The following is a 115,343-nucleotide window of genomic DNA, read 5'->3' as shown; positions in this document are numbered from 1 at the left end:
CAACCCCAAGGTTTAGACTTTAATCATCCGCGCGTATTTGATTCAGACAAGATTCTTGATCTCGATTATTCAATCCAAAAAATCATCATTTATGGTGCAGGCGTAATTGGTTGTGAATACGCTTCTATTTTTATCGGACTCGATCATAAAGTTGATTTGATCAACACCCAGCAAAAGCTTTTAAGCTACCTAGATGATGAAATTGCCGATGCATTGTCATATCACTTACGTGAACAAGGCGTATTGATTCGTCACAATGAGCAAATTGATCGTTTAGAAACCTTTGATGATCACGTGGTTCTACATTTACTTAGCGGTAAGAAGATCAAAGCAGATGCGATCTTATGGTGTAATGGCCGTTCAGGTAATACCGATGGTTTAGGCTTGGAAAATGTGGGTCTAGTACCGAATGGTCGTGGTCAGTTGATGGTGAATGATCAATATCAAACTGAAGCTGAAAATATTTATGCGGCAGGTGATGTAATTGGTTGGCCATCATTGGCGTCAGCGGCGTATGACCAAGGTCGCTGCGCAGGTGCAAACATGGTGGGCGAAAAGAATGTGAAGCCAATCCGTGATGTACCAACAGGTATTTATACCATTCCAGAGATTTCTTCAATTGGTAAGACTGAGCAGGAATTGACAGAAGAGAAAGTACCTTATGAAGTAGGGCAAGCTTCTTTCCGTCATTTGGCGCGCGCGCAGATTACTGGTGATACTGTTGGTGAATTAAAGATCCTATTCCATCGTGATACTTTGGAAGTTTTGGGTATTCACTGCTTTGGTAACAATGCAGCAGAGATTATTCACATTGGGCAGGTGGTGATGCACAGTCCAAACAATACCTTGAAGTATTTCGTAGAAACGACATTCAACTACCCAACCATGGCTGAAGCCTATCGCGTTGCAGCTTTGAATGGTATGAATCGTTTGTTCTAAGTGCTAGAGACGTTGTATGATCAAAATGCCAATCGAATCGATTGGCATTTTGCTATCTTGTATTTGATAACAGGTCACTATGAAAACTCAAAAAAATAATCTGATTCTGGTTGCTATTGTTGTTTTGGTAGCAGCTTATTTTGGTCTTGATTTTAAGCAAAAACAAAATACCAGTCATTCCTCTATACCAGATACGAGTAATGCTGTAGCGGTCGATGATCAAAACAAGATCATGCAAGCCTATCAGCAGCAACGAAGTAATGTGCAAGTTCAAGCACAGGGTGTTGTGAAAGCGATTTTGCCAGATGATAATGAAGGTTCAAGACATCAGAAAATGATTCTTAAACTGGAGAATGGTTTAACGGTCTTGATCGCACACAACATTGATTTAGCGCCAAGAATCGAAGGGCTGAAAAAAGGCGATACAGTTGAGTTTTTTGGTGAGTATGAATACAGCCAAAAAGGTGGGGTGATTCATTGGACCCATCATGATCCGCGTGGAAAACATGTTGATGGTTGGTTGAAATATCAAGGAAAAATGTATCAATAATATAATGAGATTTAAGGAGAAAGAATTATTTATTCATCCCAGAAATTTCGATCAAATGGTTTAAATTGAAGGGCATCTTTCTCTGAGATGCCAAATTCATTCATTAAATCGATATAAACTCTCTTAACATTATCCAGTGCTGACTCTTCAATTGGACCATATATTTCACCATTTTTCATAATAAGTGCATAAATATAGTCAATTGAGCCGCCAAAACACACATATTCAATAAAAAGCCATTGTCTAACATGACTGATATTCATCGCGCTAAAAAGAGCTTTTATGTCATCTGGTGATGATGGCGTTTTAATTGTTGGGGATAGCTTTATCCCAATGCCATGGAATGGTTCTTTGATATCTTTCCAAGTAGTCCCGTCAATAGGATAAAAGGGGCTTTTGATTTGCTCGGTTAATGCAAAAAAACCTACAAATTGATATGACATTTAAATCCTATTCCTGAATATTCAGAGATTTGTTGCAAGATATGCGCTAAATTAGCTTGTAATCGCTGATTTTTGACGAAGTTTCCATTTAGGTAGAACTTTAGCTAAATAAGCGTCCATACACCATACAGGGCCAATCAGGAGGAATTGCAAGTCTTTAAAGAATGAAGGCTTCTTACCTTCAACTTTGTGCCCGTAAAATTGCCCGATCCATGCAATCACAAATACGCCAATATAGAATCCTACACCGACAGGTAAAATCACAATTAGCCATGCCATTACTGCTAACAAAGCCGCCATAGCAATCGCAAGTACGATGTCCAAACGGGCATAAAAGACTAAAGTTAAAACCAGCAATAATGCGGTGAGCAGGGTGCTAAAGTGCGCCAGAATACCAATGATCGAAAATAGAATGGCAGGGACGCAGACCCAATGGATTTTTTTGTTGGTTTGGTTTTGGTGACTGTCACTATATTCATCAAACCATTCGTCGATTGATTTCACAGCGCGCTCCTTGCAGTATTCATTTTTATTTATTCAATATACCGAAGAATTGGATGGGCCGTAAAGCATTAACACGGGTTGTAGATAAAAATAAAAAAGCCGCATAAGCGGCTTTTGAGTTGTGGTCTTAAATGATTAAGAATTAGGACCATCAACACGTTCAATGCTCACATTACCTGTACCTGCGCTCGACATACCCAGTTGCTTTGCTGCACCATAAGATAAGTCTAATACACGGTTACCATGGAATGGACCACGATCGTTAACTTTTACAACAACACTTTTACCATTGTCTTTGTTTGTTACACGGATATAACAGTTCAAAGGCAGGCTACGGTGTGCAGCAGTCATTGCATTCATATCGAATGTTTCACCGCTTGCTGTTTTACGGCCATGGAATTGGCGACCATACCATGACGCAACGCCACTTTGGCTGAATTTACGAACGGTGTTCGAAGCAACAGTATTCAGTTTTTCAATCACTGAAGGCTCTTCTTCAGGGATATCGATCTTAGCAGCAATCGTTTGGCGACGAACTTTGTCACCTGAACTCTCAGTGATTGAAAGACTATTAACGTTTGAGAAACGAGAATTAAAATTTTGAGAATCTTTGCTTAGAACGCGGGCAGCCAAATTAGAACCTTCCACGTCATTTGATAATGATGAAGACTGTACCATTTCAGCATGTAACGGGCTTAAACTTAAGCCTGCCGTCAGCGCTAGAATATATTTTAGCGAAAACTGCATTGTATAAACTCCTAGAGAACATGCTTTTCTATTTCAATAAAAACACCTTGAAATATAGTGCACATGTCTAATTATTCACTTTTGCAATTACTTTATCTTGCGGCGATAATATTCATCGCTTACGAAGTGTGTCTAGTCTTTAACGATAAATAGTTACAAAAAGGGCAAAAACTTACAGTTTCTGGTTATAAAATAATCAAAATTGTAACAATTTATGAATTTTGCTGAATATATGTACTTTTTAAATAAAAAATTTATTGACTTTTCATAATGTTGTAAAAAAGCTAGCCTATCGGCTAGCTGCTTCTGTGCCCAATAACCACACTGCAGTGGCATACATTCTGCTTCTATTGTAGGTGGTAATCACTTGGAAATTTGGATAAGTAATATAGTAAATTGGACCAAATTGGTCTTGTAATTGAATAACATTGACTAAATCAAGGTCGTCAATTTTTACCAAAGGGTCAAGTGGTGCAATTCCTAATCTTTTCAATTCACCATAAGGGGTTGGCTGGGTTAAATCTTTGGCAATCACGCTATCTGGATTGTTACCTGAGTAACGAGCAGGGAAGCCAATTGGACGATCACGTTCCCATCCGTGCTGAGCTAAATAGTTTGCAATTGAACCAATCGCATCCGCAGCAGAGTTTCTTAAATCAATATGACCATTGCCGTCGTAATCCACACCTAATTTTTGAATATTACTTGGCATAAACTGTGGGTAACCAATCGCACCAGCATAAGAACCCACAATACTGTTGGTTGGATAACCTTCTTTATATGTCCAAGAAATCAAAGCAGCGAGTTCGTCACTAAAATAATCAGCACGACGTGGGTAACCAAAGGCAAGCGTGGCTAAGGCATCTCTGGTGATGAAAGAGCCTTTATTGGCACCATAACCCGTCTCTACCCCTAAAATGCCGAGGATTACCGATTTAGGCACACCGTACTGCTGTTCTGCGCGATTAAGCACATCTTCATACTGGTTTTTAAAACGAACACCTCGTTGAATCGTACCTTCAACTAAAAACATGGAGCGGTATTCATACCAGGGTTTACTTTCACCCGGGCGAGTCATGATGTTTAAAATGTTGGGTAAATTACGTGCACCGCTCATGGCTGCATCAATCTGTTCGCCACTTAACCCATAGGTTGTCATTGCTTTTTGTTTGAATGCAGGGTAATTGGGATGAGTGTAAAATTCATTGGCTTGTGCCCAATTACTGCTCAAGAATAAACCAGCGCTTAAAGTTAAAAATTTAAAAGTTTTATTCAAAGTAGGAAGAAACATAAGTTTATAAAATTCCTCATTATCGATGTGTATGAATAGACATAACCAGTCCAAAAGTTGACATAAGAGTAATAATTGCAGTTCCGCCATAACTCATGAACGGCAAAGGCACACCTACTACAGGTAAAATACCACTGACCATGCCTGCATTTACAAATACATAAACAAAAAATGACAAACCAAAGGCACCAGCAACCAAACGACCATAGTTATGGAAGCTTTGTAAGCCAATCTGGAATGTTCTAAAAATGATTGCACAATAGAGAAGAATCAGCAGGGTGACGCCAATCAAGCCAAATTCTTCTGAATAGGCAGCAATAATAAAGTCAGTATGACCTTCCGGTAAAAAGTGCAGGTGGGATTGCGTTCCTTCCAAGAAACCTTTACCTGAAAAGCCACCAGAACCAATCGCTGTTTTAGATTGAATAATATTCCAACCCGTTCCGAGTGCATCGGCTTCTGGGTTAAATAAAGTCAGAACGCGTTGACGTTGATAATCATGCAGTAAAAATTCCCAAGCAATCGGAATAATAATCCCTGCAATGCCCGCTGCACCTGCAATCAATTTCCATGATAAGCCACTGAGGAACAGGACGAAAATCCCGCTGGCAAGCACCAATAAAGAAGTACCTAAGTCGGGTTGTTCTGCAATCAGTAGAAAAGGAACAACAATCAACAATAAAGACAGAATGACTTGTGAGAAGCTTGGAGGTAGGGCTTTACGTGACAAGAACCAAGCCACCATCATTGGCATGCCGATTTTCATAAATTCGCTGGGTTGTACGCTACCAAAGCCTGGAATGTCAATCCAGCGTTGCGCTCCCATACGAACTTCACCAAAAACAACCACGGCAAGCAATGACAACACCCCGAACACATAAAAGTAAGGGGAAAATGCCTGATACACTTTGGGAGGAATCTGAGCCAAGCTAAACATGACCACAAAGCCAATACCAAAGCTCATGGCTTGTTTACTGACCAGTCCGACATCTTGGGCTGATGCGCTATATAAAACAGTCAGTCCAAGTAAGGCATTGAGAATCAGAAACAGGCATAGCCATGGGTCGATATGTAGTTGTTGCCAACGAGAAGGCTGATTGGCAGTACTCAAGCCATCACGAGGTGCTTGACGTAAAAATTTGTATTGCGGGCTTGGAGACATGCGATTCTAAATCAAGTAAATCAACGCTTCGCGAATGCTAACATAAACGCTGATTTAGACAATGCAAATTTAGAAATTGTGACATTTATAAGCGATTAATTTGGCATAAAAAAAACGACGATTTGGCAATCGTCGCTTTCTTATCATTCTAAACTTATTTTTGTACCAAAAGTTGGTCGAAGTGCTTGGTAAAGACTTCAAGTTCTACTTGGCTTAAGCTCGGAATGAGTTTCTTAATCACGATATGTACAGCAGTTTCTACACCACTGGTCGCAACGCTGGCAACGCCACGTTTCACCATACCTAGACCAAGGGTTTTGTTGAATTCAGTCATAAAGTGATGGATCAAAGCGTCTGCAAACTTTTTAAACTGCTGCGTTAAAGCATCACGTTGTTCTTTACCGTTTCCAGCAGCCACTTCTGCAAAGCTTTTTTTCATGTCGTTGACAAGGCTATCTGGTAATACCGTACCGATACGTTGTTTACCTTCATTATCAATGAATAAGCTCTTTTCCATGAATGCTAATGATTCAAGCACTTGTTCATTAGACGCTTTACCTAATAGCTGCTTCATCAAAGTTTCAACAATGCCGCGAATTTTAATTGCAAGACCTTCAGTCGTATCACGTTTGTCACTTGGTGGAAATTGTTGAACCAAGTGAACCAACATAGTGTCAATTAACTCATCAGTTAGCTGTAGAGAAATTTTGTCACGTAAAGGGTATTGAGGCTCTTTACTGTCACGGTTGGCTTGTGCAAGTTGAATGTCCTGACTCAAACTTGCTGACGGAAGAATCCCGAAATAACTGGTCATTGAAGAACGTCCTCTATATCAAATTTATTCGTTTTATTGTCGTGCCAAGCGAATTGGCTCGGGCATCCATGACAAATCTGATACTCGACATGGGTTAATATCCAAGCCCCCGCGGCGAGTATAGGTTGCATAGACCATCAGCTTTTCTGGCTTTAACAGTTGCCAAATATCCGCAAATATTTGCTCAACACATTGTTCATGAAAACCATTATGCTGACGGTACGAGATAATATAAGCTAAAATGCTGCGATAACAAGGCTTTTTACCTTGCAAACGAATAAAAACAGTGCCCCAGTCTGGCTGGCCTGTCACAGGACAATTACTTCTCAATAAGTGTGAATACAGTTCGATTTCAACCTCATCTTCTGTGGTTGTATCCAATTGCAACAAGGTTGAGTCAGGATGCTCTGATAAACGCTCAGGAATGAGATCATCGATACAAATCCCTTGAGGTTTAGAAATTGCTAAATCATCAACTTGAAACAGTTCCAGCTCGACTTTAGCACCCGCAGCATTGGATAAATCACCTTCAACGGTTTCAATAAAAGCTTGCTGAGAATCAAATTGGGTGAAGTTCATGCTGTTGAAATAAAGTTTAAGCGACTTTGATTCAATTAAATTGGGTGAATGGGCTGGTAGAGTCAAACGACCAATCGCCACTTGTGGTAAACCGAAGCTGTTTAGCCATGAAATTTCAAATACATGCCACCAGTCTTTACCCTGTGTAATTCCGTCAACATGTAAATACTGCTGACGTGACTCGGCACGAGCAATTGGAAATAAAACATCGGGTTGATATTGAGTAGGGTATTGGGTGTCTTTACCCAATAAAGAATGTTCAACACTCATTCACGCATTCCTGAACCACGAGCTAATAAATGATAAGCAATTGCATAGAGGACAACACAGCATAGCGTCACGATACCTAAAGAGAAGGATACATTGACATCGCTATGACCTAAGATACCGTAACGGAAGGCATTGACCATATATACAATTGGATTAACTAAAGAGACGTTTTGCCAAAATGGGCTGAGTGCACTAATGGCATAGAACACACCACCTAAATAGGTGAGCGGTGTTAATACGAAAGTCGGGATAATTGAAATATCATCGAAAGACTTGGCATAAACCGCATTGATAAAACCGCCCAATGAAAATAATAATGAAGTAATGATGACGGTATATATAGTCACAAATACATTATAAATTTCTAAGTGAGTAAAGAATAAGCTCATTATCGTGACGATCAAACCGACTAACACACCACGGCTAACACCACCAATTACATAACCCCACAGGATTAAGTGCAAGGGTACTGGGCTCATAATCAGTTCTTCAATACTTTTCTGGAATTTGGCACTAAAGAAGCTTGAGGAAACGTTGGCATAGCTGTTGGTGATCACGGCCATCATAATCAAGCCAGGCACAATAAACTGCATATAGCTAAAGCCACCCATTTCACCAATACGTGAGCCAACTAAGTTGCCAAAAATCACAAAGTACAAACTCATGGTGATTGCTGGTGGAAGTAGGGTTTGTGGCCAAATTCGCATAAAGCGACGAATTTCTTTAACCACTAAAGTCCAGAGAGCGGTTTGTAATTGACTGAAATTCATTGATCCGCTCCTGCAAGATTTTTCTCGACCATTTTCACGAACAATTCTTCTAAGCGATTCGATTTATTACGCATACTGCTGACTTGGATATTCTGTGACTGTAATAATAAGAACAGATCATTCATGCTATGCGCTTTGTCCATAGTCACTTCTAAGGTGACTGGATCAATCAAATTGAATTTAAAACCAATAATGTTGAGATCAAATCCATTGATTGGCTCAGCTAAATCAAAAATGAACGATTCTTCATTGAGTTGATTAAGGAAGCCTTTCATCGAGGTATCTTCTTTAATCACACCACGGTCAATGATTGCAATACGACGACACAGCATTTCTGCTTCTTCTAAATAGTGTGTAGTAAGAATAATCGAAGTGCCATTTTCATTCATTTCGGTGAGGAAGTCCCACATCGAACGACGTAACTCAATATCAACGCCAGCTGTCGGTTCATCAAGGATCAGCAGTTTAGGTTCATGCATCATCGCACGTGCAATCATCAAACGGCGTTTCATACCACCAGAGAGCATACGCGATTGAATATTGCGTTTTTCCCACAAGCCGAGCTTTTCTAAATAATGTTCAGCACGTTGTTCAGCCAGTTTTTTCGGAATGCCGTAATAACCTGCTTGAGTCACTAAAATATCGAAAGTTTTTTCAAATTGCCCAAAGTTAAATTCTTGAGGAACAACACCAAGACATTGTTTTGCATGAGAGGGATGGGTATCTAAGTTGTGCCCAAAAATCTCAACAGAACCAGATGTTTTTTTGGTTAAAGAGCTGATAATACCAATCGTTGTCGATTTTCCTGCACCATTAGGTCCTAATAATGCATAGAATTCACCTTCAGGTACGGTAAGGTCAATCCCTTTTAACGCCTGAAAACCATTACGATAAGTTTTGGACAAACCGCTCAACACCAAAGCATCAGTCATAAACGTCTCACGTTGTTAAATAGAACGGGTATTTTGAGCGATATGAAAAAATAAACCAAGTAGAAAAATAGGTTTATGGCGTGTTAAAAACAGAACGTTGTCTGTTGGGCTTGATTCAAGGGTGAGGAGATCGGTTTTTGTTAAATTAAACTGTTTAAAAGTAATTAGATAATTCTACAAGACCAAAATCGTTGATTTAATAGACAATAAACATTTTTGTTTAAGGCTATGTATTTACCAATATGCTTTTTTTGCCTATGATGTGGCTCGCATGCGCTCATAGCTCAACTGGATAGAGTACAGGTCTCCGAAGCCTGTGGCGTGGGTTCGAGTCCCGCTGAGCGCACCAAATTTACTTTTTGAAACTTAAAAATTACTCATATATTTAAATTGCTGAGCTATTTTACTTCTCATCAATTGTGTTTACCCAGTTTTTTCCTTCTTGTAACTTTAGAGCCAACAGGCAAATTATTATGCTATTGATCACTACAATAACGTAAAACGTCAATCTGTCGGATTAAACATGTATAAAAAAATATTAATATTAAGTCTGCTTCTTAGTACGGGCTGTACTGATTCTTATAAAAAGGTAACAGATGTTGAAAGATCAGATTATCTGGCGATGAATACTTTTGTCGATAGACTTTCTAAAAAATTAGTTGATCTAGACATTCAAGTTCGTGCTGATAAGAATCTAGTGAGATTTAATAATATAGATGCAAACTCAAGTTATTTTTTCTTGCCAGACCAACATTGGTTGGATATTAAAGTATCGAAATATCCAGATACTGACAGTTGGAATGAGTTTGTGGTGTCTTCAAAATACCCAAATGATTACAAGGCATCAAAAGAAGAAGCATTAAAATATTGCAGGAATTTATTGAAACTTGTGAATCCTAATTTTGATGAAGTTTTTGAACGGTTATCCAAAGAGTTTGAGGCATCGTCTAAGGGGCAAGAATACAATAGTTTATTAAAAACCGAAGGGCTATACCTGATTGTACTAGATGGAGTACCTTTTGAAACTGGTGCTCCATTTGTCTGTTCGGTAACTCAAAGCCGATAAAAGATTGGCAAAACAGTTTTCTATTTAAATATCATAAATGCTGCACTGAATAATTGATCAACTTTAAAGTTTGATTCAGTTGAGTAGGTGGAATTCGTGATTCTTGCAGTGAGGTAATCCATTGCATTTGGCAGGCTTTGAGTTGTTGTAAAGAGCTAATTGACTGAATTTTCTGGATCAACGGGCGTGCCATTAGACCGCAATAGGTTGTGAGTGTTTGAATCATCACTTGCTGGATTTCAACAAAAGGTAATTTTTCTAATTCAATAATTTCAGGTTCGGTTTCTGGTTTTAGTTCGACCTCAATCGGTTTTGGTACGATTGCGGTTATTTCTTCTGCTGTAATGGGCTCTGATAGTGTTTTGAGATCATTAACTTTTAATTCTGACACTACATTTTCTTTTTGGACTATAGGCGTTGTTTGTTCAGCCAGTAGCCCCATATCAATCAGTTGTTGAACCAGTTCAGTCGGTGCAATCCTTTGCTTATAGTCTTGATCCAGTTCTTTAAAATCTTCATGATCAATTAAAAGAAGTAGACGACGTTGACGTGCAGTCAATGCAATATTGCGTTCTTGTAGGGCAGTTTGCCCAAGCTCTGTTTTAAAAAAATGTGACATCTCTTAATCTCCCCCAAATCAAGATCTAGACGGAGATTAAGATAAGGTTAAAAAATGACAATAATGTTAACAATTTATTAAATATCATTGCCTTGTTTAAAGTAAGCGGCAAATAAGCTAAAAATTGAGAACTTTATCCTTTATTTCTCTCATTTAGTTTCTAATGCTTTGCGTAAATACGGGTCAAGATCATCCTGACGCATTAACCATTGAATGTAATCAGCAGGGAGGTCTTGAATGGCTGTACCTTTGTGTTTACCAAAAGTAATGCTTTTAGGAATACGGGCGTCTTCAGAAGCAAGATAAAGTTGTTCGATATTTTGAATGTTCAGTTGGTGAATAATATGCATCAAAATATTGGCGGTTAAGATAATATCTGCATCGGCTCGATGCGCACCTTTCAACATTTCCCGTGCTTTGTCACTGCCTTTCGAGATCAAATAAATCAGGGCGGAAATATTATGTGCCTCAGCATCTTCCCACACGCGACGAGCTAAGGCCAAGGTACAAATTGGTTTTAATTTTGAGGTATCAACGCCACAACGTGCAATAGCTGCAATATCATAATCAACGTTGTGCCCAATGATATAAGTTGTTTGAGCAGGAAGTTGAAATTCATTATAAAAAGGCTGGTCTACGAGATCGGATTCTAAAATATGATGTACCGCCATCGCAGCAAATGAAATAGGCTGGCCAACTTGATAAAGCTGATCAAAAATTTGTTTTTTATCGAGACTGAGCTTTCCATTTTCAATTTCAATTGGGGCATAGGCAATTTCAATCGGCAAACCATTCAACGTATGTGTTTCAGTATCTAAGATGATTGCTTGCATAAAGTTGGCCTGGCTTGAGTTGAGAATGTGGAATATCTTACAAGAAATTCCTCTCAAGCTGTGCTGAATGAGGCGGATGCAGTTTAGTTTTTTTTAAAATTTAGACAGAAGCTTGGCTGAATCTGCATAAATAAACAGCAAAATAAAAAAATACTTGAACAATTTGGGATTTAGCGCATTCTTATGGAAGTATTTGCCTTAGTAAAAGAAATACTAAGTACTAAAATGAAAACGATAAAAATCAGGGAAACATGACATGAATATGAAATTATTAACGGTTGCGCTGCTGAGCTCAAGTGTCTTGCTTACAGCTTGTAATGATGATGACGACAATATTTCGTTTGTACCTAAGCCGGAAATTCCAGAAAATAATATTAAAAATCCTGTGGTGGGTATTCCTGTCGCTTATACCAAAACAGATTTTAGCGCTGTGGCTGCTGAAAGTTCGGTCATGACGTATAAAATGTTAGGACAAAATGGTAAAGAGACCATGGCGACCACACTATTATTTGTACCCGGTGGGCCAACACCAGCAGGGGGGTGGAAAATTGTTGCGTGGGCGCATGGTACAACTGGGGTTGCAGATCAATGTGCACCAAGTCGTAATGTAACCAATCCTGTTATTCAAAATATGATTAGTCAATTTCTGGAAGCTGGATATGTAGTGGTTGCACCTGATTATGAAGGTTTGGGAGAGCCAAGCGGTCTTGAGTTGCATCCTTTCCTAAATGTAAAAAGTGAAGCTTATTCGATTACAGATGCGGTGGTTGCTGCGCGCTTTTATTTAGCAGGGCAAGGTAAATTGGTTTCACGCCAATGGATGACAGTTGGACATTCTCAAGGTGGGCAAGCCGCATTGGGTGTAGCGCAATATGAAAGTCGTGCCAAGCTTGACTATAAGGGGACGGTTGCTGTGGCGCCTGCTTCTAATTTAGCTGCAATTTTGGTAAATGGTAATACATCTGTTGAAAATGCACCAATTGAGCAAAAAGTGGGTATGTATGCTCAGCTAGATACCTTTACTGCTTTGATTACAGCTGGATTAAGAAATCTTACACCAAGTTTTAGTTATTCAGATGTTTTTAAAACGCCAACTGATTTGATAGCAAAACAAGCTGAATCAGATTGCTATGATGTATTAGGTCAGAAATTTGGAGCAGCGATGCTGGATTATGCGAGTAAAAACAATAATAGTTTAACCAATTATCCACGAACACAAACCAATTTTATGACTGTGCCTTTGGTAAAAACGTTCTTGGAAACTGATTCTCAGCCAGCGCAGGTGAAATTGAGTCAGCCTGTAGTCATTTATCAGGGAGCGAAAGACACAACCGTTCCAAAGGGCGCGACAGATGCACTTGTGAGTGTTGCTCAGAATAAAGGTTCAAAAATCCAGTACATTACCAATACTGAATGGGATCATGCTACAGCTTATGGCTTGAATATTGTTAATATTGTCAAGGATGTAAAAGCGGCGATGCCTGCCAATAATTAAGAGAAAAGAGTAGCCCGATTTATTTTTACGAGGTAGGTTGGGCTGTTTATTTAATTTCTAATGATCTGTGTTTCCCAACCATCATACTTAGCATTAAATTGTTGAGCTAATCTACATAGCTGTGTAGTACATGCATCAATAGATTCTTGGTTCACGGAATCTTTTCTGGAAACTTGTAATTGATAATGAAAGTTTTGACTTCCTTCAACTTGACCTTGTTGAATAATTTCAAAGCCCAAAGATTGAATTGTTTTTGAAAAAACAGCTCGGTCTGTGTCATTTTGGAAATAAATCCAGTGATCTACAGGGCGTTCAACTTCAAGATTATCTCCATGGTTTAAAAGTTCTTCAATGACAGATCTATTCGAAATGGATTGCATGATTTCTTCAGTTGGATACATATAATCGAAATAGGTTGACCAATCTGAATCAACTTTTTGGCTAAAATGATAACTATAGTCTGGATAAGATTGCATGATTTTATGAATAAAAGAGTCTACATCTATTCCATCTTTGCAATAAAAGTAGAAATATCTCAAGTGATTATGAGTCAAACGGCCGACATAGAGAGTTGGGAGTCTGATGGTGAGCGCAGGGATGATTTGATCCTCTAATTCGATTAGAAGATCAAATTCCTCATTGGAAGATAGGCCATCTTCTCTTGAATGATTCATCTGTATTTCAACCCAGAGTAAGGTTGATCTATCTGATATCGGTGCAATTCTCGTTAAAGCTAGATTGAGAAAATAACTTGCAGGTTGCCCATCTATATCGCACATATAAAAATCCCAATTTTCTGGAACTTCTTGTAATTGATTGGTGGATTCTTTCATGGTTGTATGATTCTTATTCGGCCAAAATTTATCTATTAATCCCATTCAGATATCCTTTTTTATTTGAGTTGTTAGCATAACAAGTAAGATGAGTAAATTTCACGAATAATTAAATAAATATCAATCTGTGAAACCATAAACTTCGTGCTACAATATGCACCAATCTTTAGCACGGCTTAAAAGCCCTAATTCATAGGACCCTCCGCTAATGTTTGCCAATATCTCTATTGCTGAATTTGATCCAGAATTAGCTCAAGCGATTGCTTCTGAAGGCGTACGCCAAGAAGCACATATCGAGTTAATCGCATCTGAAAACTATTGCTCACCAGCTGTAATGGAAGCACAAGGATCAAAACTTACGAATAAATATGCAGAAGGCTATCCTGGCAAACGCTACTATGGCGGTTGTGAATATGTGGATGTAATTGAACAACTTGCAATTGATCGCGCTAAAGAGTTGTTCGGTGCAGACTATGCAAACGTTCAACCACATGCGGGTTCACAAGCAAACTCTGCGGTTTACCTTGCACTTCTTAACCCAGGTGATACCGTTCTTGGTATGAGTTTGGCTCACGGTGGTCACTTGACTCACGGTGCAAAAGTTAGCTTCTCTGGTAAAACATATAACGCTATTCAGTATGGTTTGAATACTGAAACTGGCGAAATTGATTATGAAGAAGTTGAACGTTTAGCGTTGGAACACAAACCACGTATGATCGTTGCTGGTTTCTCTGCTTATAGCCAAATCGTTGACTGGCAGCGTTTCCGTGACATCGCAGACAAAGTAGGTGCATACCTTTTTGTTGATATGGCGCATGTTGCTGGTTTAGTTGCTGCGGGTGTATATCCTAACCCAGTGCAAATTGCAGACGTAACGACAACAACGACGCATAAAACGCTTCGTGGTCCACGTTCTGGTTTAATCCTTGCTAAAGCAAATGAAGAAATCGAGAAGAAACTTCAATCAGCTGTATTCCCAGGTAACCAAGGTGGTCCTTTGATGCATGCGATTGCTGCTAAAGCAATCTGCTTCAAAGAGGCGATGTCTGATGAATTTAAAACTTACCAACAACAAGTTGTGAAAAATGCGCAAGCAATGGCTGAAGTATTAATTGCACGTGGTTATGATGTTGTTTCTGGTGGTACAGAAAACCATTTATTTCTATTGTCTTTGATCAAACAAGACGTAACGGGTAAAGAAGTTGATGCTTGGTTAGGTGATGCTCACATTACCGTAAACAAAAACGCAGTTCCAAATGACCCACGTTCTCCGTTCGTAACTTCTGGTATCCGTATTGGTACGCCAGCAGTGACGACTCGCGGTTTCGGTGAAGCTGAAGTACGTGAGCTTGCGGGTTGGATTGCTGACGTGATTGACAGCAAAGGTGATGAGAAAGTGATTGCTGATGTAAAAGCTAAAGTTGAAGCTGTTTGTGCAAAATTCCCAGTATATGCAAACTAATGTGTATATCAAAAAAAGCGCCGTAAGGCGCTTTTTTTATGAATAACGAAAACCTAAAAGCATTAATCATTCTAATTTTTCAGCATCATATTGGTGCTTTGTTTTTAAAAATGCACGCTGAACAAGCTAAAAACGATCATTTTGGTATTACGAATATTGAAAATAGTATTACTTAATTGGCATGTCTTTTGCTTCATAACAAGATAGATAAAGTTGTCTAGGGTTCCGATGTGTCCGTATGGAGACATGACTGGTCCGAGAGATAACGGTTCGATAGAACTACACGGAGGGATAAAAGCCCGGGAGGACAGGCATATTGCCATAACGAGGTTAAGCATCCGCAAGAGGTTTGTTATGAATCAATCGTTCTATCACGACAATAAAATACTATGGGAAGAAACATTACCCGGTGGTCATCATTGGTCTGGTCGCATTCAACGCGGTGCAGTTTTACAACTGGAAGCACTTGAGCATCATGCCAATGTGTCTTTGTATTGTGTCAATGCCGATGACAAGCTGGAGCGTTTTAATATGCCCGATAGTCTAAAAGCACAACATACCGCTTTTCTTTCGACAGGGCATGTTTTGTATTCTGACCTTGGCCGTGTGATGGCCTCCATTGTTCAAGATGAACATGGCTGGAATGATGTGTTTTGTGGTCCGAGTACCGCACAGCACATTGCACAACATTTTGGCAAAAAAAACTTTCAGGATGCGCGTAATGACATGCATCAAAATGGTTTGGATAGCTTATTGGTGGAATTGACCAAGTTTGGTCTAGGCCAAGCCGATTTGAGTGCGACGGTAAATTTATTTTCAAAAGTCCAGCCTGATGATCATGGACGATTAAGCTACATCAGAGACGATAATCAGAATCAAAAGATTGAACTGCGCTTTGAAATGGATTGTTTGGTGTTTCTTTCTGCGGCACCGCATCCACTGGACTCATCCACACAGTATCAACCCGCCGATATCCAACTTCGCCTTTTCAAAGCCAATGCCTTAACTGAACAAGATGTTTGTCGGGATTCATGTGCTCAAAATCAACGTGGTTTTGCCAATAACACACGCTATTACGCATTGTCGAATTAAGGTGGGGAGCAAGAAAATGACAGCATCAGCAAAAATTGAACAGATTGTTTTAGACGAAATTTGTCTTGCAGGCGAAGCATGGATGGGCGAAGTGAAGCAAGGTCAGTATTTCCGGATTATTGATCTGGAAGGGAACCAAGCAGTTGATACCTTGTTTCTCAGCGCTAACAATGCCGAAGAACGTTATAGCGCAACCGATACCTTGGCACAAAATCAGCAGCTTTATCTGGAAAAAGGCACGACATTATTCAGTAATTTTGCCCGTCCCATTGCCACGATTGTCGATGACAATTGCGGCAGACATGACACTTTGGGCGGTGCATGTTCATGCGAAAGTAATACGGTACGTTATGCACATGATAAATATTCAATGCACAGTTGCCGCAACAATTTTATGTACGCCTTGGCACAACATCCGATTGCCAAAAAGCATCAGCTTAATGTTCGTCATATTGGCCCCAATATTAACTTTTTTATGAATGTGCCTGTGACTGCAGACGGCCATTTAAAGTTTGAAGATGGGGTCTCTGCACCAGGTAAATATGTTGAGATCAAGGCCGAAATGGATTTGATCGTGCTGATTTCAAATTGTCCGCAATTGAATAATCCGTGCAATGCCTACAATCCGACTAAAATCCAGCTTGTTATACGTGACGCGTGAGGTGACATAATGTTTAAAAAAGTACTCATTGCCAATCGTGGTGCGATTGCCTGTCGTGTCATTCGTAGTTTAAAGAAACTTGGGATTCAATCTGTTGCGGTTTATTCCGAAGCGGATCGGGATTCCTTACACGTCAGTTTAGCTGATGAAGCGATTTTTATTGGTGATTCAGCTGCACAGCAAAGCTATCTTAATATTGAAAAAATTCTGGCTGCAGCACAGCACACTGGGGCCGAAGCGATTCATCCTGGTTATGGTTTTTTATCGGAAAATGCCGCATTTTGTGATTTGTGCGAGCAACAGGGGATTGCCTTTATTGGTCCGACCTCACAGCAAATGCGTGATTTTGGTCTAAAACATACCGCACGAGCATTGGCGATTCAAAACAATGTGCCTTTACTACCAGGCAGTCAGTTGCTCATCGACTTGGATGATGCACTGATTCAGGCTGATCAAATTGGCTATCCCGTGATGCTGAAAAGCACCGCAGGCGGTGGTGGTATTGGTATGCGTCTGGTGTGGAGCGAACAGGAATTAAAAGAAGCCTATCAAACTGTTTCCTATCTGGCGCAAGCCAATTTTAAAGATGCCGGATTGTATCTGGAAAAGTTTGTCGAAAATGCCCGTCATATTGAGGTACAGATTTTTGGAGACGGTCAGGGCCATGTCATTGCACTCGGTGAGCGTGATTGTTCCGTACAACGCCGTAACCAAAAGGTGATCGAGGAAACACCTGCACCACATTTGAATGAAGAGCAACGTAGGTATATTCAACAGGTCGCCATTCAACTGATGCAGTCAGTGCAGTATCGTTCCGCGGGTACAGTTGAATTTGTGATGGATACCGACACACAACAGTTTTACTTTCTGGAAGTGAATACTCGCTTGCAAGTGGAACATGGAGTGACGGAACAGGTTTATGGTGTTGATCTAGTTGGGTGGATGGTGACCTTGGCCAGCGGGGATTGGCAAGCACCGCAACAGATTGCGCCACCCAAAGGTCATTCGATTCAAGTACGTTTATATGCCGAAGATCCGATCAAAAACTTTCAACCTAGTGCGGGCTTATTGACCAGTGTCAAATTTGACCCTCAATCACGGGTGGAAACGTGGGTAGAAACAGGCTCGAATGTTTCTTCATTCTATGACCCGATGATTGCAAAAATTATTGTCACGGCGACAGATCGTGAGCAGGCGATTGCTGCCATGCAAAATAGCCTAAGTAATACGGAAATTGCAGGGATTGAAACCAATCTCGAGTACTTACAGGAAATTATCAGTGGAGAGGTGTTTCAACAGGGCACACAGACCACGCGTTTCTTGAATCATTTTGAATGGAAAACCCAGAAAATAGAGGTGTTGCAAGCAGGGATTCAAACTGCAGTGCAAGATGTAACAGGGCGTTTGGGTTATTGGGATGTCGGTGTTCCGCCCTCAGGCGCGATGGATGCATTGAGCTTGAATGTAGCCAACCAATTATTGGGCAATGCGTTTAACAGTTCTGGACTAGAATGTACTTTACTTGGGCCGACTTTAAAATTTCATTGTGATAGTCAGATTGCCATCACAGGTGGTGAGATGGAGGTCAGTCTGGATGGTCAACCGGTTGCGATGTGGTCAAGCATTAATGTTCGTAAAGGTCAGGTGTTAAAATGCGGTCGTATCAGTACGGGTTGCCGTAGTTATATTGGGATTAAACATGGATTAAATCTGCCTGCTTATTTGGGCAGCTTAGCCACGTTTACCTTGGGACAATTTGGTGGTCATGCAGGGCGTAACTTACTGATTGGTGATATGTTGCCCATCACTGAGGCGAAAATAGAGCAAACAGTTGCGTTAAAATCTGAACAAATCCCAAGCTTTAAAACTGAATGGGAAATCGCGGTCATGTATGGCCCGCATGGTGCACCTGATTTCTTTACGCCGAATGATGTTGCCATGTTTTTTGATCAAGACTGGGAGATTCATTTTAACTCGAGTCGTACCGGTATCCGCTTGATTGGACCGAAGCCTGAATGGGCACGGATTGATGGTGGCGAAGCAGGCTTACATCCATCGAATATCCATGATAATGCCTATGCGATTGGTGCAATTGATTTCACTGGGGATATGCCGATTATTTTAGGGCCTGATGGTCCGAGTTTAGGCGGCTTCGTTTGTCCTGCGGTGGTGATTAACTCAGAGTTATGGAAATTAGGACAGCTCAAAGCAGGCGATAAAGTCAGATTTATTCCTGTTAGTTATGCACAGGCGCAACAGTTAGAACAACGCTATCAATCGGCCTTGCAGGATGAAACCACATCACAGGTTAATTTTGAACCGATATTCAAAGCTGAGCCTATTACTTTAAAAAATGCGGTGTTGGCGACTTTGGATCAAGGCGCGGATAAACCGAAGGTGAGCTATCGTCCCGCAGGCAACCAATATCTGTTAGTCGAATATGGTGAACTGATCTTAGATCTCAATTTACGTTTTCGTATTCATGCCTTGATGCAATGGGTTCAGCAACAAAATATTCAGGGCATCATTGATCTGACCCCAGGCATTCGTTCATTACAGATTCATTATGATTCAACGGTTCTAGAGCAACTGGATTTACTGCGCTTGTTACAGGTGGCTGAAAGTGAATTACCTGATATTGAAAATATGCAGGTACCGTCTAGAACTGTGTATTTGCCGTTAGCTTGGGAAGATTCACAAACGCAGCTTGCAACCGAAAAATATACCCAATTGGTTCGTCCAGATGCACCGTGGTGCCCAGATAATATCGAGTTCATTCGCCGTATTAACGGTCTTGCATCTAAGCAAGCAGTAAAAGATGTGGTCTATGACACGGCTTATTTAGTGATGGGTTTGGGAGATGTCTATCTGGGTGCACCTGTTGCCACACCGCTAGACCCGAGACATCGTTTAGTCACCACCAAATATAATCCTGCTCGAACATGGACGCCTGAAAATGCGGTCGGAATTGGCGGCGCCTATATGTGTGTTTATGGCATGGAAGGGCCAGGTGGCTATCAGTTTGTTGGACGTACCACACAGGTGTGGAGCCGTTATCGTCAAAATCCGAATTTTGAACCGCACAAGCCGTGGTTGCTTAGATTCTTTGACCAGATCCGTTTCTATGAAGTGTCCGAATCTGAGCTGTTGGAAATGCGTGAAGACTTTAAAGCAGGACGTTTGCAATTACGGATTGAAGAGGGGGTGCTGAATCTCAAAGACTACAATGCTTTTCTAAAAGACAATGAAAGCAGTATTCAGGCTTTTAAACAGGTTCAACAAAGTAATTTTGAAGAAGAACGCCGTCGCTGGCACGAAGCAGGCTTGGCTGAATATGTTTCCGAAAACATGGATGTAGTACTGGATGATTCAGAAATAATTGTTCCGAGTGGTGGCATGATCGTGGAGTCACATATGCCAGGTTCGGTTTGGAAAATTGAATGTACCGTGGGGGATATTATCGAAGAAGGTGAAACCTTGGCGGTAATTGAAGCAATGAAAATTGAAATCCCAATCCTGGCGCCTGCAAAAATGAAAGTAGACAGTATCTTGATTGATAAAGCACAAACGGTAAAAACAGGACAGGCATTATTCACGCTTGCACCTGCCGTATAGCGATTAAATTTATGATGCAGAAAAGGCCCTATGATGAAACATAGGGCTTTTTTTATGTGCATTTATTCAGCTATTCACACGGTTTTTTCTACTTTATTTGGCTAAAAAACTGGCATAGATACTGCATTAAATATTACGAATTATAAATTTGGTATTACTCAGACTGAGGTGGTTATGAAAACGCAATCAATCCTAATTCAGTATTTCAAAGTTGCAGCACGCTGTTTTGCCAATTTACTGAGCGTCAGAGCAGGTCTGTATGTAAAGCAAACCGACCTTCCTAAACAGTAGTCTGAACATTATGAATGCGCGTCCTAAACTGACCCGAATCAGTATTACTGTACCTGAAAAGACGGTTGAAGCCTTAGATCAAACTATTGTTGAAGAGCATTATGAAAGTCGCTCTCAGGCGATTGTTGACATGATCAACAAGCATCTAATTGCTGAACAGGCACAGCAAAATGCAGTTATGGTCGGCACACTGACTTTGCTCTATGATGCCAGTTGTATGCCATTGCGTATGCAGCTATTGGATTTACAACAGAAATTTTTAGAACAGGTGATCAGTTCATTACATATTCAACTGGATCAACAAAAAATATTGGAAGTCATGCTGTTACAAGGTGGTAGTAATGATCTTAAACAGATTAGTCAGCAATTTACCGCCTTAAAAGGGGTGATTAAAGGGCATCTGGAACTCATGGATGCCGTGATGCCACCCTTACAGCAAAATGAATAGGTAGCGTCGGCATTGGTATTGTCGCAAAACGTGGGATTCAGATGTTCTTTGGGCAAAATTTTCAAAAAGATATGGGGTGATTATGAAGCAAGCAATAGCAACTTTATCTGTTTCAGTGCTGTTGGGACTGGGCCTTACAGCGTGTGATAATTCGGCCAAGGTACCAACAGCGGAGAAAGCAACCGAGGCCAAAGATGTGGCGTCCATGACACCAATGACGATTGGTTATAGTGATTGGCCGGGCTGGGTGGCATGGCAAGTGGCGATTGAAAAGGGGTGGTTAAAAGATGCAGGCTTAAATGTTGATTTTAAATGGTTCGATTATTCAGCTTCAATTTCTGCCTTTGCGGCCAATCAACTGGATGCGGTGTTTATTACCAATGGGGATAATTTAGTCAATGCCTCCGGGGGAAGCAAGGGCATGATCATTATGGTGACAGATTATTCTGCGGGTAATGATGTCATTATTGCCAAGAATGGTATTAACAGTATTCAGGATTTAAAAGGCAAATCGATTGCTACAGAAAAAGGATTGGTCGATCACCTGTTGTTATCGACGGCTTTGACCGATGCCAAGATTCCATTCTCAGATATTAAACTGGTCAATTCTGTGACCAATGAACTTCCTCAGGTGTTTGGCAGTCAGGATATAGCTGCGATTGCAGTATGGCAACCCGTTGCCAATCAAGCTCTAAAAGCCGTCGCAGGTTCCAAGATTATTTATAGTTCCAAAGATAAACCAGGCTTGATTTACGATACCCTAGCGGTAAATCCAAGTCATTTATCTGCGCATAAAGAGGATTGGAAAAAGCTGATCCAAGTGTGGGATAAAACGGTGAAATATATCCAAGACCCTGCCACACACGCGGATGCGGTAAAAATCATGGCCAATCGTGTTGGTGTTGATCCTCAACAATATGAGCAATTTATTGAGGGGACGCATTTACTGGATATTGCAGCGAATAAGAAAGTGTTCCAGAAGGGAACAGGCTTTGACTCGATTTATGGTTCGACCTATCACGTCAATCAATTCAATGTCAGCAATGGCATTTATAAAACTGAAGTGGATGTAGATGGCTTGATCTATCCAGCTTTGGTAGATGAGTTGAAGTAAAAGCTGTTTATAAATAAGGGGCTACTGTAGTTTTAAAGAAATGATGGAGTTATTGAATGTTCAATAAGATTTATCTGCCTATATTATTTTGTTCTGCAATTTTATTTGTAGGTTGTGATAATACCGCTAAGATTCCACAACCCAATAAAGACAGCATAGCCCCTCAAAAAGATCAGCCTATTACGATTGCATACAGTGAGTGGCCTGGTTCTTTGGCTTGGCAAATTGCTCAAGATAAGGGATGGTTTAAAGAGGCGGGTCTGAATGTTGAATTGAAATGGTTTGATTATTCGGCATCATTACAAGCATTTATGGCAAATAAACTTGATGCAGTTGTTGTGGCGAACGGGGATAACTTTATTTTGTCGACAGGTGGTGCTCGTCCTGCCATTATCATGGCGCATGATTATTCAGCAGGGAATGATGTCATCATTGCGAAATCAGGCATAACTTCATTACAGGGTTTAAAAGGTAAAACGATTGCATTGGAAAAAGGTTTGGTCAGCGATTTACTATTTACTACAGCGATGCAGGACGCGGGTCTTAATCCTAAGGATGTCAAAGTCACCAATGCAGCAACCAACGAGCTTCCACAAATTTTTCAATCTCCTGATATTGCTGCGATCGCTTTGTGGCAGCCGATCGCACATCAAGCTTTGGCGAGTGTTCCTGATGCGAAAATTATCTATGATTCCAGTAAAAAGCCTGGACTGATTTACGATACTTTGTCGGTGAATCAAGTACACTTGCAACAACATAGAGAGGAGTGGAAAAAAATCATTCAGATATGGGATAGAACGGTGAATTATATTAATGATCCTGCTACCCGTCAGGATGCGATTCATCTCATGGCGAAACGCGCTTCAATTGATCCAGTTGCATACGAACGGATTATGAAAGGAACGAAGCTACTTAATCTTGCTGAGAATAAACGTATTTTTAAAAAAGGATCGGGGTTTGACTCGATTTATGGTGCTTCTTACTACGTCAACCAATTTAATCTTCGTCAGGGTTTATATGCTCAAAGTCCAGCAGTTGAGCAGTTAATTAATCCGAATCTGATTGAGGAGTTGCCATAATTTTTTTCAATTTTGATGACGAAAATAAAGGCTGATTATTCAGCCTTTGGTTGTTACTTAAATAGGTTTAATTTATTGGAATGATCCAAATCTTATCAATGTCATGTGCCGTGATCCATAATTGGTGATCACAAGTACAAATTGCACCACTTCCTGCGGCTTGTCCATATTGAAAAACCCTTAAAATTTCTCCTGAGTGTTCATCTATTTCAATCAGTGGAATACGGGTGCTACGAATCCATATTTTGCCATGACTTGCATGTATATCGCCACCATCACCGTGTGCCAATGGAGGCAGTTGAATGGTTTTGATGCACAAGTTTGAATGAGGGTCAATTTGGCTGACTGTGCCATATGTTTGATTCAGTGTCCAAATTGCTTGTTTACTGGCGCAGAGAAACCATGGTTGTTGGTCAACTCGAATACAGTGGCTGACTTGTTTAGTGAATGGATTGATTCTTTGAACGCTATTCTGTTTGGGATTGGTGAGCCAGAGCGAATTAAAAGCATAGCAAAGATTATATGACTCGGCTAAGACTTGGATGTGATGCGTGATGCGATTATTGGCTGGGTCAATTTGGCAAATCAAGCCATTCGCGCAAGCAACCCAAACACCATTGGGGTCAGCAGCCAAGCTGAATTCACCACTTAAATCTGCTAAACCAGTGGGAATAACACTAAGTACTTGACCTGAATCTGCATCGACACGGTAAACTGACTGAGTGGATAAGCTTGCGACCCAAATTGAATCAAAAGCATAGACTGGAATACCGGCAGCGGTTGGGACTGCTGCTTGATAGATAGGGGTGAGTCGATCAAAACAGAATTTCTGTAAGCTATTTTGATTGGTTGCCCAGACAAACTGATGGTCTGTGGTTAAAAAGTCAATAAAACCAGAGATATCTCGATTTTGTTGAGCGACTTCCTCTATATCAATATATTGCATATAAACCTCAAAATCGAAAATAAACTTGTTCAATAACGCGACTTAGTTATTATGGGAATGTTTACCAAAGTTTAAGTTTGGTCCTGTTAAGGTGATCTCACCTCGTTGAATCATCCTTTGCATATAACCAAAGACTTTGGCACTAACTTCAAAAAGATGTTGACCTGCGATCACTGGAGGATATTTTTTTACAGCTTCAGGTGTCGCGAATTGAGGAAGGGGCTGAATGACAACATCATAGTCACAAGCAAAAAATAAAGGAAAAGCATACCGTTCTTCACTGACTTTTCTTACACGATGTGAGGTTGCAGTAAAACGTCCTCCGCTGAGTGCTTCGGTCATATCCCCAATATTAACGACGAATGCATTTTCAACTGGTGGTGCATCAATCCATTTTCCTTCCGAGTTGACGACTTCTAGTCCGGGCGCTGTTGGCAATAAAATGGTGAATAGTTCCATATCTGTATGTGCTCCAAAGCCAAGCACATCTTCTATATCAGGATTGTGTGCATAGTGCATTAAGCGTAATTGAGAGGTTGGCTTATTGACCAAACGATTTAGATCATTTGCATTAAGTCCTAATGCCAGTTCAAAACCACGGAGTAAAGTGCGTCCCAATTGAATGACGGCTTGATAATAGGCATGAACATCTGTTTTAAAATCTGGAAGATCTGCCCAGACATTGCTGCCATGCATTGGTTTTCCTGCAACGACATCAGGATCGTCTTCTGGGAGGTCCCAACTTAAATCAAAGGCTTCTTTATTATCGGTTTTATTGATACTTCTATCGACCTCTACACTACCTTGCATTTCAGTACGTTCTTCACCAGGTGGGACATAGCCCCGATGTTTAATACCGAAATTTCCTGCATAGTATTTCATTTTCTCTGCTGTAGGCAGTGCAAAGAAAGCTTTTGCTTGGGACAGTAGCTTATCGATTTGTTCCTTTTGAATATGGTGCCCAGTAATATAGAAAAAACCAACATGTTCTGCTGCATAACCGAGTTGGTTCGCAACTTGTTGCTGAACAATTGGATTGTCACTGTATAAACCCGTGATATCGATGACAGGAATATGCTCAAATGCTCGATGGGAAAGCGTGTGTTTTTCTTCTGTAATCATATCATTCATAAAATATTGCTCACTTTTTTAGATTGGTCGTCCAACCATTGGGTTTTAAGCTATTGATACAGGTCGTCCTGAAGCTTTATATCTCATCGTTGTTAGTTACTATGACTGACAGGTGCCATACATGCTGACAATATTGAATGATGTCTGGGTAAACACCTGTGGTAATACCAATTCAATAAAATGTAATACTAAATTAGCAATTTTGATGCCAGTATGAATGCTCAACAGTAAAATCATAATGTGATGTGTTGAATAAAGAGAGTAAGAGACTGCTCGGTCTAGGAAATTGAATGTACCGAGGGAGATAATATCGATGAAGGTGAAACCTTATTTATCCTGCTTTGATGGATGAGTTGAAATAGATATTTTGTGGTATAAAAAATCGCTCCTAATAAGCGATTTTTATATTCTCAAACTCTAAACCAACAGGACGATTGTGATAGAACCCTTTTCCACAATCGTCCTTGTCTAGATCAATCACATACAAACAAGATCAGTAAGTCCGTATGGCATTTTTTAATAAATGCTTTTGTTCAGCAGCCAGCCATTGCTGTGTATCCGTGGTGGTTGCGGTTGTGGTATTAAATACAAAATCAGGTTGATACATATCCAGATGAAAATAAAGTCGATACAGTTCACCTTCAATCTGTTTTAGTTGGGTCAGGGTATTGGCATTTTCTATTTCAAAATCATCGAGTGAAATTGATTGCTGCAAACGACTGGTGATGGTACTAAAACCAATATGAGAACCATTTAAAGCAACCGAGACTTCATAGCTTTCAATTGCTTTTAGATCATTTTCAGGATGATCAATTGAACCATTTTTCAGTTGATTTTGTTGTTGGGGAAGGCGTGATTGTGCATAAGCCATGTGCTGATCGCTGATCATCAAGCCACCGTCCATAGGTACTATCTTTTGCGTTGCCACATTTTGCATCTGGAATAATCGTAAACCGAGCAATAAGCCCTGCTGAGCCTGTTGCCGCCAATCCTCTACATACGCATGCGAAGGTGAAAACTCTAAAATACTGTTACCGATTGGATAAAGCTTGGCGGGTTCAGGCCATTGAATATGATTCTGATAGTTTTGATGAAGCTGCCAAGAGAGTAATTCTCGATCTGAATCCCATAAAGTATCGCCAATCCAGCCTTGTCGCTCATGCACCGCAGTTTGATTGGCATCGATCAATCGGAGGTCAATGCTGAAAGATTTGGACTGAAACCAATACACAATAGTTTTTTCATCCGTCATGCCATTGAAGAAGCTGATACTTTTACGTCTAAAACATCCCAACAAATAGCGTGGTAAGGGCAAGTGGTCATCAATCACTGTCGGCTCAAGTTGTGCTAATAGGTTCATTAGATTCATTCGCTTGCACCCTGTTCATTTAACCCAAAGGAGTACAGCGGACGGGCATTCTCAAGTACCAACTCACCCGATTCAATCCGTTGCTTGAGATACATAAAGGTTTGAGCGGTTTGATTAAATAGATGTTCACCGCCTTTCATTGGCGGATATAAAGGTGCTTCATTTGGGATCAGTGGTTGAATGAGATAGTCATAATCACAGGAGAAGAACAGCGGAAAAGAGTAACGTTCTTGTTGTACACGTCTTACACGATGCTTGGTTGCCAGATAACGACCGTTGGATAAGATCTCCATCATGTCACCAATATTCATTACCATGGTGTTTTCAATTAAGGGAATATCGATCCATTCACCTTGTTTATTCAATACCTGTAAACCTTCAGCCGTTGGAAATAAAAGGGTAAAACATTCATAGTCGGTATGTGCCCCAATACCTGATTGATCTTGTGCTTCGGGATTGTAAGGGTAGTGAATCAGCCTCAATTGGCTTGGCGCATGCTTTGAATGCGGTTCAAAGAAGTCTTCATTCAAATCAAGCGCTAAGGCAAAAGCTTTAAATAGCTGATTTCCGATGGCTTTGATATGTTGATAATAATTTAAGACGGTGTGTTTAAAGTGAGCATCTTCAGGCCATAGTGTTGGGCCGAGTAAAGGACGACGATGTCGTTCACCAAGATAGTCATAATTAATGTCATAAGATTCTTTTAGATCATAGACATTGGCTTTGAATTGTTCTTCGCCGATTGGCACATAACCACTATGATTTTCGGATAGACCAATATAATGTTGCATTTTAGTGGCTTGGTCTTGGCTAAAATAATGCTGCGCGGTTTGTTTTAACTGATCGAACAGTTCGGGTTGAAATTGCTCCCCCTGAATGTATAAGAAGCCAACGTCTTTACAGGCTTGATCAAGTTGCTTCACCACCTGTTTGCGATCTTCTAAACTCGTGCTGTTGAGGAGTGAAATATCAATTAAGGGCAACACATAATCATGGTTCATGAGATTCACCATTGGCTGGTCGTCCAGCAATAAATGAAGCGTATTGGGTCGTCCCAAACGCTATTTTATTTCTGTGTACTCATTTGGGTCATACGTGGAATTTTAGGTAAATCTTGTAGCGCAGGGTCGAGTTGGTCCTCTTGGTGATGCACCAACAGATCAACTCGCTGCCGTAGTTGTTTAAATTCAGGCGACTGCATCAATTCCATGGTTCGTGGACGTGGTAAATTGACCTCAATAATCTCTTTGACCTCACCCGGATTGGCTTTTAAAGCCACAATGCGATCTGCCAGTAAAATGGCTTCATCCATGTCATGCGTGACAAATAAAATAGTGATATCAATATTTTGCCACAAGTCCATGAGATGCTTTTGCATTTTTTGTCGGGTGTAGGGATCAAGTGCCCCGAAAGGCTCGTCCATCAATAAAATCTTGGGCTCATTCACTAAGGCACGGGCAATGGCGACACGCTGTTTCATCCCACCTGAAAGTTCATGTGGAAACTGATTTTCATATTTTTCTAAGCCAATAATATTGATCCATTCACGCGCCATTTCTTCGGCACGAGTTTGACTGATGCCTTTCATCAAAGGTCCAAACATCACATTTTCTTTGACGGTTTTCCATGGGAATAAGGTATAGCCTTGAAACACCATGCCACGTTCTGAACTCGGGCCTTTAATCTTGTGTCCTTCAACCAGCACCTCACCACTGTGGTAGTCATCTAGACCTGCAACCACACGACTTAAGGTTGATTTTCCACAGCCAGAAGGACCAATCACACAGACAAACTCACGTTTATGAATACGCAAATCAATCTGGTTGAGTACGATTCGTTCAGATGTGCCATGCTGAAAAATTTGCGTCAGTTGCTTGGTTTCCAACATCACGGGACGCGTATAAATATGCTCAAAATATGCTTTGGCATCAAAATTATCCGCCATATTTATACTCCCTTTTTCCATTTAAATAGGTATGTGCCGAGTTTCATTAAAATCAAATCACACAACAGTCCAATCACCCCGATAATCAGGATGGCGGCATAAACATTGTCAAAGTTCTGATAACGCGCTTGTTGAGTAATGAACCAGGTAATTCCTGAGGTTGCACCAATCAGTTCTGACACAATTAAATAGGTCCACGCCCAACCGAGTAAAACTCTTTGATCACGATAAATGTCAGGCAGTGCCGCTGGGATTACCACATGAAACAGGCTTTTAAGCTTATTGGTGCCTAGTGTATAGCCTGCTTCAACCAAGCCGCGATCAACCATTCGGGTGGTATTGGCAATGATCAAAATTTGTTGAAATAAGGTACCAATCACGATAATGGCAATTTTCGGGGCATCATTAATACCTAAAATCGCCACTGCTAATGCCCCAAAGGCAGGTGCTGGCAGGTAGCGAAAGAACTCGACAAAGGGTTCAGTGAGCTTGGAAATGGTATTGGAAAAGCCACAGAGGATACCAAGCGGCACACCGATCAATGAAGAGATAAAAAACGCCGTAAATACAATTTTGATACTGTGCCACAGGCTTTGATGTAACCAAGGTGCATCAGCCTGTTGCGGGGGCGTGGTAAATGAAGTGAAAAGTGCTTTCGCCACTTGATGCGGAGCAGGCAAATAAATTGGATTGACCAGAATACCTGTAGGCGGTGTTTTACCTTGATTGACTGCATCTTGAGCCTCTGCATAATAAGCCTGCTTATCTATTCGGATGCCTGCCTGTAGATAAGTGGCTGAGCCTGCATTGGTAATTTGAACTTGTGGATGCCAGATAAAAGGTAAGTAACTGACACAGCTCCAGATCAGGATGGGAATCAGAAAAGATCCCAAACTTAAGTAAAGCTTCTTCCTTTTTGACAATACTGAATGATGCATAGGCGCACACCCGTAGTAATACTAATTGAATAAAACGTAATACTAATTAGCAATTTTGATGCCAGTGCGGATGCTGAATCGCAGAATCAGGATGAAATACTGTCAATGAAAAGGGAGATAGGCACTTTGTAATTTGATAGCGATGCTTGAGCCTATCATTTAGTGAGTTCTTAATGATTGAATAGATTAAGATTGTTGAATTTTATCAGCAGTTGATCAGGAGATTCCACCCGCGCTGGGTCAGGCTGAATACAATCGATGGGACAGACAGCGAGGCAGGTGGGTGCTGTGTAGAAACCGACGCATTCAGTGCAACGTTCTGGGTCGATTTCATAGACTTTTGCACCTTCATTAATCGCTTGATTAGGGCATTCAGGCAAGCACATATCACAATTGATACATGCGTTGGTAATTAACAGTGCCATATTAATCTGCCGAATAGGCAAGCGCTGCAGATTGCAACTCGGTTGCGGCGTGTGGCAGATTGCGAATCAAGAGTACATATTCAATATTAATCTCAGAAGAGAATGGTATTTCGACGATATGTCCTGAACCCTTGGCACTTTCAATGGCATTGCCTTTAAGATCGCGCATTTGTTCTAATTTGAAGTTGATATTGCCTTTGGGTGTCATTAACTCAAGTGAATCACCAATCACAAAGCGGTTTTTAACCTCAATGCGGATATAGTTGCCATGACGTGCAATGACTTCACCGCAAAATTGTTGATAGTCAAAATGTGATGAACCATCGGCATAATTTTGATAATCGCTATGGATATGGCGTCGCAAGAAACCTTCGGTATAACCACGGTTTGCCAATCCTTCAAGTTGTGTCATCAAGCTAGGATCAAATTCTTTACCTACTAGCGCATCATCAATGGCTTTGCGGTAAATCTGTGCAGTACGGGCACAATAAAAATAAGATTTGGTACGACCCTCAATTTTTAAAGAAGCAACACCTATTTGAGTCAGACGATCGACATGCTGTATTGCGCGTAGGTCTTTAGAGTTCATGAAGTAAGTGCCATGCTCATCTTCTTCAGCGGCAAACATGTCTTCATTATTACGCTGCACCAAAACAGTTTGCGCCGTATTAGTGTTGTTCGATGTCTGTGTGCTACATTGCTGTTGAGTAGCGACCTGCTGAACAGGAATGACATCCCCATTGGTATCTTCTTGTGCGGCGTGGATTTTATAGTCCCAACGACAGGCATTGGTACAGGCGCCTTGATTGGCATCACGTTTATTCATATAGCCAGATAATAGGCAACGTCCTGAATATGCCATACATAGTGCACCATGTACGAACACTTCCAGTTCAATGTCTGGGACTTGTGTTTGAATTTCTTCTATTTCTTCGAGTGAAAGTTCTCGTGACAAGATCACGCGACTTAGACCATAGTCTTTCCAGAATTTTACTGTGGCCCAATTGATCGCATTGGCCTGTACCGACAGATGAATCTGCATCTCAGGGAAATGTTCACGTACTAACATAATCAAACCGGGATCTGACATAATCAGTGCATCGGGTTGCATGGCAATAATCGGTTCAATGTCTCGAATAAAGTTTTTGAGTTTGCTGTTATGCGGCTGGATATTGACCACCACATAAAATTTTTTGCCAAGGGCATGTGCCTCATCAATCCCGATTTTTAAATTGTCATGGTCAAATTCATTGTTACGCACGCGTAAGCTATAACGTGGTTGGCCTGCATAGACCGCATCGGCTCCATAAGCAAAGGCATAACGCATATTTTTAAGTGAACCAGCAGGAGAGAGTAATTCAGTATTCATGATGCAGCATAAAAGGCATATAAAAAATAAGGAATTATTTTAGAAAGTTCAGCACAAGGATTCAACCTAGCATTTTGCTCAGGATTTTATCGATGTTTAGGGGAAATATAGACCATAAAAAAGCACCCGAAGGTGCTTTTTAGAATTAGTGATGACGATGCTTTCTTTTCTTCTTGTGTTTTTTAGATTGGTAATTGTCGTAGTCACGGTCTTGACCGACTTTACGACCTAGAGCAGCACCACCTGCCGCACCCGCAGCAGCACCAATATAACCACCTGTAGTGCCACCTAGGTTTTTGCCGACAGTATAACCACCAACACCACCTAAACCACCACCAATAGCAGCTTCTGTACGGGTACGTTTGCTACTTGCAGCCGCTGCACCACCAGCACCACCAAGTGCAGAGCCAATCATTGCACCGTTATTACCACCGATTTCTTTACCTACCGCAGTACCGACCACACTACCCAGCGCAGACGTTGCAGCAACACGGGTTGCATTATCAGCATGAGCAGCAGTAACCAATGATGAGCTTGCAAAAATAGCAGCACATAACCAAGCATTTAATTTCATTTTTGACTCCGTGTCCGAAACCAAGCGGACCTCTTTTTCATGGCTGCAAATGTAACAAAGTTTGAGTATGAAAGTATGGAGAACCTTTTCTGAATTATTACTCTTTGGTGTCTGGATTGTAGTGTTTTGTTTCTAAAAAAAGAGAAGAATGTGAGTAAAGTTCAATTAAACAATTAGATAGCCAATAGTTGCACAAAAGAATGAAACCGTATTTTAAGGTTCCATTCATTTTTTAATTAATCTAATTGATCGTCTTTGTTGTTTTGTTCTTCAATTCTGAGCTGTCGCGGATTTAGTTCGGTTTGTAAACGTAGATAGTTTAAGTCACGGATATTCTTTTGCGTTGCGACTACGCCAAACAGACTTAATAAGAAGGACATGATGTAAAAGCCTTTTTCACTCATGGTCAGATCTGCATTCCATAAGCTCACCAATAATAGACCAATACAGACCGCCATCGAAGCCCAACATAGTCCATAGTAAATCGCCGTAACGGGAATTTCTTCAAGTTGGTCACGAACAGTTTTCTGTAAAGAAGCCGCGGAAAAAAGTCCGTAAAGCAAGATCACAAGATAATAGCCTTTTTCATGCAAGGGCATATTGGCATTCCATAGACCAATCATAAAGCCAACGCCACCTGCGAGTAAGGCCACCCAGCTTGCAGCAATAAAGGCCGAGGTGGGGCGGTTTATAAAATTATTCATAGATTATCCTGTTGTTTTATCTTTCTATTTGTCCTTCATTATTTATATATAAGCCTTGATCAGAGAACAAGCACTGAAAACTAAAACTGAACAATTTGTGATGAAATGGGTGAGGAATAGTAAGTTCCCCTGATTCTCTATGTCTTTTAAGCAGTAGAGTCTGTAAACTATGCGCAATTTTTTGATTTTGCTCGTGCTTCATTGGCACTGAGTCTTTAGATTTTGAGATATTCCGCCCATGAAAGCATCACTCCGTTTAAGACTCGATCAACTTTGTGATCGTCACGAAGAGCTGACTGCATTACTCGCTGATGTAGAAGTAATTTCGGACAATAAACGTTTTCGTAAACTGTCCCGTGAACATAATGATTTAACTGAAATCACCGAGGTTTGGAGCAAATATCGTCAAGCGGAAGAGGATATCGAAACGGCTGAAATGATGAAGTCAGATCCTGATTTCAAAGACATGGCCGAGGAAGAAATCAAAGAAAATAAAGCACTTTTGGTTGCGCTTGAAGAGCAGTTAAACGTGTTGATGATTCCGAAAGATCCAAATGACGCCAACGCTGCCTATCTTGAAGTGCGTGCGGGTACAGGTGGTGATGAAGCTGCGATCTTCTCAGGTGATTTATTCCGTATGTATAGTAAATACGCTGAAACACAAGGTTGGCGTATTGAAGTGCTTTCTGAAAATGAAGGTGAGCATGGAGGTTATAAAGAGATCATTTGCCGTATTGATGGTGAAGGTGTTTATGGTCGCTTGAAGTTTGAAAGTGGTGCGCACCGTGTACAACGTGTTCCTGCGACTGAATCACAGGGCCGTGTGCATACTTCGGCTTGTACCGTTGCGATTCTGCCAGAAGTCGATGTAGATACCACCGTCGAAATCAACCCTGCCGATTTGCGTATTGATACTTACCGTGCATCAGGTGCGGGTGGTCAGCACATTAACAAAACCGATTCAGCGGTGCGTATTACCCATATCCCATCGGGTGTGGTGGTGGAATGTCAGGAAGAGCGTTCACAACATAAGAACAAAGCCAAAGCGATGGCTTTGTTAGTCTCACGTTTAGAAAATGCGAAACGTGCAGCAGCGGATGCAGCAACCTCAGAAATGCGCCGTGATTTGGTCGGTTCAGGTGACCGTTCTGAGCGTATCCGCACTTATAACTACCCGCAAGGTCGTATGACCGATCATCGTATCAACCTGACCTTATATAAGTTGGATGCGATTATGGAAGGTGATTTAACTGAATTGCTGGATAGTTTGCATCGTGAATATCAGGCGGATCAGTTGGCGATGCTTGCACAGGAAAATGGCGGCTAATGAATATTGCTCAAGCCTTAGAGATCAAAGGTGAAATTGATAGCTATGAACGTCAAGAGGCGGCATGGCTACTCGAACATATTTTGGGGATTAATGCCTTAGAACTTAAATTAAGACTTGAGCAAGAATTGACTGAAATGCAAGAGCAAGCTTATTTAGATGGGCTGGCTCGTATTGAACAAGGTGAACCTTTGGCCTATGTTACAGGTTCACAACCGTTTTGGACGCTCGATTTAAAAGTCACCCATGACACTTTAGTGCCGCGTCCCGATACTGAAATCCTTGTGGAAACGGTATTAAAACTGCCATTAAGCTCACAAGCCAATATTGTTGACCTAGGTACGGGAACAGGTGCAATTGCTTTGGCACTGGCGAGTGAGCGTCCACAATGGCAAGTGACAGCTACTGATATCTATGCGCCGACTTTAGCGGTGGCTCAGGATAATGCTGTTCGCCATGGTCTCATGCAGGTCAATTTTGCTTGTGGTGCTTGGTTTGAGGCTTTAGAACAGCAACTGTTTGATCTGATTGTATCGAATCCGCCATATATTGATCCTGACGATGTGCATATGCAAAAGCTCAAGTCGGAACCTGAGCGTGCTTTGATTGCAGATAAGCAGGGTATGGCAGATATTGAAATCATCATCACCCAAGGTAAAGACTGGCTTAAACCGAATGGCTGGATTGTGCTTGAACATGGTTATGACCAAGGACCAGCAGTATGTGAAATCTTTGAACAATTAGGTTTTGAACAGATCCAAACCATCAAGGATTATGGTGGCAATGATCGAGTAACATTGGCACAGTGGGTTTAAGTCTGTTTGTGGATGGTATCGCGCCAACGTAATAATCTATTTTCCAGTAGTTTCATCAAACTGTCGGATATTTTTCCAAGCAAAGCCAATAAAATAATGGCAATGATCACAATATCTGGGCGTGAAGTTTCTCGTCCATCACTCAATAAATAACCAATTCCTTGGGTTGCGGCAATTAGTTCGGCTGCAATCATAAACATCCACGATAAGCTCAAGCTATTGCGTAAACCTGTCAGAATTCCAGAAGACGCGGCAGGCAACACAATGGAGATAACCCGTTGCAATGCATTGAGGCGATAGACCTTTCCAACCTCAATCAGTTTTCGATCTACATTATGGATGGCAGCGACCGTATTGGTATAGGTCGGAAAAAATGCACCTATCGCAATCAGCGTAATTTTAGAGGATTCATCAATCCCTAACCAAAGTAATAATAATGGAATCCATGCAAGGCTTGGAATGGATTTAAGTGCGGAAAAAGTGGGTTCTAAATAGGCTTCCACTTCTTTACTTAAGCCGACCCAAATCGCAAAAATTAAAGCTAAACCACTACCGAGTGCAAAACCGACGAGCACCCGCCAAGTACTGATGTAAATGTGCTGCAGTAAGTCAGATTGAGCCAAATCCCAAAAAGATTGCCACAAGCTACTGGGCGCAGGGAGCAAATACGCTTCGATATCGCCATTTCTAACTAAAAATTCACAGAGTATTAACAGCAGACTAGGAAGTAGCAATGCTTTTAGCCAGCGAATGAAGTTTGGGCTAAAAAGCTTTTTAGTTGTTTGTGCGCTTTGCTGAGCTAAAAAATCTGTTAGCCCAGCCTTGTGACTTGAATTGCGCATGGGTTATTTCACAACTTTTTGAGCAAAACGTGGATCAAGTAGTTGATCAACCACTTGATTGACATCGGTGCCTTTTCTGACTAGATCTTCTTCCGTCAGGATTTTTCCTGATCTTTTCAGGGCTTGGGTTTGTGTAGCTGAAGGAATGTTTTGCTCAAAGTTAGTACGGCTCAACTGTAATCGAGCAACAGCTAAAGGCAGTTTAGCTTCGCGGGCCAATAATGCCGCAACTTTATCTGGATTGGCTTTGGCCCATTTTCGTGCTTGTTCGTAGGCTTTAATCACCGCCTCAATGGCTTCAGGGCTTTGTTTACTAAATTCATCTTTGACACTCAAGACGCTATAACTATTGAATCCTACATTGCGATACAGCAATTTAGCACCAGATTGAATTTGTGCAGACGCCATTAAGGGGTCTAGTCCCGCCCATGCATCTACTTGACCACGCTCTAATGCTGTTTTGCCGTCAGGGTGTTGTAAATGAACCAATTGAACATCACGTTTATTCAGCCCGACTGTATCCAATGCCTGTAGCGTAAACAGAAAAGGATCTGTGCCTTTGGTCGCAGCAATTTTTTTGCCTTTAAGGTCTTTTAAGTTTTTGATTGGAGAGTTTGCTGGAATGACTAGTGCTGTCCACTCAGGTTGGCTTTGAATATAGACCGTCTTGATTGGGCTGCCGTTGGCACGGCTAAGTACTGCTGCTAAACCCGCCGTTGAAGCGAAATCAATACTATTGCTATTTAAATACTCTAGAGAACGATTACTGCCTTGGCTAAACACCCATTTAATTTCGGTATTGGGAAGGGCTTTTTCTAGCAGTTTTTGATCTTTCACTACTAAGCTGGTTGGCGCATAGTAGGCATAATCAAGTTTAAGCGTGTTTGGAATGGCAGCAAAACTGGAGGATATAAGTACCGTAGAGAAGCCTAAAGCGAATAAAGTTTTAGAGATAGGTAATTTAGAAAGGAAAGACATGAGCTAAATCAGCGCCGTATAATGAACTATGAGCGATCTTTACATGTATTACAAAGCATCCCAACTGAGTTATTTTGATTTAGAAATCATGATAATAGATAAAAATCAAATCAGTCTCAAAACATTATTTTTATTCACCAATAATGTTGATTATTGTGCTGGGCTGCTATTGAAAATATAGTGATATCCTCAGCTTAATCCTCGATATATTGCTGTACTGCATTGGCTAAACGGCTTTCACCTTGTTGTTGTAGCCCGTCTACCACGCCTAAAGCATCTGGCTTTTCCCGATTTTGGCTGAGTTTAAATTTACCTGTGATTTGTGAAATCGGAATTTCGATCCCGACAATGCCTTGCAGTTCCTGAGCAATATATTCGCTGGGTGCATCTGACATTTTCCAAGGCGTTGTTTGTTTGGCTTCATGAGTACGTGTCAGTCTGGCCAAGATACCGCGTAAAGATTTTTCGTCATGCAGGAAATTGATGCTTCCTTTGACATGGACGACTTGATAGTTCCATGTGGGTACATGTCGATGGTGTTGTTGCTTGCTTGGGTACCAGTTCGGTGAGATATAAGCTTGCTCACCCTGAAAAATAATCAAGACCGCTGCACCATTTTCAATTTGAGTGTGTAGTGGATTATTCTTGGCAATATGTGCAATCAGTGCTGCTGTTTGGCTGTGCTCATCACGCAATAAATGAAAGGGCAAATGATTGGCTTCCAAGCCTTCCGCACTATGACTTATCAGCGTGGCAAAAGGGTAGTCCTGAATCAGTTGGTATAATTTTTCAAGATCTGTTTCTTCAAATATTTCAGGCAAATACATTGTCTACTCCTTCGATTATTCTAAATGACCCAAACGTTTCTTTTTATTGGGTGAAGACTTCCTATAGCTGCCTGGACTGACTCCTGTCCATTTTTTGAAGGCGCGATGGAAAGCACTGGGGTCATGGAAATGTAAATCATCACTGATGTTCTGAATTGAATCATTGCTTTTACTCAGCCGTTCAATCGCGATATCACATCGAATATCATTTTTAAGCTGCTGGTAACTGACACCTTCTTGTTTTAGGCGACGTTGAATAGTGGCAGTCGACATATTCAATTGCTGGGCAATCTCTTTCAGTTCATCCCATTGTGATGGTGGCTGTAACAGCAATTGACGGCGGATCTGCAAGCTTAACGAGTTCTCATTCTTAAAACGTACAATCAGGTTATAAGGCGTGTGCCTTAGAAAATCTTTGAGTGCTTGTTTATCTTTTTTGATTTTATGCTTGAGATAATGCGCGTCAAACTCGATTTGGTTTTGCTCGGCATTAAATTGAATGTTCTCGCAAAAACGCACCCGATAATCTTGTATTTCCACAGGAGGGTGGCATCTAAAACTCATTTTATGAAAGCCAATGCGCTGATCACTCAACCAACACATCAAACTATGCACCAACATTAAATAGGTAGAATAAGTAAACATCCGTTTCGGGTGCTCACGATCATGCAAGATCAGATAGGCTTTGGCGCCACGTTGTACCAATTCACCCCGAATATCATCCAGCACCAGACTTAAAAATTTTAAAATCTCGTGGATGGCTTGCTCAAGAGTTTCGGCATTGAAAGCTAGTTTTGCTAGTAGGCTATAACTGCCACGGCGCATGGGGTGAGTATCCATACCCAGAAACTCATCATTCATACTTTCCGCAAGCTCGACCCATAACTGCGCACATTGTGCCACGGGAACTCGTGCCTTAGAGGAGGTTAATAGCTCTGCTGAAATACCTGCTCGATTGGCGATATTGACAATATTCAACCCACGACTTGCCGCAACACTCAACGCTTCACGAATTAAAGCATTTGAAATGGTGTCCTTAGCCGAATTAAGATCGAGGTTGAGATTTTTGTTCATATATCAATAAAATACAGGAGAAAAATGAAATCGAATGCTCAAAAGCCGCAGCAAATTTGCTACTTTTTGAAATTGTATCGGAAAAAACTTGCCTTTAGGCTTAGTTATAAAAATTTATATCTTTAATTTGATAGGAAACGTAAATGAAAATTCAGGGAAAACATTTTGTTATTACAGGTGGCGGTTCGGGTCTAGGTGCAGCAACAGCAGAATATTTAGTTGAAAAAGGGGCTTCTGTCACTTTGGTTGATATGAATATCGACGCTGGGGAACAACAAGCACAGACCTTAGGTGCCCAAGCAGAATTTGTAAAACTGGATGTGACTGATGAAGCTGCGGCAGAGCAGTTTTTTAAAGATGTATTGGCGAAACATGGCAGTGTATATGGACTAATTAACTGTGCAGGCATTGGCCCATCTGCAAAAGTGGTTGGCAAAGAAGGCGTACATGATTTGGCCATGTTCTCAAAAACCTTGCACATCAACGTGACGGGTACATTCAATATGCTGCGTTTTGCTGCAGATGCGATGAGTAAAAATACCGTTGCTGAAGGTGATGAAGATCGTGGTGTGATTGTGAATACCGCGTCAGTGGCTGCCTTTGATGGTCAGATTGGACAAGCGGCTTATTCGGCATCAAAAGGTGCTGTGGTGGCGATGACTTTACCGATTGCACGTGAGTTAGCGCGGCATGGTATTCGTGTCATGACTATTGCTCCAGGGATTATGGAAACCCCAATGTTGAAAGGCTTGCCTCAAAATGTGCAAGATGCCTTAGGACAAATGGTGCCTTATCCATCACGTTTAGGTCGTCCAGAAGAGTTTGCACGTTTAGTGGCACATATTGCTGAAAACTCGTATTTGAATGGTGAAGTGATCCGTTTGGATGGTGCAATTCGTATGGCGGCGAAATAAATTTTGTTCTAATAAAGATCTCAAGATCTGATTTTATGTAAAGCCGTTGTGAATCTCATAGCGGTTTTTTCTTTGGTATTTGATATTGTTTCCGAATCGATTTCGTTTTAAGGTCGAATCAGAATATTGATCTGGATGATAATAACAACGATGAAAGCGATGATATTTTTATCTGCTGCAATGGCGATATCTTTAGCAGGCTGTGTGGGGAGTATGAACCCGACGGGTGGTAACTCAAGACCGAATTATCCGTACTATGTGACACAGCAACCGATGCTGGTTAAAAAAATCTATGTTCCAGCTGGAACGACCTTGGTCTACAAGGAACAGTATTTCAAACAAGGCAAGCAGCCCGAGATCATGTCAGAAAATAAACTGACTGATATTCGATTGCCCATTGGTCAAAGCATCGATTGGGGTGGTGTACCAGTCACCATGATTTCACAGTTTTTTAATTCAGCTATGCGCGGCTATTCTTTGTATCCCGATTTTAAAAAATTAGATGCAGCTAAGAGAACCAGATTTTCTCAGCTATGGCAGCGTTGTGATGATGATCTAGGCATCAGCATCAAAGATCGAAAGGATTGGTCATTTAATAAAGCCAATATTGCTGATGTGCAAAGCTGTAGCGGTCTTTATCAACGTTACTTTAAAAAAGATGAAGAACAGCAGCAGTTTTTAGATCTTATGTATCATGAGTTGATGAAAATCAATGATCAATAAAAGAGGCAAAGCTGGTTTTGCTTTGCCCTATATTAAAGACTATTTGGCCTTAACTTCATCCCCAATCAGATAAAATGTACCGCCTGCAATGTAATGCAGGCTGCGCAACGCTTTACTGGCCTCTTGAAAGTGCCAATGACCATCACGAAATACCCGTGAATCAGCCCAAGCACCCACCACCGAGCCGATAAATAGATCATGCGCTTGTTGATTGTGTGGTTCTGGAATCACTTTACAGATCAGCCAAGCCAGACTACCTGCTACCAGTGGGACAGGAAAATCATCTTGGTAAAACAATTCAGTTTTGCATTCTTCTAACTTACTTGGATGATCAAACTGACTAATGCTTCCAAGTTGATGCACCATATCAATTTGCGCAAAGCAGGGCACTTGCAAAGCAAAATAACCACTTTGTTCCACCAGTTGGCGAGTCTTGGTACTTTTATCCAAGACCACAGTGACTTTGGCTGGGGTAAGTTCCAATGCACAAGCCCAAGCCGCTGCCATGACATTGCGCTCTTGCTCATACTGAGCAGAAACCAAAACTGTCGGGCCATGATTGAGCAGTCGATAAGCTTTAGAAAGTTCAACAGCGGTAATTTCTGGCTGACTCATAAAACATCCACAAGATTGAGACATCGCTCCATTGTTGCATAAACTTCCCTAAAATTTTATTCAATTTCCCAACGTTTATAGGCACGATTAAAACTTGAAAGAGAGGAATACCCCAGCTTTTTAGCAAGCTCATCCTTGGTCAGAAAAGGATTCAGCATCAGTTTTTTGGCTTTCTCCTTTCGGACTTCATCATACAAGGTTTGGAAGCTGATCATTTTTTCTTGCAACATGCGCTGTAAAGTTCTTTTGGTCAGGTTTAGCTTTTGAGCAACTTGATCAATACTCAATAAGCCTTCTGTTTTATCATCAATTAGATATTTGACCCGTTGTAAAATATCTTGTGTCGCAAGCAGTTCATCCAGCTCTTTCTGGCACAGTAATTTAAACTTTTCTGCTGTGAGTGGATCGGCCATACTGAGAGGCGCATCAAGAAAAGTTGCAGCAGCAATTAAGCGGGTATAAGGCTGCTGATAACGTATTTCTGCGAAAGTCGATGTTAAAATGTCACTAAAACGAGAAAAATACGCTGGATATTTACATTGTAGATCAACACTTGGCTTGAAATCTGGAATAAAGAAACGGACTAAATGTACAAAACCGGTCAGAAAGAAAATACAGCTAAATTCATAGGCTTGAGTATCTGATTCATCATTAAAATTCAGTAAGGAACGATCATAGGCAATGCTGTAATAGGCGAGCCCATCTTCAACTTTAAAATTTAAGTCGACAAATGAACATTGCAAGCTGACAAATTGATTAATGGTTTCAATCGCTTCTAAGGCATTCTTTGAAATGGCAACAGTAAAACCGAGTAAGCCATGTGAACTGATTTTTAACTGGGTTCCTGCATAAAAACCGATGCCTTGTTCTTGTGTTAACTCAATGGTTCGAGCAATCACTTTTTTAAAGGCATTCAGGCTGATCTTATCATTGAGATCAGATAGTTTATCGATTTCAACACCTGTGCCCCAAAATAAGGTTTCAGCTGAAATATTCCATCCTGATACCACCTCACTCAGTAGATGTGCATAAGAGCTACTAATAAAATGCTGATTATGAAGACGGGGAATACTCATAGGACGAAGTAAATTCCATTTTAAAGCTGATCCAATTCATTCTGAAATTAAAGCAGAGTGATGGATTTGAAAATGTGCATTCATCGGAATTTTTTCAATCCAGCGTAATTTTGGCACGAATTGTTATGATTTTGGCACAGTTTGTTTTAGTCTAAAAATCACACAATATTGCGAAGGAGTATAATTTTTTCCAGTCGTTTGTATGCTCGGAATGATTCCAGATACGAAGAAAAAGACTAAATCGTTGTAATAAAAATGAAAAATGCTAGGAGCAAAACGTGAAGAAAAAATATTTAAATGTCATGGCGCTAATGGCGGGCATATTGGTGAGTAGTGGATCTGTGGTACATGCAGGTTTGTTCGATTTTTTTGCACCAAAGGCATCATGGCAAAACTGTAATGTGAACTCTTGTTCAGTCGGCGGTAGCACCAGTGTGACATCAAGTTATGCGAAAACCAAATATCCAATTCTATTGGCGCACGGGATGGCAGGTTTCTCTGCTGTGGGCCCTTTGCAATACTGGAATGGTATTACAGAAGACTTGGTGGGTAATGGTGCAAATGTCTTTGTTGCACAGCAAGCTTCTTTTAATTCATCGGAAATGCGTGGTGAGCAATTATTGCTGCAAGCGAAGCAAGTATTGGCAATTACTGGTGCGGAGAAAATTAACTTAATTGGACATAGTCATGGCTCTCAATCGGTTCGTTATGTCGCAAGTTTGTTGCCGAATAAAATTGCGTCAGTCACAGCAGTAGGTGGCCCAACCAAAGGTTCAGATGTTGCAGATGTGGTTGACTCAGTGGTTAAGTCACCTGTGGGTCCAGCATTGGCACCCGTGATCGCAGCAGGGGTGAATGCCTTCTTCTCGTTGGTGGGGATTGGTTCAGGGCATTATTATGATCAAGATGCACTGGCTGGCTTAAACTCATTAACCACTAGCGGTTCAGCAAACTTTAACCAACGTTTTCCAGCAGGTGTACCAACCACAGCTTGTGGTTCAGGAACAGAACTGGTCAATGGTGTACGTTATTATTCATGGAGTGGAACCAGTCCATTTACCAATGCTTTAGATCCAATGGATTATGCATTAACAGCAACTTCTTTACTGATTTCTGGTGAAAATGATGGCTTGGTACCACGTTGTTCGAGTCATTTGGGCACCGTGATTCGTGATAATTATGCATTTAACCATTTGGACGAAGTGAATCAGATCCTCGGTTTAGTTGGTTTCTTACAGAACCCAGTAACCCCTTATCGTACTCAAGCAAATCGTTTAAAAAATCAAGGTTTATAATTCATTTGCCAAAGGAGCAATCCGTTGCTCCTTTGGTTTTAACGGTTCAATGAAAGAATGAGAAATAGAGCAAGGGATGATGAACGGTAAATTTTTGAATAATAAAACCATCAGTATAGTTTTAATCGTATGTTTATTGCTCTTGTTGGCTTTAATCTATTGGATATTTAAACCAGATGCTCAAAATACCCAGCATGCGCCGAATCAGCAGGCTCAATCACAAATTACAGAAAATAGCTTAGAGGCGAGTGCGCGAAATAATCAAAAAGTCAAAATGCCTGAATTGGCCTCTTCATTGCGAGGCACCGAAATTGACTGTCCGATTCAGGTCGATGCCAATGGTAAATTGATTTTAACCGTTGGAATTCGCAGTTGTTTTGATTATTTCTTTTCTAGTTTAGGTGAAAAAACTGAAACAGAACTGATTGCCGATATTCGACAGTATCTCAGTGCGACTTTACCTGACACGGCTTCAAGTTATGCCAGTTATCTGCTAGATCAATATGTCGCCTATACCCACGCTTTGAAAAATATAAAACCGACGGGTAATTTTAAAACTGGTGATATTGATGGTTATCAAAAAGTGATTGAGCAGATGTACAAAGTACAACAGCAATTTTTTAATGCCGCTGAGATCAATGCTTTATTTGGCAATGAACGTAATTTGAACCAGTTTAATATTGATCAAATGCGTATTCATGCCAATAAAACCCTGACCGCTCAACAAAAGGCGGCTGAGTTGGCGAAATTGATTGACCAACTTCCAACAACATTGGCTGATGGTGTTCGGGTTTCGATGCAATTTGCTGAGTTGCAGCAGTTGACTCAAGAAGTTCGGGAAAAGGGTGGTTCAGCACAAGAGCTTCGTAATATGCGTGAAAGTTTATTAGGGCCAGAAGCGGCAGATCGTTTAGAGAAAGTCGATCAAGAAGAAGCTGGATGGCAAACACAGGTCAATGGTTACTTGGCAGCACGTGACCAGATTTTAAAGAGTGATGCCACGGATGCCAGTAAGCAGCAGTCAATTGATCAGTTGCGTAATCAATCTTTTGGAACTAAAGAAGATTTATTAAGAGCGCAGTCGTATGAAATGATGCATGATCGAAAGTAGAGTCAAAGTAATAGATGGAAATATAATCGGTAATCATTTTATTAGGCAAAGTTGAATATGTATGTGGCTGATTATATTGGTTTAGCATTGATCCAAGATATGACAGATAAAAGTTTGCCCCAGTCTGAAGTCTTGGTGAAGGGAAAAAAGACAGGGGTTGTGGTTGAGGGTAAAGTGTTAGAAGGTGTGGTTTGTGTATATTCTCACTGCTATCTACTTTTCCTTACCCATGATTGTGTCTTTGAGGAAACTTTAACTTTGGCCTTAGTCGATCTGAATAAAAATATATTGTTGGAGTCATTGTGGATAGGGCTGGTTTATCAGACAGATATTTTTACTGGCCCAAGGATATGTGATGATAAGATCTTATTTGAATTTTTAGCCGAAAAAACGTGGGTTCTTCAAGTACTACAAACTGCCAGAATTCGATTTCCCATTTCTTTAAACGCTTTGATACATCGTGGTTTTCAGTTTAAATCTTATTTTCAATTTGAACATTAATTTATGTGACGTATGCCGTCATGAACAAAGAGAGTTAAATTAATAATGAATAAAAAAATTTCTAAATGACGTATGCCGTCATGAACAGTAATAAAGAAGCTCGGCTGTATTATTCAACTTTCTAAATGACGTATGCCGTCATGAACTAGAATGGTCTGAGCTGAATCTTTTTGTGCCTTTTCTAAATGACGTATGCCGTCATGAACATCGACCACCAAAAATCAATCAAAGCCTTAATTTTCTAAATGACGTATGCCGTCATGAACGACTCATATCTAGCAATTCAACAACATCTGTATTTCTAAATGACGTATGCCGTCATGAACTAAATTTATATCTTGATTCTGTGCACTTTTCATTTCTAAATGACGTATGCCGTCATGAACATTTCTTGTATTCATAGCGATGTGTACGAACATTTCTAAATGACGTATGCCGTCATGAACAATCAGGATTTTCAGCTTTTAGCCAGAGTTTATTTCTAAATGACGTATGCCGTCATGAACGTGGTAGGTGACTGGCATGCCATTGTCATTGATTTCTAAATGACGTATGCCGTCATGAACCAGCACATGCAGCATTAGCAGAAGAAGTCTCTTTTCTAAATGACGTATGCCGTCATGAACTTAAAGCATCTTGAAGCCTGTGAAATCTCGATTTTCTAAATGACGTATGCCGTCATGAACGAGTTGATGTGCTATCAAATTGATTAAAATTATTTCTAAATGACGTATGCCGTCATGAACCCGTGTTTTGCATTTTAAAGATGCAGATGCATTTTCTAAATGACGTATGCCGTCATGAACGTTTGTTAATTTTTTTCGAAGTGTTTGAGGCTTTTCTAAATGACGTATGCCGTCATGAACTCCTAGAGAAATTTTATTTGAATGGGCGCACATTTCTAAATGACGTATGCCGTCATGAACGAACAATAAGCGTCGGCAAGCTTCGTTTTATTTTTCTAAATGACGTATGCCGTCATGAACGTTAATTGATGATGGTTTATCACCAGGTGCAATTTCTAAATGACGTATGCCGTCATGAACAAAGAAGCACTTCGATTTGAAGCGCAAAATCTTTTCTAAATGACGTATGCCGTCATGAACGTGCACCATACTTAGCCAGCATGTCTTCCCAATTTCTAAATGACGTATGCCGTCATGAACTTTTAAATGAAGAAAGCCGGTCATTTGATTGATTTCTAAATGACGTATGCCGTCATGAACAGCGCCTAGGTGAAGCGGCTCGACAAAAGCTTTTTCTAAATGACGTATGCCGTCATGAACTGGTTGACCCATTCTGCTTGCATTTGTTTGTATTTCTAAATGACGTATGCCGTCATGAACCATAACAGGGCGCTTCATACCCTGTTTGATCGTTTCTAAATGACGTATGCCGTCATGAACACGGCATAGTACAGCGTTTAGAGGAAATATTATTTCTAAATGACGTATGCCGTCATGAACATGTGATTGGCTACGGCGGTGCAGCGGGTGGATTTCTAAATGACGTATGCCGTCATGAACGTTCTTTGGTAATAACTGGCAGTGAGTTCGCATTTCTAAATGACGTATGCCGTCATGAACAATTGCAGATTGCGTTGCGTTACGATCAATCATTTCTAAATGACGTATGCCGTCATGAACACCACCAACAATGAGTTCAACACCCCTGTCATTTTCTAAATGACGTATGCCGTCATGAACATTCAGTGCCTTCATTTTGTATTCTTCCTATATTTCTAAATGACGTATGCCGTCATGAACAACCAGCCACATAACCCTTTCCGCAGCCCGTTTTTCTAAATGACGTATGCCGTCATGAACAGACAAGCTGTTACCATTTGAAAAATATGTTTTTTCTAAATGACGTATGCCGTCATGAACTTCTGTTTTCAGCAATTTTGCTGATTGGCTTGTTTCTAAATGACGTATGCCGTCATGAACAATCAGTAAGTAGTTGCACACCTTTACTTGATTTTCTAAATGACGTATGCCGTCATGAACAAAAAATAATGAATGTTCTCTATTTGATCGTATTTCTAAATGACGTATGCCGTCATGAACGAATCCCAGTAATGTCCGTATAGACCTTCCTATTTCTAAATGACGTATGCCGTCATGAACTTTAAAACCTGAATCAATTCCGAGTGTCTCAATTTCTAAATGACGTATGCCGTCATGAACATCTATTGCACGTGTAGAGAATTTATCTCGCTTTTCTAAATGACGTATGCCGTCATGAACAAATGGTTGGGATGGAAAAATCTCCTTTTGCATTTCTAAATGACGTATGCCGTCATGAACTATAAAATAATGAAGATAATATAAGCTAAAACATCAAGTTATATCCAAAAAGGCAGAAATACCCAAAGTTTTTAACTGATATAGTAACTTATTGATTTTATTAAGCTGTTAAAGAGTAAGAAAAATATTGGGGTAAAAACAGCTTTTTGTCAAAAGAAAACAGTGTTCGTTCCAATTTATTACTTTCCTCAAATCCGACATCGACTTAAAATCAGCATTACCCTTGATGATAAAGAAGCAATTCACGTGTCAGACCATTTAGAAAACGAATTTGAGCTAAGTAATGAGGAAATGCATCTCTATAGTCGTCAGATTTTATTAGATGGTTGGGATATCGAAGCACAAGAAAAACTCAAACTCGCCAATGTACTGATCATCGGAGCAGGCGGGATTGGTTGTACCAGTGCCGAGCTATTGGCACGCGCAGGTGTGGGCAAGATTACCATTGTCGATGCCGATACCATTGAAATAAGTAATCTACAAAGACAAATCGCATTTACAACAAATGATTTAGGTCGATACAAAGCTGAAATATTGGCCAAACATCTACAAGATATTAATCCACATATACAGGTCAGCTATCAAAATATACGATTCGATGAAACGAATGCTGATGAACTCGTACAGCATCAAGATGTAGTCTTAGATGGTTGTGATAATTTTAGCACCCGTTATCTGGTCAATGCGGTGTGTAAAAAAAATCAAGTGCCACTTATCAGCGCATCCGCGATTGGTTTTGAAGGGCAGATGTTTATGGTGGAGTCGGATTCAGCCTGTTATGAATGCCTGTTTCCAAAAGAAGATCATGCCAATGAAGGGCTACGCTGTGCAGAGTCTGGCGTATTGGCAACTACACCTGTAATGATAGCGTCATTACAAGCACATCACACTTTGCTATTTTTAGGGCTTGGTCTGACGCCACTCAAGCAAAAATTATTACTTTGGAATGGCTTAAATCTATCGCAACGTATTCTTAAATTTGAAAAAGATGTAAATTGTCCAGTTTGTCAGGCAACTTGATCGGTAAATTGAGCAAAATTTGCTAAACTAATGCCATCTGTGAGGCAAGAAAGATTATGAAAAGAAATATTTTATTCGATGGATTACGATCTGTTGCACGTATTGGTGAGACAGTGGTGGTTGCAGCACAAGCCGGTGTGAAATATGCAACTGAAAAACCAAGCAACGCCAAACTTATGCGTGAGACCTTTGAGTCGCTTGGTTCGACTTATATCAAACTGGGACAATTTATTGCCAGTACGCCTTCTTTATTCCCCCGCGAATATGTTCAGGAATTCCAAGGCTGTTTAGATCAAACCCCGACCTTACCATTTAGCTATATTCAAAAAGTATTGGCAGAAGAGTTTGAAGGTCGCAATCTCAATGAAATTTTTAGTTTTATTGATGAAAAACCTTTGGCTTCAGCATCAATTGCACAAGTCCATGCTGCTCGATTAGTCACGGGTGAAGATGTGGTATTAAAGGTTCAAAAACCAGGTGTAGAAACTATTTTATATACCGACTTAAATGTAGTGCATTGGGCAACAAAACTTTTAGAAAAAGCCGTTCCAAAAATCAAGTTTGCATCCCTTTCTGAAATCGTAGATGAGATCAAAACACGTATGGTGCGTGAAGTTGATTTTATTGAAGAAGCGCAGAATCTGGATGACTTTATTCAGTACTTGAATGTGTCAGGTAACCAAGCGGCAACTGCACCAAAAGTTTATCACCAGTTTTCCACTCGCCGTGTACTCACTATGCAGCGTTTGTATGGTGTGTCATTGACTGACTTTGATGTGGTGAAACAATACGCCAAAGACCCGACGCAAGTCTTGATTACTGCGATGAATACTTGGTTTGGTAGCTTAATGTTATGTAAGAGTTTCCATGCCGATTTACATGCAGGCAATCTGATGCTGCTTGAAGATGGTCGTATTGGTTTTATCGACTTTGGTATTGTCGGTCAGTTAAAGCCAGAAGTCTGGACTGCGTGCATGGCATTTATGGATGCTTTACAGCATACCAATTATATTGCGATGGCTGAGAATATGCTGAAAATGGGCATGACGCATCAGAAAATTGACACTCAAGTCTTGGCTGACGATTTAGAGCGTTTATTTAGCGGTGTATTACTGGCAGATCCGCAAGAAATTCTGAGTTCCAATCCTGCAGATTTGAATGACATCATGATGGATATGGTGGCTGTCGGTGAGCGTCACGGTATCAAATTCCCGCGTGACTTCGCTTTGTTATTCAAGCAAATGCTATATTTTGATCGTTTCATGCGTGTTCTCGCACCATATACCGATATTTATGCTGACCAACGTTTAAAAATGGTTCACAATATTGAACCTGCTTCGTTTTTAAAGCATTAATTCATTTATCGGTTCATTAGGTCATTATGGATGCCATTATAATTGAAGGGTTGAAGGTTGATACTGTGGTTGGCTGTTTCAACTGGGAGCGCCAAATTATTCAACCTTTAATGCTAGATCTCACCATTCATAATGATCTATCACAAGCTGCATACTCGGATGAGCTGGAAGATACACTCAACTATGCGCAAATCTGCGAGCTTGCAGCCCAAGTTATACAAGAGGCGAAACCGAAACTGATTGAGCACGCCGCACAATTGGTGCTTGAATGTCTATTTTCGACTTTCCCCTCGATCGAATCAATCACGATCACCATTCGCAAACCCGCCATCATTGCACAAGCCAATGCAGTAGGAATTCGCCTTGAACGCAACAGAAACAATTTTTGCGCTCGCACTGGCGAGTAATGTCCAACAACAAAAAAATTTCACTTTTGCCTATGAGCAGATTTCCAGTTTGGGCACAGTGGAATTTTCTCCGATTTATGAAATTCCATGTCGGGATGGAATCGGGGCAGATTATTGGAATTCAGCTTGTCTATTAAAAAGTCAACTTCATGTTGATGAAGTAACTGAGATCCTTAAAAAACTAGAAGCACAATCTGGTCGGGTTCGTCCATCACATCACATCAGTTTGGACATTGATGTGATTGCGTGGGGTGAAACTTTAGAACATATGCAATTTAATCCAAAAAAGTTACCATTGGCTTTGGATGTAAAAATTCCTCTATATGATTTATGGCAGCACGCAGATTTAGCCTATCTTCAAAGTATGCATTATCCTGTCATTACAATGTAATACTTTAATGAAGTAACACTATAATAATAGGAAGTTTTTTATGAAACTTATTTTAATTTTAGCAACTTTAACGGTTTTACTTTCGGGCTGCGCGACCATGAGTGTCGAGCAATGTAAAACAGCAAACTGGTTCAATGTAGGCGAAAAAGATGGTTCGGATGGACGTGATTCACGTTTAGATAAATACTATTCTTCCTGTCAAAAAGCCAATATTGTGCCCAATCAGAAGCTATATGAACAAGGCTATCAAAAAGGTTTGGGCTATTATTGCCGCCCAGAAAATATCTTTAGCGAAGCGCTTGAAGGTCGTGGTGATATTCGGGTTTGTCCAGTCGAAAAACGCGAATCCTTGCGCAGCTACTATCAAGTGGCTAATGAATACTATCAAGCAGATTCGGAGTTTAATCGTTCCCAAAATGATATGAACCGTTATTTAAAAGAGTTAGAACGAAAAGACCTTTCAACTAAAGTTCGGGATGATTATCAGAAACGTTTATATGATCTACGCATCAATAGCAGCTGGGTACAGTCACGTTATCATCAAGCGGTTCGAAATCTAGAACGCTTTAAGGCAGAACATGGTTTATATTAAACCCTTCAGTTTTAGTATCCGATTAAAAAAATCCATGGTTGCCTCCATGGATTTTTTGTTTGTGACGAAACACATTTGAGTTACATACGCCTGTATAAAGGGATGTTTAAATAGATAACAAGCGAATAATGAAGGAATTATTTATGCAAGCCAAGTTACTTATTGCCTTGGGGATTGTCCTCTATGGCAGCATGAACTCAGCCTATGCAATTGATGCCAAATATAGACAACAATTAGAACAATCAGGTTGTACCCAAGTCAGTGAAGCACAAGGCTGTGATATTAGCAAAAGTAAAGAAGAAAATAGCAAGGCGGGTTTTATCGAGCAAACGGTAGAGGTACCAAGTCCGAGTACATCAACAACAACGCAGCAACCACAGTGGATTGCGGAAAGATCAGATGGCACAGCTTTGGCTGTGATTAAAATTGATCAGCAACAGCGAGTTTGGGTCAATGACACGCGTGTTATTGCGGTGAAGAAGAGTGACCAATTAAGTTTTAGGCAGGGTAAAATCGATTACACTATTTTCACCGATTTAGACAAGCAATCACAAAGTTATTGGAATGATCGTTATTCGACCGATAAAGGCAAAATTGTGTTTCGTTAATTTTGATGCTATGAGCTAAATCAAAAGGGAATTAGCTTTCGATAATTCCCTTGGATAACTTAAAGATAATAACTGGTTTTAGTCATGAGCTTTGAAATGGCGGTCATGGTAATCCGCACAGGCGCGGGTAAGTTCACACCACCTGCTTCTAAGGCCGTATCACGGTGATGCAATTCATCTTCATTCATCTGGACCAGAATTTTACGTGAACGTTCATCATGTGCAGGAAGTTGTTGAATATGTTCCTGCAAGTGTTGGCTAACTTGACGTTCAGTTTCTGCGACAAAGCCTAAGCTGTATTTGTCGCCAGCAATCCCTGCAATTGCTCCCATACCATAGGACAGGCCATACCAAATTGGATTTAAGACACTGGTGTGACTATCTAACTCTTTTAGACGATCTTCACACCAAGCCAAATGGTCTTGTTCTTCAATTGCAGCTTGTTGCATTTCTTCACGAACATGCGGTAATTTTGCAGTGAGTGCCTGACCGTGATAGAGCGCTTGAGCACAAACTTCACCACTATGATTGACACGCATCAAACCTGCAACATGACGGGCATCACTGACACAAAGTTGTGAAGGTTCATCGTTGGCAGGATTATTCCGTTGTGCACTGGTTGCGCCTGGTACCAAACTACGCAATGCTTGATCAAAAGAATTAATAAGTTTATCGAGACCTGTATAATGACGCATATATTAATCCTCTAAAGTATTGGGCGCATTTTCCAATAAAGGTTTTAGACGTTTTAATAACCAAAATGAGAAAATTGCACTTAAAACAGCGGTAATGGTAAATAAGATTTTAATATCAATTTTTAAAATGCTTAAGATTAAAATTGAAAAAACTGCGGAAGAGACCATAAATACAGCATTTAAAATATTATTTGCTGCGACGACACGCGCTCGATGTGAACGTGGAGAATAGGCTTGCATCATGGCATAGAGTGGCACAATATAAAATCCACCGCTAATGCCCAGCAAAGTCACGGCTAGCATCACATGGTAATAGACCGCACCAAGCGTAAACATATCTTTTAAGCTGAGTAACTCACCTGTACGCTCAGGTACAAAGGCAAGGCTTGCTGCCAGATATAGCGCAAAAACAGTTAAGCCCATTGCACCATAAGGCACCATCTTAATATTAATATCCGAGCCGCCAATTCTTCGACAGAGTAAGGAACCGACGCCAATACCAACCGAGAAAAAGGTGAGTAATAGGCTCACTACATTTTCAGAAGCATGCAGGTTTTGTTGAGTCAGTTGCGGAATCTGGGTTAGGTAGGTTGCGCCATAGAACCAATACCAAGAGTTACCCAACAAAATTACAAATATAACAGGGATGCTTTTGGCATATTTGATGGTTTGAAAACTGGTGCGAATAAAGTTCCAGTCAATTTTTAAATCGGGTGCAGCGACTTTCTGTGGCAAGATAAAACGACTACACAAATAGCCTAAGCAAGCAATTGCCACAACGGTGACACTGATCCAGAGCAGATTGCCCTCAGAAGAAGCAATCACGGCGCCGCCGAGAATCATTCCCAGCAAAATCGCAATTGATGTGCCTGACTGAAACAAGGCATTGCCTGACATGAGCTCTTGCGGCTTTAAAATTTCAGGCAAAATTGCATATTTGATTGGACCAAAACAGGTGGAGTGAGTGCCCATTAAAAATAAAGCGAATAGCAGTAACCATAAATTTCCGAGCAAGAAGCCAGCCGTACCAATCAACATGATTACGATTTCTAATATTTTAATGAAGCGAATCAGTTGCGAGCGCTCGTATTTATCCGCGATTTGGCCAGCAGTTGCTGAAAAAAAGAAGTAGGGTAAAATAAACAATAAAGCAGCTAGATTATTTAAGGTACTAACGGGAGCACTTTGTTGTTGAATCCAGCCATAGGTAATAACTAACAGCAGCGCTTGCTTATAAACATTATCATTAAGTGCGCCAAAGAACTGAGTGAAAAACATCGGGGCGAACCGACGCGAAGTCATTAAGTGCTCGTCTTGTTTCATCGTGTGTTCACTTCATTGTGATTTATAAAAAAATGTGACGAACTGTAAAAATGTGATGAAATGCATGTATGATACCTAGGTCTGATTGGATGAAAAATCAAAGATTTGAAGTTATTTCACCCGTCAAAAACGATAAATTAAAAAACAAATTTAGAGTTTTACATGCCATCTAAAACGAAGTTTAAACAGTCGACACTGGTTCATTCTATGCATTTAATTTTTAAAATGCAGGGTTTTCCTAAACTTATTTGTAGTGGTTTTTTAATTATTTCTTGTATATCAGTTGCTTATGCACAAGAACAAAATTTAACTGTGCCTGAAAATCAGGCGCTTGAGCAGACCGAACCAGCCATGGAACCGGCAGTTCCTGCATCAGCACCGACTGCGCCAGCAATCAATCTTGCAGATCAAGGGGTATTGCCTGGGCAAGACAGTTTGGCCGCATTAAAAGAACAAGAACAATCCACTAATCAAATTAACGAATTGAAACCGATTCAGTTAGATGAAAATTTAGAAAATCTGCCTGTAATCCCTGTCGATCAAAACATGGCAAATGAAATCTTCCGTGTTGCAGAAGATGCGAAGAATGAAGCACAAGCGTATCGCGAAAACACGGCAAGAAATCCTGAGCCTATCATCACAGATGCCTCACAGACTGAACTGACGGAAATCAAACAAGCGCCGTTGAATATTGACCAGTTGATGGGAGAGATTCAAGCCGACAGTAAGATTGTGGTTGAAGCCAATGAAACAGGTAAAACATTAGCTGATTTGCAACCAAAGTCTGATCAACCGCAGGAAAAGGTTGGGTTCTTCAAGCGAATTGTGAATCGTTTCCGCCCAGATAATTTACTCAGTACGGATAAAATTCCGCGTATTTCAGCCGATGTGACGGGTGCACCTGCGATTTTGGCACTGAATATCAAAGCCAAATTATCCAGCTTCACCCAAGAATCTTTTGAAGATTTTAATGTTGCCTTACCGCAATTGCGAGCTTTGACCAATCAGGCGGCGCAAGCGGTAGGTTATTACAATGCCACTTATACCTTTGTGAAAGAAAGTGATAGCAAGGTGAAGGTGATTGTGGTTCCAAATGAACCCGTTAAGATTAAAGAACAAAATATTGAATTTACCGGTGCAGGTGCCAATACGCCGCAATTCCAAGTCATTCGCTTAATTCCAGAACAGGATGAAGGTGATATTTTCAATCACGGCCTATATGAAGCAACCAAAACCAAAATTACTACGGTGGCTTCGGATAACGGTTATTTTGATGCATTTTGGCGATTGCATGATGTCAAAATTACTCAGCCTGAAAAAACCGCTGAAATTAATTTAAAGTATGAAACGGGCGAGCGTTATAAGTTAAAGAAAGTTGAGTATCGGATGAGTGATCCGAGTAAGCCATTGCCACTCACCCAAAAGGTTCTCGACAGTTTGGCACCGTGGAAAGAAGACGATGATTATGCTTTCTGGCGTGTCAATGTCTTGGCAAACAACTTAACCAATAGTCGTTATTTTAACTATACCTTGGTTGATACGATCAAACCGGATGCCATTCAGCCGCCTTTGGATTTACCACCGGACTTACAGGCCTTGGTTGATCAGCAACGTGTGCAAGAATCACAATTGATGAGCAGCCAACAAAAGGCAGATCTTGCCCGTGCAAAAATCACTTCGGCACAAGAAGTGACGCAGGACGTGGTAGATGAATCACAGTTCTCGGGTGCTGAACCTGCACAACCTGCTTTGGCGCGTTCAATGCCAATGCCGCCGGCGCATGATGAAGATGATGAAGAACGTCAAAAACTCGAAGAGCAAGCACGGGCAGAACGCAAAATTCCTGTCGTGGTGACATTGAATGCCGATCGTTTAAATAGCCTTGAAACAGGTATTGGTTATGGGACAGATACGGGTGCACGTATTCGTACTCAGTACCGTCGTGCCATCGTCAATAAATATGGACATTCTTTCGATGCCAACGTCGAGGTTTCAGAAATCCGTCAATCGATTGATGGTCGCTATAGTATTCCCTATAAACATCCATTGAATGACTATTTCAACCTTGTCGGTGGTTATGAACGTGAAACCCGTGATGATATTGGTCCAGATGTCAACTTATTGGTTGAATCTGCGGTACTGGGTGGTGAACGTGTCATTAAAAATCCATTGGGCGATTGGCAACATACGTTTGGTTTGCGTTATCGTTTAGACCGCCTCACCAAAAAAGGTGATGTCAATGTCGATGAGTTACCTGATGCTTTTAAAGTTTCAGGAATTGATTCTGAGCAAGAATCTTTGCTCTTAGGTTATGAAGCATCAAAAACCAACAGTAATACCCGATTAAATCCAACCCGTGGTTTTAAGCAAACCTATAAAGTGGAATTGGGAACAGAGTCTTTACTCTCTGATGCCAATATGGCAATTGTAAGTGCTGGTTGGCGCTTCATCTATTCATTGGGTGAAAACGACAATCACCAATTTGTCGGTCGTGGCGATGCAAGTTATATTTTTACCGATGACTTTAATAAAGTCCCTTATAACTTGCGCTTCTTTACCGGTGGTGATCAGTCTTTACGTGGTTTCGACTATAAGAGCTTATCACCTGAAGAAAACGGCTATAAGATAGGTGGTCAAGCCTTAGGGGTTGGCTCTTTAGAATATAATTATCAATTTAAAGATGGCTGGCGTGCTGCGGTGTTCTCGGACTTTGGTAATGCGTATGACAAACAATTTAGCAACCCAACAGAATATAGTGTGGGTGTTGGTATCCGCTGGAGATCGCCAATTGGACCAATTCGATTAGATATCGCATCGGGTATTTCTAATGATAACAATCCAATTCGATTACATTTCTTTATTGGTCCACAGCTTTAAAAACTTTTTTAGCCCTGTGTTTGATCAGGGTAAAACATTCTCGGGTTGATTATGACGGAAGTAGAACAGCAACTTACCCCACCAACAAAACCAAGACCACCGCGGCGCATTGTTCGAAATATTGTGCTGATTGTGCTGATCATTCTTTTATTATTGGTCAGTTCTTTGGTTGTGATGATGTCAACGGATAAGGGTAGCCGTTTTCTATTAGACCGTGTACTTCAAAGTCAGAAAACCATTAAATACGAATATGAAAGTGGTAATCTGCTTTCAGGTATTATTTTAAAAAATGTGTTGGTACGATTGGAAGGAATTGATGTTTCTTTGGACCGTGCCGATGTGTCTTTGGGGTGGCGCGCGATTCTTAAAAAAGAAGTGCATCTTAGTCATGCCGATGTGCGTAATCTAAAAATCCTCGATAAGAAACCACCCTCAGGGAAGCCGTTTGGATTTGATCCGATCAAACTTCCTTTTGTACTGCGAGTCGATGAGGCCCAACTCGATCATTTGGAACTGCAAACTGCAACATCTAAAGTCGATTTTAGCGATATTTATCTAAAAGATGCTTTATGGTCAGAAACCAAATTAAAGTTCGAAGACTCTCGCATGAAGATGGAGTATTTAGCCGTCCAAAATGCAACGGGAGAGATGGATTTTAGTGGGAAATATCCAATCAATGCTAAAGCAGACCTGATTATTCCATCACTTAAAAGTCTGGATATCGACGTCATTAAAGTTGCAGCCAGAGGTTCTCTAGATACCTTGAAAGTGGGTGTGGCAACTCGAACTCCAGATTTACTCACAGGTTGGGCAGTTGTGCATCCTGTACGTGAACATGTGCCGATGAATGGTGAGTTGTTCTTTAAAAACTATCATTTGCCATTACTCAAAGATCAAAAGCTGTTTGCAAAAGATGGTATTGCTAAATTCAATGGAGATATCCAAAAACTGATTTTAACGCTGGATACCGACCTCAAAGGCGAGCAAGTGCCAGAGGGGCAATATACAGCATTGATGGATACTGATTTAACCCATCAATTGAATATTCGGGAGTTTAATGGTCAGTTGATGGGGGGCGTGGTCAGCTTACTGGGTTTTGTAAACTGGCATGATCATGTGTCTTGGGATGTGAAAGGCCGTTTAGAAGGTTTAGACCCGAAAGACAAAACCGTACCGCAAATTGCACAGGATTTCTTACCGCCAAACCTGGATGCTAACCTGAACGCTACAGGTTCAATGGAAAAAGGTTTGGTGCTGAACGCGCAACTTGCATTTGATAAGTTTGAGACTTGGGCGGTTAAGCTGAACCAAGCGGAAGAAAAAGACAATAAAGCACAGCCTATGTTGCTGGATGTGTCATGGAAAGGGATTGACCGTGCCATGCCATATATTGGCTGGCTCAGTAGTGAAGAAGGTCATACCAACCTGACTTTAAAAGAAGGCCAGCAAGATATCTACCTGACAACCACAGTTCGTCCACATGAACAGGGGTTATTGCCAACAGGAAAATACGATGCGCGTTTAGATGTAAAAGGCGATCTATTGGATGTTGAAAACTTCCGCTATGAAGCGGAAAAAGGTAGTTTGTCGGGTCAGGCCAAAGTCAAGTTACCAACCGAAAAGCAGCAGCTTTCATGGCAAGCTCAGCTCAAGGCACAGAATTTTAATCCACAAAGCATTGCTGCTGCTGCACCAATTAACTTATTAAATGGTGAAATCAAAGCCACTGGTTTTGCCAAGCCAAATCAACAAATCATTCGTTTTGAACAGATTGATTTAACGGGTCAGTTACCACAAGAAAATAAAGCTGAAACCATTGCCCTAAAAGGTAAAAGTTCGGCTGCGCTGATTTTCCATGATGAAAAAGCAGGTGGCGGCTTTAAAAGTTTTGCCGTGGACTATGATGGTTCTCTGAATGCATTGAATCAAGGTAATGGCGTTTTAAAGATCAAGGTTGCAGGTACGCCTGATTACATCAAGATTAATGAACTCAATCATGATGGGGTTGCGGGCAAAATCTTCGCAACTGGTGCAGTCAATCTCAAAGATAAATTAGGTTGGGATATTGATGCCTCGCTGGTACGTTTTAAACCACAATATTTTGTATCAAGCGTCAAAGGTGAAGTTTCTGGGCGAGTTAAAACACTTGGTGTTTGGTCGGATAAACTGAAACGTATTGATATCCGTCAGCTCAATCTTGCAGGCTTCCTAAATAATAAACCGATTCGAGGTCGTGGTAATCTGAGTTTATTGCTTGATTCGAATCAACAAGGTTTCTTGCCACAACAATTCGAAGCCAATGACTTATTTTTTGCCTATGCACAGAACCAGTTGCAAGCCACAGGCAATGCGCAAAACTTACGCATTAAGTTGAATGCGCCTGCTTTATATGAGCTTTATCCAGGCTTACGTGGTCGTGCCTATGGCAGTTTAAATGTACAGTCGCAGCCACGCCTGAAAGCAACCGCGAATATGATGGTTGATAATTTTGCCTTTAATGATCTGGTGACAATTCGTTCATTAAAAGTGCAAGGTGAATTACCGACTTCTGAAACGACACCAACACAATTGACTGCAACTGTAGATCGTTTGCGTAATGGCAATCGTGAAATTGAACAAGCGACAGTAAACTTGGCGGGAACGCGCAAGGCACATGTGTTGAAAGTTGAGAGTAAAAACCGTCAATCGAATTTCTACCTACAACTGGCAGGCGGTTTCAATCCGAAGAACGACTGGTTAGGCCAACTGCAAAAAGGTAATTTTACTTCACGTAATATCAGTTTGGTACAAAACCAAAGTGCGCCGATTATCTATACCACGGCGCAACAGGAACTCTATGTGGGTCAGCATTGCTGGCAGAGTTCGAGCAGTCAGTTATGTCTGGATCAGCCTGCACGTTTGAGTAAAGCAAAAGGCAGTTTTTCCTTCATTACCAAAAATCTGGATTTAAAAGATTTTACCGCATTTATGCCTGAAGGTTTGGCGGTCACTGGACAGCTTAATGGTTATGCCAAAGCATCTTGGGCTCAGGGCACTCATCCGAAACTGGATGCTCGTTTAGTTACCCAAAAAGGTGAAATTGGATTGGCAGCGGATGATCCACAAGATCCTGCTACAACAGTCACTTATGATGAATTGAGTCTGATTGCGAAAAGTATCAGCGAAGGTTTGTTATTACGTGTCGATATGAAAACACCAGATATTGGTACGGGTTATGCCAATGTGATTGTGAATCCGTACCAAGCCAATATGCCAATGCGCGGTGAAGTTGCGTTTAATGATGTGCAGTTGAAAGTCTTTAAGCCGTTTATTAAAGATGTACGTTCAATGTCAGGGACTCTGGCCTTGGCAGGTAAAATGAATGGAACCTTGACTCAACCTGAGTTTGTCGGTGAGATGCGTTTGAAAAATGGCGCAATTTCGATGATCTCTCTGCCTGTCAATTTAAGCAATATCCAGCTTTATTCTTCGATCCGTCAGCAATCTGCCAGTATTGATGGTGCATTTAACAGTGGTCAGGGTGTTGGACGCTTAAAAGGTAATTTTGATTGGAAAAATGACCCACATTTAAATCTAACCCTGAAAGGCGACAACTTATTGGTACGCCAAGCACCAATGATCACGGCGATTGTAGAACCTGATTTAAGCTTGGATGTTTATCCTTTTGCGCAGCGTTTAAGCCTGAAAGGGAAAATTGATGTGCCACGTGCGCGTATTTCGATGCCAGAAAGTTCTGCAACCGTAGTGAACTTGTCGCCTGATGTGCGTGTGGTTCAACAAGGCCAAGACTTGCTGGCGACGTTAAAAGCGGCTAAACCGTGGGATATCCGTGCCGATATGACTGTGACTTTAGGCAACCAAGTTATTTTCCAAGGTTTTGAAAGTACCATTCCATTGGTCGGTCGTTTGCACTTATCGCAACGTGGTTTAGAAACTGCAATGCGTGCCAATGGTGCGATTGGTGTCAGTCAAAAAGTGAAGATCGAAGCCTATGGTCAAAGTCTTGATCTGAACCGTGCTATTGCACGTTTCAATGGACCATTGGCCAACCCAACACTGGATATTGATGCCAATAAACCCGTTCAAGGTAGCATGGTCGGGGTGCGTGTCACGGGTACAGCCACCGTGCCGAATATTCAGATTTATAACGATGCCGGTTTGTCTGAACAAGAAGCCTTGAATGCCTTACTGACAGGTCGTATTAATGAAGGTAACAGTGGTTTAAGTAATACGGAAGGCTTTAAGTCTGACGTGAATAACACCATTGCTGCTGCGGGTATTAGTATGGGCTTGGGTGGTACGCGTGCCTTGACCAACCAGATTGGTCGAACCTTTGGTTTGAGTGGTTTGGCATTGGATGCACAGGGTACGGGCGATGATACGCAGGTGAGTCTGACAGGCTATATTACGCCAGATCTGTTTATTCGTTATGGTATTGGTGTGTTTACACCAGTGAATAAATTGACCTTGCGTTATCAGATGAACCGTCGTTTATATCTGGAAGCGAGTCAGTCCTTAGAGCGTGCAATTGACGTATTCTATAATTGGAGATTCTAAGCCGACTTTAAGCTAGGCTGAGCATCACAAAGAGGAATTATTTCGCTGAAATAGTTCCTCTTTTTTATGATTCTAATATTACTCGAACCTCACCAAAAACCATCTACACAAAAAATCAAAAAGGACAAATGTATTAACCATCTGGGACAATTTTTTAATATCTATGTTGATGGTGAGTTTAAAGATTTAAAGGCCCAATCCATTGTTTTATTTTCATAATTTAGATTTTTAATCCTGTCATTTAGGTCGTTTTAGCCTTTGGCTTAAAGTTAAAACCATTGTTATGAATCGCGTTGATTTTTATAGTGGAATAGATAAATCCGCTTTTTGAGTGCGTCTGTTGTGATGTTTGGACAAATGCACAATAGAGGGATGTGCATGATAAGGAGGATTTGGAATGGGTAAATTTCTTAGGCGATTAGTAGTGTTGAGCGTGATGTTACTAAAGGCATCGAGTTCTATAGATGTGATTGCTAAAAATAGTGTACGTATTTTATTGATCATGATGGGTATGACTTGGAGTACGTTAGCGTTAGCAGAGGGTGGCTGTCCAGAGGGTCAATTTCCTCAGCAATATGGCACGACCATGGGTTGTACGACAATGAATGCTGGAGGCAATCAACCTGTAGCACCAGTTTGGGCAGATCGCTGGGGAGCGATTGCTTCTGATGGTAATGGCATTTATGGCATCGTCACTGATCTGCCAAGCAAAAGAAAAGCAAGTAAGTCCGCTATTCAAGAGTGCAAAAATAGAGGGGGACGCACGTGTGCTTTAGAGCGTGCCTATTATAACCAATGTGCTGCTGTCGTCATGACTGATACATGGACAGCATTTGCAAATGCCCCGACATTACAGCAAGCAACAGAAATTGGGCAGCGAGATTGCACGGCCAGTAATACTGGAAGTTGCCGTGTGTATTGGTCTGGCTGCAGCATGCCAGTCCGTGTGAACTGAATACAAAACTGCTTTAATCTGTTAAGGCAGTTTTTCTAAAAGACATTATTTTAGCAAATAAAAATATGATAGAATTTTTATAAGACATTGATAATAAATGAATTTAAGACATTTTTTGGAGAAAATAAATGAAATCTGTCACTTTTGGTCAGCTTTGGGCAGTGCTTGGCTTAGTGCTCCTCAGTTCGACACTCCAAGTCAATGCCAAGGAATACTATAAGTGGGTCGATGCCAAAGGCGTTACTACCTATTCTGCAACGCCACAACCTGTACAAAGACAAGAACCTCAGCTCGATCCTGTTAAAAAGAATAGCACTACCACAGCACAACAGCCGACTGCACCGAAAGAGCCAAAAATCACCACAGTGACTGCAACTACAGCAACAACACCAACCAAAACTGTAACGACGACCACAACAGCCACAGGCAATCTTACTGCGACAAGTGACATACTTATCCCTGTCAAAAACTGCAATGGGGTAAGATGCTGGGATATGAAAGGCAAGTCCTATAATCTCGTCGCAGGCACGACATATCTCTCTGCCAATGGAGGAAAGTGTCAAAAGTTAGGCAATAACATGCGCTGTAGCAAATGATTTGTATGTTTTTATTACGGAAAGCATGGTTTTAAAGGCTTCCTTTTGCAAAATAAACAAGTTTCAGTATGATGTGTGCATCAAATTAGCCGCAGTATGATGATGAAGAAAGTTTTGTTTATTGCAATAGGTTTAGTTTTGGTTGGTTGTGCTGAGAAAAAGCCGTTAACCCCTGAAGAACAATGGCATGGCTATTGTGTCAGTGTGGGTAACGCTGCACGTTCAATCACGTTGGATCGTCAAAATGGAATTGAGCAAAAACAAGCAACGGAATATGCGGCAAAGATTGAAGATGAGACCACGCGTAAGTTTATCTTTAAAATTTTGGATACGGTTTATGCACTTCCTGCCGATCAACTGAAAAAAGATCCAGAAGCATTACGTGAAAATTTAAAGAAACAGTTTATGGAAGAATGCTTGGTTACCCCACACGACAAGCTGCCAAACTATAAACTTTTTTAATGTGTATATAAAAAAGACAACACCGTTTGTCTTTTTTTATGGATGTAATTTATTGTTTTATTAGACTTTAACCTAAGACCAAAGCGGTATTTCAAAAGGATGAACATTTCGCTATAAAATAATGGGCATCACGTAGAAATACGGTAGTTGCATTAACATTTAACGCGAAGTCTAGTAAAATTTTGCTGTCCACATTACTTGTAAAGCTTGTACAAAGCTGGAACTTACAAGTAATTTTTTAAAAAAGAGGAATAACACTGTGCTAGAAGCTTACCGCCAACACGTTGAAGAACGTGCCGCACTCGGAGTCCCACCGAAGCCGCTTGATGATGCTCAAACTGCTGAACTCGTAGCCTTATTAAAAAATCCACCAGCAGGTGAAGAAGCTTATTTAGTAGATTTACTAGAAAATCGTGTTCCAGCAGGTGTTGACCAAGCTGCATATGTAAAAGCTGCTTTCTTAGCTGCTGTTGCAAAAGGCGAAGCAACCTCTCCACTCGTATCTAAAGAACGCGCAGTTTACTTACTAGGTACAATGCTTGGTGGTTATAACGTAGCACCACTTGTTGAACTTCTAGACAATGCTGAGCTGGCTGAATTAGCTGCTGAAGCTTTAAAGAAAACATTGCTTGTATTTGATGCATTCCATGACGTAGCTGACAAAGCAAAAGCAGGCAATGCTGCTGCTAAAGCGGTATTACAATCTTGGGCTGATGCAGAATGGTTCACAAGCCGTGCTGATGTTCCAGAAGAAATCAAAATCACTGTGTTCAAAGTAACAGGTGAGACCAATACGGATGACTTGTCTCCAGCTCAAGACGCTTGGAGCCGTCCAGACATCCCATTGCATGCAAACGCAATGTTGAAAAACGAGCGTGATGGCATCAACCCTGAAAAACCAGGTGAAGTTGGTCCATTAAACCAAATCAAAGAATTGATCGCGAAAGGCAACCAAGTTGCTTACGTAGGTGATGTTGTTGGTACGGGTTCTTCTCGTAAATCTGCAACGAACTCTGTTCTTTGGTTCTTCGGTGACGAACTTCCACACATTCCAAACAAAAAAGATGGTGGTGTGTGCTTGGGTTCTAAGATTGCGCCAATTTTCTTCAACACAATGGAAGATGCAGGTGCATTACCTGTAGAAATCGACGTTGCCAACATGAACATGGGTGACGAAGTTGTATTGAAAATTGATCACGCTGCTGCAAAAGTAACTGCATTTAAAGACGGTGCACAAATTGCAGAAGCTGAGCTTAAAACCCCTGTACTTTTAGACGAAGTACGTGCTGGTGGTCGTATTAACTTGATCATTGGTCGTGGTTTGACTGCGAAAGCGCGTGAAGAATTAGGTCTTGCACCTTCTACATTGTTCCGTACTCCAGTACAACCTGCTGACACTGGCAAAGGTTTCACCCAAGCTCAGAAGATGGTTGGCCGTGCATGTGGTTTAGCAGAAGGTCAAGGTATCCGTCCGGGTACTTACTGTGAACCTAAAATGACGACTGTTGGTTCTCAAGATACAACAGGTCCGATGACGCGTGATGAGTTAAAAGACTTGGCATGCTTGGGCTTCTCAGCTGACTTAGTGATGCAGTCTTTCTGTCACACTGCTGCGTATCCAAAACCAGTTGACGTAACAACTCACCATACATTACCTGACTTCATCATGAACCGTGGTGGTGTATCTTTACGTCCAGGTGACGGTATTATCCACTCTTGGTTAAACCGTATGTTACTTCCAGATACTGTTGGTACTGGTGGTGACTCACATACACGTTTCCCAATCGGTATTTCTTTCCCTGCGGGTTCTGGTCTTGTTGCGTTCGCAGCTGCAACGGGTGTTATGCCACTGGATATGCCTGAATCTGTACTGGTTAAGTTCAAAGGTAAAATGCAACCTGGTATCACTTTACGTGACCTTGTACATGCAATTCCTTACTACGCGATTCAAGCGGGTGACTTAACTGTAGAGAAGAAAGGTAAGAAAAACATCTTCTCTGGTCGTATCCTTGAGATCGATTTATCAGAAATGGAAAATGACTTGACCGTTGAGCAAGCATTCGAACTTTCTGATGCATCTGCTGAGCGTTCTGCTGCGGGCTGTTCAATCACACTTTCTGAAGAGAAAGTTGCTGAATACTTACGTTCTAACATCACCATGTTGAAATGGATGATCGCAGAAGGTTATGGTGATGCGCGTACTATGGCGCGTCGTGCTGAAAACATGCAGAAGTGGTTAGATAACCCAAGCTTGTTAAAAGCTGATGCTGATGCAGAATACTTAAAAGTTTACGAAATCGATCTTGCTGACATCAAAGAACCAATTCTTTGCTGCCCGAACGATCCAGATGACGCGAAACTTCTTTCTGACGTTCAAGGCGACAAGATTGATGAAGTATTCATCGGTTCTTGTATGACTAACATCGGTCACTTCCGTGCAGCGGGTCAGTTACTTGACAAAGTACCTGGTGGTTCATTGTCTACTCGTTTATGGTTGGCTCCACCAACGCGTATGGATGAGCATCAATTGATGGAAGAAGGCTTGTATAACATCTATGGCCGTGCTGGTGCACGTACAGAGATGCCAGGCTGTTCATTGTGTATGGGTAACCAAGCACGCGTAGCACCGAACACTACATGTGTATCAACTTCTACACGTAACTTCCCGAACCGTTTAGGTCAAGGTGCAAACGTTTACTTAGCTTCTGCTGAGCTTGCATCTGTAGCTGCGGTTCTTGGTAAATTACCAAGCCCAGAAGAATATCAACAGTACGCGTCGCAAATCGACAGCGCTTCTGCTGACATCTACAAATACTTGAACTTCGACAAGATGAGCGAATATACAAAAGAAGCTGATCAAGTTGATACTAAGAAAATCCAAGCGGCTCAATTAACCTAATATGTTAGTGAGCTAAAAATAAGGGCTGAGTAATCAGCCCTTATTTTTTTGATGTTGTGTCTGATCGCTATGCTAGATGTGACTTAACAATTTAGGCAAAGCAAGTGTATTAAAAATGAAGATTTACTTTTCAGAATAATTTTAATCTGTATCTTTTCTTGAGTAATTTTAAATTTGCTTCTTTTTTATGCTAATTAAATCATCAATACATTTTAATTATTCATGAACAATAAACTTTCTTGTTTATGCCCAAGGGCAGTGCTTGCTGTACGGTAGCTTAAACATACAGGGTTTTATTCAATCATATAACAAGGAGCTAGATGATGAAGACTTTACCCAAAGCATATGTTAAGGCAGCAGGTATTGTGTTTGCAGGATGTCTATTGGCAGCCTGTAATGACGATGATAAGAAAAAAATCAATTCTGAGATAAAGCTGCAAACAACCACTGTGGCCTTAACCGCTTTAAGTCAGAGTCTTGTTTGGAAAAATAACCAATGTGATGCGGTATATCGGGATGCGATAGAACAAAATAATAAAGCATTAACTGCCTTGCAAGATTTGAGGGCAGCATTAACCACACAGCAGAACAATTTAGCCGCTTTTATAGATCAGCGTATGTTGCCTAAGCTCACTCAGTTTGGTTCAGAGGCCACTTTTATCCGTGAACGTTGTAATGCGCCAGATTATGATGGTACGGGCGTGAGTATGGAACGTCCTGCAATGCTGCGTGAAATGCTGAATGAATGGCAGGGAACCATTGATTTATTGACAAAACAGCTCAATAAACCGCCACAAATGAATGTATCAATTCAACCCGCACGTTTAACCAATGTAGTGGTTAATGCAAACACCGTTGCGGCATTCAAATTTAAAGACTGTTCTGATGGCTTTTGTCCTGAGTTGAGTGTGATCCCCGCAGGCAGCTATCAAATGGGTGGCACACTGGAAGAGCAGGAGCGAGAAGGCGTGCCAGCACAGGCAAGACCCTATGAACTTCCTCAACATCAAGTCAATGTTACGCAACCATTTGCAATGGCATCTCATGAAACAACGGTCGCTCAATTTCTGCAATTCCAGAAAGAAACAGGTTGGGAAGTGCAAGGATGTCGAAGTTGGGAGGTACGTGATGGTGAATACAATATGTGGTATCGCAAGGACTTAAATCCGAGCAATCCAGGATTTGCACAAACGACTCAAGACCCCGTGGTGTGTGTACGCCGTGAAGATGGTCAGGCTTTTGCAGCATGGTTGTCTGAAAAAACAGGAAAAACCTACCGTTTGCCGACTGAGGCTGAATGGGAATATGCAGCACGGGCAGGGACCTCTACTACATTCTATTGGGGTAATGACCCTGAGCGTGATCAAGCTTGCAAGTACGCCAATGTTTTAGATGTAAGCACGACAAGCACAGAAACCAATACAGCAACATGGCGAGCATTTAACTGTAATGATGGTTATGCATATACCGCACCTGTGGGCTCATTTTTACCGAATGCCTTTGGTCTGTATGATGTACTCGCCAATGCACGTGAATGGGTAGATGATTGTTGGCATGCCAATTATCAAGGTGCGCCTGCAACAGCAGTACGTTGGGGTGCAGAGAATAATGGTCTGTGTAACTTCCCTGTATTACGTGGTGGTGCATGGATTTATAACGTACATAATGTACGAACGGCTTATCGCAATGCCTATTATTCGTCTCAGGCACGTTCAACCATGTGGGGCTTTCGTGTAGTGCGGGAAATTTAGAATTATAGATAAAGTTGATATTTAGAAAATCTAATAAGTTGTTTTGTTGACTTAATATTTTGATTTATCTAAAAATAAGGGTTGAGTAATCAGCCTTTATTTTTTGAGCAATTAAAATGAAAAACTTTAATGTGTTACAACAAGAATATTTAAAAATACTCTCTAAAGTAGATGAGTCTTTTTTTAATGTAGTGCATGAGTATAGTAAAGAAAAAGAGGGACTATCTGGTTTATTTCTTGCAAGTGAGCCTGATCATTATTGGACAGCTAAAAATAGAATCATGATAGTTGGGGCTGAAACAAGGGGATGGAACATCAAGTTAGACCAAGTGTATGATTTAGAGCATTACATTTTTAAATCAATTGAAAAGAATAAGAACTTTTTCCAAAAAATGATGCTTGAAACCAGAACGAAAAAAATTACCTTTCACGATTTTACTCGGGCAGTTGCCGATAAATCTGGTTCAGAAGGATTAATTTACTGCAACTTATTTTGTTTTGCTTGGAAAGAAAAAAGCCCAATAAAATCAAAATATTTTGATCAAATTAAAAATATTTCATTTGATCTGTTAAAGGTACAAATTGATTACTTTGAACCGAGTGTGATCATATTTGCGAATGGTAGTCAGAATACTATTTATAGAAGAGAGTTATTTGATCCAAAATTCTATTCAGAAGGCAAAGATTACAGTGAAGAAAGCATAGATAAAAACCAACTTTATAAATTTATTTATGATGGCAAATACTTATGTTACAGAATCCAGCATCCTTCAACAATTAGAGGAAAAAGAGCAGCCTTTTCTGCAAGGAAGAAGTTATTGGCATTACTTCCTGAATTATAAAATAGTAATAAAAATATTTTTAGTTAGAAAGGCACTTCAAGTGGATTGAAGTGCCTACTTAAATTAAATCACCAATAACCCAACACTTTCCACCACAGTCCGCCAATCACCACAAAGATGATGATATTGACCACACTCATAACAAAGCCAGCTTTCCACCATTCACCCAGCGTGGTGTAACCCGAACCAAATACCACAGGCGATGTACCTGTTGCATAATGGGTTAAGGTCATCATGATGCTCGAAGCCGCTGCCATCATTAAAGCAAACAACATCGGTGGAGCACCCAACGCCAGTCCAGCTGTATAAAAGGCTGCAAACATGGCAGTGATATGTGCGGTGGTACTGGCAAACATATAATGTGCGTACAAATAGGCAAGCATTAACAATATACACGCAGGCATCCAGCTAAGACCTAGGTGCCCAATCCCAGTTTCTAACACACCTGAGAACCATGTGATTAAACCGAGCTTATTTAAATAAGTCGCCATCATCACCAAGGCCGCAAACCAAGTAATGGTATCCCATGCGCTTTTTTGCGTCAGGATATCTTCCCAAGTCAGTACGCCAGTAATTAGCAGTAAGCCCAAACCAATAAAAGCCGTTGTGGTGGGGTCAACCGCCCAAGCCGAACCAAAAATCATGGCAGGAATACCCGCCCATAACAGCAATAAAATACCAAATACACCCAGCATAATGATTTCATTTTTACTGACAGGCCCCATTTCTTTTAACTTGGTTTTGGCAAACTGAGCTGCATTCGGAGTTTCTTTGACTTCAGGTGGGTACATCCAGTACATAATCAATGGCATGATGATCAAGGCAATTAAACCCGGTAATAACATCGCCAGTGCCCATGTACTCCAACTCAAGGAAATCTGACTGTTGGTTGCTTTCGCTACCAGATCAACCACCAACGGGTTAGGGGCGGTTGCGGTAATAAACATGGCAGAAGTAATCGGGTTGGCTTGATAGTTCACCAAAGCTAAATATTTCCCCATACGGCCTTCGGTACCCTTGGCAGGGTCAGAGTCATAGCTGGTGGAAATTGCGCGTACAATCGGATGGATAATCCCACCGCCACGTGCGGTATTACTTGGGGTAACTGGTGCAAGAATCAGCTCAGACAGTACCATGCTATAACCAATACCAATGGTTTTCTTGCCCCAAACTGCGATAAATAAATAGCCTAAGCGTGCACCGAGTCCGGTTTTTTGTAAACCTTTAGAAATCATGATCGAAATACCGATCAACCAGATCAGCGGATTGGCAAAACTGCTGAGCGCATCTTGAATGGCGCCACTAGGACTGTCATTAGTCACACCTGTCACGGCGACTAAAGTAATGGCAATAATTGCAATTGCACCAATGGGCATGGCTTTACCAATAATGGCGGCAATCACACCGACAAACATCGCCAGTAAATGCCAAGCATCAGGATCAACGCCAGCGGGTACAGGAATCACGAACCAGATCAGTAATGCAATAAATAAAGAGATCAGCGTCGGGAGAGCTTTAAATCCCATGTAATTTCCCCTTGTTGTACGGGTTTAATAAAATTTATAGTTCTTTATGAATGAATCGTTAAAGAAAATAACCACTAAGCTTTTATTATGGTTGAAGCGAACGCCAAACTGCAAAGAAAGTTTTGTTGAAACCGCGTTATATAGGGCCATGTATTGGCAAATGATTTTGTTTTATACAAGAAAATAGGGCTTCAGATTAAAATCCCTTATTAAATATGAAAGCAACATGCTACATTTTCAGCTTGCTTGATCAAACAATAAGTATGGTATGACTCAATTTTCATGGCAGCAATTAAGACGCTTTGTTTATGACAATTTGCACAATGATGACTATAAAAGTACGGTAAGTACCTGTGTAAACTATCTATTGATTGCCTTGATTATTGGCAACGTTGCTGCGGTGTTACTGGAGTCCGTCAACGAATTTTATCAACTGTACAAGCCTTATTTCGATATTTTTGAAAATCTGTCGATCATCATTTTTAGTGGAGAATACCTGCTCAGGCTCTGGAGTATTGTTGAGGAAGAGCCACAAGAGGCTGCTTGGAAACAACGGATTCGCTGGATGAAAAGTGGCGGCGCAATTATCGACCTATTGGCGATTTTGCCTGCTTATCTCAATTTCATTGTTCCGATCGATTTACGTTTCTTACGAGTCTTACGCTTAGTTCGTTTACTCAAGCTAACCCGTTATTTTGTTTCCCTGCAAATTTTACTGCGCGTCATCCAGCGTGAAAAAGGTTCATTTCAGGCGGTCATCTTTATTCTGGTCATTATGATTGTCATGACAGCATCTGCGATTTATGTGGTTGAAAATAAAGCCCAGCCTGAAGCCTTTAGCTCAATACCGCAATCGATGTGGTGGGCAGTGGTTACCTTAACCACAGTCGGTTATGGCGATGTGACCCCTGTGACCAACTTGGGGCGGATACTCGGTGCATTTATTACCATTCTCGGGGTGGGTATTGCCGCTTTGCCCGCGGGTATTCTGGCTTCGGGTCTCGCCAATGAATTAAATATGCGTAATCAGCGGCTGGAACAGGAATTTAGAGAAGTGTTACAGGCCAAAGGGTTGGACTTGTTGCATGATCAAGTAGAAATTGAACGGATTCGTAAAAAGGTCGGTTTACCTAAAGAGCAGACCCATGAAATTATTATGCAGCTGGTCAGAGAAAAGTTGCTAGAAGATCAGGAGCAGGAAAAGAAGTTATGCCGATACTGTCCGCATTGTGGTGAAAAGCTTCCTGAATAATTTGAAATTTATTATAAAAATGTAGCCTAAGGCTTCAGTATAAGTTGGTAATGCTCAGCCATTTATTCGGATGAGGCGACACTCAATTTAGCTCTAAAGCTCAGCTACGTTGCTGCTGAGCGCCTTTTTTATGATGATTAATTATCGGTTTAATTAAGCTGTACTTCATATAGATGATATTTCATTTAAAAAAGTTAACAATAATATTTATCATTTGTGATAGTTTCTTATTATCTATTTTGTATTTTTTAAGCTTATTTTAAGTTTGCGCATCCTATGAAGTTCTCCCAACATGATTAAGCGGCGTTATCTCATTTTATTATTGCTTCCATTGGCATTCATTTCCTTATTTGTCGGTGTAGGCGAGATGAGTCTCGCGGGTCTGTGGGCGGGTAACCCTCAAGACTGGCAGCTGTTCTGGACCAGCCGTTTACCGCGTCTGATGGCAATTGTGGTGGCAGGCGCGGGGCTGAGTGTCTGCGGCTTGATTATGCAGTCGCTCAGCCGCAACCGTTTTGTTTCTCCAACTACTGCTGGTTTGTATGACTGTGCCCGTTTAGGCGTCTTGGTTTCGATTATCTTACTGCCGAGTGCTTCAATCTTTGTAAAAACAGGCTTTGCAATTGCCGTGACACTGATGGGCGCAATGGCATTTATGAGTATTTTGGCAACCCTCAAGCATCGAGATACCGTTTTTGTTCCTCTGGTGGGGATGATTTTTGGCAGTATTATCTCGGCCTTTACCACCTTTATCGCCTTGCAAATGGATTTATTGCAGAACTTGGCGGGGTGGTTGCAAGGTGATTTTTCCACCATTTTAAATGGCCAATATGAGCTGATCTATCTCAGTGTTCCTGTGTTGATTCTGATTTATATCTTTGCCAATCGTTTTGTCTTGGCAGGCTTGGGACAGGATTTTGCTACCAATCTGGGACTGAATTATAAGCAGACTTTATTTCTAGGCTTGTTGCTTGTCTCGGTGATTACAGGCGTGGTGATTGTGACCGTGGGTGCGATTCCTTTTCTAGGACTGATCGTACCGAATTTGGTCAGCTTATATCTAGGTGACAATATCCGTCGAACACTTTCACATACTGCATTACTCGGTGCCTTACTGGTTCTGCTTTGCGATGTTTTTGGCAGGGTGGTGATTTATCCATATGAGGTCTCTGTGAGTTTGATTATGGGTGTCGTCGGCAGTGTGATTTTCCTGTGGTTATTACTGAGGAGATATCGCTATGCCTTATAAAAACAAGTTGATTGTTTTAGCCTTCTTGATGCTGCTGAGCATTGCCTTATATCTGGGTTGGAATTTGGGTGTGGCATGGCAATATGCACTCGGTCTGCGTTTAAAAACCGTTGCTGCAATCATCGTCGCAGGCGTCGCCGTTGGTGTTTCAACTTTGGTCTTTCATACTATTGTGAATAACCGAGTGGTGACACCGCAGGCTTTGGGGTTGGATAAGCTGTATGAGTTGTCCAAAACGGCCATTATTTATTTCTTTGGTGCAAGCACTTTACTGTCACTTAACTTTGTTACGGATTATCTGATCAGTTTGCTGCTCATGGTCACGTTTGCCTTGTTGCTATATCGGTTTATTTTCCAAAAAGTTGCACAGCAAAATATTTATTTTCTGTTGTTGGTGGGGCTGATCTGTTCGACTTTATTCGACAACATGACCACCTTCTTTCAGGTCTTGCTCGATCCTGATGAATTTCAGATTGCAGCTTATGCTGGTTTTGCCAGTTTTAATGTGGTGAAAATGGAAACGGTTGGATTGTCTTTGCTGACCATTGTGCCGATTCTGTTTTACAGCTTAAAGCACTATCACAAGCTGGATGTGATGGCGCTGGGGCGTGATCATGCCCTGAACTTGGGGCTGGATTATGACAAGACCAGTCGCGTGTTATTGATTCTGGTGGTATTGGCCTTGGCTTCAGCAACAGCTTTGGCAGGCCCGATGATGTTCCTAGGTTTGCTGGTCCTCAACATTACCTTAGAACTGTTCAAGACCCATCAGCATCACATCTTATTAATCGGCATTATTCTGGTCAGCATCCTGTGTTTGATGATCGGGCAATTTATCGTATTGCATCTATTGAATTTCAAAACCACGTTGAGTGTGATCATTAATTTTGTCGGTGGAATTTATTTCTTCTGGATATTACTGAAGGAAAATAAAAAATGGCAATAGAGCTAAAGAATTTAAGCAAAAGCTATCAGCAACAACAGGTGGTGCATGCACTTTCACTGACGATTGCCAAAGGACAATTTACGGCTTTTATCGGTCCGAATGGTGCAGGTAAAAGTACCGTACTTTCGCTGATGAGCCGCCTAATCGAGGCTGATCAAGGGCAAGTGTTGCTGGATGGGCAAGATTTACACCAGATGAAAAGCGCCGAGATTGCGAAAAAACTGGCCATCTTAAAGCAGTCCAACCATACCGAGTTAAGGCTGAGTATTGAAGATTTGGTGGCATTTGGTCGTTTTCCATATTCACAAGGACGCTTGACCGCAGAAGATCGTGAAGTGATTGACCGTTCCATTGCCTATATGGATTTAGAGGCACTGCGCCATCGCCAACTCAGTGAGCTGTCTGGTGGCCAACGTCAGCGTGCTTATATCGCCATGATTCTGGCACAAGACACCGATTATATCTTGCTGGATGAACCTTTGAATAATCTGGATATGAAGCACTCTTCACAAATTATGAAGGTGTTAAAAGATCTGGCTGAAAATCATGGCAAATCCATCATTGTCGTGATTCATGACATCAATTTTGCCTCGGTCTATGCCGATCACATCATTGCCATGAAAGAAGGGCAATTGGTCTATCAAGGTCATCCACAGCAGATGATGGATGAACGCATTCTTAAGGATATTTTCGATTTTCATATCCCGATTCAACAGGTTCAACAACACAAATTAGGTTTGTATTTCATTAGTTAGGAGTTCGTTATGCTTTTCAAAAAAACATTGCCAGTCATGATGCTGAGTGTGGTCTTGGCTGCATGTGGTAATTCCAACACACCTTCTGCAACACAGGAAGGAAATACGGCTGCTGCACAGGATACGCGTAGCTTTGAAAGTAAGGCGGGTCAAATCACGATTCCTGCAAATTTATCTCGAATTGCGGTATTGGATACCAGTGCTTTGAATACCATCCATGCTTTAGGTGCGGATGACAAAGTGGTGGCTTTACCCAAAGGCACACCGTTACCAAAAGTACTGCAAGACTTTAATGAGGGCAAATATCTGGATGTCGGTACAGTCAAAGAACCGAATCTGGAAAAAATTGCAGCCAGCCAACCTGAATTGATTTTGATGAGCGGACGAATGGAAAATCTGGTGACGCAGATCAAACAGATTGCACCAACTTATTTTGTTGATGTGGATTACAACGATCAGTTCAACTCATTTAAGCAGCAAACCCTGAATATTGCTGAAATGGTGGGTAAAAAGCCAGAAGCGGAGCAGCAACTACAAACTTTGGAAAAAGATATTGCCGCATTAAAAGCCAAAACGAAAGGTAAAACTGCTTTGGTGGTTCTGGTCAATAACAGCAAAATTGCGGCTTATGGACCAGGTTCACGCTTTGGTAATATCCATGATCTCTATGGTTTTACTCCAGTAGATCCTTCAATCAAAGTCGGCTTGCATGGTATGGCGGTGTCGCATGAATTTATTGCCCAGAAAAATCCTGATTATCTGTTTGTGATCGACCGTGGGGCTGCAATTACTGAAAATCAGCAAGGGGCAAAACAGGTGTTAAATAACAAGATTATCAACCAAACCCAAGCGGCGAAAAATGGCAATATCGTCTATCTGGATTCTAGTAACTGGTACTTGATGAATAATGGCTTAGATGGCATGAAGGCGATGCTGAAAGAAGTGGCGGATGCGGTGAAATAAAAATCCAATCGTATGATTTTACAACAAAAACCCGAAGTGTTGTCTTCGGGTTTTTTATATGATGTCATGAAATAAACCATACTTTTATAATATTATGCGTATTTCTATACTGTATTTGGGCACGGCGATTTTAGCCATTTTGCTGCTCATTTCTGGGATTCAACCTTTTGATCGAACCACATGGTGGCTTGAAGTCATCCCCGTATTGATCGTGGTGCCGTTATTGTTTGCGACTTATAAAGCTTTCCCGCTCAGTTCTTTGTTGTATGGACTGATTTTCTTGCATGCCGTTGTGCTGATTGTGGGCGGGGCGTATAGCTATGCGCGTGTACCGTTGGGTTTTGAGATGGCACAATGGTTTGGTTTAGAACGTAATCCTTATGACAAGATTGGACATTTTATGCAGGGCTTTGTCCCTGCCATAGCTGCGCGTGAAATCCTGATTCGCAATCATATTTTAAGCAAAGGCAAAATGCTCAGTTTTATTGTGATCTGTATTGTGTTGGCAATTAGTGCCAGCTATGAATTGATTGAATGGGCGGCTGCATTGTCTTTGGGGCAAGGGGCAGAAGAGTTTTTGGGTACACAAGGGGATGAGTGGGATACACAATCAGATATGTTCTTTGCCCTGATTGGGTCGATCAGCGCCTTGTTATTCTTATCAAAATGGCATGATCGACAGATTGCAAAATTAATGCATTAAAATCAGTGGGTGAATCTGCCGCTAAGACACGGCAGATGCATTTTTTTGTGAATATTTGGCATATGCCAGCGCAATTAACAGAATCGCCAGACCACCTAAACTCAAGACAAAACCCACCCAGATCGGTGCTAACCAACCCATATTGTGGCTGAGAACCCAACCACCCAAGAAAGCACCAAGTGCATTGGCCAAGTTAAAGGCAGAGTGATTCAGTGATGCCGCTAAGGTTTGTGCATCACCTGCGATATCCATCAAATGGGTTTGTAAAGCACCACCAAGACCGATCACGGTAAAACCAATCAAGAATAGGGCTACAATTGCGGTGTAGAGATGAGACATCATAAAACTGGCGGCAACAAAGGCGAGTGCCGAACTGATCAAGATGCCAATAATGGTTTTAAATAGATTTTTATCTGCCAACCAACCGGCAACCAAGCCACCAATCACCATACCAATGCCCCAAATCGCGAGCGCTACAGGTACCACACGAATATCGGCATGAGTATATTCCGTCAGAATCGGTGAGACATAGCTATATACCGAGAACATGCCACCAAAGCCAATTGCACCAACGGCAAGAGTCAGCCACATATTGATATTCTTTAAACCCGTCAACTCCGCTTTGATACTCGCAGTTTTCTGCAATGGGATATTGGGTACAAATAAACTGACACCAATGAGGGTAATAAACGCAATCACCGCAGAAAACTCAAAACCTGATTTCCAGCCAAATTGTTGACCCAGCCATGTGGCAATCGGCACGCCAATGACATTGGCAATGGTGAGTCCCATCATCACTTGTGCAATCGCTGTGGCACGGCGTTGCTTACCTGCCAGTTCAGCCGCAACCAATGCTGCAACACCGAAGTAGGCACCATGTGGAAAGCCTGCGATAAAACGAGACAGCAGCATGGCTTCTGGTGTGCTGGCAAAAGCCGTAGCCGCATTGGCCAAGCCATAAAACAGCATTAAGCTAAGCAATAACGTCTTACGCGGTACTTTTGCCCCTAAAATCGCAATAATCGGTGCACCCACCATGACACCGAGGGCATAGGCGCTGATGAAATAGCCTGCATGCGGCACACTGACATTTAAATCCGTGGCGATTTCCTGAATCAAACCCATTGCTACAAATTCAGTCGTTCCAATACAGAAACTACCAACAGCGAGGGAGAAAATAACCAGAAATAAGGAATAGTTGTGTGAGGGTGTGGAATCTAAGGGAGAGCTTGGCGAGGACATAATATTTCAAGTCAAAAAGTACCGCCGTATTATATTCGACTCGCATTCAGAAAAGTGAAATAGAACACAATTTTTATCTCAACTGATTTGGAGAGGTAGCATAAAATTTGATTAATTGAATGATAATTATTTTCATTTATGTATAATGCAAAGCAGACGTTTTTTAGCTGAATTTTTATAAAGGGTGGAAAGAGAATGAAAAAATTATTGATCAGTTCATTGTTGCTTGCTTCAGGTTATAGCTTTGCTCATGAACCCTATGTTGCGCCACTTGCGTATACCACTGAACAAACCCAAGTCGCAATTATCTCGGGCTATGCAGAAGAAGCTTTGCAAAGTGAATATGCATTAAAAGATGCGAAGTTTGAAGTCACCAGCCCGAATAACAGTAAAACCACAGTTGCAGCAGAGTCTAAATTGGGTTCGGCAACCGTATTTGATTTAAAGTTGCCCGAAGCTGGAACTTATAGTGTTAAAACCAGTGCTAGTTATCCATTGAAATATGTACAAGATCAAAAAGAATGGAAAATGTTCTTTGATATGCCAGCAGACAAAGCACCTGCTAAAGCTGAACGTGATTTTGTCATTCCTTCGGATTTAAAAGCGAAAAAATTTACGCCTGTTGAAATTACCCGGGAATGGACATTATTGACTTATGTGTCTAAAGAGAAGAACACGCCAGTGCAGGCAAGCACAGCAGCGATTCAAGTTGAGTTTTTAACTCATCCAAGTGAGCTAAAAGCCAATCAAACAATTAAAATTAAAGCATCGAAAGCCAATCAAGCATTGGTCAATGCCAATGTGGTCATCCGTGCTAAAGGAGCAACCGATAAGCAAAGCATTAGTCTAAAGACAGCAGCAGATGGCAGTGCTGATTTAGTTTTTGCCAAAGCAGGCGAGTATTTGATTGAAGTCAGTGAAGCGGTCGATGCGAAGCAAAAGCCAAGCAATCAGTTCTATAGCATTATCAGTGTTGCTGTAAATTAAGAAGCGGTAAGGCTAATTCATTTGAATTAGCCTTTTATTTCGACATTACTTTTATTGATTTGACTCACCATCCATCGCATTACTATAAAATTTAACACCCAATTTAATGCGATCACGACCATTGCTCACACGCCAACGATTGCTATCTCTGAGTGAATAAACGCAGCCACAGTATTCCTGTTGATAGAACTCTTCACGCTTGCTGATCTCTAGCATACGTACCGCGCCGCCATGTTTACGCCAGTTATAATCCCAATATTGAATATTTGGATAATGCGCCGCTGCACGCAAACCACAATCATTAATTTGCTGCATATTCTTCCAACGTGAAATTCCAAGCGAACTGCTGATCAGACTAAAGCCATGTTCATAGGCATATAGAGCAGTACGTTCAAAGCGCATATCAAAACACATGGTACAGCGAATACCTTTCTCAGGCTCATTTTCCATGCCTTTGGCACGGGCAAACCAGTTATCCGTGTCGTAGTCACAATCGATAAAAGGAATATTATGCTTTTCGGCAAATCGGATATTTTCCTCTTTACGGATTAAATATTCTTTGACTGGATGAATGTTCGGATTATAGAAAAAGATCGAAAAGTCGATGCCTGACTCAATCAAGGTTTCCATGACCTCGCCTGAACACGGTGCACAGCATGAATGCAGCAACAGTTTGTCGTGTCCTTCAGGTAGGCTGAGTGTTTGGCGTTCAAGCGTCTTTTGACTTGGATGGGTCATTGTAGGCATGGTCTGCAAAGTGAATTGTTTATTGTAAAAGTTTTAAAAGCTGGCAGCGCTTTAATTCCATGAAATGTTCTCAGCTCAAGCTGAAATTTTTTAAATACCAATGTATCGAAGTACCAGCAGCACTTTCTATGCAGCGTTTTTATACAACCCTAAGATAAAGGATGATGAAACAAAACCAAGTTGAGACAAATTAATTAATATTGTGCTAAGATGAATTAAATTCAATAATGGTAGTAGTCGTGTTAGAACTCCGTCATTTAAAAACATTACTCGCTTTAAGAGAGCATGGTTCATTGGTCGCTGCGGCCACCGATTTATGTCTTACGCCATCGGCTATTTCACATCAGTTAAAAGAATTGGATCACTGGTATGGGGTTGAAGTGGTCAATCGTCGTAGTCGTCCAGTGAGCTTCTCCAATGTGGGGGAACGTTTACTGAAACTGGCAGATGATGTATTGCCTCAAGTACAAATTGCACAAACCGATATTACCCGCATCGTACATGGGCAAACGGGACGAATTATTTTTTCATCAGAATGTCATAGCTGCTTTGATTGGCTCATGCCATTACTCAATCAATATCGCCAGCAATATCCTGATGTGGACTTAGATTTTGCAGCAGGTTTTGAATCGAATCCGCATGAGTTATTGCAAAATGCAGAATTTGATTTGCTGATTACTGCTGATCCAATTGCGTTAAAAGGCATTGAGTATTTTCCAATCTTTGAATATGAATCTCGTTTAGTGCTTTCCAATACGCATCCGTTGGTGCGTGCAGAGCAGGTTACGGTCGAAGATTTGGCAGAAGAAACTTTGATTACCTATCCTGTCGATAAACATCGTCTTGATATCATGGCGCATTTGTTTATCCCAGCCAATATTCAACCCAAACATATTCGGACCACCGATTTGACCCAAATGTTGATCCAATTGGTTGCCAGTGGGCGTGGTATTGCGGCATTGCCTGATTGGGTGGTGAATGAATATGAACAAAAGGGCTGGGTGGTCAGTCGTCGCTTAGACTGTGTTTCTGCACAAGGTTTAAGACGGAAGCTTTATGCGGGTTATCGTAGTGAAGATAAGGAAAAGAATTATTTTGAAGGCTTTATTAAGCAGTTGGAAAAGTTTTCTAAGTTACGCACCCTATATTATGAACAGTAATTAGCGATTATTGGTTATCAGGTAGTGGCAATACCACTACCTATCTTTTAACGCGTGATAAGTTTCTATTTTAGAGTTTTATTCTAATCAAGATTTACCAATCAGCAAGGACAATATCCCTGCGGCAATCAGTGGGCCAACAGGTACGCCGCGTAATAGCGCTACACCTGCCACGGTTCCAATCAAAAGCCCCGCAACCACATCAGGTTGATTACTCATCAGTTTAACGCCGCGTCCACCAAGCCAAGCCACCAATAATCCAACCGCAATTGCAGCCAATGATTTAATACTGATAAATGATTTCAGGATGCTTTCACCGCTGATTTTTCCACTTGCGATCGGTGCAAGGACGCCAATGGTCAGGATAATAATGCCAATATTCAAACCATGATTTTGAATATAGGGGAAAAACTGATTTAGAGGAGTCAGTTTGACCAAGATCAGGCATGCAGCTGCGATCGTTACTGCCGTGTTTTGACTAAAGATACCGCAACCCAATAAAACCAGCAGAACCAATAAGTTAACATCAAATTGTGAAAACATGCGCGAAACGTTTGCGGGAAAGAAAGTTGAATTATATCGTAAATTGTAGCTTAGCTTCGGTTAAATTCATCTCTACAGCAAAGGATTAGGCATTTAGGCTAACGATATTATCGGTCTCCAAGATATAAAAAAGCCATCTTTCAACTAAAAGTTGAAGATGGCTTCCTTGAGCAAAAAAGATTAAGCCAGTTTTTTGAATGCGCCATAATAGGCAATTTGTTCATCCCAGAACTGTTCCCATAAATCGCAATATTCAAGACAAATTTGGCGGATCGAGGCATATTCAGATTCAACACAAGCTTGTGCCAATACAAACCATAAATCATCTTCATGATCGTCGTCCGCTGCTTCAGCGGTTGCATCATGTGACACACCATGCACATAGTAATAACCACTATCGACATCAAAACCAACAGCATTGGTTGCCTGACGTAATGCAGGACTAAATAGAATCACTTCTTCTTCTGCGACTGCCAATAAAGCAGCTACTGCTTGGTAACTATCAAATGAGTTTTCTAAGTAGTTACGAACACGTTGCGCAATTAAAGAGGGTTGATAGTCATTACGTTCTGATTGACTCAGCTCAAAGTCATTTAGCACATCTTCAAATAAAGGGTAGTGTGCATATTCCGGGTTACCTGAATAGTAACCTTCTTGATCAAGACCTGGGCGGAAACCGAACTCATCCAGAATATTAAGATTAAGTAAAAAGCGTGGAAACATTTTAGAACCTGATAATAAGCGTGGTTCTAGTTGCTTGCTTTGAAATTGCGCCATCAATAAAGCATCCGTAAATACCTGTACAATGGCATGGCGATATTCTAAATGAATATGTTTCAAAGTTTCTTTATCAATAACGCCGTCATTTAAAAGTTGAATGGCTGGATGACGTGAAACAGGATGATTTGAAATTTCTGCACGGAGCTCATTCAGGAAATTCAAATTCTTATTCCACAAATCAATTGAAATACTATTCTTCATTCCTTCAATAGCATTTTGTCTTGGGTCGTTAAAGTTTTCAAATGTTTTTGGCATAGTCTTGTACTCGATGAATTAATAATATTATTGCTTTTCCAATTATTTAGTTAGATTATCTTTGGTTGCTTATGAATAACTATTGGTTCAACCAAATATCTTTTTATTGGATGGTTTAAATATAAAATGATTTTTTTGTGAAATCAATTTATTAAAAAGGCTAAAAAATAGTAAGAAAGTTTATGAATTAACTTAACTGTCAATAAAAGGTGAATAGCTTCACGCTATATTTAATATTTTTTTAAAATAGTAAAATTTTTTTACAAATGATCTTGTATGAGGACTGATTTTTACTTACTCTATAGAGGGAACAATAAAGAAAATATAATTTTCTATAATGCTCTTACAATAAGATAAATCATACATAGTGGCCAGAATTTTCCAGCATGTAAACTATGTCTAAATAATGCATTAAGTTTTTTGATAGAATTCTAAAAGGATAATAAAATGTCAAAAAAAGAGGATATTATTGCAACGGCTTTAGATCTTTTCAACCGTCATAACTATAGTACTGTGGGGGTGGATCGAATTATTAGTGAGTCAGGGGTTGCCAAAATGACTTTCTATAAGTATTTCCCTTCAAAAGAAAACCTGATCGAAGAGTGCTTGTCTCGAAGAAATAAAAGTATTCAAGATGCAATTGAATATGAAATTAGCTTAATCGCAGAAGATGATTATTTGGGGAAAATCAAGGCAATATATTTTTGGCATTTGTCTTGGTTCAACTCAGATGATTTTCATGGTTGTATGTTTCAAAAAGCTTCGTTGGAAATATTACAACAATATCCTTCCATTATCGGTCCCATTGTTGAATATCGTGAGTGGATCATGGGGTTGATTGAAAACCTATTTGAAAAGGCTAAGGTATTCCAGCCACATGTACTTACTGCAATGTATATCAATATACTTGATGGTATGACTGCTTATGCTAAAGTAAATAAGGATCGTGCTCAAATCGAAGAGTGTTGGTATTATATCGAGCGCTTAATTCATTTAGAGGCAGCTTAATTTATTATATTTAGTTTTTTTAAATAATTGGTTTATAAAAATTAATATAAATAAAAATAAGCTAAATATAAAATAAAAAACCGAGGTTTAAACCTCGGTTTTTCTTACATGAATTGAAAATTATTTTTCAACAAATGCACGTTCAATTACATAGTCACCCATCACGCCCATGCGCGGTGATTCAACCAGACCATGTTGATCAAGTAACGCTGCAACATCTTTAAGAAAGGCAGGGCTACCACAAAGCATAGCACGGTCAGTTTCACGGTTGAAACGTGGTAAACCAATTTTTTCAAACAATTCGCCAGTTTCAATTGCTGTGGTCACACGGCCTTGAGTGTGGAATGGTTCACGTGTCACAGTCGGGTAGTAAATCAGTTTGTCTTTGATCCCGAGTTCTTCAAAGAACTCGTGGTTCGGGAGTTCATTTAAGATCAAATCTTGATAAGCAAGTTCTGATACATAACGTGTACCGTGAACCATAATCACTTTTTCAAATTTTTCGTAAGTTTCAGGATCACGAAGCAGGGAAAGGAATGGAGCAAGTCCAGTACCAGAAGATAAAAGGTATAAATTTTTACCTGGTAATAAATCGTCGTGTACTAAAGTGCCAGTAGGCTTTTTAGAAATCAGGATCTCGTCGCCCACTTGTACTTTTTGTAAGATAGAAGTTAATGGACCGTCTTGTACTTTAATAGAGAAGAATTCGAGTTCTTCTTCATAATTCGCACTCGCGATCGAATAAGCACGCATTAAAGGCTTACCATTCACTTCAAGGCCGATCATCACAAACTGACCATTTTTAAAACGTAAGCTGGTGTCGCGTGTAGTTTTAAAACTGAAAAGCGTGTCATTCCAGTGGTGAACATGAGTAATGCGTTCAACGTTAAAAGCAGCCATTAAAGGTCTCGATCACAGTTAAAAGAAACAGATCGCTATTCTAATCTAAAATCATTCTCGATAAACTGAATATATTTAATTGTGTTTATAAGAAAAAGTGATGAGCAATTCAGTAGTCATGCCGATCATTGGCCATATGCATTCTCCATATCGTGAGAAATTTGGCATCCCACGCCAGCCAAACCTCGTACAAGTCGAGTCCTATATAGAGATGGTGGAGCCTTATAACGATATTTTGGCTTTTGAGGGAATCGAAGATTTTAGTCATTTGTGGCTGCTATGGCAGTTCCATGAAAACAAAAATCAAGATAACTCTTTGAATCAAATGTCTAAATTTCGTCCACAAGTACGTCCACCACGACTCGGTGGTAATCAGAAAGTTGGTGTTTTTGCCACTCGGAGCATGTATCGACCATCACCCATCGGCTTGTCAGTGGTACGTTTTTTACGGGTTGAAAAGCAAGGTAAAGCAGTTCGCCTCTATGTTATGGGCAGTGATTTACTCCATGGGACACCGATTTTAGACATCAAACCGTATATCCAATATTCCGATTCGATTGAAGACTCGGTCAGTGGTTATGCCCAACAAGAGCCAGTTCGAAAAACAGTATTGTGGACGGAAACTGCACAGTCACAGCAACAACAGTTATTAAAGCACAGGATTTTGGATAAAAAGATATTCGATGAACTGGAACAAGTGTTATCTTTAGATCCAAGGCCAGCGTATCAAGATGATGCTGCGCGGGTCTATGGTATGTGTTTTTCAGAATTGAATATTCGATTTACAGTGGATGATCGGAGTGTCACAGTTGTCGCTGTAGAGCAAAGCTAAAAACTTTAAAAAAATAATTGAGTCATATATTTGGGGAACTGACGGTGATACAAGCGCAGGCAAAATTTGCAAACTTTTCGTTTACGATTGATGTGACGTGGTGTTTAGAGCAACTATTGAAAGATGGTCGTATTACTGAACGGGATAAGTTACTCATCCAAACCACACATCGTCAGAAGGATCAACTGAAATGGCATCCTTTGCAGTGGATTGCCAATTTTAATTTAAAAGATCAACTCAATCTGGGTTCTACGCTAGCACTCAATCGCTTGTGTCAATGGTTGGCTGAAAAAGCAGATATTCCTTTATTTGTGATTGATCCGCTCAAAGCAGATGTGGCTGCTCTAACCAGTGTCATGTCACAAGAATTTGCAGCTAGAAACCATATTCTAGCGGTTGAAGTACATGCAGATCGGATTTTGATTGGGACGGATCAGCCCTTTACCACTGAATGGCTCAATAACTTGGAGCGGAGTTTAGCGCCAAAGAAAATTGAGAAAGTGCTGCTCAATCCCGAGCAACTGCAACGTTATCTGGTTGAATATTATCAAGTCAGTCGGGCGGTCAATTCATCGCAGAATGCCAGTATTTATGATCGGGAAAATAAAGGCGTTGAGGCTTTATTGCAGTTAGGTGATACCCAAAACCCAGATGCCAATGATCAGCATATTGTGAAGCTGGTGGATTGGGTGCTGCAATTCGCATTCGAGCAAGGCGCCAGTGATATTCATTTGGAGCCAAGGAAAGATAAAGGTAAGGTGCGTTTTCGTATTGATGGGGTATTGCACACCATCTACAACATGCCTGCCAATACGCTCACCGCGGTAATTTCGCGCATTAAAATCTTGGGCCGTATGAATGTGGCGGAAAAGCGAAAACCGCAAGATGGACGCTTAAAAACGCGTACACCGAAAGGGCAAGAAACAGAATTGCGTCTTTCCACCTTACCTACCGCCTTTGGCGAAAAATTGGTGATGCGTATCTTTGACCCAGAAGTGTTGGTTCGTAGTTTCCAGCAATTGGGTTTTGAAGGGCATTTGTTGCAGAGCTGGCAGCAACTGACGCAGCACAGTCATGGCATTATCTTGGTGACAGGCCCGACAGGTTCAGGTAAAACCACCACGCTGTATTCATCGTTAAAACAACTGGCAACCGAACAGGTCAATGTTTGTACCATTGAAGATCCAATTGAGATGTTGGAACCAAGCTTTAACCAAATGCAGGTCAATCCAAATATTGAATTAGGTTTTGCGGATGGTGTACGTGCTTTAATGCGGCAAGACCCTGACATTATCATGGTGGGTGAGATTCGTGATCACGATACTGCAAATATGGCGATACAAGCGGCATTAACAGGGCATTTAGTCCTTTCCACTTTACATACTAACGATGCGCCGTCGAGTTTGACTCGCTTACATGATCTTGGAATCCAGCCGTTCCTTACCGCAGCTACAATTTTAGGGGTATTAGCACAACGTCTGGTGCGTCGCCTGTGTCCGCATTGCAAACAGCAAACCGCCATCAATGAGCAAGAATGGGAACACCTGACATTTGATTACATGATGGATATGCCGACCACAATGTATAAAGCCGTGGGGTGCGAGGCGTGTCGTCAGACCGGTTATAAAGGTCGTGTTGGCATTTATGAATTCATGCCAGTGAGTTTGGAGTCAAAGTCGTTGATCAGTGCAAATTGCACACTCAATGATTTAAGAGCACAGGCCAAAAAAGAAGGGATTGAGCCCTTACGTATTGCAGGGGCACGTAAAGTCCTTGAAGGGGTAACCACTTTGGAGGAAGTTTTACGCGTGGTACCTCTGAGTTAAACAGAAAATTTGAATCTTCAGATTCACCTCATCTTGATTTGTTTTAATAGCTACATCGAAATGAAGAAGCCACAATGAGGGTATCAAGATGAATGTTATTTCTAAAGTTGCAGTAATTGCTGGTTTGGTTGGTGTGACAACTTTTGCAGTTGCAAATACAAATGCTGTGAATCAACAGGCGATAGCACCAACTCAAACGACTACAGTTAAACAAGCATTGACGATGAAAGATGATACGCCAGTGCAATTAAAAGGTTATGTGGTGAAGGCTACTGGCGATGAGAAATATCAGTTTAGTGATCAAACCGGTTCAATCACCGTCGATATTGATGATGACTTATGGCAAGGTAAAGCTGTATCGGCAAAAACGCCTGTGACCTTGATTGGCGAAATTGATATTGATTATAAACCAGCCAAGCGTGTTGAGGTTGATGTAGATCAAGTTCAATTCTAAGCAAGCTGATGATCCCAAAAGACCACATGACAATCATGTGGTTTTTTGCTTATGCTCTATTTTTAGAAAAATGTTATAGATCAAGAGAGAGGGTTATTTATGCGAATTTTATTGGCTGAAGATGATGCCTCTCAGGCAGAGAGTATTAAAGACTGGTTAGAGATGGATGGTTATAGCGTCGATTGGGTGGAGCGTGGTGATCATGCGATCTTGGCAGTTGAACAGCATCAATATGATTGCATCTTATTGGATCGGGGCTTACCACAGGCCACAGGGGATGACATTCTGAAAGCGATTCGCCGTCAGGACAGTAAAACCCCGGTTATTTTTATTACCGCCAAAGATCATATTCATGATCGGGTCGAAGGTTTGGATTTGGGTGCCAATGATTATTTGGTGAAACCATTTAACTTGGAGGAACTCTCGGCACGGGTTCGTTCACAATTACGCCAGCATCAAGCCCAAGCGGGACAGTACCTGAATTTTTCCGATTTACAGCTAGACCCACAAGCCAAAACACTGAACAAAGCAGGGCAGGCCATTAATCTGACCGCGAAAGAATTTCAGATTTTGCATAAACTCATGCTGAAGCCCGATCATATTTTGACACGGGAACAACTGGAAGAATCCTTATATGCATGGGGGGATGAAATTGAAAGTAATGCCATTGAAGTGTTTATTTATCAGATTCGGAAGAAAATTGGCGGGCAATATATTAAAACCATTCGTGGTTTAGGCTATCGCATGCATCAGGAATAACAGCATGAAAGTGGTGTCTTTACAAAACAAACTGGTTAAAACCTCTTTAATCAGCTCCGTTGTTGCAGGATGTGTGGCATTGCTTTTATTCGCGGTCATTTCTGCTTACCAAACCATGCAAGTACAAGACGAAATCATGGATGAGATTTCAGATATGCTGCTTATCGCGGATTTAACTACCCCCTCTGGGCAGCAAATTGATGAGCTCAGTGATCAGTTTGATATTCAATATCGCTTAAGCAATCAGCAGCAAGTACTCACCCAGTCAGAAGACTTTCAACTCGATCAACAGTATTACAGCTTGGTTGAGGCCGCACATGGCGACTACGGTTTGATTTGGCAGAAAGGTCAGCTCTGGCGAAGTTATGCGGGTGAAGATGAAAATTCGCATATGCAAGTGTTGATATTGCAACCTTTAGAAGAGCGTTTTCAAGATTTGCTGCATAGTTTTATGGGATATGCACTGGTCTTAATTTTGGTGTGGTTGATGCAGTGGATCATGCTGCATTTCCTGATCAAGCGTCAATTTAGTGTGATTCATCAATTATCAAAGCAAATCTCGGCCAAGAATGCGGATGATCTTAGCCCTGTTCAAGCGGGTGAGGTGGAGTTAAAAGAACTGCAACCGATGTTGGGTCAGCTCAATCGCTTATTACAACGCTTAGACCAGTCTCTACAGGCTGAACAACGTTTTACCGCAGATGCATCGCATGAGTTACGTTCACCTTTATCTGCGATTCAAATGCGTTTGCAGTTATTGCAGCGTAAATATCCAGAACGCGCAGCTGATTTTAGTCAAATGCAGCAGGATGTGAGTCGAGGTATTCAAATTTTAGAGAATTTATTGTTATTGGCACGTTTAGACCCAGAGCGTGCGGAAAATTTGCCGAAGACTTATTTTTCGCTGCAGGAGAATATTGACGAGGCAATACAGGCACTTCACTTATTCGCAAAAGAGAAGCATATTCAATTGTATTGGCAGGCTGCAGCAGATCTGCAGGGCCAGATTCTTGCAAATCAGCAACTGATCTTTACCTGTGCTCGAAATCTTGTGGACAATGCTATTCGATACACGCCAGAACATGGACAAGTCTATATCTCTTTACAGCAACAGCAGCAATATTTGGCTTTGATTGTAGAAAATGAAGGCCAAGGGATGGATACAGAAAATTTAGCACGTTTGGGTGAACGCTTTTATCGGGCTTTGGGAAGCAAAACACAAGGCTCTGGCTTGGGTTTATCGATTTGCAGCAAAATTGTCGAGTTGCATCAAGGCAAAATTCAATTTGAACAGTCTCAATATGGTGGTCTAAAAGTCAGCATATTGCTTAAAAGCTCAGTTGCTTAAATGAATTTGAGCAAACCAACTAAAAAAGCAGTATGCGCTGACATACTGCTATTCCCACGTTTCTTGTTATTGTCCGATTATTATTATATTACTTCGTTAAAATCAGGCGATTATTACGGGTTAAACGTAAGCGATATTCCTCACCTGCATGCATGATGCGGATTTCGCGACCTAAGGCAAAAAGGTTGTTTGAATGCAACATTGGCAATGATTGAGCTGCATCGGTACTACGAGTAAATAGGCTGAATGGTGCGTTCATTTGTTATGCTCCGTGGTGTGTTTTTTAATGTTTTAAATGATAATCATTATCGAATAGACCTGTCAACGGAAATTTTAACAATTTACAAAATCATCTATTAATTTTATTTTTTGACATGGGAATGCCACGTGGAATTCCTTAGAATGAATCTGAAAAGCTGAGAGAATTTAAACGGTTATGACAAAAGCTACAGTTGATGTTGCGATCGCAATTTTATTACACAAAACTAAAGTTTTAGTGGGTTGGCGACAAGCAAACCAACATCAGGGTAACAAACATGAATTTCCTGGCGGAAAAGTCGAACCAGGAGAGAGCCCTGAGCAGGCTTGTCGCCGTGAAATTTATGAAGAAGTTGGCATTGGTCTAAAAGATTGGCATGCATTTGATCTGATTCGTCATGAATATGATGACCTTATTGTTAATCTGCATTTATTCCATGCTTATGTACCTGATGAATTACTTGGGCTTATTCATCAACCGTGGGCTTGGTATCACCGTGATCAGTTGGCTAACTTAAATTTCCCGAAAGCCAATGCTGCAATTTTACAGCGCTTGAGTTGGCCACATTTGATTCAAATCAATGATCAACTCAGTCACTTATCGGAACAGAATACCTTGTTCTATTGGCGTACATCTTTAGAGGATCAGCTTCAGATTGAGTCACAATTGCAGCATTTAACCGATGCACAATATTCAAGGCTAATTGTCAATTATGCGCTTTGGCTGCAGTTGAGCAGTGATCTACAAGCCAAAATTCAAACCATTCACCTGAAACAATCACAATTGATGGATTTAAATAAGGCTGAAATGATTGTAGGGAAACGTTTTATTGCGGCTTGCCATGATGCTGTGTCGTTGCAGCATGCACATCAAATTGGCTGTGATGCGGTATTTTTAAGTCCTGTAAACGTGACAGCAACGCATCCTGAAGTACAGGGATTGGGTTGGAATGGTTTTGCAGAACTGGCACAGAACAGTGATATTCCTGTATTTGCCTTAGGTGGTGTTGCTCCTGCAGATTTAGAACAAGCCCAAAAGCATCATGCTTATGGGCTTGCAGGGATTCGTCAGTTTAGTTCAACTGGCTAAGATCAGAGTGTCTGAATAGTCCTGCGTGCTTCCTGAGCCTTAATGGTATGCCCACGGGCTTCACTGGCTTTCAGGATGATCAGCCAGAGCTGTTTCTTCATAGCATTGCTTTGTGCATAACTCAAGCCACGGCGTGCCAGTGCTTCGGCATTGGCATATTCTTTACGCTGATCAGCGATCATTGCCAAATACAAATAGGTTTCCGTTGCTTGCGGTGCAATTCGTTGTGCTTGTAGAGCATAACGTTCAGCTTCAGCAAGTTGTTGCTGCTTGTACGCCACTTGCGTTTTTTGCATTAAGGTTTTAAATGCGGGCAGTTGACTGCCGTCATTAAACTTTTGCTGAACTTTTTGCTGTGGCACAACTACAGGCACACTTTGGCGTTTAATCTCTTTCTGTTCATAAGGTGTAATTTTTACACCTGAAGAAGGTTGAGTGACCTTCTTGTTCTGTGAATTGTGGGTGGGCGATTGATTTGCTGGCTTAGTCGATTTTTCAGGTGTTGTGGTACAGCCTGCTAATAACAATAAGCCAGTGATCACCGTAATTTTTTTCATCATGCCAAGTATCCTTTTGTCGACTTAGTTGTCGCCACTATAACTGCCGCTTGAAATCACGCGGCTTGGTTGACGATTAGATAAATCTGTATCCATCTGGTTTTCACTTTCGCGAATATAGTTGCTGATACCGTCATTATGATCATCAGCAGGAGTTTCTTCCGACTGTGGAATATAGGTCGGCTCGACTTCGTAGTGAGATTGGCCACAAAGGGTGGCACGACGTGGCACGGTTTGACGCAACAATGGAATATACATTGCACCATCACAACCTTGTGCTGATAAATCACCGCTGGCGCTGTCAATCCATTGCCATTGGACATTGTCCGTTTGACGTAGGTTGACAGGTTCTTGGCGCAATTGACGCATCACATTGGTCCAGACGGGCAATGCACCTGATGAACCAGTTAAGCCCGTTACTTTATTGTCATCCAGACCTAACCATACGACAGCTACATGATTACCAGAATAACCCGCAAACCATGAATCTCGGGTGTCATTGGTGGTTCCAGATTTACCTGCTAAATTGAGTGATTCAGGTAAGCTGTTATAGGCTGAGCGGCCCGTACCAGACCGCATTACTTGCTGTAGGCCATAGTTAACAATGTAGGCAGCAGCAGGATCAATGGTCTGTTGCACATTTAAGCCATAACGATCCAGTAAATGTCCTTTGGCATCCACAACGGTACGAATCGAGCGTGGTGGATATTTAAAGCCACCTGTCGCAAAATTGCCGTAAATACTTAATACTTCCATTGGTGACATATTCACGGCACCCAAATAAATCGACGGGTAGGCAGGAATGTCTGAGCTGACGCCAAACTGTCTTAATTTATTGCTGAATGCAGATAAACCAAACTCATTGGCTAAACGTACTGTAGAAAGGTTATACGAGTTAGCCAAGGCTTGTTGCATCGGCACAACACCATGTTCACCACCACTATAGTTCTTTGGTGTCCAGCTTTTATCGCCATCAATCGGAATATTGACTGCACTGTCTTCGATTGGACTTGCCCAAGTGTAGCGACCAGATTCAATCGCATTTAAATAAATAATTGGTTTTAACAAAGAACCCACTTGGCGTTTAGCATCCAGCGCACGGTTAAAGCCAGTAAAATCTTGGGTTGAACCAACGGCAGCCACCAATTCACCATTTTCTGGATGCGCAACCAGAACAGCACCTTGCAAGTTTTTCAGTCGGGCAGGGTTGGCTTTGGCTAAACGATCCACGGTGCTCTTAAAGGCATTTTGGACTTGGGTCTGTGCAATTGGATCAAGTGTGGTAAAGATTCTTAGACCTTGATTGGTGATATCGCTTTCTTGGTATTCAGTTCGAAGTTGACGACGGACAATATCAAGGAAATCTGGGAATTTTGCAGGGCCTAAGGTTGGTTTACTCACCACATTTAAAGGACGGGCAATTTCGTCTTGGTATTCAGCTTCGGTTAAGTAGCCCATGACTTTCATGTTATTTAATACAACATCACGACGTTTTTTTGCAGATTCTGGATTACGCCAAGGGTTATACAAAGAAGGACCTTGAACCAGACCAACTAAATATGCCTGTTGTGAGATATTCAGTTCACGTAACGGTAAGCCAAAATAAAATTGTGATGCCAAACCATAGCCATTGATTGAATAACTGCCGTTTTGTCCCAAGTTTACTTCATTTAAATATGCTTCCAGAATTTCATCTTTACTGTAATGTAATTCGATCAACAGCGACATGAGTGCTTCATTGACTTTACGTTTCAGTGTTTTCTCTGGGGAAAGATAGAAGTTTTTAACCAACTGTTGCGTTAAGGTCGAACCACCTTGACGGCGACCACCAGTCGCATTACTGACCAAAGCACGGGCTGTACCGCGAATTGAAATACCATGATGATGGTAGAAATTACGGTCTTCTGTTGAAATTAACGCTTCAATCAGAGTTTTGGGTACTTTATTCAGCTTAATCAGAACACGGTCTTCATTATGTTGCGGATAAATACCGCCAATCAATAAAGGTTCTAAACGTGCAATTCCTGTATTTGAAGGTTTGGTTGAGCGAATTTCACTGACCTGTCCATCAGCAAAGGCAAGTTCAAGCACTTGTTCAGGCTCTGTACTATCACCGTAATCAAAGCCACGGGTATGCACAAACATTTTGTTGCCTTGTACCACATAGCTACCTGATTTGTCGTAATTCGCTGTGTTTTTATAACCCAGTAATTTTAACTCTTGGGTAAAATTCTCTTGGGTAATCGGTGCATTAGAATAGATTTCTAATGGGCGAGCAAACACCTTGGCAGGGATGTCCCAACGCTGACCTTCAAACTTGTCACGAATAATATTATCCAAGCGGATCAGATAGATACTAAAAGCAACAAAGACACCTATCACTAACATTGAAAAAATGAGTGCTAGAAAACCAATACCACGTTCAAACTTCATAGATTTGCGTTAAAACCAAAACAATGTCGGTAATGATGCGATAGCTTATTGTCATTTTGCAATCATAAAACTGTGAATAAATAGCTACATGTAATAAAAAGTTTAAGGATGTGTTGACATTAATCGTATAAAAAAACAACGGATAGACATTTTTATACTTTTTAATCAATCATCAACGCAACATTGGTTGTTAATGATATGATAGTCAGTAATCGCGACGGAGCTGAATTATTCGTGCAAATTTCACATAAATCCTTTCGAAATATTGGTCTAATTGGACGACCAGACAAATATTCTGTAGTAGAAACGTTATGTTTAATTCATGATCATTTGATCACTTTAGGCTTAAACCCCGTTTTTGATCAGGAAACAGCCAAACTGGTGCCTTATAGTCATGGGCAGACCGTTAGCCGAAATTTACTGGGTGAAGTGGTTGATTTAGTCGTGGTTGTCGGAGGGGATGGTTCGTTACTGCATGCTGCACGTGCATTGGTTCGACACAATACCCCTGTAATCGGCATCAACCGTGGTCGACTGGGCTTCTTAACCGATATTAAGCCAGCAGAAGCGATATTTAAGCTTGATCAGGTCTTGCAAGGTCAGTTTCAGCTGGATCGCCGTTTCTTGTTGGAAATGGAAGTCAGAACCAATGGTGAAACGATTTATGATGCAATTGCATTGAATGATGTAGTGTTGCATTCAGGGAAATCGGTTCATATGATCGATTTTGAACTGAATATTGATGGGCAATATGTTTATCGTCAGCATAGTGATGGCCTGATTGTTTCAACGCCAACAGGTTCAACTGCATATTCACTTTCAGGTGGTGGACCAATCTTGCATCCGAGTATGGATGCGATTGCACTGGTTCCAATGCATCCACATACTTTGTCATCACGACCAATTGTTGTCGGTGGGCAAAGTGAGGTGAAGATTACCATTCGGGAAAATCGTGTTTTGCCGATGGTCAGTGCCGATGGTCAACATAGTGTTGCATTAAATGTTGGTGATACTGTGCATATTCGCAAACATCCGTTTAAACTAAGCTTATTACATCCACCTGGTTATGACTTCTATATGGCATGTCGTACCAAATTGGGGTGGAATCAAGATTTTGAATCTTTTCAGCAGGATGACTCATGAATATTGAACAAATGCTCGCTATTTTAAATCCTGAAATTGTTGAGCGTCTTCGTACTGCTGTTGAAATTGGTAAATGGCCAAATGGTATTGCATTAACCAAAGAACAGCGTGAAATCTGTATGCAAGCGGTGTATGCATGGGAAATGGAACATTTGCCAAAAGAACAGCGCAGTGGCTATATCGATCGTGGCACCAAAAAAGACGGTGAGGAGTGTGATGATGATCATCACCACAACGAACCTGAATTTAAGCCAATTCGTTTTGTTTAATACGGATTGAATGATTGAGAATGCCCCCAAAGAGCGGGGCATTTTTATTGCATTAACTCTTCTAACTCGATTTGGGCTTGAGTAGAATTATTTTTAGCCGCCTTGTTTAGCCAATATTTCGCTTTTTGCGGATTCGCTTTCAAAAAATCATCCCCATCTTGATACCATAAGCCTAATGCAAATTGTGCTTGAGATAAATTGTTATATGCTGATTTTTCTAGATATTTAAAAGCAAGCTGCTGGTTTACAGTGGTTCCTTCGCCTTCAAGGTACATTGTCGCAAGTATATATTGAGCTGCAGCATGGTTTTTATCTGCAGCTAAAAGATAATATTTGAGTGCTAATTTATCATCCATCGGAAAACCATTTCTCCCCATGTAATATGAATCTGCAATATAAACTTGAGCTGCTGTGTTGCCCTGATTGGCAAGTTCTAATTGATTGGATACGGTTAATGTGAGGTCATTTTGTGCGTATGCTGAAGGGTAATTGCCTAGCGTGATGGCTAATACCATACCGATATAAAATGGTTGCTTAAAACGATTTTTTCTATATTTAGATATTATTGTTTTAATATTGCTTGTTTGAAGGTCTTGATCCAACATTTATTCTCACTTTAACTGTTTGACAGACATATCGTATTGTGAACAATAAAATTCATTTGGGTAGTGTTTACTATTCAGTTTAATAATAACAGCTCACTCAATAGATTTTGTTAGAAAGAAGTATAATGATGAGCACAGGGTAGCAATGAAAAATAGTCATGGCGATATTTGGCGCGAAAAATAATGAATAGGATCGATCTTAAAATCGTTTTAACTGTATTTTTTATCTTTAATACAAGCATAACTTTTGCCAAACAACCCATTGAATGTTTACTCAATGTGAAGGTTGTTGCGAGTCAGCAATACACTTCACCTCAAGCTCAATATACAAGTATAAAAAACGATGGTTATCCCATGTTATTAATTGGGATTCAGGTGGAGGAGGCGCAAACAATGCGAAACTCCCAAAGAATCAAAGCGCATCATGCATATTGTAAGACCCTTATAGGTCAACAACGAGATGCCTATCTTTCGGGGCCTCACGATCCGAACAAGATTACAATCAAAATAGGCGATCAATTGAGCTTAAGAAATATTCATTCTTCAGGCCAGGAATATCCGTTTTGGCCAGATTTTTATTATATTGAAGATTAAGTGCATTTAAATGGTCTATTGTGCTGTAGCTAAAATATACGGGTTTCTAAAGTTGAGCAAAAAGTGAAACGTGAGATTGGTCAATTGATCCTTAAGCAAATCGTACTATTCAGTTTTGTTCTTGCAGGATGTAGTTCTCCTACAAATGAAAAGAGTAAAACCGTTCAAGATGTCAAGTTAGGAAAAATAACCTATTCTCGACTTGATGGGATCAGTGGAGACTTGTTCAGTTTTGAGATGATGACGAAAAATAACTTAAGCGATTTGTATCTTAAGGAAAACTATAAATATTCACATTTTAAATGCAGGCCAATACAAGATTATGTCGTCGTCGGATCTGTTTCGATTGATGAAGAGCATGTTGAACATGAGATGTATATTTCATCGGGTACTTTTAAAGTGTGTGAAGATGAATCCATGAATACCTGTCTCAGGAAGAAGCAGATTGAGGCGTTATTAACAGATAATCTTTCGTGCCGGCTTGTTGTGGGTGGTCTTTTCAAAAAAAGTAAAGTTATTGCTGATTCTATTGTGATTACGAGAGATTCAATCCTTGAATCGAAAAACTTATAAAATAGTCTGTATATTTTATTCAATGAATGGCGATTTCTTTTACTTGAAATCGCCATTTGGGTTTAGTTTAGACGCTTTTCCCATAGCACTTTGGCTTTATCCATTGCTTCATCATAGTTATTGACGATACCCATGGTATATAACCCGATTCCCATGGTTTCAATGACTGCCATTTCACCATATTCATGCGTCTGTTCACCCAGCCAAACTGCTTTAAACACAGTTAGATCCAGTTCTTCTTCAATTGGGCTACGATCAGGTGTTAGCTTTGGTAGTTCGTGTTCGTATAGTTCACCATTTTTAATGCCACAAATCAAAGTTTTGGCATCAGGATTACGTTCAAACTCACCACCTTCACCTTTAATCACTGCACTGTTTTGATAACCCAAGCGAAACGCGGTCTGTTGATGTGAAGTCCGATAAGCAGGGTGGAAGATCGCTTGTAAGGTCGCTTTGGCATTAAATGGATTAATCAGGCGTGCCAAAGTGTGGATTGGAGAACGTAGGCCCATCACATTTCGTAGCGAGATCAATTCACTTAAAATAGGTGAGATGGCTTCCAGTGGCAGGTAGGCAAAGTTGTGCTGTTCAAGTTGCTCACGAACCTCCTGTTGATTTTGACAAATTGAATAGCCTAGATACTGTAAAACTTGTTCAGTATAGACACGATTAATGGTATGCCCCGATGCACCATGCATCACAATCTTGTAACCATGATGCGCTAAAGTGAGTGCTGCCAATAAGAACCATGGATAGTGCTTACGCTTGCCTGCATAAGAAGACCAGTCAAGATCGACCTCAAGGGGCTGAAAGTTGAGTTGATCACGCGTGGCTTGGACAAAACCAGCCAGTTCATCGACGGATTCTTCTTTAACACGCAGTAGCATTAAGAATGCACCCAACTGCACATCCAAGACTTCATCTTTTAAAATCATGCTAAACGCTTGATAGGCTTCTTCATAACTGAGCGAACGAGAACCAGTTTTGCCCTTACCTAAAATACGAACATACTGAGCAAATGGATGTTCTGCGGTTTTATAGATATTACGTTTTGTGTTCATGGTCGTATTGAAGGTTGTCACAAAGAATAAAACGAATATGACATAAAATTGAGCTGTGTAGCATAAAAAAACCAACAAGCTGTTTAATCGATAAACAACTGTGATCTAAAGATAGCCGATGCAAAAAAAATTATTGACCGAATCAGTCTAGTGATTTGATGTAAACGGGACATGACATCCCATCTAAAAGTTATTAGCATGACTGCGAACGAATTTTTAAGAACAATGAAAGCGAAAGGAAATAATGATGTTAGCTTACGATTCGGATTTGGAACTCTTCCGCGACAACTTTAAACGCTTTATGAGCGAGCAGATTGCACCGCATTATGAGCAATGGGAACGTGAAGGCATTATGCCGCGTTCAGTATGGAATGCATTGGGCGAAAATGGATTCTTATGTGTTGATGTCCCAGAAGAATATGGTGGTTATGGTGTACCAACGCATTATTCATTGATGTTGGTTGAAGAGTCTGCACGTGCAGGCTACTGTGCATTATCAACCGCGATTTCATGTCACTCTGAAATCGCTGCGCCGTATATCCAGCACATTGCAACAGAAGAACAAAAACAGTACTGGTTACCAAAAATGGTGTCAGGCGAAGTGGTCGGTGCCATTGGTATGACTGAACCAGGTGCGGGCTCAGACTTACAAGCAATGCGTACCAGTGCCATCCTGCAAGATGATCATTATCTGTTAAATGGTTCAAAAACCTTTATTTCAAATGGTCAGCATGCTGATTTGGTGGTTCTGGCAGTAAAAACTGATCCACAAGCACGTGCCAAAGGTGTGTCACTCATGTTAGTTGACACGCATTTAGATGGCTTTAAAAAGGGAACTAACCTCGACAAAATTGGTTTGCATTCACAAGACACCTCAGAGTTATTCTTTGATAATGTCAAAGTACCGAAAGATCAATTGTTGGGTCAAGCAGGGCAAGGTTTTGCTTATTTGATGCAAGAGCTTCCGCGTGAGCGTACTGCGATTGCAGCTACCGCTTTAGGTGCAATTCGTGGCGCAATTGATTTAGCAACAGCGTATGTCAAAGAACGCCAAGCCTTTGGTCAGGCAATTTCACAATTCCAAAATACACGTTTTGTATTGGCACAAGCGAAGATTGACGAGTTGGCAACAGCCGCTTTCTATAATCAAAACGTGGCTTTATACAATGAAGGCAAGTTGGATGTGGAAACGGCAGCAGCCTTGAAGAGCTTTAGTACTGATATGCAAATGAAAGTAGCCGATAACTTGCTGCAATTATTTGGTGGCTACGGTTATATGACTGAATACCCGATTTCACGCTTCTTTGTTGATGCACGTATCCAGCGTATTTATGGCGGAACCAACGAGATTATGAAAGAAATCGTGGCGCGTGGCATTATCGGTAAAGCTTAATTGGCATTTATCTAGCCAAACAGCCTGCTTTTGAGCAGGCTGTTTTGTTTTGACTATTTGCTTGGTCTTTGGATGATGGGATAGTTCTGTTGTTTAGGTAATTGTTGTAAGGCTTGATTGATCTTTCTAAGAAAATCATCAGCTTGATTTTGACGTAGTTCATCATCTATATATTCACTACGTTGTTGAAAGTGGCCACAGCCTCGTATCTCCATATTAGATGGATTAAATGACCAGTCATTGGTGTTTTTTAGGTAAATGCTTAAATCACTTTCACAACTTTTCCATAAATTTAGAAATGCATTCGATTGTTCTGATTTAAAGCCTATTGCAGGATAGACGCTAAAGCCCTTCATTTCGGGATTTGAAAATTGAAAAAACTTATCAATAGGCATACCTCCCCAAAGGATTGCAGTATTTTCAGGCAAGGCGATGCCTGTTAGGTTTTGTTCTTCTAAAGCATGAGTTTGCTGATGGGTCTGTCTAAAGTGTTGTGATTGATAGGTCAATTTGGTTTGAGGAGGAACAGGAATTCCTCGAGCCTGACTGTTCATCGGGGTGATAAAGTAAGGTGATCGATCGGTGCCATTGCAACCTGCAATCATGGGGCAACCGCTACATGCGCTTAAACCGATACTGATCAAGCTCAATAAGCCTAAGCCGAAAATCTTATGCATTGTATTTACTGTTGTTATGACATCTTCTTGCAGTATAACCAATCTATTCTATAGAAAAGTTCAAATTTAAGCGGAACAAATAGCCCGCTTAAATTTAGCTATGTTTATTCAGGACTTTATGGTGTTGGTTCATCAAATAGATTTGAACAACTTTGTGGCTGACAACCTGCTAACATAATCGCTTTCGGTAAGCTGGCATACATATTAGTCAAATGCTGTTCAGCAGGATGTCGATAATTCCAGAACAAGAAATGCTTTGAACGTTGCTGATTAAAGTTTTGATAGAAGTTGTTCTGCTTCTGCAAGGATTCAGCGTCTGGTGTTGGACTTCGACCATGCTCATGCGTACCCACTGTGGTCATCAGCATGATATCTTGGATTTTATTTTGATTCTTTAACCAATCTACCTGCCGATTGAGCAACGCATAATTATCAAACCAGAGTGAAGGGCTGGCCGCAATATAACGTTGGAACATTTGCGGTTGACTAAAGAAAGCATGTAAAACAAATAGTCCACCAAAGGAATGTCCAAATAAACTCTGTTGCTGTGGATTAACTTTAATTTTGGTTTGAATCGCAGGCTTTAGTTCTTTCTCAATAAATTGAATGAATTGGTCTGCGCCACCATAAGTGTACTTGGCTTGTTTTTGAAATTCAGCCGATGCTTTTGGGGTGTAGTCTAAAGCACGCTTTTCTACATCAAAACTGTTTTGCTGTGGGTAGCCGATTGCAACAATAGCGACTGGACTCAAGCCCAAACGATTGGCACCACCACCCACCGACTTAGCAATATTGGCAGCACTATCAAATGCGGCATTGCCATCCAATACATACAACACAGGAAAACCTTCACTTGGGACTTCACCAGCAGGAACCGAGATCTGAATCAAATAATCATGTTGAGTATATTTAGATGCGATTACAAAGCTTTGCTGAATATTGGCTTGTGATTTAAGAGGCGCTTTATTGGAACTTTGGGTAGTCGGTTGGGCAAAAGCCAATGGTGTAGCCACGAGCAGAGAAAAAGCCAAAATCCCCATTTGTTTAAACATAATTTATTCGTAAGCATTGAAATTTTGTTGGTAATATATAATGAAAAACATTATCAATAAAGTTTGGTAATAAAAAGAGTTAAAACTCAGCGTGTTTAATAGCTTAAAGTGTTGTTATACTAGCTCGGATAATCAATTCACAGATGAATTGTAATCCATTCTTATAGATGATTTTGCTGAGGCTGCATTCAATGGTAAACGATGGACAAAACACATCGAATTCACTTAATTTAGAACAAATTCGTAACGATATTGATAGTGTTGATCAACAAATCCAAGAGTTACTCAACCGCCGTGCGACGCTTGCAGAAGCTGTAGCCAAAGCGAAATTTGCATCCGAAGAGAATCCGTTGTTTTATCGCCCTGAACGTGAAGCTCAAGTGCTGCGTAAAGTCATGGAGCGTAATCAGGGACCTTTGTCTGATGCGACCATGGCACGTTTGTTCCGTGAAATCATGTCAGCATGTTTGGCACTTGAAGCACCACAAAGCATTGCATTCCTCGGACCAGAAGGGACTTATACCCATTCGGCTGTGCTAAAGCATTTTGGTAAAGATGCTGTTGTACGTCCATTGCCAACTATTGATGAAGTATTCCGTGAAGTCGAAGCGAGCAGTGCACATTATGGTGTCGTTCCAGTGGAGAACTCATCAGAAGGGATTGTCAACCATACGCTGGATTGCTTTAAATCATCGACTGTCAATGTGATCGGTGAAGTTGAGCTTCGTATCCATCATCAATTCCTTGTCTCAGAAAATACCCGTAAAGACAGTATCAAGCAGATTTATGCGCATCAACAAACTTTGGCTCAATGCCGTAAATGGCTAGATGCACATTATCCAGGCGTTGAGCGTGTTGCACTGAATTCAAATGCAGAAGCGGCGCGCCGTATTCGTAACGAATGGCATTCTGCTGCGATTGCATCTGATATTGCGGCAAGCATGTACAATCTTGAGATTTTACATAGCAATATCGAAGATAACCCTGAAAATACCACACGTTTCCTTGTGATTGGTCGTGAGAAGATTCCTCAAAGTGGTAATGATAAAACCTCTTTATTGATCTCTGCACATGATCGTGCCGGTGCTTTATTGGAAATTCTTGCGCCGTTTGCCAAGCATCAAATCAGCTTGACCAGTATCGAAACACGTCCAGCATTGCCTGAGAAATGGGCTTATGTGTTCTTTATTGATTTAGAAGGGCATATCGGTCAGGAAAATGTTGCAGCGGCATTGGAAGAAATCCGTCCAATGGTGAAAGAGTTGCGTGTACTCGGTTCGTATCCAATCGCTGTTTTATAATCTAGTTTTATCGTATGGATAGATGACTTCGGTATCTATCCATATCAAAGTCGTCTCATTAGGCAAATATGTTTTATGTCTCAACCATTATTTAAGAAAGTTGCATTTATTGGGCTTGGACTGATTGGGTCGAGTCTTGCTCGTGTGATTGTGGCAGAACAACTTGCATCTCAAATTGTGGCTTCAACACGCTCAAAAAAAACATTAGAAGATGCTAAGGCACTCGGTCTTATTCAACACGGTTATGCAACGCCAGAAGAAGCAGTTCAGGATGCCGATTTAATTGTTTTAGCATTACCCGTTCGTGCAACGCAAAAAGTGCTGGAACAAATCAAGCCTTATCTTGCAGACAATGTCATCATTACCGATGTCGGCAGTACCAAAGGCAATGTCGTTGAAGCGGCAAAAGCTGTATTTGGTGAAAAGTTACCGGTTGGTTTTGTACCAGGACATCCGATTGCAGGGGCAGAGCATACAGGCGTACATGCAGGTAAAGTTGATTTATTCGTGAATCACAAAGTGATTCTAACACCACTTCCGACCAGTGCGGAGTGGGCGGTTGAAAAACTGATTCAACTTTGGTCTGCGGCAAAAGCCGAAGTGATTTGCATGGATGTCACCAAACACGATGAAGTGTTGGCACATACCAGTCATTTACCACATTTGATGGCATTCAATCTGGTCGAACAACTGGCAAATCGTGAAGATAATTTAGATATTTTCCGCTATGCTGCAGGAGGTTTTCGTGACTTCTCGCGTATTGCTGCCAGTGATCCACAGATGTGGCATGACATTTTCTTCGCCAATAAAACCGCAATTTTGAATGCTGTTGATGGTTTTGAACAGCAATTGTCCGTTTTAAAGAAATTAATTGAACAGGAAGATTCGCAAGCGTTGATGGGACTGCTCGGGCATGCGCAGGCAGCACGTCAGCACTTTAACCATATGTTGGCCAAAAAACCTTTGATGGAGAAAAACAAGGTGACACAGCAATTTACCATTTTACCGGGAAAGAAAACGTTTACAGGTAAATTCACCGTACCGGGTGACAAATCTGTGTCACATCGCTCCATCATGTTTGGTGCGATTGCAGAAGGTACTACCCATGTAACAGGCTTCTTGGAAGGTGAAGATGCACTCGCAACTTTACAGGCTTTCCGTGATATGGGGGTGAGCATCGAAGGACCGAAGAATGGTGAAGTCACTATTCATGGTGTGGGCATGCAAGGCTTAAAAGCGCCAGCAAGCGCTTTGTATATGGGTAACTCAGGCACCAGTATGCGTTTGCTGTCAGGCATGTTGTCTGCGCAGAAGTTTGATTCAGTGATGACAGGTGATGCGTCATTGTCTAAACGCCCAATGGAGCGTATTGCCAAACCGCTTCGTGAAATGGGTGCACTCATCCAAACCACAGGTGAGAAAGGTACGCCACCGGTCAGTATTACAGGTAGCCAAGTGCTTAAAGGGATTCAATACGATTTACCAATGGCATCTGCTCAAGTGAAATCAGGCATTTTACTGGCTGGTTTGTGGGCTGCGGGTGAAACTTCGGTGACTGAGCCCGAACCAACGCGTGACCATACTGAGCGTATGTTGCGTGCTTTTGGTTATGATGTGAAAACTGAAGGCAATAAAATCTCGCTTGTGGGTGGCGGCAAGTTAGTCGGTACTGACATTCAAGTACCTTCTGATATTTCATCTGCTGCATTCTTTATGGTCGGTGCGGCTATTACAGAAGGTGCAGATGTTGTCCTTGAGGCAGTGGGTATCAACCCGACACGTACAGGAGTAATCGAGATCCTGAAGCAAATGGGCGCTGATCTAACTGTAGAAAATGAACGTATTGCAGGTGGTGAACCTATTGCAGATATTCATATCAAAGGTTCTAGAACGCTAAAAGGTATTCATATGCCTGAAGACCAAGTACCATTAGCGATCGATGAATTCCCTGCATTATTCATTGCTGCTGCATGTGCAGAAGGCCAAACGGTTTTAACTGGCGCGGCTGAGCTACGTGTTAAAGAATCTGACCGTATTCAAGTGATGGCAGATGGTTTAAAAACCATGGGCATTGACTGTACCCCAACCGACGATGGCATCATCATTGAAGGTAAGGGCAAGTCTGGTGACTGGTCAGCGATTTTCACTGGTGGTGAAATTGAATCACACCATGACCACCGTATTGCCATGAGTTTCAGTATGGCTGGTTTACGTACTTCAGGTAACATCACCATTCATGGTACAGAAACTGTGGCAACAAGTTTCCCAACCTTTACCGAGCTTGCAAATACTGCAGGTTTGGATTTGCAGGTTGTGAATCCATAAGCTGATCTGGAAAGGCAGTGTTTAGCTTGATTAATTAAGTTAAATGCTGCTTTTTTTATAAGCATATTCATAAAAACAATTGGCTAAATATAAGGCGAAAACGCTTAAATAATAAAAATGCTGAGTTTGTAGATGTACATATCTAATCGGGTCTAAATTTATCAATTTAGCTATAGAACTAAGACAATCAGCTAATCTATTAAAGACAATTGTATATATAATAATTCTTACCGTTCGCGTCGGATTTACTCTGTGGTCCAGAGTTAAAACATAAAAATAGAGGGAATAGCATGAAAACGTTGCAATTTATAGCAGATTGCCCAAAACATGGGGTGGTTGATCATCCACCGAATGAATGCTATATCACGCAAGAGTACGTGGCTGCATTGCTGTATAAACAATTAGAACAATATGGCTTTGATGCACAACATATTCGTCATGAACATGAAAAAATTGAAGTGCGTATCGACAATCACCAATTGCCACTTTCAATCTTATGCTCACAGCAAGATACAGAAGGACATATTCTCTGTGAAATCTCAGCCAATCCACAGCAAGAACAAGCTTGGTTTGAGCGTATTGAGACACAAAGCATTATTCGCCAATTGGCTCAAGCTGTCGAAAATAGCTTAAAAGCAGAACATAGTTTTTCTCAGTTTGTGTGGAAAAGCTAAGTCAATTTTGCGCATAAAATCTTAATTGAAGTGATTTAACATCATGACCGTTTGGGTGTATGGTGTATATTGGTTTAAACGCTTTATTTGAGAGTATAGGTGCATGATACAGGTTGATTTTTCTAAATTATCACCCCAAGCGGTTTGGCAACATTTTGAGACCTTATGTACGATTCCTCGACCATCCAAGCATGAACAACAACTCAGACAATATTTAAAAGATTGGGCGGAACAGCGCAACTTGAAAACCTATGTCGATGACATTGGTAATTTAATTATTCGAAAAGCTGCTACAGCAGGTAAAGAGCACGTTGCAGGTGTGATTTTGCAGGGACACCTAGATATGGTGACTCAGGCAAATCGTGGTACGCAACATGATTTCTTTAAAGATCCAATTCAACCTGTATTAAAAGATGGCTGGCTGATTGCTGAAAATACCACATTGGGTGCCGATAATGGCATCGGAGTTGCATTGGCGTTAGCAGTCTTAGAATCAAATGATATTGCGCATGGACCGATTGAAGTTCTTCTCACCATTGATGAAGAAGCAGGAATGAGCGGTGCTCGTTTACTCGAGTCAGGTGTGTTAACTGGACAGTGGCTCTTTAATATTGATACCGAAGAATGGGGTGAACTGTATTTAGGTTGTGCTGGAAGTATTGATCTGGAAGTACAGCAATCACCTGAATATGAACCAACACCTGCAAATTTGATTTATGTTGATCTGTTGGTATCAGGTTTAAAAGGGGGGCATTCAGGGGTTGATATTCATTTAGGTCGTGGTAATGCCAATGTGATTTTAGCCAATTTCCTGAATGATTATTTGACACCATTCAATGGCCGACTGGTTGAGTTTGTCGGTGGGTCGGCACGAAATGCCATCCCACGTGAAGCTGCGGCAACCATTGCAATTCAAGCAGAACAATTATTGGCGTTAGAAAAAGCCGTTGCAGCAACACAGGTTGAATGGCAGAAAAAATTACAGGGTATTGATGATCAACTCCAGATCAGCGTACAGCAAAATGCCAATCAGATAAATGAAGTTATGACATTGCAGCAACAGCAAGCTTGGTTGCAAGCATTGGCAAGTTGTCCATACGGGATTGCCCAGTGGAGTCGTGCGTTAGCTGATGTGGTTGAGACTTCGAATAATATTGGTGTGGTCAAATTGACGAAAGATGAAGCCAAAACTTTAATTATGGTTCGTTCGATGGTGAACCAAGAAGCAGTGACATTTGCACAAAACATTCAACAGCATTTTGCCAATTTCCAGATTCAATCTGAATTGACGCCGTTAGTATCAGGTTGGACACCAAATCCAGATTCGGCTGCATTGAAATGTTTACAACAAGCTTATCAGTCCGCATTTAAGATTGAGCCAAACTTGAAAGTGATTCATGCAGGCTTGGAATGCGGCATTATTGCGGAGCATTATCCTGATTTACAGATGGTATCGTTTGGCCCTGATATTCAGGGAGCGCATGCACCGGGTGAAAGAGTTAAAGTCGATACTGTAGAGAAATGCTGGAAGTTGTTGGTGACAGCGTTAGAGTCTGTTAAATAAATTTTCATAAAAAAGAAGCTCATGAATGGGCTTCTTTTACTTTAACGGTGACCTGAAATAGCGTTTTATCCACCTCGATAAATTCAATTTCACAATCAATAAATTTTTCAATCATAGCTGCCTGTGTACGGGTATGTTCACTAATACATTGTGCCGTAAATTCACCACCGTGACCCAATGCCAAAGGTAATAGCAACTGATCCGCTAAATACTCATCGACTGCCGCATTAGATTCTATATATTGCTTCACCTGTTCAGCCAAGTGATTGGCAATTTGTTCTGCACTTTTGCGCATTTCACCTAAAGCGGTAAATAGCTGAATGTGATGTGAGTATGCAACTTTGACATACATCGTATTGCCTTGACTGATCCCATTTAAATGGAATTGCTGTTGAGTATCTAAATTCAGTCTTTTATTTAAAGTTGCTAATTCCCGCTGTGCAATTTGTGCTTCTTCGGAAAGGTTTAATACTGCTGCAAAAGCCTCCGTGCTTTGCAAAGTACCACGATCTAATAAATTTAGCTTGTTTCGATGTTGCCAAGGCTGAATCTTGATTTGAATTTCACCAGCACCAATTGGGAAGAAGCCTGCTTTGTTTAACTTAAACTCGACTTCTATTCCAAGTTTTTCTAATGCTGGCAAAAAGCAATGCTCGATAAAATCTGCTGTTGGCGCAAGTGGATTATGGGTACCCCCAGAAATTGTGAGTTCACTGGCTTCATTTTGCAATAACAAAGCAGGTAATAGGGTTTGCAAAACCAGTGTTGTGCTTCCTGCCGAACCAATCTGGAATTGGTATTTTCCACTTTGTACATGTTGCGGTGCAAAGTACAGACGTTGGCTATGAAGCTCAGCACCTTCTACATACGCTTGGCTAATTTGTTGAGATGCCTCTACACAGACCAAATGCTGACGCATTAAGCCTGGTTTTTTCCGCCCAGCACGAATGTTGATTAATTCAAATGCTTGACCGGTAATCATCGAAAGGGCAAGGGCGGTTCTTAAAATTTGTCCACCACCTTCACCTTGTGAACCATCAATCTGGATGGCTGCTGGCATATTTGCCAAAGCTTTATTCACGTCTATTTTCCTTATTTTCTAATTTAATGAACATACTGTCAGTACATGGTAATGCGAAGTAACGCGTGACTTTGCTTTTAGCAAAGGTTTACTAGGTCCATGGTGCTGAGCCTAATCAGTGAAGATTGATGCACGGCTCACATGCTGCCATAGCCGCCTGAATTATTTTCAATCCCTCAGATCGGAGTAACGCAGGATCTTGTACTCGCCCAGTATGCCCAAACTGTGATTGTGAACTAAATTCACAAAATCTATTGTCTATTCGACTAAATCAATCTGCCAATTGGCAGCTTGAATTTTGATATTTAAATCACGTAATTTCGCGCTGATATCATCGGCTTGTTTTTGCAAGCTAGAGACTGGGATAACCTTCTGCCATTTGATCTCGCGTGAACTATAACGATCAGGTTCACGATGGGTATTGGCAATCGCATTAACGAGAATCTTATGCTGTTCAGCATAACTATCACGTAAGCTTAATAGGGCGAGCAGGATTTTTCCATCTTCCAACTTGGCTTGTGCGTTGGTCAAATGAATACGACAAATCAACTGATTGCTTTCTTGGGTTAAAGCAAACACCTGTTTGATCAATTCATTTGGATCTTCACTGGGTTCATCACCGTCTTGTACCAATACATTGGCGTTGATCCGTTGTTTTAATGAAGCGAGCTTTTTTTGTTGATCGCTTCGCAGTAAAAGTGCTTCTGCGAGTTTCATCTTTTATTTTCCTAAAAACTTATTCTTTAATCTGTTGAGCTTGCTAGTAGTAAACAGCCTTTATTTTGCTGTGCTGAATAGATGGTTAAGCACCAATTGCCCCACCATTCTCGGCCGAGTTCAAAATAATCATTCCATTCAGAATCATTATCTCGACCACTACCTGGGTAGCCAACCCAATCATATATTTCACAGTCTTTTTCAGTTAAAAGACATAATTGCATGAATGTTTTGAAGAATGCTATTCGATTAGAATGGGCAAGGGTTGTTCCATAGGGTGGATCAATGACTGCCTCTAACAAGTTCAAAAACCAATTATGTCCAGAAAATAAATTAGGTTTGTCCAAACTATCAAGATTTACAAGAGCGCTATCTAATTTCTCAATGATTAAAGTGTTTAAGTCGAACGTTTTTTCTATTGCTAAACTTTCACAACTCAATAACATCTGTTGATGAATAGCGAGTGTATTCGAAGATTCCGTTTGATGTGCGATATCAAACAAAGAAACTTCAAATACAGCTTGTATGGCATCAAGATCAGATTGTAGTTCTTTGCTCTTCAAATGATTTAATTGGACAAACATATGCCTACCTTCTGGTTATGTTCAGGTATTTAGCCCTTAACACACACCACTTGTCTTAATGTATACATCACTTCAACCAAATCCTGTTGTGCTTTCATCACATCTTCAATTGGTTTATAAGCCGATGGAATTTCATCAATCACAGCAGCATCTTTACGGCATTCCACACCTTCAGTCTGCGCAATCTGATCTTCTACAGTAAAGCGACGTTTTGCTTCAGCACGGCTCATGACACGACCTGCGCCATGCGAACATGAACAGAATGATTCCTGATTTCCAAGCCCACGAACAATAAAGGATTTGGCACCCATGGAACCTGGGATAATTCCATATTCTCCTAAACGTGCACGTACAGCACCTTTACGGGTCACCATCACTTCTTCGCCGTAATGTTCTTCCTTTTCCACATAATTATGGTGGCAGTTTACGGCTTCCAAACGTGCTTGGAATGGTTTTGGAACAATCGTTGCCAAGGCCTTAATCGCAGACTGCATCATGATTTCACGGTTTTTCATGGCAAAGCGTTGTGCCCAACCTACAGCAAACCAGTAATCATCAAAATGTTCAGTTCCTTCGACTAAATAAGCCAAGTCTTTATTCGGTAAATTAATAAAATGCTTCTGCATATCTTTACGCGCCAGTTCGATAAAATGATTACCGATGGCATTACCCACACCGCGAGAACCTGAGTGCAACATAATCCAAACATGATCATGTTCATCTAAGCAGACTTCTACAAAGTGATTTCCTGTACCCAATGTTCCTAACTGTTTTCGGTTGTTGGTGTTTTTTAGGCGAGGGTGCTTCGCACAGATGAACTCAAAATCTGCAACTAAATCAGCCCAAGCTTGATCTACCATTTCAGGTGGTGTTTCCCAAGAACCTTTATCTCGTCCACGTTTGGTCATTCCATGTGGAATTAAACGTTCAAGTTCAGTACGCAAAGCATATAGGTTATCTGGTAAATCAGAAGCAGTTAAGCTGGTGCGAGTCGCCATCATTCCACAACCAATATCGACACCGACTGCAGCAGGAATAATAGCCCCTTTGGTTGGAATCACACTTCCGATGGTTGCACCTAAACCAAAGTGAACGTCTGGCATCACGGCCATCCATTTATAAATAAACGGCATTTGGGCAGTTTGCAGCAATTGTTGTTTTGAGTTGTCGTCAACAAGCACACCATTGGTCCACATTTTTACTGGCATACTCGTTTCATTTTTTAAAACTTGATAAGCACGTTGTTGCTGTTCTTGTTCAAATTGAGCTTGTTGGTTGATTTGTTCAACGACAGACATTTTCATTTTCCTTTCAAAGCCTGCCTGCCAAGCGTTTGCAGGCAGGTGATATTCACAAGATCCCAATGATATTGTGTGCATATACTATTGCAGTGACTGTACCAACTTTTCAAAAACAACCCTTAATAATTTTAAGATATTGATAACTAATAAAAATATTTTCTTAAATATTTTTCAAAAGCATGTATGTAGATGATTTTTTCGATATTTATATATCTAAAATGATATTTAAGTATATTAAAAGATAGGTGAGCTATCCTGAGATTTTATTGATAGATCATATATCAGGGGATCTACCAAGATTTATCGATTTTTGAAAGTTGACCTGTCTCATCTAAGCTAAATTGATCAAAATCATGAGCTAAGTAGAAGTTACCTTTGTAGGATTTACTAACTTCTTCTGCAATCGCTTGCTGCCCAGCACTGTCTTGATGGCGTGGGCTAAAGTGAGTCAGGATCAGATTGCTTAGACCTTGTTGTTGAGCAAATTCTGCAACCATCTTTGCTGAACTATGCATGGGGCCTGAACCTACTTTATCTAAAATGGCTTGGGTGTAGGTGCTTTCATGAATCAAGAGCTGGGCATCTTGGCAAGCTTGTGCCAATAACTCAGGACGATCATTATCTCCACCGACAATCGCATGTGCACGTTGCGTTTGAATTTGAATAAAATCAGCTGCTTTTAAGGTTTGCTCATTTAACTGTACGTCTAAGCCTTGCTGTAAATCGCCCCAAACTTTACCTTTTGCTACGCCGAGTTGAATTAAGGCGTGTGTATCTAATTTCTTTTGAGTGTATTGCGCAATAATACTAAATGCAAAACTGGGTACACGGTGACTGAGTAGATGGGCTTGAATTGAAAGTTCATCGGTTAACTGTAGTATCTGAGTTGCTTCATTCACATCGATAAAGTTGAGTGGATAGGGCAAATGTAAATCTGTTAATTGTGCTGTAACTTCAATCCATTGTTGAATTTCTTTGGGCGCGATAATGGTTAAGGCTGCAGTACGGGCATTCATACCTGCACTGGCTAATAAGCCAACCAATCCATAACAATGATCGCCGTGTACATGGGTAATGCAGATCGCAACTAGGCTTTGTAATGAGAGCTTGGCCTGTTGAATGCGATGCTGTGTACCTTCGCCAGCATCGACCAATATCCAGTCTTTATTCTTGCTGTTACGTATTGCTAGCGCAGAAACGTTACGTGTGAGTGTGGGCACACCAGAAGAGGTGCCTAAAAAAGTAAAATGAAGCATATTGTTGGAATTTTTCATCGAATTGCGTATTGTATATGATAGACATATATAAAATATTATAGAAATTATGCAGAATGCAAAGAAAACCGTCGTAATTGGCTTTGTAGGTTCTACTTTAGATCAAGGAAAGCGTCCTGATCGATGGCAACGCTGGCGTCCGACCTTGAGTCTTCTAATGCATGAAGATCTGATCGTGGATGAATTGGTACTATTACATGATCGGCAACATCATAATTTAGTCAAATTTATTGCTGAAGATGCTCAAAATGTGTCGCCATCGACTACCGTGTCAGGTCAGCGAGTGAGTATCCGTGATCCTTGGGATTTTGCCGAGGTCTATGGTGCGCTATATGACTTTGTAAAAAGTTACCCCTTTGATACTGAAAAAAATAACTATCTTTTGCATATCACTACAGGCACGCACGTTGGTCAAATCTGTTGGTATCTATTAGTCGATGCCAATTATTTGCCTGCCAAGCTGATTCAAAGTGCACCCAATCAACAAAAAACACCAGAAGGTGAATATCGCATCATTGATCTGGATTTGTCTCGCTATGATGTTCTCAAGCAGCGTTTTGAAGATGAACAACAACAAAACTGGCAACAGTTGAAAGCCAATATTTCAACCTATAACCATGAATTTAATCAACTGATCACCGAGGTTGAGTTGGTAGCAACGCGTTCCAGCGCACCGATTTTGATTATGGGTGCAACAGGCGTAGGTAAATCACATTTAGCCAAACAAATCTTTCTATTAAAGAAAGATAAGTTTCATTTGAATGGCCGCTTTATTGATGTCAACTGTGCGACCTTACGTGGTGACAGTGCCATGTCGAGCTTGTTTGGTCATATCAAAGGAGCATTTACAGGTGCAGCGGCTTCACGGACAGGATTATTGAAAAGTGCTGATCAAGGCATTTTATTTTTGGATGAAATTGGTGAGCTGGGACTAGATGAACAAGCGATGCTGCTCAAGGCGTTGGAGGATAAATCCTTTTTCCCTGTCGGAAGTGACAAAGAGATTCAGGCAGATTTTCAATTGATTGCCGGGACAAATAAAGATCTAAGAGCGGAAGTGCAAGTAGGACGCTTTCGTGAAGATCTGTGGGCGCGGCTGAATACATGGACTTTCTTTTTACCTAATCTCAAAGATCGAATCGAAGATATTGCCCCCAATATTGAGTTCGAGTTGCAACGCTTTTCGGCAAATCACCAACGACAATTACGTTTTCAACGTGATGCATTCGATGTGTATTTGAAATTTGCCAAGTCTAAAGAAGCATCATGGCAGGGAAATTTTCGTGATTTGACTGCGAGTGTGACACGGTTAGCTACATTGTCCAGTGGCGAGTTGATCCGTTCAGAAACGGTGGAAAAGGAGATTCAGCGTTTAAAGCAGTTGTGGTCAATTCAAACTATACAAAACCAATCTAAAGACGTAGATATTCTCCTCAAATATTTAGATCGAACGCAGTTAAGCGAGATTGATGAGTTTGATCAGATTCAACTGCGTGGTGTACTTCAAGTCTGTGAAAATGCCAAATCGATGGCTGATGCTGGACGTCAGCTTTTTGCAGCTTCACGCCAGCAACGTAATACCACCAATGACAGTGACCGAGTCAAAAAGTATTTGGCTCGGTTTGGCTTAAGTTGGAGTGACTTTTAGTAATCATTCAGCTGGATGATCTTTCTTTATTTGGGATTGGCTAGGTAGAAACTCTAAGTTCCAAAGTTTTTCGGCATGTCGGCCAATCCACCAGAAAGATGCAGCTAACAAGATAAAGAAGATGGCTTTGTGCATGCCATTCCAAAAGAACTCAAAATACTTGGTGTAGAGGTTAATAAATAAGAAGGTGATACCAAAACCACGTGAGGTGGCATCATCATGTTTTAAGCCATAAACAATTGCGATGATGGCAATAAACGCGAATAGCACGCCCCAATGTAACAGCTCATATTGCTTGACACTATACCAACTCCCTAAGTCACCATAATTGCCAAAGATTGAGAGAATCCATAAGGCAATAAATAGATACAGCAGGCCCATGACATAGGTTGAATGTGCAAAGTCTTTAAAATTCAAATAGCGTTTAAACAGCAAACTTAAGCCAATCAATACACCGCCAAACAAGACAAAGCGTAAAGGGAAGTTCATTCCAAGATAATAAGCACCCCAGCCGGACATATAACCAGTTTCCGTGCCAAACCACGAGCCGAGCGAAAGCAGCGAGAACACCCAGATCAGTTTAGAGGGGAACCAGAAGGCAAGTGCGGCATAAATAATGGTGGAAAGCAGGAATAATAAAGAAAAATGCCCACTACCAGTATCAATCGCTTGACCAAAATAGGCGACCGACGCTGCGGTAGACAGCACGCCTGCGAAAATAATTGCCTCATTGCTAAATTGATGTAAGGGTTTGATTTTGCGTCTACGATAGGCAAAGCCATAAAAGGCCACCGCAACTGCAGCAAAAATTAGACAAGGGATGATTTTAGAGTCAATAAAGATTTTTTGGATCAGTTCCATTAAGAACTTATCAGCAGTAATTGCAGCAACCGCAATCACGGCGCAAATCATGGAAATCCAGAATGAGTATTTTGCCAAACGTTCCCAGTCAAAAGGCCGAATCGAAAAACTTTGATTTAAATCATTGGCAACATCGGGCGTAATCGTGCCTTGTTGTTGCCATTGCTCGATGGTTTGCTTTAAAAAAAGTCCCTGTTTTTTATTTAATTTCATTATTAAAGAACCCGAATGTATGCACATCTATATTGATATAACAGACATTGGGTTCAAAACACGTATATTTTTCTTAGTAATTTGTTGTTAAATCTACAGTTTTAAAAAGCGAGCAATCACTTGACGCAATTGTTTTAGATAACCAGTAAAGAAATGATTGGCGCCTGGCAAAATCGTGATCGGATGTTTTTGTGGTTTTGCCCACGCGATCATATCTGAGAGCAGGGTAATATCATCCTGCTCACCATGAACAAACAGGATATCGCCGTCGATTGCTGGGGTCTTGTAATGACGTAAATCGACGACCGAACCTGTAGGTAAGCCACATAATACCAGTTGTTTGGGACGTAATTCTTCGCTGAGTTGTGCTTGGCATTTTGCCAGTACATGTGAGCCAAAGCTAAAACCACCTGCATAGAAGGTTAAACCTGCATGCTTCTCACGGGCATATTCAATCACAGCCATAATGTCATCAGTCTCGCCGTGCCCTTGGTCATGTGTGCCTTCACTGCCAGCTAAGCCACGGAAGCTAGGGCGGTAAACCACGCACCCCATCTCATTAAAAATCTGAGCCAGTAAAACAGGGACTTTATGATGCGGTGTACCACCTTGCAAAGGATGTGGATGGCAGACGACAGCAAAACCTGTGATTTCACCTTGGGGTTGATCAACAAACATTTCGATTTGACCAACAGGACCTTGGATGAATAATTGCTCAGACATAAGATACGCAATGGATAATGGAAGAATCCACTATTTTACCGATAAAACTGAACGAGAACACGGATTGGCATTAAAAATTATCAACTGTTATAGTTTCACCAAGATAAATTTATTTTGATTGATTATGCTTGCTTTAATTTCTCCTGCTAAAACACTCGATTACACCACAGCACTTCCTACAGATACACATACCCAGCCCCGTTTGTTGGCGCAATCACAACAATTGATTGATGTTTGTCGCAAGCTTTCTGCGACAGAAATTGCATCGTTGATGACCGTGAGCGAGAAAATTGCCAATTTAAATGTAGAGCGTTTCCGTGACTGGAATGCAGATTTTGATTTTTCCAATGCACGTCAAGCCTTGTTTGCATTTAAAGGCGATGTGTATACCGG

Annotated in this window: 108 protein-coding genes, 1 tRNA gene, 1 CRISPR repeat array and 1 riboswitch (2 of these 111 cut by a window edge); of the genes, 59 read left to right on the top strand and 50 right to left on the bottom strand. The window is 40.9% G+C overall.

All coding sequences use genetic code 11. The features are described from left to right. Both sthA and F993_RS10580 read left to right on the top strand, forming a co-directional pair. Window positions 1-939, top strand: the 3' portion of a protein-coding gene (gene sthA, locus F993_RS10575; protein ID WP_004654041.1) for a Si-specific NAD(P)(+) transhydrogenase. Its footprint begins 477 nt before the window's first position; 939 of the gene's 1,416 nt are visible here — the last part of the coding sequence; the start codon falls outside the window, past its left edge; it ends in the stop codon at window positions 937-939. A gap of 79 nt (window positions 940-1,018) precedes the next feature. Further along, window positions 1,019-1,489 carry a DUF3465 domain-containing protein gene (locus F993_RS10580; RefSeq protein WP_004654039.1) on the top strand — a complete coding sequence of 157 codons (471 nt, stop codon included), beginning with the start codon at window positions 1,019-1,021 and terminating at the stop codon, window positions 1,487-1,489. A 29-nt stretch (window positions 1,490-1,518) separates the two neighbouring features. Here F993_RS10580 and F993_RS10585 read toward each other — a convergent pair whose 3' ends face one another. The 9 genes from F993_RS10585 to F993_RS10625 form a co-directional block, all read right to left on the bottom strand. Beyond that, window positions 1,519-1,932, bottom strand: a complete 414-nt coding sequence (locus F993_RS10585; RefSeq protein ID WP_004654037.1) for a hypothetical protein — start codon at window positions 1,930-1,932, stop codon at window positions 1,519-1,521. 51 nt (window positions 1,933-1,983) lie between these two features. After that, a complete protein-coding gene (locus tag F993_RS10590) occupies window positions 1,984-2,436 on the bottom strand; it encodes an Mpo1 family 2-hydroxy fatty acid dioxygenase (protein WP_004654035.1) in 453 nt (150 codons plus the stop codon). A gap of 135 nt (window positions 2,437-2,571) precedes the next feature. Next, entirely contained in the window at window positions 2,572-3,183 is a 612-nt protein-coding gene (locus F993_RS10595; protein WP_004654033.1) for a septal ring lytic transglycosylase RlpA family protein, read from the bottom strand. A gap of 289 nt (window positions 3,184-3,472) precedes the next feature. Then, a complete protein-coding gene (gene mltB, locus F993_RS10600; RefSeq protein WP_004654031.1) occupies window positions 3,473-4,474 on the bottom strand; it encodes a lytic murein transglycosylase B in 1,002 nt (333 codons plus the stop codon). 19 nt (window positions 4,475-4,493) lie between these two features. Continuing rightward, window positions 4,494-5,636 (bottom strand): rod shape-determining protein RodA, encoded by a 1,143-nt coding sequence (rodA, locus tag F993_RS10605; protein WP_004654030.1) that lies wholly within the window; start codon window positions 5,634-5,636, stop codon window positions 4,494-4,496. Window positions 5,637-5,790: 154 nt separating this feature from the next. After that, entirely contained in the window at window positions 5,791-6,450 is a 660-nt protein-coding gene (locus tag F993_RS10610) for a hypothetical protein (protein WP_004654029.1), read from the bottom strand. A 33-nt stretch (window positions 6,451-6,483) separates the two neighbouring features. Beyond that, window positions 6,484-7,299, bottom strand: coding sequence for an NADPH-dependent 7-cyano-7-deazaguanine reductase QueF (queF, locus tag F993_RS10615; protein WP_004654027.1), 816 nt, complete (start codon window positions 7,297-7,299; stop codon window positions 6,484-6,486). Continuing rightward, window positions 7,296-8,069, bottom strand: coding sequence for an ABC transporter permease (locus tag F993_RS10620; RefSeq protein WP_004654025.1), 774 nt, complete (start codon window positions 8,067-8,069; stop codon window positions 7,296-7,298). Before F993_RS10620 ends, queF begins: the two co-directional genes overlap by 4 nt. Then, complete coding sequence (locus F993_RS10625) at window positions 8,066-9,001, bottom strand: ABC transporter ATP-binding protein (protein WP_004654024.1); 936 nt, start codon at window positions 8,999-9,001, stop codon at window positions 8,066-8,068. Before F993_RS10625 ends, F993_RS10620 begins: the two co-directional genes overlap by 4 nt. A 273-nt stretch (window positions 9,002-9,274) precedes the next feature. On the opposite strand from F993_RS10625, the gene F993_RS10630 reads away from it, so the two are divergent. Both F993_RS10630 and F993_RS10635 read left to right on the top strand, forming a co-directional pair. Beyond that, a tRNA-Arg gene (locus F993_RS10630) sits at window positions 9,275-9,350 on the top strand. A gap of 174 nt (window positions 9,351-9,524) precedes the next feature. Continuing rightward, window positions 9,525-10,067 (top strand): hypothetical protein, encoded by a 543-nt coding sequence (locus F993_RS10635; protein WP_004654023.1) that lies wholly within the window; start codon window positions 9,525-9,527, stop codon window positions 10,065-10,067. A gap of 31 nt (window positions 10,068-10,098) precedes the next feature. Here the strand turns inward: F993_RS10635 and F993_RS10640 are convergent, their stop codons facing one another. Together F993_RS10640 and F993_RS10645 are read right to left on the bottom strand one after the other, a co-directional pair. Next, complete coding sequence (locus F993_RS10640; RefSeq protein ID WP_004654021.1) at window positions 10,099-10,686, bottom strand: hypothetical protein; 588 nt, start codon at window positions 10,684-10,686, stop codon at window positions 10,099-10,101. Between the two features lie 149 nt (window positions 10,687-10,835). Next, complete coding sequence (locus F993_RS10645) at window positions 10,836-11,519, bottom strand: putative quorum-sensing-regulated virulence factor (protein WP_004654019.1); 684 nt, start codon at window positions 11,517-11,519, stop codon at window positions 10,836-10,838. A gap of 256 nt (window positions 11,520-11,775) precedes the next feature. Between F993_RS10645 and F993_RS10650 the strand changes: the two genes are divergently transcribed. Beyond that, entirely contained in the window at window positions 11,776-13,014 is a 1,239-nt protein-coding gene (locus tag F993_RS10650; RefSeq protein WP_004654018.1) for an alpha/beta hydrolase, read from the top strand. Window positions 13,015-13,064: 50 nt separating this feature from the next. Here F993_RS10650 and F993_RS10655 read toward each other — a convergent pair whose 3' ends face one another. Continuing rightward, window positions 13,065-13,892: a DUF695 domain-containing protein gene (locus F993_RS10655; protein WP_004654017.1), complete on the bottom strand. Its 828-nt coding sequence runs from the start codon at window positions 13,890-13,892 to the stop codon at window positions 13,065-13,067. A gap of 163 nt (window positions 13,893-14,055) precedes the next feature. On the opposite strand from F993_RS10655, the gene glyA reads away from it, so the two are divergent. The 8 genes from glyA (at window position 14,056) to F993_RS10690 (ending at window position 23,609) form a co-directional block, all read left to right on the top strand. Beyond that, entirely contained in the window at window positions 14,056-15,309 is a 1,254-nt protein-coding gene (glyA, locus tag F993_RS10660) for a serine hydroxymethyltransferase (protein ID WP_004654015.1), read from the top strand. Window positions 15,310-15,347: 38 nt separating this feature from the next. Beyond that, window positions 15,348-15,485: a hypothetical protein gene (locus tag F993_RS20505; protein ID WP_004654014.1), complete on the top strand. Its 138-nt coding sequence runs from the start codon at window positions 15,348-15,350 to the stop codon at window positions 15,483-15,485. Between the two features lie 30 nt (window positions 15,486-15,515). Beyond that, a riboswitch (guanidine-I (ykkC/yxkD leader) is annotated at window positions 15,516-15,617 on the top strand. Between the two features lie 46 nt (window positions 15,618-15,663). Next, window positions 15,664-16,401, top strand: a complete 738-nt coding sequence (locus tag F993_RS10665) for an urea amidolyase associated protein UAAP1 (RefSeq protein ID WP_004654012.1) — start codon at window positions 15,664-15,666, stop codon at window positions 16,399-16,401. Window positions 16,402-16,417: 16 nt separating this feature from the next. Further along, a complete protein-coding gene (locus F993_RS10670) occupies window positions 16,418-17,062 on the top strand; it encodes an urea amidolyase associated protein UAAP2 (RefSeq protein WP_004654011.1) in 645 nt (214 codons plus the stop codon). Between the two features lie 9 nt (window positions 17,063-17,071). Continuing rightward, a complete protein-coding gene (gene uca, locus F993_RS10675; RefSeq protein ID WP_004654010.1) occupies window positions 17,072-20,677 on the top strand; it encodes an urea carboxylase in 3,606 nt (1,201 codons plus the stop codon). Window positions 20,678-20,978: 301 nt separating this feature from the next. Then, window positions 20,979-21,416, top strand: a complete 438-nt coding sequence (locus F993_RS10680; RefSeq protein ID WP_004654007.1) for a CopG family ribbon-helix-helix protein — start codon at window positions 20,979-20,981, stop codon at window positions 21,414-21,416. Between the two features lie 82 nt (window positions 21,417-21,498). After that, window positions 21,499-22,530, top strand: coding sequence for an ABC transporter substrate-binding protein (locus F993_RS10685; protein WP_004654006.1), 1,032 nt, complete (start codon window positions 21,499-21,501; stop codon window positions 22,528-22,530). 56 nt (window positions 22,531-22,586) lie between these two features. Further along, entirely contained in the window at window positions 22,587-23,609 is a 1,023-nt protein-coding gene (locus F993_RS10690) for an ABC transporter substrate-binding protein (RefSeq protein WP_004654005.1), read from the top strand. Between the two features lie 67 nt (window positions 23,610-23,676). On the opposite strand, the gene F993_RS10695 is transcribed toward F993_RS10690, so the two are convergent. The 10 genes from F993_RS10695 to yiaA all read right to left on the bottom strand — a co-directional run bounded on the left by F993_RS10695 (window position 23,677) and on the right by yiaA (window position 33,010). Then, window positions 23,677-24,555, bottom strand: coding sequence for an NHL repeat-containing protein (locus F993_RS10695; RefSeq protein WP_004654004.1), 879 nt, complete (start codon window positions 24,553-24,555; stop codon window positions 23,677-23,679). Window positions 24,556-24,597: 42 nt separating this feature from the next. Then, window positions 24,598-25,686, bottom strand: a complete 1,089-nt coding sequence (locus tag F993_RS10700; protein WP_004654003.1) for an isopenicillin N synthase family dioxygenase — start codon at window positions 25,684-25,686, stop codon at window positions 24,598-24,600. Between the two features lie 493 nt (window positions 25,687-26,179). Further along, complete coding sequence (locus tag F993_RS10705) at window positions 26,180-27,055, bottom strand: hypothetical protein (RefSeq protein WP_004654002.1); 876 nt, start codon at window positions 27,053-27,055, stop codon at window positions 26,180-26,182. Beyond that, on the bottom strand, window positions 27,052-28,068 hold the full coding sequence (locus F993_RS10710) for an isopenicillin N synthase family dioxygenase (RefSeq protein WP_004654001.1): 1,017 nt from the start codon (window positions 28,066-28,068) through the stop codon (window positions 27,052-27,054). Before F993_RS10710 ends, F993_RS10705 begins: the two co-directional genes overlap by 4 nt. A 53-nt stretch (window positions 28,069-28,121) precedes the next feature. Next, window positions 28,122-29,000: an ABC transporter ATP-binding protein gene (locus F993_RS10715; protein WP_004653999.1), complete on the bottom strand. Its 879-nt coding sequence runs from the start codon at window positions 28,998-29,000 to the stop codon at window positions 28,122-28,124. Window positions 29,001-29,002: 2 nt separating this feature from the next. Beyond that, the gene (locus F993_RS10720) at window positions 29,003-29,938 is read right to left on the bottom strand and encodes an ABC transporter permease (protein ID WP_004653997.1); all 936 of its coding nucleotides are present in this window, start codon (window positions 29,936-29,938) and stop codon (window positions 29,003-29,005) included. Window positions 29,939-30,108: 170 nt separating this feature from the next. Then, window positions 30,109-30,363 (bottom strand): YfhL family 4Fe-4S dicluster ferredoxin, encoded by a 255-nt coding sequence (locus tag F993_RS0119700; protein ID WP_032812473.1) that lies wholly within the window; start codon window positions 30,361-30,363, stop codon window positions 30,109-30,111. A gap of 1 nt (window position 30,364) precedes the next feature. After that, complete coding sequence (gene trhP, locus F993_RS10725) at window positions 30,365-31,732, bottom strand: prephenate-dependent tRNA uridine(34) hydroxylase TrhP (RefSeq protein WP_004653995.1); 1,368 nt, start codon at window positions 31,730-31,732, stop codon at window positions 30,365-30,367. A gap of 145 nt (window positions 31,733-31,877) precedes the next feature. After that, window positions 31,878-32,306 carry a hypothetical protein gene (locus tag F993_RS10730; protein WP_004653994.1) on the bottom strand — a complete coding sequence of 143 codons (429 nt, stop codon included), beginning with the start codon at window positions 32,304-32,306 and terminating at the stop codon, window positions 31,878-31,880. 236 nt (window positions 32,307-32,542) lie between these two features. Continuing rightward, window positions 32,543-33,010 carry an inner membrane protein YiaA gene (yiaA, locus tag F993_RS10735; protein WP_004653993.1) on the bottom strand — a complete coding sequence of 156 codons (468 nt, stop codon included), beginning with the start codon at window positions 33,008-33,010 and terminating at the stop codon, window positions 32,543-32,545. 238 nt (window positions 33,011-33,248) lie between these two features. On the opposite strand from yiaA, the gene prfA reads away from it, so the two are divergent. Further along, complete coding sequence (gene prfA, locus F993_RS10740; RefSeq protein WP_004653992.1) at window positions 33,249-34,337, top strand: peptide chain release factor 1; 1,089 nt, start codon at window positions 33,249-33,251, stop codon at window positions 34,335-34,337. Further along, window positions 34,337-35,152, top strand: a complete 816-nt coding sequence (prmC, locus tag F993_RS10745) for a peptide chain release factor N(5)-glutamine methyltransferase (RefSeq protein WP_004653991.1) — start codon at window positions 34,337-34,339, stop codon at window positions 35,150-35,152. Before prfA ends, prmC begins: the two co-directional genes overlap by 1 nt. Here the strand turns inward: prmC and F993_RS10750 are convergent. From F993_RS10750 to F993_RS10765, 4 genes are all read right to left on the bottom strand, one after another. After that, the gene (locus F993_RS10750) at window positions 35,149-35,994 is read right to left on the bottom strand and encodes an ABC transporter permease (protein ID WP_004653990.1); all 846 of its coding nucleotides are present in this window, start codon (window positions 35,992-35,994) and stop codon (window positions 35,149-35,151) included. The genes prmC and F993_RS10750 overlap by 4 nt on opposite strands. A 3-nt stretch (window positions 35,995-35,997) precedes the next feature. Further along, complete coding sequence (locus F993_RS10755) at window positions 35,998-36,972, bottom strand: aliphatic sulfonate ABC transporter substrate-binding protein (RefSeq protein ID WP_004653989.1); 975 nt, start codon at window positions 36,970-36,972, stop codon at window positions 35,998-36,000. Between the two features lie 194 nt (window positions 36,973-37,166). Continuing rightward, window positions 37,167-37,799: an FMN-binding negative transcriptional regulator gene (locus tag F993_RS10760; RefSeq protein ID WP_004653987.1), complete on the bottom strand. Its 633-nt coding sequence runs from the start codon at window positions 37,797-37,799 to the stop codon at window positions 37,167-37,169. 15 nt (window positions 37,800-37,814) lie between these two features. Further along, the gene (locus F993_RS10765) at window positions 37,815-38,873 is read right to left on the bottom strand and encodes an AraC family transcriptional regulator (RefSeq protein ID WP_004653986.1); all 1,059 of its coding nucleotides are present in this window, start codon (window positions 38,871-38,873) and stop codon (window positions 37,815-37,817) included. Window positions 38,874-39,016: 143 nt separating this feature from the next. On the opposite strand from F993_RS10765, the gene F993_RS10770 reads away from it, so the two are divergent. Together F993_RS10770 and F993_RS10775 are read left to right on the top strand one after the other, a co-directional pair. Continuing rightward, on the top strand, window positions 39,017-39,787 hold the full coding sequence (locus tag F993_RS10770; RefSeq protein ID WP_004653984.1) for a 3-hydroxyacyl-CoA dehydrogenase: 771 nt from the start codon (window positions 39,017-39,019) through the stop codon (window positions 39,785-39,787). A 150-nt stretch (window positions 39,788-39,937) separates the two neighbouring features. Beyond that, on the top strand, window positions 39,938-40,510 hold the full coding sequence (locus F993_RS10775) for a hypothetical protein (RefSeq protein ID WP_004653983.1): 573 nt from the start codon (window positions 39,938-39,940) through the stop codon (window positions 40,508-40,510). A 39-nt stretch (window positions 40,511-40,549) separates the two neighbouring features. Here the strand turns inward: F993_RS10775 and F993_RS10780 are convergent, their stop codons facing one another. Further along, the gene (locus F993_RS10780; RefSeq protein WP_004653982.1) at window positions 40,550-41,125 is read right to left on the bottom strand and encodes a flavin reductase family protein; all 576 of its coding nucleotides are present in this window, start codon (window positions 41,123-41,125) and stop codon (window positions 40,550-40,552) included. 56 nt (window positions 41,126-41,181) lie between these two features. Next, window positions 41,182-42,201, bottom strand: a complete 1,020-nt coding sequence (locus tag F993_RS10785; protein WP_004653981.1) for a helix-turn-helix domain-containing protein — start codon at window positions 42,199-42,201, stop codon at window positions 41,182-41,184. Between the two features lie 278 nt (window positions 42,202-42,479). On the opposite strand from F993_RS10785, the gene F993_RS10790 reads away from it, so the two are divergent. The 8 genes from F993_RS10790 to F993_RS10830 all read left to right on the top strand — a co-directional run bounded on the left by F993_RS10790 (window position 42,480) and on the right by F993_RS10830 (window position 51,787). Beyond that, window positions 42,480-43,496, top strand: coding sequence for a lipase family alpha/beta hydrolase (locus tag F993_RS10790; protein ID WP_004653980.1), 1,017 nt, complete (start codon window positions 42,480-42,482; stop codon window positions 43,494-43,496). Between the two features lie 79 nt (window positions 43,497-43,575). Continuing rightward, window positions 43,576-44,607 carry a lipase secretion chaperone gene (locus F993_RS10795; RefSeq protein WP_004653979.1) on the top strand — a complete coding sequence of 344 codons (1,032 nt, stop codon included), beginning with the start codon at window positions 43,576-43,578 and terminating at the stop codon, window positions 44,605-44,607. Between the two features lie 499 nt (window positions 44,608-45,106). Next, window positions 45,107-47,414: direct repeats of the CRISPR family, unit length 28 nt; unit sequence TTTCTAAATGACGTATGCCGTCATGAAC. A 291-nt stretch (window positions 47,415-47,705) separates the two neighbouring features. Further along, window positions 47,706-48,434 (top strand): HesA/MoeB/ThiF family protein, encoded by a 729-nt coding sequence (locus F993_RS10805; protein ID WP_407637368.1) that lies wholly within the window; start codon window positions 47,706-47,708, stop codon window positions 48,432-48,434. 56 nt (window positions 48,435-48,490) lie between these two features. Then, window positions 48,491-49,789 carry an ABC1 kinase family protein gene (locus F993_RS10810; protein WP_004653973.1) on the top strand — a complete coding sequence of 433 codons (1,299 nt, stop codon included), beginning with the start codon at window positions 48,491-48,493 and terminating at the stop codon, window positions 49,787-49,789. Between the two features lie 26 nt (window positions 49,790-49,815). Next, entirely contained in the window at window positions 49,816-50,196 is a 381-nt protein-coding gene (gene folB, locus F993_RS10815; protein WP_004653972.1) for a dihydroneopterin aldolase, read from the top strand. Further along, window positions 50,153-50,587, top strand: a complete 435-nt coding sequence (locus F993_RS10820) for a 2-amino-4-hydroxy-6-hydroxymethyldihydropteridine diphosphokinase (RefSeq protein WP_004653971.1) — start codon at window positions 50,153-50,155, stop codon at window positions 50,585-50,587. Before folB ends, F993_RS10820 begins: the two co-directional genes overlap by 44 nt. Window positions 50,588-50,627: 40 nt before the next feature. Then, window positions 50,628-51,179, top strand: coding sequence for a DUF2799 domain-containing protein (locus tag F993_RS10825; RefSeq protein ID WP_004653969.1), 552 nt, complete (start codon window positions 50,628-50,630; stop codon window positions 51,177-51,179). Between the two features lie 143 nt (window positions 51,180-51,322). Next, entirely contained in the window at window positions 51,323-51,787 is a 465-nt protein-coding gene (locus tag F993_RS10830) for a hypothetical protein (protein ID WP_004653968.1), read from the top strand. 59 nt (window positions 51,788-51,846) lie between these two features. On the opposite strand, the gene coq7 is transcribed toward F993_RS10830, so the two are convergent. Both coq7 and F993_RS10840 read right to left on the bottom strand, forming a co-directional pair. Then, window positions 51,847-52,482, bottom strand: a complete 636-nt coding sequence (coq7, locus tag F993_RS10835) for a 2-polyprenyl-3-methyl-6-methoxy-1,4-benzoquinone monooxygenase (RefSeq protein WP_004653967.1) — start codon at window positions 52,480-52,482, stop codon at window positions 51,847-51,849. A 3-nt stretch (window positions 52,483-52,485) separates the two neighbouring features. Further along, window positions 52,486-53,805, bottom strand: a complete 1,320-nt coding sequence (locus F993_RS10840; RefSeq protein WP_032812472.1) for an MFS transporter — start codon at window positions 53,803-53,805, stop codon at window positions 52,486-52,488. A 162-nt stretch (window positions 53,806-53,967) separates the two neighbouring features. On the opposite strand from F993_RS10840, the gene F993_RS10845 reads away from it, so the two are divergent. From F993_RS10845 to F993_RS10880, 8 genes are all read left to right on the top strand, one after another. Beyond that, window positions 53,968-56,682: an autotransporter assembly complex protein TamA gene (locus F993_RS10845; RefSeq protein ID WP_004653965.1), complete on the top strand. Its 2,715-nt coding sequence runs from the start codon at window positions 53,968-53,970 to the stop codon at window positions 56,680-56,682. Window positions 56,683-56,733: 51 nt separating this feature from the next. Continuing rightward, complete coding sequence (locus F993_RS10850) at window positions 56,734-61,239, top strand: translocation/assembly module TamB domain-containing protein (protein WP_004653964.1); 4,506 nt, start codon at window positions 56,734-56,736, stop codon at window positions 61,237-61,239. Window positions 61,240-61,675: 436 nt separating this feature from the next. Further along, complete coding sequence (locus tag F993_RS10855; protein WP_228254126.1) at window positions 61,676-62,194, top strand: DUF4189 domain-containing protein; 519 nt, start codon at window positions 61,676-61,678, stop codon at window positions 62,192-62,194. A 128-nt stretch (window positions 62,195-62,322) separates the two neighbouring features. Continuing rightward, window positions 62,323-62,790, top strand: coding sequence for a DUF4124 domain-containing protein (locus F993_RS10860; RefSeq protein WP_004653961.1), 468 nt, complete (start codon window positions 62,323-62,325; stop codon window positions 62,788-62,790). A gap of 102 nt (window positions 62,791-62,892) precedes the next feature. Then, a complete protein-coding gene (locus F993_RS10865) occupies window positions 62,893-63,252 on the top strand; it encodes a hypothetical protein (RefSeq protein ID WP_004653960.1) in 360 nt (119 codons plus the stop codon). Between the two features lie 259 nt (window positions 63,253-63,511). Further along, window positions 63,512-66,151: a bifunctional aconitate hydratase 2/2-methylisocitrate dehydratase gene (locus tag F993_RS10870; protein ID WP_004653959.1), complete on the top strand. Its 2,640-nt coding sequence runs from the start codon at window positions 63,512-63,514 to the stop codon at window positions 66,149-66,151. 323 nt (window positions 66,152-66,474) lie between these two features. Further along, entirely contained in the window at window positions 66,475-67,902 is a 1,428-nt protein-coding gene (locus F993_RS10875) for a formylglycine-generating enzyme family protein (protein ID WP_004653958.1), read from the top strand. A gap of 116 nt (window positions 67,903-68,018) precedes the next feature. Further along, a complete protein-coding gene (locus tag F993_RS10880; protein ID WP_004653957.1) occupies window positions 68,019-68,744 on the top strand; it encodes a hypothetical protein in 726 nt (241 codons plus the stop codon). A 68-nt stretch (window positions 68,745-68,812) separates the two neighbouring features. Here F993_RS10880 and F993_RS10885 read toward each other — a convergent pair whose 3' ends face one another. Continuing rightward, entirely contained in the window at window positions 68,813-70,270 is a 1,458-nt protein-coding gene (locus F993_RS10885; RefSeq protein WP_004653955.1) for a DASS family sodium-coupled anion symporter, read from the bottom strand. A 268-nt stretch (window positions 70,271-70,538) separates the two neighbouring features. Here F993_RS10885 and F993_RS10890 point away from each other — a divergent pair, with 268 nt between their 5' ends. From F993_RS10890 to F993_RS10915, 6 genes are all read left to right on the top strand, one after another. Beyond that, window positions 70,539-71,522: an ion transporter gene (locus F993_RS10890; RefSeq protein ID WP_004653954.1), complete on the top strand. Its 984-nt coding sequence runs from the start codon at window positions 70,539-70,541 to the stop codon at window positions 71,520-71,522. 292 nt (window positions 71,523-71,814) lie between these two features. After that, the gene (locus tag F993_RS10895) at window positions 71,815-72,771 is read left to right on the top strand and encodes an ABC transporter permease (protein ID WP_004653953.1); all 957 of its coding nucleotides are present in this window, start codon (window positions 71,815-71,817) and stop codon (window positions 72,769-72,771) included. Next, entirely contained in the window at window positions 72,761-73,717 is a 957-nt protein-coding gene (locus tag F993_RS10900; RefSeq protein WP_004653952.1) for an iron chelate uptake ABC transporter family permease subunit, read from the top strand. The genes F993_RS10895 and F993_RS10900 overlap by 11 nt, the downstream gene beginning before the upstream one ends. Further along, window positions 73,708-74,472, top strand: a complete 765-nt coding sequence (locus F993_RS10905) for an iron ABC transporter ATP-binding protein (protein WP_004653951.1) — start codon at window positions 73,708-73,710, stop codon at window positions 74,470-74,472. Before F993_RS10900 ends, F993_RS10905 begins: the two co-directional genes overlap by 10 nt. A gap of 9 nt (window positions 74,473-74,481) precedes the next feature. Next, complete coding sequence (locus tag F993_RS10910; protein ID WP_004653949.1) at window positions 74,482-75,435, top strand: siderophore ABC transporter substrate-binding protein; 954 nt, start codon at window positions 74,482-74,484, stop codon at window positions 75,433-75,435. Window positions 75,436-75,529: 94 nt separating this feature from the next. After that, window positions 75,530-76,138 carry a DUF2238 domain-containing protein gene (locus F993_RS10915; protein WP_004653948.1) on the top strand — a complete coding sequence of 203 codons (609 nt, stop codon included), beginning with the start codon at window positions 75,530-75,532 and terminating at the stop codon, window positions 76,136-76,138. Window positions 76,139-76,159: 21 nt separating this feature from the next. On the opposite strand, the gene F993_RS10920 is transcribed toward F993_RS10915, so the two are convergent. Beyond that, window positions 76,160-77,380 (bottom strand): MFS transporter, encoded by a 1,221-nt coding sequence (locus tag F993_RS10920; protein WP_004653947.1) that lies wholly within the window; start codon window positions 77,378-77,380, stop codon window positions 76,160-76,162. A 195-nt stretch (window positions 77,381-77,575) separates the two neighbouring features. Between F993_RS10920 and F993_RS10925 the strand changes: the two genes are divergently transcribed. Beyond that, the gene (locus F993_RS10925; protein ID WP_004653946.1) at window positions 77,576-78,367 is read left to right on the top strand and encodes a DUF4198 domain-containing protein; all 792 of its coding nucleotides are present in this window, start codon (window positions 77,576-77,578) and stop codon (window positions 78,365-78,367) included. Window positions 78,368-78,418: 51 nt separating this feature from the next. Here the strand turns inward: F993_RS10925 and F993_RS10930 are convergent, their stop codons facing one another. Next, window positions 78,419-79,114, bottom strand: a complete 696-nt coding sequence (locus F993_RS10930; RefSeq protein WP_004653945.1) for an epoxyqueuosine reductase QueH — start codon at window positions 79,112-79,114, stop codon at window positions 78,419-78,421. A gap of 239 nt (window positions 79,115-79,353) precedes the next feature. Here F993_RS10930 and F993_RS10935 point away from each other — a divergent pair, with 239 nt between their 5' ends. Further along, on the top strand, window positions 79,354-80,274 hold the full coding sequence (locus F993_RS10935; RefSeq protein WP_171066042.1) for a LysR family transcriptional regulator: 921 nt from the start codon (window positions 79,354-79,356) through the stop codon (window positions 80,272-80,274). 87 nt (window positions 80,275-80,361) lie between these two features. Here F993_RS10935 and F993_RS10940 read toward each other — a convergent pair whose 3' ends face one another. Continuing rightward, window positions 80,362-80,817: a DUF441 domain-containing protein gene (locus F993_RS10940; protein ID WP_004653942.1), complete on the bottom strand. Its 456-nt coding sequence runs from the start codon at window positions 80,815-80,817 to the stop codon at window positions 80,362-80,364. Between the two features lie 180 nt (window positions 80,818-80,997). Continuing rightward, complete coding sequence (locus F993_RS10945; RefSeq protein WP_004653941.1) at window positions 80,998-81,852, bottom strand: hypothetical protein; 855 nt, start codon at window positions 81,850-81,852, stop codon at window positions 80,998-81,000. 447 nt (window positions 81,853-82,299) lie between these two features. Here F993_RS10945 and F993_RS10950 point away from each other — a divergent pair, with 447 nt between their 5' ends. After that, window positions 82,300-82,860, top strand: a complete 561-nt coding sequence (locus F993_RS10950; protein ID WP_004653940.1) for a TetR/AcrR family transcriptional regulator — start codon at window positions 82,300-82,302, stop codon at window positions 82,858-82,860. Between the two features lie 120 nt (window positions 82,861-82,980). Here F993_RS10950 and F993_RS10955 read toward each other — a convergent pair whose 3' ends face one another. Continuing rightward, window positions 82,981-83,760, bottom strand: coding sequence for a ferredoxin--NADP reductase (locus F993_RS10955; RefSeq protein ID WP_004653939.1), 780 nt, complete (start codon window positions 83,758-83,760; stop codon window positions 82,981-82,983). 118 nt (window positions 83,761-83,878) lie between these two features. On the opposite strand from F993_RS10955, the gene tsaA reads away from it, so the two are divergent. The 5 genes from tsaA (at window position 83,879) to F993_RS10980 (ending at window position 88,979) form a co-directional block, all read left to right on the top strand. Continuing rightward, complete coding sequence (gene tsaA / locus F993_RS10960) at window positions 83,879-84,592, top strand: tRNA (N6-threonylcarbamoyladenosine(37)-N6)-methyltransferase TrmO (RefSeq protein ID WP_004653938.1); 714 nt, start codon at window positions 83,879-83,881, stop codon at window positions 84,590-84,592. A gap of 47 nt (window positions 84,593-84,639) precedes the next feature. Further along, window positions 84,640-86,418: a type IV pilus assembly ATPase TfpB gene (locus F993_RS10965; RefSeq protein ID WP_032812709.1), complete on the top strand. Its 1,779-nt coding sequence runs from the start codon at window positions 84,640-84,642 to the stop codon at window positions 86,416-86,418. Window positions 86,419-86,506: 88 nt separating this feature from the next. Further along, complete coding sequence (locus tag F993_RS10970) at window positions 86,507-86,872, top strand: NirD/YgiW/YdeI family stress tolerance protein (RefSeq protein ID WP_004653936.1); 366 nt, start codon at window positions 86,507-86,509, stop codon at window positions 86,870-86,872. Window positions 86,873-86,971: 99 nt separating this feature from the next. Next, window positions 86,972-87,631 (top strand): response regulator transcription factor, encoded by a 660-nt coding sequence (locus F993_RS10975; protein ID WP_004653934.1) that lies wholly within the window; start codon window positions 86,972-86,974, stop codon window positions 87,629-87,631. A 4-nt stretch (window positions 87,632-87,635) separates the two neighbouring features. Continuing rightward, on the top strand, window positions 87,636-88,979 hold the full coding sequence (locus F993_RS10980; protein ID WP_004653933.1) for a sensor histidine kinase: 1,344 nt from the start codon (window positions 87,636-87,638) through the stop codon (window positions 88,977-88,979). 88 nt (window positions 88,980-89,067) lie between these two features. Here F993_RS10980 and hemP read toward each other — a convergent pair whose 3' ends face one another. Beyond that, window positions 89,068-89,238: a hemin uptake protein HemP gene (gene hemP, locus F993_RS10985; RefSeq protein ID WP_004653932.1), complete on the bottom strand. Its 171-nt coding sequence runs from the start codon at window positions 89,236-89,238 to the stop codon at window positions 89,068-89,070. A 177-nt stretch (window positions 89,239-89,415) separates the two neighbouring features. Here hemP and F993_RS10990 point away from each other — a divergent pair, with 177 nt between their 5' ends. Then, the gene (locus F993_RS10990; RefSeq protein WP_004653931.1) at window positions 89,416-90,327 is read left to right on the top strand and encodes a thiamine phosphate synthase; all 912 of its coding nucleotides are present in this window, start codon (window positions 89,416-89,418) and stop codon (window positions 90,325-90,327) included. Between the two features lie 2 nt (window positions 90,328-90,329). Here the strand turns inward: F993_RS10990 and F993_RS10995 are convergent, their stop codons facing one another. Beyond that, window positions 90,330-90,887 carry a tetratricopeptide repeat protein gene (locus tag F993_RS10995; protein ID WP_004653930.1) on the bottom strand — a complete coding sequence of 186 codons (558 nt, stop codon included), beginning with the start codon at window positions 90,885-90,887 and terminating at the stop codon, window positions 90,330-90,332. Between the two features lie 21 nt (window positions 90,888-90,908). Next, window positions 90,909-93,317 (bottom strand): penicillin-binding protein 1B, encoded by a 2,409-nt coding sequence (mrcB, locus tag F993_RS11000; RefSeq protein ID WP_004653928.1) that lies wholly within the window; start codon window positions 93,315-93,317, stop codon window positions 90,909-90,911. A gap of 234 nt (window positions 93,318-93,551) precedes the next feature. On the opposite strand from mrcB, the gene F993_RS11005 reads away from it, so the two are divergent. Together F993_RS11005 and F993_RS11010 are read left to right on the top strand one after the other, a co-directional pair. Beyond that, window positions 93,552-94,460, top strand: coding sequence for an NAD(+) kinase (locus tag F993_RS11005; RefSeq protein ID WP_016539850.1), 909 nt, complete (start codon window positions 93,552-93,554; stop codon window positions 94,458-94,460). After that, entirely contained in the window at window positions 94,457-94,729 is a 273-nt protein-coding gene (locus F993_RS11010; RefSeq protein WP_004653926.1) for a YeaC family protein, read from the top strand. Before F993_RS11005 ends, F993_RS11010 begins: the two co-directional genes overlap by 4 nt. A 44-nt stretch (window positions 94,730-94,773) precedes the next feature. Here F993_RS11010 and F993_RS11015 read toward each other — a convergent pair whose 3' ends face one another. Further along, on the bottom strand, window positions 94,774-95,334 hold the full coding sequence (locus tag F993_RS11015; RefSeq protein ID WP_004653925.1) for a tetratricopeptide repeat protein: 561 nt from the start codon (window positions 95,332-95,334) through the stop codon (window positions 94,774-94,776). A gap of 183 nt (window positions 95,335-95,517) precedes the next feature. Here F993_RS11015 and F993_RS11020 point away from each other — a divergent pair, with 183 nt between their 5' ends. Both F993_RS11020 and F993_RS11025 read left to right on the top strand, forming a co-directional pair. Further along, the gene (locus tag F993_RS11020) at window positions 95,518-95,928 is read left to right on the top strand and encodes a hypothetical protein (protein ID WP_004653924.1); all 411 of its coding nucleotides are present in this window, start codon (window positions 95,518-95,520) and stop codon (window positions 95,926-95,928) included. A 63-nt stretch (window positions 95,929-95,991) separates the two neighbouring features. Beyond that, a complete protein-coding gene (locus F993_RS11025) occupies window positions 95,992-96,501 on the top strand; it encodes a hypothetical protein (protein WP_004653922.1) in 510 nt (169 codons plus the stop codon). 62 nt (window positions 96,502-96,563) lie between these two features. Here F993_RS11025 and F993_RS11030 read toward each other — a convergent pair whose 3' ends face one another. Next, on the bottom strand, window positions 96,564-97,562 hold the full coding sequence (locus F993_RS11030) for a glycosyl transferase family protein (RefSeq protein ID WP_004653921.1): 999 nt from the start codon (window positions 97,560-97,562) through the stop codon (window positions 96,564-96,566). A gap of 247 nt (window positions 97,563-97,809) precedes the next feature. Here F993_RS11030 and F993_RS11035 point away from each other — a divergent pair, with 247 nt between their 5' ends. Then, a complete protein-coding gene (locus F993_RS11035) occupies window positions 97,810-98,955 on the top strand; it encodes an acyl-CoA dehydrogenase family protein (protein ID WP_004653920.1) in 1,146 nt (381 codons plus the stop codon). 53 nt (window positions 98,956-99,008) lie between these two features. Here the strand turns inward: F993_RS11035 and F993_RS11040 are convergent, their stop codons facing one another. Together F993_RS11040 and F993_RS11045 are read right to left on the bottom strand one after the other, a co-directional pair. After that, window positions 99,009-99,632, bottom strand: a complete 624-nt coding sequence (locus tag F993_RS11040) for a hypothetical protein (protein WP_004653919.1) — start codon at window positions 99,630-99,632, stop codon at window positions 99,009-99,011. A 116-nt stretch (window positions 99,633-99,748) separates the two neighbouring features. Beyond that, window positions 99,749-100,684 carry an alpha/beta hydrolase gene (locus tag F993_RS11045; RefSeq protein WP_004653918.1) on the bottom strand — a complete coding sequence of 312 codons (936 nt, stop codon included), beginning with the start codon at window positions 100,682-100,684 and terminating at the stop codon, window positions 99,749-99,751. 191 nt (window positions 100,685-100,875) lie between these two features. Between F993_RS11045 and pheA the strand changes: the two genes are divergently transcribed. From pheA to F993_RS11065, 4 genes are all read left to right on the top strand, one after another. After that, the gene (gene pheA, locus F993_RS11050; protein ID WP_004653917.1) at window positions 100,876-101,985 is read left to right on the top strand and encodes a prephenate dehydratase; all 1,110 of its coding nucleotides are present in this window, start codon (window positions 100,876-100,878) and stop codon (window positions 101,983-101,985) included. 75 nt (window positions 101,986-102,060) lie between these two features. Continuing rightward, window positions 102,061-104,310 carry a bifunctional prephenate dehydrogenase/3-phosphoshikimate 1-carboxyvinyltransferase gene (locus tag F993_RS11055; RefSeq protein WP_004653916.1) on the top strand — a complete coding sequence of 750 codons (2,250 nt, stop codon included), beginning with the start codon at window positions 102,061-102,063 and terminating at the stop codon, window positions 104,308-104,310. A 290-nt stretch (window positions 104,311-104,600) separates the two neighbouring features. Further along, on the top strand, window positions 104,601-104,984 hold the full coding sequence (locus F993_RS11060) for a hypothetical protein (protein WP_004653914.1): 384 nt from the start codon (window positions 104,601-104,603) through the stop codon (window positions 104,982-104,984). A 103-nt stretch (window positions 104,985-105,087) separates the two neighbouring features. Then, complete coding sequence (locus F993_RS11065; RefSeq protein WP_004653913.1) at window positions 105,088-106,548, top strand: aminoacyl-histidine dipeptidase; 1,461 nt, start codon at window positions 105,088-105,090, stop codon at window positions 106,546-106,548. 19 nt (window positions 106,549-106,567) lie between these two features. Here F993_RS11065 and rtcA read toward each other — a convergent pair whose 3' ends face one another. The 5 genes from rtcA to F993_RS11090 form a co-directional block, all read right to left on the bottom strand. Further along, entirely contained in the window at window positions 106,568-107,629 is a 1,062-nt protein-coding gene (gene rtcA, locus F993_RS11070; RefSeq protein WP_004653912.1) for an RNA 3'-terminal phosphate cyclase, read from the bottom strand. Window positions 107,630-107,887: 258 nt separating this feature from the next. After that, on the bottom strand, window positions 107,888-108,346 hold the full coding sequence (locus tag F993_RS11075; protein WP_004653911.1) for a DIP1984 family protein: 459 nt from the start codon (window positions 108,344-108,346) through the stop codon (window positions 107,888-107,890). A 26-nt stretch (window positions 108,347-108,372) separates the two neighbouring features. Continuing rightward, on the bottom strand, window positions 108,373-108,930 hold the full coding sequence (locus F993_RS11080) for a hypothetical protein (protein WP_004653910.1): 558 nt from the start codon (window positions 108,928-108,930) through the stop codon (window positions 108,373-108,375). Window positions 108,931-108,959: 29 nt separating this feature from the next. Continuing rightward, the gene (locus F993_RS11085; protein WP_004653909.1) at window positions 108,960-110,228 is read right to left on the bottom strand and encodes an RtcB family protein; all 1,269 of its coding nucleotides are present in this window, start codon (window positions 110,226-110,228) and stop codon (window positions 108,960-108,962) included. A 293-nt stretch (window positions 110,229-110,521) separates the two neighbouring features. Next, window positions 110,522-111,487 (bottom strand): ribonuclease Z, encoded by a 966-nt coding sequence (locus F993_RS11090; RefSeq protein ID WP_032812469.1) that lies wholly within the window; start codon window positions 111,485-111,487, stop codon window positions 110,522-110,524. A 67-nt stretch (window positions 111,488-111,554) separates the two neighbouring features. Here F993_RS11090 and rtcR point away from each other — a divergent pair, with 67 nt between their 5' ends. Continuing rightward, window positions 111,555-113,153 carry an RNA repair transcriptional activator RtcR gene (gene rtcR, locus F993_RS11095; protein WP_004653907.1) on the top strand — a complete coding sequence of 533 codons (1,599 nt, stop codon included), beginning with the start codon at window positions 111,555-111,557 and terminating at the stop codon, window positions 113,151-113,153. A 3-nt stretch (window positions 113,154-113,156) separates the two neighbouring features. On the opposite strand, the gene F993_RS11100 is transcribed toward rtcR, so the two are convergent. Next, window positions 113,157-114,227 (bottom strand): DUF2157 domain-containing protein, encoded by a 1,071-nt coding sequence (locus F993_RS11100; RefSeq protein WP_004653906.1) that lies wholly within the window; start codon window positions 114,225-114,227, stop codon window positions 113,157-113,159. Window positions 114,228-114,320: 93 nt separating this feature from the next. Next, window positions 114,321-114,950, bottom strand: coding sequence for an alpha/beta hydrolase (locus F993_RS11105; protein ID WP_004653905.1), 630 nt, complete (start codon window positions 114,948-114,950; stop codon window positions 114,321-114,323). 124 nt (window positions 114,951-115,074) lie between these two features. On the opposite strand from F993_RS11105, the gene yaaA reads away from it, so the two are divergent. Continuing rightward, window positions 115,075-115,343, top strand: the beginning of a protein-coding gene (yaaA, locus tag F993_RS11110) for a peroxide stress protein YaaA (protein WP_004653904.1). It continues 514 nt past the right edge of the window; only the first 269 of its 783 coding nucleotides appear in the window; its start codon is at window positions 115,075-115,077; its stop codon lies beyond the right edge, outside the window.

It is taken from the genome of Acinetobacter proteolyticus (assembly GCF_000367945.1).
Lineage (GTDB): Bacteria > Pseudomonadota > Gammaproteobacteria > Pseudomonadales > Moraxellaceae > Acinetobacter > Acinetobacter proteolyticus.
This window is presented reverse-complemented; position numbering and strand designations above follow the sequence as displayed.

Bases quoted from the DNA above. Each gene is read 5' to 3' on its own strand.
- F993_RS10580 (WP_004654039.1), top strand. From the start codon at position 1,019: ATGAAAACTCAAAAAAATAATCTGATTCTGGTTGCTATTGTTGTTTTG.
- F993_RS10585 (WP_004654037.1), bottom strand. From the start codon at position 1,932: ATGTCATATCAATTTGTAGGTTTTTTTGCATTAACCGAGCAAATCAAA.
- F993_RS10595 (WP_004654033.1), bottom strand. From the start codon at position 3,183: ATGCAGTTTTCGCTAAAATATATTCTAGCGCTGACGGCAGGCTTAAGT.
- mltB (WP_004654031.1), bottom strand. From the start codon at position 4,474: ATGTTTCTTCCTACTTTGAATAAAACTTTTAAATTTTTAACTTTAAGC.
- rodA (WP_004654030.1), bottom strand. From the start codon at position 5,636: ATGTCTCCAAGCCCGCAATACAAATTTTTACGTCAAGCACCTCGTGAT.
- F993_RS10610 (WP_004654029.1), bottom strand. From the start codon at position 6,450: ATGACCAGTTATTTCGGGATTCTTCCGTCAGCAAGTTTGAGTCAGGAC.
- queF (WP_004654027.1), bottom strand. From the start codon at position 7,299: ATGAGTGTTGAACATTCTTTATTGGGTAAAGACACCCAATACCCTACT.
- F993_RS10620 (WP_004654025.1), bottom strand. From the start codon at position 8,069: ATGAATTTCAGTCAATTACAAACCGCTCTCTGGACTTTAGTGGTTAAA.
- F993_RS10625 (WP_004654024.1), bottom strand. From the start codon at position 9,001: ATGACTGATGCTTTGGTGTTGAGCGGTTTGTCCAAAACTTATCGTAAT.
- F993_RS10635 (WP_004654023.1), top strand. From the start codon at position 9,525: ATGTATAAAAAAATATTAATATTAAGTCTGCTTCTTAGTACGGGCTGT.
- F993_RS10640 (WP_004654021.1), bottom strand. From the start codon at position 10,686: ATGTCACATTTTTTTAAAACAGAGCTTGGGCAAACTGCCCTACAAGAA.
- F993_RS10645 (WP_004654019.1), bottom strand. From the start codon at position 11,519: ATGCAAGCAATCATCTTAGATACTGAAACACATACGTTGAATGGTTTG.
- F993_RS10650 (WP_004654018.1), top strand. From the start codon at position 11,776: ATGAATATGAAATTATTAACGGTTGCGCTGCTGAGCTCAAGTGTCTTG.
- F993_RS10655 (WP_004654017.1), bottom strand. From the start codon at position 13,892: ATGGGATTAATAGATAAATTTTGGCCGAATAAGAATCATACAACCATG.
- glyA (WP_004654015.1), top strand. From the start codon at position 14,056: ATGTTTGCCAATATCTCTATTGCTGAATTTGATCCAGAATTAGCTCAA.
- F993_RS20505 (WP_004654014.1), top strand. From the start codon at position 15,348: ATGAATAACGAAAACCTAAAAGCATTAATCATTCTAATTTTTCAGCAT.
- F993_RS10665 (WP_004654012.1), top strand. From the start codon at position 15,664: ATGAATCAATCGTTCTATCACGACAATAAAATACTATGGGAAGAAACA.
- F993_RS10670 (WP_004654011.1), top strand. From the start codon at position 16,418: ATGACAGCATCAGCAAAAATTGAACAGATTGTTTTAGACGAAATTTGT.
- uca (WP_004654010.1), top strand. From the start codon at position 17,072: ATGTTTAAAAAAGTACTCATTGCCAATCGTGGTGCGATTGCCTGTCGT.
- F993_RS10680 (WP_004654007.1), top strand. From the start codon at position 20,979: ATGAATGCGCGTCCTAAACTGACCCGAATCAGTATTACTGTACCTGAA.
- F993_RS10685 (WP_004654006.1), top strand. From the start codon at position 21,499: ATGAAGCAAGCAATAGCAACTTTATCTGTTTCAGTGCTGTTGGGACTG.
- F993_RS10690 (WP_004654005.1), top strand. From the start codon at position 22,587: ATGTTCAATAAGATTTATCTGCCTATATTATTTTGTTCTGCAATTTTA.
- F993_RS10695 (WP_004654004.1), bottom strand. From the start codon at position 24,555: ATGCAATATATTGATATAGAGGAAGTCGCTCAACAAAATCGAGATATC.
- F993_RS10700 (WP_004654003.1), bottom strand. From the start codon at position 25,686: ATGAATGATATGATTACAGAAGAAAAACACACGCTTTCCCATCGAGCA.
- F993_RS10705 (WP_004654002.1), bottom strand. From the start codon at position 27,055: ATGAATCTAATGAACCTATTAGCACAACTTGAGCCGACAGTGATTGAT.
- F993_RS10710 (WP_004654001.1), bottom strand. From the start codon at position 28,068: ATGGTGAATCTCATGAACCATGATTATGTGTTGCCCTTAATTGATATT.
- F993_RS10715 (WP_004653999.1), bottom strand. From the start codon at position 29,000: ATGGCGGATAATTTTGATGCCAAAGCATATTTTGAGCATATTTATACG.
- F993_RS10720 (WP_004653997.1), bottom strand. From the start codon at position 29,938: ATGCATCATTCAGTATTGTCAAAAAGGAAGAAGCTTTACTTAAGTTTG.
- F993_RS0119700 (WP_032812473.1), bottom strand. From the start codon at position 30,363: ATGGCACTGTTAATTACCAACGCATGTATCAATTGTGATATGTGCTTG.
- trhP (WP_004653995.1), bottom strand. From the start codon at position 31,732: ATGAATACTGAATTACTCTCTCCTGCTGGTTCACTTAAAAATATGCGT.
- F993_RS10730 (WP_004653994.1), bottom strand. From the start codon at position 32,306: ATGAAATTAAATGCTTGGTTATGTGCTGCTATTTTTGCAAGCTCATCA.
- yiaA (WP_004653993.1), bottom strand. From the start codon at position 33,010: ATGAATAATTTTATAAACCGCCCCACCTCGGCCTTTATTGCTGCAAGC.
- prfA (WP_004653992.1), top strand. From the start codon at position 33,249: ATGAAAGCATCACTCCGTTTAAGACTCGATCAACTTTGTGATCGTCAC.
- prmC (WP_004653991.1), top strand. From the start codon at position 34,337: ATGAATATTGCTCAAGCCTTAGAGATCAAAGGTGAAATTGATAGCTAT.
- F993_RS10750 (WP_004653990.1), bottom strand. From the start codon at position 35,994: ATGCGCAATTCAAGTCACAAGGCTGGGCTAACAGATTTTTTAGCTCAG.
- F993_RS10755 (WP_004653989.1), bottom strand. From the start codon at position 36,972: ATGTCTTTCCTTTCTAAATTACCTATCTCTAAAACTTTATTCGCTTTA.
- F993_RS10760 (WP_004653987.1), bottom strand. From the start codon at position 37,799: ATGTATTTGCCTGAAATATTTGAAGAAACAGATCTTGAAAAATTATAC.
- F993_RS10765 (WP_004653986.1), bottom strand. From the start codon at position 38,873: ATGAACAAAAATCTCAACCTCGATCTTAATTCGGCTAAGGACACCATT.
- F993_RS10770 (WP_004653984.1), top strand. From the start codon at position 39,017: ATGAAAATTCAGGGAAAACATTTTGTTATTACAGGTGGCGGTTCGGGT.
- F993_RS10775 (WP_004653983.1), top strand. From the start codon at position 39,938: ATGAAAGCGATGATATTTTTATCTGCTGCAATGGCGATATCTTTAGCA.
- F993_RS10780 (WP_004653982.1), bottom strand. From the start codon at position 41,125: ATGAGTCAGCCAGAAATTACCGCTGTTGAACTTTCTAAAGCTTATCGA.
- F993_RS10785 (WP_004653981.1), bottom strand. From the start codon at position 42,201: ATGAGTATTCCCCGTCTTCATAATCAGCATTTTATTAGTAGCTCTTAT.
- F993_RS10795 (WP_004653979.1), top strand. From the start codon at position 43,576: ATGAACGGTAAATTTTTGAATAATAAAACCATCAGTATAGTTTTAATC.
- F993_RS10805 (WP_407637368.1), top strand. From the start codon at position 47,706: ATGCATCTCTATAGTCGTCAGATTTTATTAGATGGTTGGGATATCGAA.
- F993_RS10810 (WP_004653973.1), top strand. From the start codon at position 48,491: ATGAAAAGAAATATTTTATTCGATGGATTACGATCTGTTGCACGTATT.
- folB (WP_004653972.1), top strand. From the start codon at position 49,816: ATGGATGCCATTATAATTGAAGGGTTGAAGGTTGATACTGTGGTTGGC.
- F993_RS10825 (WP_004653969.1), top strand. From the start codon at position 50,628: ATGAAACTTATTTTAATTTTAGCAACTTTAACGGTTTTACTTTCGGGC.
- F993_RS10830 (WP_004653968.1), top strand. From the start codon at position 51,323: ATGCAAGCCAAGTTACTTATTGCCTTGGGGATTGTCCTCTATGGCAGC.
- coq7 (WP_004653967.1), bottom strand. From the start codon at position 52,482: ATGCGTCATTATACAGGTCTCGATAAACTTATTAATTCTTTTGATCAA.
- F993_RS10840 (WP_032812472.1), bottom strand. From the start codon at position 53,805: ATGAAACAAGACGAGCACTTAATGACTTCGCGTCGGTTCGCCCCGATG.
- F993_RS10845 (WP_004653965.1), top strand. From the start codon at position 53,968: ATGCCATCTAAAACGAAGTTTAAACAGTCGACACTGGTTCATTCTATG.
- F993_RS10850 (WP_004653964.1), top strand. From the start codon at position 56,734: ATGACGGAAGTAGAACAGCAACTTACCCCACCAACAAAACCAAGACCA.
- F993_RS10855 (WP_228254126.1), top strand. From the start codon at position 61,676: ATGTTACTAAAGGCATCGAGTTCTATAGATGTGATTGCTAAAAATAGT.
- F993_RS10860 (WP_004653961.1), top strand. From the start codon at position 62,323: ATGAAATCTGTCACTTTTGGTCAGCTTTGGGCAGTGCTTGGCTTAGTG.
- F993_RS10865 (WP_004653960.1), top strand. From the start codon at position 62,893: ATGAAGAAAGTTTTGTTTATTGCAATAGGTTTAGTTTTGGTTGGTTGT.
- F993_RS10875 (WP_004653958.1), top strand. From the start codon at position 66,475: ATGAAGACTTTACCCAAAGCATATGTTAAGGCAGCAGGTATTGTGTTT.
- F993_RS10880 (WP_004653957.1), top strand. From the start codon at position 68,019: ATGAAAAACTTTAATGTGTTACAACAAGAATATTTAAAAATACTCTCT.
- F993_RS10885 (WP_004653955.1), bottom strand. From the start codon at position 70,270: ATGGGATTTAAAGCTCTCCCGACGCTGATCTCTTTATTTATTGCATTA.
- F993_RS10890 (WP_004653954.1), top strand. From the start codon at position 70,539: ATGACTCAATTTTCATGGCAGCAATTAAGACGCTTTGTTTATGACAAT.
- F993_RS10895 (WP_004653953.1), top strand. From the start codon at position 71,815: ATGATTAAGCGGCGTTATCTCATTTTATTATTGCTTCCATTGGCATTC.
- F993_RS10900 (WP_004653952.1), top strand. From the start codon at position 72,761: ATGCCTTATAAAAACAAGTTGATTGTTTTAGCCTTCTTGATGCTGCTG.
- F993_RS10905 (WP_004653951.1), top strand. From the start codon at position 73,708: ATGGCAATAGAGCTAAAGAATTTAAGCAAAAGCTATCAGCAACAACAG.
- F993_RS10910 (WP_004653949.1), top strand. From the start codon at position 74,482: ATGCTTTTCAAAAAAACATTGCCAGTCATGATGCTGAGTGTGGTCTTG.
- F993_RS10915 (WP_004653948.1), top strand. From the start codon at position 75,530: ATGCGTATTTCTATACTGTATTTGGGCACGGCGATTTTAGCCATTTTG.
- F993_RS10920 (WP_004653947.1), bottom strand. From the start codon at position 77,380: ATGTCCTCGCCAAGCTCTCCCTTAGATTCCACACCCTCACACAACTAT.
- F993_RS10925 (WP_004653946.1), top strand. From the start codon at position 77,576: ATGAAAAAATTATTGATCAGTTCATTGTTGCTTGCTTCAGGTTATAGC.
- F993_RS10930 (WP_004653945.1), bottom strand. From the start codon at position 79,114: ATGCCTACAATGACCCATCCAAGTCAAAAGACGCTTGAACGCCAAACA.
- F993_RS10940 (WP_004653942.1), bottom strand. From the start codon at position 80,817: ATGTTTTCACAATTTGATGTTAACTTATTGGTTCTGCTGGTTTTATTG.
- F993_RS10945 (WP_004653941.1), bottom strand. From the start codon at position 81,852: ATGCCAAAAACATTTGAAAACTTTAACGACCCAAGACAAAATGCTATT.
- F993_RS10950 (WP_004653940.1), top strand. From the start codon at position 82,300: ATGTCAAAAAAAGAGGATATTATTGCAACGGCTTTAGATCTTTTCAAC.
- F993_RS10955 (WP_004653939.1), bottom strand. From the start codon at position 83,760: ATGGCTGCTTTTAACGTTGAACGCATTACTCATGTTCACCACTGGAAT.
- tsaA (WP_004653938.1), top strand. From the start codon at position 83,879: ATGCCGATCATTGGCCATATGCATTCTCCATATCGTGAGAAATTTGGC.
- F993_RS10970 (WP_004653936.1), top strand. From the start codon at position 86,507: ATGAATGTTATTTCTAAAGTTGCAGTAATTGCTGGTTTGGTTGGTGTG.
- F993_RS10975 (WP_004653934.1), top strand. From the start codon at position 86,972: ATGCGAATTTTATTGGCTGAAGATGATGCCTCTCAGGCAGAGAGTATT.
- F993_RS10980 (WP_004653933.1), top strand. From the start codon at position 87,636: ATGAAAGTGGTGTCTTTACAAAACAAACTGGTTAAAACCTCTTTAATC.
- hemP (WP_004653932.1), bottom strand. From the start codon at position 89,238: ATGAACGCACCATTCAGCCTATTTACTCGTAGTACCGATGCAGCTCAA.
- F993_RS10990 (WP_004653931.1), top strand. From the start codon at position 89,416: ATGACAAAAGCTACAGTTGATGTTGCGATCGCAATTTTATTACACAAA.
- F993_RS10995 (WP_004653930.1), bottom strand. From the start codon at position 90,887: ATGATGAAAAAAATTACGGTGATCACTGGCTTATTGTTATTAGCAGGC.
- mrcB (WP_004653928.1), bottom strand. From the start codon at position 93,317: ATGAAGTTTGAACGTGGTATTGGTTTTCTAGCACTCATTTTTTCAATG.
- F993_RS11010 (WP_004653926.1), top strand. From the start codon at position 94,457: ATGAATATTGAACAAATGCTCGCTATTTTAAATCCTGAAATTGTTGAG.
- F993_RS11015 (WP_004653925.1), bottom strand. From the start codon at position 95,334: ATGTTGGATCAAGACCTTCAAACAAGCAATATTAAAACAATAATATCT.
- F993_RS11020 (WP_004653924.1), top strand. From the start codon at position 95,518: ATGAATAGGATCGATCTTAAAATCGTTTTAACTGTATTTTTTATCTTT.
- F993_RS11030 (WP_004653921.1), bottom strand. From the start codon at position 97,562: ATGAACACAAAACGTAATATCTATAAAACCGCAGAACATCCATTTGCT.
- F993_RS11035 (WP_004653920.1), top strand. From the start codon at position 97,810: ATGTTAGCTTACGATTCGGATTTGGAACTCTTCCGCGACAACTTTAAA.
- F993_RS11040 (WP_004653919.1), bottom strand. From the start codon at position 99,632: ATGCATAAGATTTTCGGCTTAGGCTTATTGAGCTTGATCAGTATCGGT.
- F993_RS11045 (WP_004653918.1), bottom strand. From the start codon at position 100,684: ATGTTTAAACAAATGGGGATTTTGGCTTTTTCTCTGCTCGTGGCTACA.
- pheA (WP_004653917.1), top strand. From the start codon at position 100,876: ATGGTAAACGATGGACAAAACACATCGAATTCACTTAATTTAGAACAA.
- F993_RS11055 (WP_004653916.1), top strand. From the start codon at position 102,061: ATGTCTCAACCATTATTTAAGAAAGTTGCATTTATTGGGCTTGGACTG.
- F993_RS11060 (WP_004653914.1), top strand. From the start codon at position 104,601: ATGAAAACGTTGCAATTTATAGCAGATTGCCCAAAACATGGGGTGGTT.
- F993_RS11065 (WP_004653913.1), top strand. From the start codon at position 105,088: ATGATACAGGTTGATTTTTCTAAATTATCACCCCAAGCGGTTTGGCAA.
- F993_RS11075 (WP_004653911.1), bottom strand. From the start codon at position 108,346: ATGAAACTCGCAGAAGCACTTTTACTGCGAAGCGATCAACAAAAAAAG.
- F993_RS11080 (WP_004653910.1), bottom strand. From the start codon at position 108,930: ATGTTTGTCCAATTAAATCATTTGAAGAGCAAAGAACTACAATCTGAT.
- F993_RS11085 (WP_004653909.1), bottom strand. From the start codon at position 110,228: ATGTCTGTCGTTGAACAAATCAACCAACAAGCTCAATTTGAACAAGAA.
- F993_RS11090 (WP_032812469.1), bottom strand. From the start codon at position 111,487: ATGCTTCATTTTACTTTTTTAGGCACCTCTTCTGGTGTGCCCACACTC.
- rtcR (WP_004653907.1), top strand. From the start codon at position 111,555: ATGCAGAATGCAAAGAAAACCGTCGTAATTGGCTTTGTAGGTTCTACT.
- F993_RS11100 (WP_004653906.1), bottom strand. From the start codon at position 114,227: ATGAAATTAAATAAAAAACAGGGACTTTTTTTAAAGCAAACCATCGAG.
- F993_RS11105 (WP_004653905.1), bottom strand. From the start codon at position 114,950: ATGTCTGAGCAATTATTCATCCAAGGTCCTGTTGGTCAAATCGAAATG.